Annotated in this window: 101 protein-coding genes and 2 pseudogenes (1 of these 103 only partly in view); 52 read left to right on the top strand and 51 right to left on the bottom strand. The window is 70.2% G+C overall.

The genetic code is table 11. The features are described 5' to 3' along the window. A protein-coding gene (locus GTZ93_RS00505; protein WP_390624845.1) for a lysophospholipid acyltransferase family protein crosses the window boundary here: on the top strand, positions 1-101 show its final stretch. 934 nt of this gene lie to the left of the window's left edge; 101 of the gene's 1,035 nt are visible here — the last part of the coding sequence; the start codon falls outside the window, past its left edge; it ends in the stop codon at positions 99-101. A gap of 7 nt (positions 102-108) precedes the next feature. Here GTZ93_RS00505 and alr read toward each other — a convergent pair whose 3' ends face one another. Next, complete coding sequence (alr, locus tag GTZ93_RS00500) at positions 109-1,326, bottom strand: alanine racemase (protein ID WP_180946079.1); 1,218 nt, start codon at positions 1,324-1,326, stop codon at positions 109-111. Positions 1,327-1,645: 319 nt separating this feature from the next. Between alr and GTZ93_RS00495 the strand changes: the two genes are divergently transcribed. The 3 genes from GTZ93_RS00495 to GTZ93_RS00485 all read left to right on the top strand — a co-directional run bounded on the left by GTZ93_RS00495 (position 1,646) and on the right by GTZ93_RS00485 (position 4,679). Next, positions 1,646-2,506 (top strand): sigma-70 family RNA polymerase sigma factor, encoded by an 861-nt coding sequence (locus tag GTZ93_RS00495; protein WP_121754553.1) that lies wholly within the window; start codon positions 1,646-1,648, stop codon positions 2,504-2,506. An 86-nt stretch (positions 2,507-2,592) separates the two neighbouring features. Further along, on the top strand, positions 2,593-3,249 hold the full coding sequence (locus tag GTZ93_RS00490) for a metallophosphoesterase (protein ID WP_120579007.1): 657 nt from the start codon (positions 2,593-2,595) through the stop codon (positions 3,247-3,249). A gap of 875 nt (positions 3,250-4,124) precedes the next feature. Then, positions 4,125-4,679, top strand: coding sequence for a hypothetical protein (locus tag GTZ93_RS00485; protein ID WP_139919110.1), 555 nt, complete (start codon positions 4,125-4,127; stop codon positions 4,677-4,679). Between the two features lie 51 nt (positions 4,680-4,730). Here GTZ93_RS00485 and GTZ93_RS00480 read toward each other — a convergent pair whose 3' ends face one another. After that, positions 4,731-5,300 carry a DUF11 domain-containing protein gene (locus tag GTZ93_RS00480; RefSeq protein ID WP_139919109.1) on the bottom strand — a complete coding sequence of 190 codons (570 nt, stop codon included), beginning with the start codon at positions 5,298-5,300 and terminating at the stop codon, positions 4,731-4,733. Positions 5,301-5,507: 207 nt separating this feature from the next. Between GTZ93_RS00480 and GTZ93_RS00475 the strand changes: the two genes are divergently transcribed. After that, positions 5,508-6,623 (top strand): hypothetical protein, encoded by a 1,116-nt coding sequence (locus GTZ93_RS00475; protein WP_139919108.1) that lies wholly within the window; start codon positions 5,508-5,510, stop codon positions 6,621-6,623. A 7-nt stretch (positions 6,624-6,630) separates the two neighbouring features. Here the strand turns inward: GTZ93_RS00475 and GTZ93_RS00470 are convergent, their stop codons facing one another. From GTZ93_RS00470 to GTZ93_RS00460, 3 genes are all read right to left on the bottom strand, one after another. Further along, a complete protein-coding gene (locus tag GTZ93_RS00470; RefSeq protein WP_139919107.1) occupies positions 6,631-7,515 on the bottom strand; it encodes a zinc ribbon domain-containing protein in 885 nt (294 codons plus the stop codon). Between the two features lie 73 nt (positions 7,516-7,588). Further along, entirely contained in the window at positions 7,589-9,898 is a 2,310-nt protein-coding gene (locus GTZ93_RS00465; RefSeq protein ID WP_139919106.1) for a serine hydrolase domain-containing protein, read from the bottom strand. Next, positions 9,895-11,322 (bottom strand): GDSL-type esterase/lipase family protein, encoded by a 1,428-nt coding sequence (locus GTZ93_RS00460; protein WP_257979225.1) that lies wholly within the window; start codon positions 11,320-11,322, stop codon positions 9,895-9,897. The genes GTZ93_RS00465 and GTZ93_RS00460 overlap by 4 nt, the downstream gene beginning before the upstream one ends. Before the next feature lie 381 nt (positions 11,323-11,703). On the opposite strand from GTZ93_RS00460, the gene GTZ93_RS00455 reads away from it, so the two are divergent. Both GTZ93_RS00455 and GTZ93_RS00450 read left to right on the top strand, forming a co-directional pair. After that, positions 11,704-12,087: a helix-turn-helix domain-containing protein gene (locus GTZ93_RS00455; RefSeq protein ID WP_180946078.1), complete on the top strand. Its 384-nt coding sequence runs from the start codon at positions 11,704-11,706 to the stop codon at positions 12,085-12,087. A gap of 78 nt (positions 12,088-12,165) precedes the next feature. Beyond that, entirely contained in the window at positions 12,166-12,531 is a 366-nt protein-coding gene (locus GTZ93_RS00450; protein ID WP_139919103.1) for a response regulator, read from the top strand. 6 nt (positions 12,532-12,537) lie between these two features. Here the strand turns inward: GTZ93_RS00450 and GTZ93_RS00445 are convergent, their stop codons facing one another. Beyond that, positions 12,538-13,149 carry a hypothetical protein gene (locus GTZ93_RS00445; protein WP_167547777.1) on the bottom strand — a complete coding sequence of 204 codons (612 nt, stop codon included), beginning with the start codon at positions 13,147-13,149 and terminating at the stop codon, positions 12,538-12,540. Between the two features lie 102 nt (positions 13,150-13,251). Beyond that, positions 13,252-14,811 carry a sensor histidine kinase gene (locus GTZ93_RS00440; RefSeq protein ID WP_306464194.1) on the bottom strand — a complete coding sequence of 520 codons (1,560 nt, stop codon included), beginning with the start codon at positions 14,809-14,811 and terminating at the stop codon, positions 13,252-13,254. Positions 14,812-15,037: 226 nt separating this feature from the next. Here GTZ93_RS00440 and GTZ93_RS00435 point away from each other — a divergent pair, with 226 nt between their 5' ends. After that, positions 15,038-15,424 carry a serine/threonine protein kinase gene (locus GTZ93_RS00435; RefSeq protein WP_120578999.1) on the top strand — a complete coding sequence of 129 codons (387 nt, stop codon included), beginning with the start codon at positions 15,038-15,040 and terminating at the stop codon, positions 15,422-15,424. Here the strand turns inward: GTZ93_RS00435 and GTZ93_RS00430 are convergent. The 6 genes from GTZ93_RS00430 to GTZ93_RS00405 are packed head-to-tail and all read right to left on the bottom strand — an operon-like array spanning position 15,421 to position 20,515. Continuing rightward, the gene (locus GTZ93_RS00430; protein WP_139919102.1) at positions 15,421-16,419 is read right to left on the bottom strand and encodes a hypothetical protein; all 999 of its coding nucleotides are present in this window, start codon (positions 16,417-16,419) and stop codon (positions 15,421-15,423) included. The two genes, GTZ93_RS00435 and GTZ93_RS00430, sit on opposite strands and share 4 nt — an antisense overlap. A 2-nt stretch (positions 16,420-16,421) precedes the next feature. Next, positions 16,422-16,817 carry a hypothetical protein gene (locus GTZ93_RS00425; protein WP_120596950.1) on the bottom strand — a complete coding sequence of 132 codons (396 nt, stop codon included), beginning with the start codon at positions 16,815-16,817 and terminating at the stop codon, positions 16,422-16,424. 12 nt (positions 16,818-16,829) lie between these two features. Continuing rightward, positions 16,830-17,498: a hypothetical protein gene (locus GTZ93_RS00420; protein WP_139919101.1), complete on the bottom strand. Its 669-nt coding sequence runs from the start codon at positions 17,496-17,498 to the stop codon at positions 16,830-16,832. Further along, positions 17,495-18,535, bottom strand: coding sequence for a hypothetical protein (locus GTZ93_RS00415; RefSeq protein WP_139919100.1), 1,041 nt, complete (start codon positions 18,533-18,535; stop codon positions 17,495-17,497). Before GTZ93_RS00415 ends, GTZ93_RS00420 begins: the two co-directional genes overlap by 4 nt. Before the next feature lie 17 nt (positions 18,536-18,552). Then, complete coding sequence (locus tag GTZ93_RS00410) at positions 18,553-19,476, bottom strand: hypothetical protein (protein ID WP_161662596.1); 924 nt, start codon at positions 19,474-19,476, stop codon at positions 18,553-18,555. Between the two features lie 46 nt (positions 19,477-19,522). Beyond that, entirely contained in the window at positions 19,523-20,515 is a 993-nt protein-coding gene (locus GTZ93_RS00405) for a hypothetical protein (protein ID WP_161662595.1), read from the bottom strand. Between the two features lie 276 nt (positions 20,516-20,791). Here GTZ93_RS00405 and GTZ93_RS00400 point away from each other — a divergent pair, with 276 nt between their 5' ends. Next, positions 20,792-21,835, top strand: a complete 1,044-nt coding sequence (locus GTZ93_RS00400) for a pirin family protein (protein WP_121758006.1) — start codon at positions 20,792-20,794, stop codon at positions 21,833-21,835. On the opposite strand, the gene GTZ93_RS00395 is transcribed toward GTZ93_RS00400, so the two are convergent. Then, positions 21,836-22,648 (bottom strand): hypothetical protein, encoded by an 813-nt coding sequence (locus GTZ93_RS00395; RefSeq protein ID WP_257979520.1) that lies wholly within the window; start codon positions 22,646-22,648, stop codon positions 21,836-21,838. 70 nt (positions 22,649-22,718) lie between these two features. Between GTZ93_RS00395 and GTZ93_RS43185 the strand changes: the two genes are divergently transcribed. Beyond that, the gene (locus GTZ93_RS43185) at positions 22,719-23,942 is read left to right on the top strand and encodes a glycosyltransferase family 4 protein (protein WP_139923364.1); all 1,224 of its coding nucleotides are present in this window, start codon (positions 22,719-22,721) and stop codon (positions 23,940-23,942) included. Here the strand turns inward: GTZ93_RS43185 and GTZ93_RS00385 are convergent. After that, positions 23,873-25,066 (bottom strand): glycosyltransferase, encoded by a 1,194-nt coding sequence (locus GTZ93_RS00385; RefSeq protein ID WP_139923362.1) that lies wholly within the window; start codon positions 25,064-25,066, stop codon positions 23,873-23,875. The two genes, GTZ93_RS43185 and GTZ93_RS00385, sit on opposite strands and share 70 nt — an antisense overlap. Positions 25,067-25,280: 214 nt before the next feature. On the opposite strand from GTZ93_RS00385, the gene GTZ93_RS00380 reads away from it, so the two are divergent. Next, a complete protein-coding gene (locus GTZ93_RS00380; protein WP_257979519.1) occupies positions 25,281-26,597 on the top strand; it encodes an MATE family efflux transporter in 1,317 nt (438 codons plus the stop codon). Between the two features lie 44 nt (positions 26,598-26,641). On the opposite strand, the gene GTZ93_RS00375 is transcribed toward GTZ93_RS00380, so the two are convergent. Together GTZ93_RS00375 and GTZ93_RS00370 are read right to left on the bottom strand one after the other, a co-directional pair. Continuing rightward, positions 26,642-27,406: an endonuclease/exonuclease/phosphatase family protein gene (locus GTZ93_RS00375; protein ID WP_161662594.1), complete on the bottom strand. Its 765-nt coding sequence runs from the start codon at positions 27,404-27,406 to the stop codon at positions 26,642-26,644. After that, positions 27,369-28,004, bottom strand: a complete 636-nt coding sequence (locus tag GTZ93_RS00370; protein WP_161662593.1) for a hypothetical protein — start codon at positions 28,002-28,004, stop codon at positions 27,369-27,371. Before GTZ93_RS00370 ends, GTZ93_RS00375 begins: the two co-directional genes overlap by 38 nt. A 370-nt stretch (positions 28,005-28,374) precedes the next feature. Here GTZ93_RS00370 and GTZ93_RS00365 point away from each other — a divergent pair, with 370 nt between their 5' ends. From GTZ93_RS00365 to GTZ93_RS00330, 8 genes are read left to right on the top strand one after another with little or no spacing between them, the layout of a single operon-like run. Continuing rightward, positions 28,375-29,601 carry an inositol-3-phosphate synthase gene (locus GTZ93_RS00365; RefSeq protein WP_139914991.1) on the top strand — a complete coding sequence of 409 codons (1,227 nt, stop codon included), beginning with the start codon at positions 28,375-28,377 and terminating at the stop codon, positions 29,599-29,601. Between the two features lie 3 nt (positions 29,602-29,604). Next, complete coding sequence (locus GTZ93_RS00360) at positions 29,605-30,537, top strand: hypothetical protein (protein WP_139914990.1); 933 nt, start codon at positions 29,605-29,607, stop codon at positions 30,535-30,537. A gap of 40 nt (positions 30,538-30,577) precedes the next feature. Next, complete coding sequence (locus tag GTZ93_RS00355) at positions 30,578-31,612, top strand: Gfo/Idh/MocA family protein (protein ID WP_139914989.1); 1,035 nt, start codon at positions 30,578-30,580, stop codon at positions 31,610-31,612. Further along, a complete protein-coding gene (locus GTZ93_RS00350) occupies positions 31,603-32,436 on the top strand; it encodes an MBL fold metallo-hydrolase (protein ID WP_139914988.1) in 834 nt (277 codons plus the stop codon). Before GTZ93_RS00355 ends, GTZ93_RS00350 begins: the two co-directional genes overlap by 10 nt. Then, entirely contained in the window at positions 32,433-33,908 is a 1,476-nt protein-coding gene (locus tag GTZ93_RS00345; protein ID WP_139914987.1) for a YcaO-like family protein, read from the top strand. The genes GTZ93_RS00350 and GTZ93_RS00345 overlap by 4 nt, the downstream gene beginning before the upstream one ends. 3 nt (positions 33,909-33,911) lie before the next feature. Next, complete coding sequence (locus GTZ93_RS00340) at positions 33,912-34,763, top strand: sugar phosphate isomerase/epimerase family protein (RefSeq protein ID WP_139914986.1); 852 nt, start codon at positions 33,912-33,914, stop codon at positions 34,761-34,763. Beyond that, positions 34,760-36,046 carry a glycosyltransferase family 4 protein gene (locus tag GTZ93_RS00335; RefSeq protein WP_139914985.1) on the top strand — a complete coding sequence of 429 codons (1,287 nt, stop codon included), beginning with the start codon at positions 34,760-34,762 and terminating at the stop codon, positions 36,044-36,046. The genes GTZ93_RS00340 and GTZ93_RS00335 overlap by 4 nt, the downstream gene beginning before the upstream one ends. Then, positions 36,043-36,810, top strand: a complete 768-nt coding sequence (locus tag GTZ93_RS00330) for a PIG-L deacetylase family protein (protein ID WP_139914984.1) — start codon at positions 36,043-36,045, stop codon at positions 36,808-36,810. Before GTZ93_RS00335 ends, GTZ93_RS00330 begins: the two co-directional genes overlap by 4 nt. Here the strand turns inward: GTZ93_RS00330 and GTZ93_RS00325 are convergent. Both GTZ93_RS00325 and sitA5 read right to left on the bottom strand, forming a co-directional pair. Beyond that, on the bottom strand, positions 36,793-37,494 hold the full coding sequence (locus tag GTZ93_RS00325) for an immunity 52 family protein (protein ID WP_139914983.1): 702 nt from the start codon (positions 37,492-37,494) through the stop codon (positions 36,793-36,795). The two genes, GTZ93_RS00330 and GTZ93_RS00325, sit on opposite strands and share 18 nt — an antisense overlap. Further along, the gene (gene sitA5 / locus GTZ93_RS00320; protein WP_139914982.1) at positions 37,491-38,837 is read right to left on the bottom strand and encodes a SitA5 family polymorphic toxin; all 1,347 of its coding nucleotides are present in this window, start codon (positions 38,835-38,837) and stop codon (positions 37,491-37,493) included. The genes GTZ93_RS00325 and sitA5 overlap by 4 nt, the downstream gene beginning before the upstream one ends. Before the next feature lie 119 nt (positions 38,838-38,956). Here sitA5 and GTZ93_RS00315 point away from each other — a divergent pair, with 119 nt between their 5' ends. Further along, a complete protein-coding gene (locus tag GTZ93_RS00315; RefSeq protein WP_139914981.1) occupies positions 38,957-39,394 on the top strand; it encodes a tetratricopeptide repeat protein in 438 nt (145 codons plus the stop codon). 105 nt (positions 39,395-39,499) lie between these two features. Beyond that, positions 39,500-40,375, top strand: a complete 876-nt coding sequence (locus tag GTZ93_RS00310) for an alpha/beta fold hydrolase (protein WP_121752723.1) — start codon at positions 39,500-39,502, stop codon at positions 40,373-40,375. A 20-nt stretch (positions 40,376-40,395) separates the two neighbouring features. Here GTZ93_RS00310 and GTZ93_RS00305 read toward each other — a convergent pair whose 3' ends face one another. The 7 genes from GTZ93_RS00305 to GTZ93_RS00275 form a co-directional block, all read right to left on the bottom strand. Then, entirely contained in the window at positions 40,396-41,190 is a 795-nt protein-coding gene (locus tag GTZ93_RS00305; protein ID WP_139914980.1) for a hypothetical protein, read from the bottom strand. A 38-nt stretch (positions 41,191-41,228) separates the two neighbouring features. Continuing rightward, a complete protein-coding gene (locus GTZ93_RS00300; RefSeq protein ID WP_139914979.1) occupies positions 41,229-42,296 on the bottom strand; it encodes a cysteine hydrolase family protein in 1,068 nt (355 codons plus the stop codon). A 21-nt stretch (positions 42,297-42,317) separates the two neighbouring features. Then, complete coding sequence (locus GTZ93_RS00295) at positions 42,318-44,186, bottom strand: hypothetical protein (protein WP_139914978.1); 1,869 nt, start codon at positions 44,184-44,186, stop codon at positions 42,318-42,320. A 4-nt stretch (positions 44,187-44,190) separates the two neighbouring features. Continuing rightward, complete coding sequence (locus tag GTZ93_RS00290) at positions 44,191-44,994, bottom strand: protein phosphatase 2C domain-containing protein (RefSeq protein WP_139914977.1); 804 nt, start codon at positions 44,992-44,994, stop codon at positions 44,191-44,193. Between the two features lie 183 nt (positions 44,995-45,177). Beyond that, positions 45,178-45,867 (bottom strand): NUDIX hydrolase, encoded by a 690-nt coding sequence (locus tag GTZ93_RS00285; RefSeq protein ID WP_120574597.1) that lies wholly within the window; start codon positions 45,865-45,867, stop codon positions 45,178-45,180. Between the two features lie 83 nt (positions 45,868-45,950). Continuing rightward, a complete protein-coding gene (locus tag GTZ93_RS00280; protein ID WP_139914976.1) occupies positions 45,951-46,952 on the bottom strand; it encodes a diacylglycerol/lipid kinase family protein in 1,002 nt (333 codons plus the stop codon). A gap of 85 nt (positions 46,953-47,037) precedes the next feature. Further along, entirely contained in the window at positions 47,038-48,042 is a 1,005-nt protein-coding gene (locus GTZ93_RS00275) for an SDR family NAD(P)-dependent oxidoreductase (RefSeq protein ID WP_139914975.1), read from the bottom strand. Positions 48,043-48,318: 276 nt separating this feature from the next. Here GTZ93_RS00275 and GTZ93_RS00270 point away from each other — a divergent pair, with 276 nt between their 5' ends. The 4 genes from GTZ93_RS00270 to GTZ93_RS00255 all read left to right on the top strand — a co-directional run bounded on the left by GTZ93_RS00270 (position 48,319) and on the right by GTZ93_RS00255 (position 55,885). Then, positions 48,319-49,857 carry a PEGA domain-containing protein gene (locus GTZ93_RS00270; RefSeq protein ID WP_139914974.1) on the top strand — a complete coding sequence of 513 codons (1,539 nt, stop codon included), beginning with the start codon at positions 48,319-48,321 and terminating at the stop codon, positions 49,855-49,857. A 61-nt stretch (positions 49,858-49,918) separates the two neighbouring features. After that, on the top strand, positions 49,919-51,340 hold the full coding sequence (locus GTZ93_RS00265) for an IgA Peptidase M64 (protein WP_139914973.1): 1,422 nt from the start codon (positions 49,919-49,921) through the stop codon (positions 51,338-51,340). Between the two features lie 138 nt (positions 51,341-51,478). Then, a complete protein-coding gene (locus GTZ93_RS00260; RefSeq protein WP_139914972.1) occupies positions 51,479-53,431 on the top strand; it encodes a lamin tail domain-containing protein in 1,953 nt (650 codons plus the stop codon). 171 nt (positions 53,432-53,602) lie between these two features. After that, complete coding sequence (locus tag GTZ93_RS00255) at positions 53,603-55,885, top strand: lamin tail domain-containing protein (RefSeq protein WP_257978897.1); 2,283 nt, start codon at positions 53,603-53,605, stop codon at positions 55,883-55,885. On the opposite strand, the gene GTZ93_RS00250 is transcribed toward GTZ93_RS00255, so the two are convergent. Together GTZ93_RS00250 and GTZ93_RS00245 are read right to left on the bottom strand one after the other, a co-directional pair. Continuing rightward, positions 55,886-56,419, bottom strand: a complete 534-nt coding sequence (locus GTZ93_RS00250) for a hypothetical protein (RefSeq protein WP_139914971.1) — start codon at positions 56,417-56,419, stop codon at positions 55,886-55,888. It abuts the gene before it with no gap. 227 nt (positions 56,420-56,646) lie between these two features. Continuing rightward, entirely contained in the window at positions 56,647-57,552 is a 906-nt protein-coding gene (locus GTZ93_RS00245) for a LysR family transcriptional regulator (protein WP_139914970.1), read from the bottom strand. Between the two features lie 102 nt (positions 57,553-57,654). On the opposite strand from GTZ93_RS00245, the gene GTZ93_RS00240 reads away from it, so the two are divergent. Continuing rightward, positions 57,655-58,371, top strand: coding sequence for a type 1 glutamine amidotransferase domain-containing protein (locus GTZ93_RS00240; protein ID WP_139914969.1), 717 nt, complete (start codon positions 57,655-57,657; stop codon positions 58,369-58,371). Positions 58,372-58,383: 12 nt separating this feature from the next. Here the strand turns inward: GTZ93_RS00240 and GTZ93_RS00235 are convergent, their stop codons facing one another. Then, entirely contained in the window at positions 58,384-59,205 is an 822-nt protein-coding gene (locus tag GTZ93_RS00235; protein ID WP_139914968.1) for a DODA-type extradiol aromatic ring-opening family dioxygenase, read from the bottom strand. 149 nt (positions 59,206-59,354) lie between these two features. On the opposite strand from GTZ93_RS00235, the gene GTZ93_RS00230 reads away from it, so the two are divergent. Continuing rightward, positions 59,355-59,810, top strand: coding sequence for a hypothetical protein (locus tag GTZ93_RS00230; RefSeq protein ID WP_139914967.1), 456 nt, complete (start codon positions 59,355-59,357; stop codon positions 59,808-59,810). 47 nt (positions 59,811-59,857) lie between these two features. On the opposite strand, the pseudogene GTZ93_RS42540 reads toward GTZ93_RS00230, so the two are convergent. Together GTZ93_RS42540 and GTZ93_RS00225 are read right to left on the bottom strand one after the other, a co-directional pair. Then, positions 59,858-59,956: pseudogene (locus GTZ93_RS42540) on the bottom strand (NUDIX hydrolase); the annotation flags it as partial. An 85-nt stretch (positions 59,957-60,041) separates the two neighbouring features. Further along, entirely contained in the window at positions 60,042-60,455 is a 414-nt protein-coding gene (locus GTZ93_RS00225) for a FixH family protein (RefSeq protein WP_257978896.1), read from the bottom strand. A 107-nt stretch (positions 60,456-60,562) separates the two neighbouring features. Here GTZ93_RS00225 and GTZ93_RS00220 point away from each other — a divergent pair, with 107 nt between their 5' ends. The 6 genes from GTZ93_RS00220 to GTZ93_RS00195 all read left to right on the top strand — a co-directional run bounded on the left by GTZ93_RS00220 (position 60,563) and on the right by GTZ93_RS00195 (position 64,606). Next, positions 60,563-61,093, top strand: coding sequence for a thioredoxin domain-containing protein (locus tag GTZ93_RS00220; RefSeq protein ID WP_139914966.1), 531 nt, complete (start codon positions 60,563-60,565; stop codon positions 61,091-61,093). Then, on the top strand, positions 61,090-61,722 hold the full coding sequence (locus tag GTZ93_RS00215) for an SCO family protein (protein ID WP_139914965.1): 633 nt from the start codon (positions 61,090-61,092) through the stop codon (positions 61,720-61,722). The genes GTZ93_RS00220 and GTZ93_RS00215 overlap by 4 nt, the downstream gene beginning before the upstream one ends. Positions 61,723-61,799: 77 nt before the next feature. Beyond that, on the top strand, positions 61,800-62,411 hold the full coding sequence (locus tag GTZ93_RS00210; RefSeq protein ID WP_139914964.1) for a cysteine hydrolase family protein: 612 nt from the start codon (positions 61,800-61,802) through the stop codon (positions 62,409-62,411). A 61-nt stretch (positions 62,412-62,472) separates the two neighbouring features. Next, on the top strand, positions 62,473-62,784 hold the full coding sequence (locus GTZ93_RS00205; protein ID WP_120574612.1) for a PadR family transcriptional regulator: 312 nt from the start codon (positions 62,473-62,475) through the stop codon (positions 62,782-62,784). Continuing rightward, positions 62,781-63,713 carry an FtsW/RodA/SpoVE family cell cycle protein gene (locus GTZ93_RS00200; RefSeq protein ID WP_139914963.1) on the top strand — a complete coding sequence of 311 codons (933 nt, stop codon included), beginning with the start codon at positions 62,781-62,783 and terminating at the stop codon, positions 63,711-63,713. Before GTZ93_RS00205 ends, GTZ93_RS00200 begins: the two co-directional genes overlap by 4 nt. Before the next feature lie 59 nt (positions 63,714-63,772). Beyond that, the gene (locus tag GTZ93_RS00195) at positions 63,773-64,606 is read left to right on the top strand and encodes an alpha/beta hydrolase-fold protein (protein WP_219629026.1); all 834 of its coding nucleotides are present in this window, start codon (positions 63,773-63,775) and stop codon (positions 64,604-64,606) included. Positions 64,607-65,264: 658 nt separating this feature from the next. Here GTZ93_RS00195 and GTZ93_RS00190 read toward each other — a convergent pair. The 5 genes from GTZ93_RS00190 to GTZ93_RS00170 form a co-directional block, all read right to left on the bottom strand. Continuing rightward, positions 65,265-65,618 (bottom strand): DUF2019 domain-containing protein, encoded by a 354-nt coding sequence (locus GTZ93_RS00190; RefSeq protein WP_139914961.1) that lies wholly within the window; start codon positions 65,616-65,618, stop codon positions 65,265-65,267. Positions 65,619-65,628: 10 nt separating this feature from the next. After that, complete coding sequence (locus tag GTZ93_RS00185) at positions 65,629-66,387, bottom strand: immunity 52 family protein (protein ID WP_139914960.1); 759 nt, start codon at positions 66,385-66,387, stop codon at positions 65,629-65,631. A 12-nt stretch (positions 66,388-66,399) separates the two neighbouring features. Then, positions 66,400-67,881, bottom strand: coding sequence for a restriction endonuclease fold toxin 5 domain-containing protein (locus GTZ93_RS00180; protein WP_139914959.1), 1,482 nt, complete (start codon positions 67,879-67,881; stop codon positions 66,400-66,402). Between the two features lie 60 nt (positions 67,882-67,941). Beyond that, on the bottom strand, positions 67,942-68,691 hold the full coding sequence (locus GTZ93_RS00175; RefSeq protein WP_139914958.1) for an SIMPL domain-containing protein: 750 nt from the start codon (positions 68,689-68,691) through the stop codon (positions 67,942-67,944). Positions 68,692-68,816: 125 nt separating this feature from the next. Next, on the bottom strand, positions 68,817-69,461 hold the full coding sequence (locus GTZ93_RS00170) for a hemerythrin domain-containing protein (protein WP_126932884.1): 645 nt from the start codon (positions 69,459-69,461) through the stop codon (positions 68,817-68,819). Between the two features lie 304 nt (positions 69,462-69,765). On the opposite strand from GTZ93_RS00170, the gene GTZ93_RS00165 reads away from it, so the two are divergent. After that, positions 69,766-70,737, top strand: coding sequence for a PDR/VanB family oxidoreductase (locus GTZ93_RS00165; protein WP_121755357.1), 972 nt, complete (start codon positions 69,766-69,768; stop codon positions 70,735-70,737). An 87-nt stretch (positions 70,738-70,824) separates the two neighbouring features. After that, positions 70,825-71,502 carry an RDD family protein gene (locus tag GTZ93_RS00160; RefSeq protein WP_139914957.1) on the top strand — a complete coding sequence of 226 codons (678 nt, stop codon included), beginning with the start codon at positions 70,825-70,827 and terminating at the stop codon, positions 71,500-71,502. 39 nt (positions 71,503-71,541) lie between these two features. On the opposite strand, the gene GTZ93_RS00155 is transcribed toward GTZ93_RS00160, so the two are convergent. Next, a complete protein-coding gene (locus GTZ93_RS00155; protein ID WP_139914956.1) occupies positions 71,542-73,929 on the bottom strand; it encodes a serine/threonine protein kinase in 2,388 nt (795 codons plus the stop codon). Positions 73,930-74,276: 347 nt separating this feature from the next. Here GTZ93_RS00155 and GTZ93_RS00150 point away from each other — a divergent pair, with 347 nt between their 5' ends. From GTZ93_RS00150 to GTZ93_RS00140, 3 genes are all read left to right on the top strand, one after another. Then, the gene (locus GTZ93_RS00150; RefSeq protein WP_139914955.1) at positions 74,277-76,031 is read left to right on the top strand and encodes a S8 family serine peptidase; all 1,755 of its coding nucleotides are present in this window, start codon (positions 74,277-74,279) and stop codon (positions 76,029-76,031) included. A gap of 218 nt (positions 76,032-76,249) precedes the next feature. After that, on the top strand, positions 76,250-76,654 hold the full coding sequence (locus tag GTZ93_RS00145; RefSeq protein ID WP_139914954.1) for a hypothetical protein: 405 nt from the start codon (positions 76,250-76,252) through the stop codon (positions 76,652-76,654). Between the two features lie 155 nt (positions 76,655-76,809). Continuing rightward, positions 76,810-77,973 carry a cytochrome-c peroxidase gene (locus GTZ93_RS00140; RefSeq protein WP_139914953.1) on the top strand — a complete coding sequence of 388 codons (1,164 nt, stop codon included), beginning with the start codon at positions 76,810-76,812 and terminating at the stop codon, positions 77,971-77,973. Positions 77,974-77,977: 4 nt separating this feature from the next. Here the strand turns inward: GTZ93_RS00140 and GTZ93_RS00135 are convergent, their stop codons facing one another. From GTZ93_RS00135 to GTZ93_RS00125, 3 genes are all read right to left on the bottom strand, one after another. Continuing rightward, the gene (locus tag GTZ93_RS00135) at positions 77,978-79,423 is read right to left on the bottom strand and encodes a M24 family metallopeptidase (protein WP_139914952.1); all 1,446 of its coding nucleotides are present in this window, start codon (positions 79,421-79,423) and stop codon (positions 77,978-77,980) included. A gap of 143 nt (positions 79,424-79,566) precedes the next feature. Next, positions 79,567-80,667: a Kelch repeat-containing protein gene (locus tag GTZ93_RS00130; RefSeq protein WP_180945982.1), complete on the bottom strand. Its 1,101-nt coding sequence runs from the start codon at positions 80,665-80,667 to the stop codon at positions 79,567-79,569. A 177-nt stretch (positions 80,668-80,844) separates the two neighbouring features. Next, a complete protein-coding gene (locus GTZ93_RS00125) occupies positions 80,845-81,180 on the bottom strand; it encodes a DUF2171 domain-containing protein (protein ID WP_233596612.1) in 336 nt (111 codons plus the stop codon). A 153-nt stretch (positions 81,181-81,333) separates the two neighbouring features. Here GTZ93_RS00125 and GTZ93_RS00120 point away from each other — a divergent pair, with 153 nt between their 5' ends. After that, positions 81,334-81,531: a hypothetical protein gene (locus GTZ93_RS00120; protein WP_120594311.1), complete on the top strand. Its 198-nt coding sequence runs from the start codon at positions 81,334-81,336 to the stop codon at positions 81,529-81,531. Position 81,532: 1 nt separating this feature from the next. Here GTZ93_RS00120 and GTZ93_RS00115 read toward each other — a convergent pair whose 3' ends face one another. Beyond that, positions 81,533-82,546: an ABC transporter ATP-binding protein gene (locus tag GTZ93_RS00115; protein ID WP_139914950.1), complete on the bottom strand. Its 1,014-nt coding sequence runs from the start codon at positions 82,544-82,546 to the stop codon at positions 81,533-81,535. Positions 82,547-82,741: 195 nt separating this feature from the next. Between GTZ93_RS00115 and GTZ93_RS00110 the strand changes: the two genes are divergently transcribed. Further along, positions 82,742-83,779 carry an oxygenase MpaB family protein gene (locus GTZ93_RS00110; RefSeq protein WP_161662592.1) on the top strand — a complete coding sequence of 346 codons (1,038 nt, stop codon included), beginning with the start codon at positions 82,742-82,744 and terminating at the stop codon, positions 83,777-83,779. 1 nt (position 83,780) lies between these two features. Here the strand turns inward: GTZ93_RS00110 and GTZ93_RS00105 are convergent, their stop codons facing one another. Both GTZ93_RS00105 and GTZ93_RS00100 read right to left on the bottom strand, forming a co-directional pair. Then, a complete protein-coding gene (locus tag GTZ93_RS00105; protein WP_120586940.1) occupies positions 83,781-84,065 on the bottom strand; it encodes a DUF427 domain-containing protein in 285 nt (94 codons plus the stop codon). A 35-nt stretch (positions 84,066-84,100) separates the two neighbouring features. Then, positions 84,101-84,928, bottom strand: a complete 828-nt coding sequence (locus GTZ93_RS00100; RefSeq protein WP_139914948.1) for an alpha/beta fold hydrolase — start codon at positions 84,926-84,928, stop codon at positions 84,101-84,103. A gap of 142 nt (positions 84,929-85,070) precedes the next feature. On the opposite strand from GTZ93_RS00100, the gene GTZ93_RS00095 reads away from it, so the two are divergent. The 9 genes from GTZ93_RS00095 to GTZ93_RS00055 all read left to right on the top strand — a co-directional run bounded on the left by GTZ93_RS00095 (position 85,071) and on the right by GTZ93_RS00055 (position 98,033). Then, on the top strand, positions 85,071-87,140 hold the full coding sequence (locus tag GTZ93_RS00095; protein WP_139914947.1) for a HEAT repeat domain-containing protein: 2,070 nt from the start codon (positions 85,071-85,073) through the stop codon (positions 87,138-87,140). Continuing rightward, positions 87,137-87,724, top strand: a complete 588-nt coding sequence (locus GTZ93_RS00090) for a hypothetical protein (protein ID WP_161662591.1) — start codon at positions 87,137-87,139, stop codon at positions 87,722-87,724. The genes GTZ93_RS00095 and GTZ93_RS00090 overlap by 4 nt, the downstream gene beginning before the upstream one ends. After that, positions 87,714-87,998 (top strand): DUF7660 family protein, encoded by a 285-nt coding sequence (locus GTZ93_RS00085; protein WP_139914945.1) that lies wholly within the window; start codon positions 87,714-87,716, stop codon positions 87,996-87,998. Before GTZ93_RS00090 ends, GTZ93_RS00085 begins: the two co-directional genes overlap by 11 nt. Before the next feature lie 672 nt (positions 87,999-88,670). Beyond that, on the top strand, positions 88,671-89,981 hold the full coding sequence (locus GTZ93_RS00080; protein ID WP_139914944.1) for a TolC family protein: 1,311 nt from the start codon (positions 88,671-88,673) through the stop codon (positions 89,979-89,981). Then, complete coding sequence (locus GTZ93_RS00075; protein WP_139914943.1) at positions 89,969-91,177, top strand: efflux RND transporter periplasmic adaptor subunit; 1,209 nt, start codon at positions 89,969-89,971, stop codon at positions 91,175-91,177. The genes GTZ93_RS00080 and GTZ93_RS00075 overlap by 13 nt, the downstream gene beginning before the upstream one ends. A gap of 9 nt (positions 91,178-91,186) precedes the next feature. Further along, positions 91,187-94,384, top strand: a complete 3,198-nt coding sequence (locus GTZ93_RS00070) for an efflux RND transporter permease subunit (protein WP_139914942.1) — start codon at positions 91,187-91,189, stop codon at positions 94,382-94,384. 78 nt (positions 94,385-94,462) lie between these two features. Beyond that, on the top strand, positions 94,463-96,319 hold the full coding sequence (locus GTZ93_RS00065) for a cyclic nucleotide-binding and patatin-like phospholipase domain-containing protein (RefSeq protein ID WP_139914941.1): 1,857 nt from the start codon (positions 94,463-94,465) through the stop codon (positions 96,317-96,319). Beyond that, positions 96,316-97,284: a 3-oxoacyl-ACP synthase III family protein gene (locus GTZ93_RS00060; RefSeq protein WP_139914940.1), complete on the top strand. Its 969-nt coding sequence runs from the start codon at positions 96,316-96,318 to the stop codon at positions 97,282-97,284. Before GTZ93_RS00065 ends, GTZ93_RS00060 begins: the two co-directional genes overlap by 4 nt. Next, complete coding sequence (locus GTZ93_RS00055) at positions 97,281-98,033, top strand: lysophospholipid acyltransferase family protein (protein ID WP_139914939.1); 753 nt, start codon at positions 97,281-97,283, stop codon at positions 98,031-98,033. Before GTZ93_RS00060 ends, GTZ93_RS00055 begins: the two co-directional genes overlap by 4 nt. Here GTZ93_RS00055 and GTZ93_RS00050 read toward each other — a convergent pair. Then, positions 98,015-98,557, bottom strand: a complete 543-nt coding sequence (locus GTZ93_RS00050; RefSeq protein ID WP_121752944.1) for a DUF2378 family protein — start codon at positions 98,555-98,557, stop codon at positions 98,015-98,017. The genes GTZ93_RS00055 and GTZ93_RS00050 overlap by 19 nt on opposite strands. Before the next feature lie 220 nt (positions 98,558-98,777). Between GTZ93_RS00050 and GTZ93_RS00045 the strand changes: the two genes are divergently transcribed. Then, positions 98,778-101,042 (top strand): hypothetical protein, encoded by a 2,265-nt coding sequence (locus GTZ93_RS00045; RefSeq protein ID WP_139914938.1) that lies wholly within the window; start codon positions 98,778-98,780, stop codon positions 101,040-101,042. 12 nt (positions 101,043-101,054) lie between these two features. On the opposite strand, the gene GTZ93_RS00040 is transcribed toward GTZ93_RS00045, so the two are convergent. Further along, complete coding sequence (locus GTZ93_RS00040) at positions 101,055-101,723, bottom strand: DUF2378 family protein (RefSeq protein WP_257978898.1); 669 nt, start codon at positions 101,721-101,723, stop codon at positions 101,055-101,057. Between the two features lie 57 nt (positions 101,724-101,780). After that, positions 101,781-103,883: a tetratricopeptide repeat protein gene (locus GTZ93_RS00035; protein ID WP_161662590.1), complete on the bottom strand. Its 2,103-nt coding sequence runs from the start codon at positions 103,881-103,883 to the stop codon at positions 101,781-101,783. Between the two features lie 92 nt (positions 103,884-103,975). On the opposite strand from GTZ93_RS00035, the gene GTZ93_RS00030 reads away from it, so the two are divergent. Then, complete coding sequence (locus tag GTZ93_RS00030; RefSeq protein WP_257978895.1) at positions 103,976-104,833, top strand: SDR family NAD(P)-dependent oxidoreductase; 858 nt, start codon at positions 103,976-103,978, stop codon at positions 104,831-104,833. Here the strand turns inward: GTZ93_RS00030 and GTZ93_RS00025 are convergent. Together GTZ93_RS00025 and GTZ93_RS00020 are read right to left on the bottom strand one after the other, a co-directional pair. Beyond that, positions 104,823-105,686 (bottom strand): class I SAM-dependent methyltransferase, encoded by an 864-nt coding sequence (locus tag GTZ93_RS00025; RefSeq protein ID WP_180945979.1) that lies wholly within the window; start codon positions 105,684-105,686, stop codon positions 104,823-104,825. The two genes, GTZ93_RS00030 and GTZ93_RS00025, sit on opposite strands and share 11 nt — an antisense overlap. A 7-nt stretch (positions 105,687-105,693) precedes the next feature. Continuing rightward, the gene (locus GTZ93_RS00020) at positions 105,694-109,242 is read right to left on the bottom strand and encodes a serine/threonine-protein kinase (protein ID WP_139914935.1); all 3,549 of its coding nucleotides are present in this window, start codon (positions 109,240-109,242) and stop codon (positions 105,694-105,696) included. Between the two features lie 191 nt (positions 109,243-109,433). On the opposite strand from GTZ93_RS00020, the gene gor reads away from it, so the two are divergent. Then, positions 109,434-110,867, top strand: coding sequence for a glutathione-disulfide reductase (gor, locus tag GTZ93_RS00015; RefSeq protein ID WP_139914934.1), 1,434 nt, complete (start codon positions 109,434-109,436; stop codon positions 110,865-110,867). A 9-nt stretch (positions 110,868-110,876) separates the two neighbouring features. Here the strand turns inward: gor and tmk are convergent, their stop codons facing one another. The 3 genes and pseudogenes from tmk to GTZ93_RS42535 form a co-directional block, all read right to left on the bottom strand. Further along, entirely contained in the window at positions 110,877-111,584 is a 708-nt protein-coding gene (gene tmk, locus GTZ93_RS00010; protein ID WP_161662589.1) for a dTMP kinase, read from the bottom strand. A gap of 81 nt (positions 111,585-111,665) precedes the next feature. Continuing rightward, entirely contained in the window at positions 111,666-112,553 is an 888-nt protein-coding gene (locus GTZ93_RS00005) for an HAD family hydrolase (RefSeq protein WP_139914932.1), read from the bottom strand. Positions 112,554-112,948: 395 nt separating this feature from the next. After that, positions 112,949-113,254: pseudogene (locus GTZ93_RS42535) on the bottom strand (NUDIX hydrolase); the annotation flags it as partial. Between the last annotated feature and the right edge of the window lie 77 nt (positions 113,255-113,331).

Genomic DNA, 113,331 nt, shown 5'->3' with positions numbered 1-113,331 from the left:
CGGAGCAGTGGCTGTGGCTGCATCGCCGCTGGAAGGTGCAACCTCCGGCGCTCGTGACGGCGCCGTCGCCGGGCCTCACCGAGGGCCCGCCGCAGAAGTAGTGCCGCGCTACTCCACGACGACGCGGCGCAGGTGCGCGCCCAGGCGTGTCACCAGCTCGTAGTGGATGGTCTGCGCCCAGCCGGACAGGGACTCGGCGGACACGGACTCTTCTCCATCGCGGCCCAGGAGCGTGGCCGTGATGGGGCGCTCGTCGGACGTGGCGCGCGTCACGTCCACCATCAGGTGGTTCATCATCACGCGGCCCAGCACCGCGCACCGCCGGCCGTTCACCAGCACGTGCGCCTTGCCGGACGCGAGGCGCGGATAGCCGTCGTAGTAGCCCACCGGCAATACAGCGATACGCGTGGGCTCCGGGCAGCGGTACGTGCAGCCGTAGCCCACGTAGGCGCCCGCCGGCAGCCACTTCACCACCTGGCTCTTGCACCGCCACGACAGCACCGGCTTGAGCACCGGCAGCTCGCCCAGCACCAGCCTCGCGGACAGCCGCGTCTCCGGCGAGGGCCACAGGCCGTACAGCGAGATGCCCACGCGCGCCGCCTCGAAGCGCGCCCGGGGCAGCACCAGCGCCGCGGCGCTCGCGGCGATGTGCCGCTGCAACGGCTTCGCGGGCTTCAGCTGCGCGGTCAGGTGTCCCAGCGCGGTCTCGAACGCGTCCAGCTGCGCCAGCGCGTACGCCTGCTCCGTCACGTCCTCCGTGTTGGCGAAGTGGCTGAGCACGCCCACCGGCTCGAACACGTCCGGCGCGTCCGCGAGGAACTGCGTCTCGCGAGGCAGCTGATCCAACGTGAAGCCCTCGCGGCCCAGCCCCGTGTCGATGTGCACGTGCACGCGCAGCGGACGCGGCAGCTTCGCCGCGCGCAGGGCCGGCACCGCGTCCGCCCAGGAGCGGTCCGCCACCACCGCGTCGATGCCCTCGCGCGCCAGCACGATGGCCTCCTCCGGAGCCACGGCGCCCAGCACCACCACCTGCCGCGCGGGCAGGCCGTGCGCGGACTCGTGGGTGCGCACCGTGAGCGCGTCCTGCGGCGCGATGAAGTAGAGGACGTCCACGCCCTCGTGCACCAGCGGCAGCACCTGGGCCAGACCGTGGCCGTAGGCGTTGCCCTTGAGCACCGCGCCCAGCGCTCGGGGTGTGGGGCCGGTGGACTCCAGCGCGCGGAACGCCGCCACGTTGTGCCTGAGGTGGGACGCGCTCACCTCCAGCCATGAGGAGTACACCGCGCCACCAGGCCCGACTCCGAGCCCCACACCGACTTCTTCCACGTTCACACCTCCGCACCAGCCCACGTCCCGGATGGCTCTACCAGCAAAGCGCAGGCCATGGGCGGCCGTGGCCAGAGGGCCACGGAGGGTGGGACGCCGGCTGGATGCCACTCGGGCGGACGAGGGTGGAGAGGGGGCGCCCCGCACGGCCAGGGGGGCGTGTTCGGGTGGACACGCGCGGCGCGGGAGCGTGTCCCGGGGGACACCTGACAGGTGGGAGCCTCTGCGCGACATGTCGGGTGACACGGCGGCGCGACAGGGGCCGGTGGTAGTGTCCTCCGCCGTGGCCGCACCTGAATTGCCCTTAGCCCAGGCTTTCATGACCGCCCGGGGAAAGACGGAGCCGGCAGGGGCCCTCTCTGTCCTCCAGGAGCGGCTGGCCCAGGCCCTGGACACAGCCCGGCAGTCCTGGCCGGACATCCCCCTGGAGGGTTCGCGCTTCGCGGCGCACCTGGCGCGGCTGGTGCCCGCGGACGGCCACGAGGACGCCTGGGGCAAGCTGCACATGGCGGACGTGTACCTGGCCCGGGCGGCGGCGGATGGCCTGCCCTCGGCGCTGGCCACGTTCGAGCAGCGCCTGATGCCGGAGGTGGACGCGGCGGTGGCGCGGCTGAGGCTGCCCCCGGCCGGACTGGATGAGGTCCGTCAGGCGCTGCGGCAGCGGATGCTGGTGGGGAGCGCGGAGGCTCCGGCGCGGCTGGCGGCGTACCCGGGCACGGGGCCGCTGGCGGGCTGGGTGCGCGCGGCGGCGCTGTGGCTGGCGCTGGACTGGCAGCGGCAGCGCTCGGGGCAGGCGCAGTCGGAGGACGGCGACCTGTCCATGCTGGTGGCGCCGGGGGACGATCCGGAGCTGGCGTACCTCAAGCAGACGTACCGCGCGGAGTTCAGCGCGTCGTTCCAGGCGGCGCTGGCGGCCCTGTCCGCGCGGCAGCGCAACTTCCTGCGGCTGAAGTACCTGGACGGGCTGGGCATCGACCAGTTGGGAGCGTTGTACGGCGTGCACCGCTCCACGGCGGCGCGGTGGGTGGTGGGCGCGCAGGAGGAGCTGCTGGACGGGACGCGGCAGCGGCTGACGGAGCGGCTGCGGCTGACGCGCTCCCAGCTGGACAGCGTGCTGCGGCTCATCTCCAGCCAGCTGGACGTGAGCCTGAGCCGGCTGTTGCGCACGCCCTCCGAGTAACGCGGCGCGCGAGGCCCCGTCCCCCGGCGAGGCGCCCGAGAATCCCGGCAGGGCATTCTCGGCCAGTGCGTTAAAGAGAGGGGAGGATGCGAACGCTCTTCATCGGAGATGTGCACGGCTGTTCCAGTGAGCTGGACGCGCTCCTGAAGGCGTGTGACTGGCAGCCCGGCGACCGGGTGGTGCTGGTGGGCGACCTGGTGGCGAAGGGGCCGGACTCCGCGGGCGTGGTGCGGCGGGCGCGCGAGCACGGCTTCCACGCGGTGAAGGGCAATCACGACGCGCACGTGCTGCGCTGGCACGGCGGCTACGCGTCCAAGGGCAAGAAGCTCAAGCCGGAGCACCGGCAGGTGCTGGACACGCTGAGCGCCGCGGACTGGGCCTGGATGGAGCGGCTGCCCTCCTACTTGCGCTTCCCGGATTTGAACGCGCTGGCGGTGCACGCGGGGCTGGTGCCAGGGGTGCCGCTCGAGGAGCAGAAGGAGGAGTTCCTCTTCAACCTGCGCAGCATCGCGGCGGACGGGACACCGTCGAAGCGGCTGGAGGCGGGCGAGCCGTGGGGCAGCCTGTGGCAGGGCCCGGAGCTGGTCATCTTCGGCCACGACGCCATGCGCGGCCTGCAGAAGCACCCCTTCGCGGTGGGCCTGGACTCCGGTTGCGTCTACGGCGGCAAGCTCACCGCGTACGTCCTGCCGGAGGGGAAGTTCTACTCCGTGCCCGCGGCCCGCGCGTACATGACGCTGTAGGCCTCAGGGTCGAGCGTCCTTCACGCGCAATAGCGGCACCCAACGAGCGTGAGCGAAGGCGGGAGGGCTGTCTGTTCTGAACATGACCCAAAGCCTCTCATGAACATACATGCCATGGTTTCTCCATGAGCCCACCGCCCCCCTTCCTTTTGCCTTCGTCACGGCCCCTGATGGGACGGCGTGCCTTGCTGGGAGGGATGGGAGCCCTCGCCATCGCTGGCTGCTCGCGGGAGGGAGCGACGGGAGCCCGGGCGGAGCCGCTCCGAGTTCCTGCCCCCGGCTGGCGTGGGTTGCTGTACTTCAAGCAGGAGCGTCCGGGCCCGCGGCGTGACTTGTGGATTCAATCCCTGGATGGGCTACGGCACACCGCGCTCACGGACAGCGGTCGGCTCGCGGGCTGGAGCCGTCCCCAGGTGGAAGGCCCCCTCAATGGGGCCTGCATTTCGCCGGATGGGACCTGCGTGGCCTATGCGGAGCGCCATCCCGCCGCTTCGGACGGAGCGAGCGTCTCACCCTTGCAATCATGGAACGTGCTGCTCGTGGTCAATGCGGATGGAACGGGCCGACGCATCCTCGTGGACCTGCGTGACCTGCCCTCTCCACCGAAAGGAACCCGGGCCAGTTCGTTCATCTGGTCCTCTGACGGAAAGCATCTGGCCTATGCACTGGAGCTCCCCCATCCTGACTGCGAACTCCTGAAGCTTTACAGGGTGGAGGTCGAGTCAGGCAGGGTGACGGAAGTCCCGCTCGGTCCCATTCAGGGAAAGCCTCAGCTGTGGGTCTGGTCCTCTTCCCGGAACGAATGTGTGTTCACCCTTCAGTGCGGAACCACCGGGGCGCAGCGCCTGGGGGTCCTGGACGTATCCACGGGCCGCGTGCGGACACTCTCGGCGGAAGGGCCTGCCGTTTCGCCTGACGGCGGCCATGCCTTCGTCACGACCTCCACTCCCCAGGGAAGAAAGGCATCCCTGCACACCCTGGACGATGCCTTCACCCCCGAGGCGTCATTGGGAGCCTTCACGGGAAGGTTCAACTGGTACAACCAGCGCCCGGGGGGACTCTTCACCGAGGTGACACCCGAGCCACCGACGACGGAGTGCGCGGGAGTGACGCCCCCACCGCAGCGCCTGTATCGATGGGACCCGCATGCGCGCACGCATTCGCGGGTACGCCAGGATGCAACCCCCTTCACGGTCCTGGCCTTCTCGCCTGACGACACCCAGGCCCTGGTGAACATCCTCGTGGGCCGGGACGACTCCCAGCCTGGCTTCTGTGGTGAGGGCTGGCTCCAGCGGCTCCACGTCGTGCAACGGGACGACCTGGAGAGCGACCTTCCGATGGAGCAACTCCTCGCGAAAAGTACGCCCCTGGCCCCTTCAACGCCGTGGCCTGGGCCGTCCAGTTCCTCCTACATTGGATGGTTGCGCTGACAGCGCTGGGGGCCCCAGGAACAGGCCGGCCCCACGGCGCCATTCAGCTCACTACTCGCACACGTTACTGCTGTTGCAGCTCTGCCCCGTGGAGCAGGTTCCGCAGCTCGCGACGCTCCGGGCGACGCCGCAGTTGTCGGTGGCGCTCACCGCTCCGCATGTCTTCATCAACCGGGCACAAAGCTGCGCATCCGATTCGCAGAGCGCCTCCACTTCCGCCGGGGCCTCGTTGTTGCTTTCGCTCGTCTCCAGAAGGCTCGTGGTCACCCGAGCCTCATAGGAGAAGGAGCCCGGAACCCGTGGCCTCAGCGTGACCCCCACGCTCGCCGAAGCGCTGGGGGCCATGGCACCCAGCGTGCAAACCAGCGTCTCCTCGAAGTGGGCGCATTGGCCCTGGGAGGACGTCACCGACACGTACTCAGCCTCCTCGGGCAGATCCGCGGTCAGGACCACCTCTGGCTCGGCCCGGCTGCCTGCCTGGGACAACCCGAACGTGTACACGACGGGAGTGCCCACCAGCGCAGGGGAGGGACTCGCGGTCACGGTGAGCGCCACATCGACGGTGCCGGAGACCTCACACGCATCGCCAATGCCATTGCCATCCGCCCATGGACTCAGCACCCAACAAAAAACAGACACCATCCCAATTGCTTCCACGCGGCAACTACCCCCCCGCCATATCCAGACACAACAACACCAGACATCGCGCCCCAACGTCCCCCCAGACGGTCCAACGGCCACGAGGCCTCGCCAAACCCTCCTGGCGCAATGGCTCTCCGGATGTGCGCTCAAGCGTCTTCCGCACGCTCTCCGGCTCTGACATATTCCATGGACACCGTCTTTTTCCGGGAGAACTTCAACATGGTCCGCACTTCGAGCCTCGTCAGCGCCCTGCTCCTCGTCAGCGCCTGCCAGAAGCCCCCGGAGTCCTCCCTGGCCGTGCCTGCCGCCGTGCCGGTGGCCGCGCCGGTGGCCGCGCCGGTGAAGGTGGCGCCGTTCTCGCTGTCGGTGCTCCAGGACGCGGCGCCGTCGGGCTGTACCTGGCTGCGGCTGGAGTCAGACGGCAGACGCAGGGCGCTCGTCACGGTGGACGCGGCGTGTGACGGGTTGCAGCTCGCGTGGAGCCCGGACGGCAAGCACGCGGCGGTGCGCGACGCGGCCGGCAGCGCGCGCGGGCCCGGGCGCGTGTGGACGGTGGACCTGACGTCCGGACAGGGCGCGGCGCAGCTGCTGCCAGAGGAGGGGCTGACGGGCGCGGTGGGGTTCGATTCGGTGGGGCGGCTGGTGGCGTTGACCGCGCACACGGGCGAGCTGGTTCGGCGCGACGACGTCTTCCTCTTCGAGGGCCGTCGCATCCCCATCCCGGAGCTGGACGAGGGCGCGGGGCTCGCGCACGCGTACCGGCTGGATGCGGGGGCGTGGAAGCGCATCGAGACGGTGGCCACGCGAGGTGACGCGGACGCGGTGTTCGCGCTCGCCACCACGGAGATGCTGGTGTCCTCCACGGTGGCCGGGGACCTGGACGCGCTGGTGGCGCAGGGATTGGACGAGGGCAGTCAGGACGCGGTCCGGCTCGACGCGGTGGTGCCCGACCGGGGGCACGACGTGTTCGGCGGCTGGGCGCGCGTGGAGTCGCGCGGCGGCCCGCTGTTCGCGTGGCAGACCGCGGGCGAGCAGACCGCGCTGATGATGCCGGTGCGCTGGGAGGCGGAGGACGGCCACCTGGGCGAACCCGAGGGACTCGCCCTGCACGCCCGGAGCACCGTGCGGGTGCTGGCGCGAGGGGACCTGCTGATGCTCGCGGGCGAGACGCAGGCGCGGGTCTACGACCTGGGCTCGCGGCGCCTGGCGGCGTCCTTCGACGGCATCCGGAGCGCGCGCTTCTGGCCGGAGCCGAGCTCGCTGGTGCCGCACGGTGCCACGGCGGCGACCGGGCAGCGGTAGCCGCGCCTCAGAACTGGCCCGTGCTCTTGAGGGCCGCGAACATGATGGCGCCGTAGACGCCGCCGCAGAGGCAGCAGGAGAGCACAGGCACCAGGAGCGCACCCGCGAGCGCCGTGCCCCAGCTGGTGCGGTGCAGCGTGCGGTAGGTGAAGGCGCGCAGGCCCATGGCCCAGAAGGGCGCGGCGTACACGGCGACGAAGGGAATCACGCCGACGATGTACGGCGCCTGGGAGATGGCGTGCGCGCGCAGGGTCACGGAGAAGCCGCGCTCCACGCCGCCCATGCGGAGGATGAGGTGGTCCAGGCCCGCGTTCGCCAGGGTCATGCCGGTGCTGAACACGGGCATGAGCACCGTCCAGGCCGCCATGACCACCGTCATCCACAGCTTCAAGTCCTTCGGATCCGCGCCGCTCTTCTCCGTCTCGGGGATGAACCCCAGGATGACGCCGATGAGCGCGGTGTAGACGAGGCCCGTCGACAGGAAGCCGGCGATCGCCGACAGCATCACGAAGCTCATGGAGCTGCTCACGGGCGCGTCGGGGTTGACGCCCCGGAGGGTCTCCGTGGGCCGCATCAACATGCCGAAGCACGTCCGCCAGAACGCCTTGAGCGTCCCCAGCTCCGCGCGCTGGTCCCAGGGCAGCTGGCCCAGAGGTTCACGTTCGAGGCAGGTGGCGCAGACGGTGCCTTCCGGTCCCTGGCGCAGGCAGCGGGCACAGGCGAACGCGCCACAGCGCGGGCAGGTGGCCACGCCGAGCCACTCGGGGTGCACGGCGCAGACAGGGTCGGCGCCGCCGGGAGCCGGGGCCACCAGTAGCGAGGCCCCGCACCGCGCGCACGTTTCAGCGCCGGGGGTGAAGGGGGCCTGACAGGAGGGACAGGAAGGCGTCATCGCCGCGCATCCTCGCACGGCCCGGGCCCCGTCACGCACGCGGACAACGGAGCGGGCCCCCGGTTCGCGGGCGCTACGGCTCCGGCGAGGACTCCGGATCCACCGGCACCGTGGGGGACGTGCTCCCAGCCTTGTCCTGCGATGGCGCGCTCCCCGCAGGAGCCACGACGCCCTGCGACTTCGGAGCGCGGGCCTCCTGCGCGGCCCGGACCTGACGGGCTCGCTTCGCCTGGGCCAGCGCCGCCTTCGCCGCGCCCGCGTCGCCCAGACCCCGCTCGCGCTTCGCCAGCGCCTCCCACAGCTCCGGCGAGTCCGGATGCAGCGTCACCGCCGCTCGCAACAGGCCCCTCGCCACCTTCGGCGACCGCGTGTCCAGCAGCCGCTTCAGGAAGCCCGAGGGCGACAGCACCAGCGACCCCTCCGGCGTCTCGAACGCCTCACGCACGTGGGGAATCGCCTCCTGCTCCCGGTCCGCCTCCAGCAACCCCACCGCCTCCGCCAGGTGCGCGTCCATCGACTCCGGTTGCAGCTCCGTCGCGCGCTCCAACCAGCGCATCCGGTCCACCGGCTTCCGCTTCGCGCGGTCCGCCAGCGTCAGCAGCTCATCCGTGTAGTCGGGCCGCACCGCGGGGGCGCGCACCGCCGCCTCCTTCAGCGACGGCCACAGCCGCTCCGGATCCTTCATCGCTTCCAGGCGCGAGCGCTTCAACGCCGGCACCTCCGCGCGCTTCCATCCCGCGACGAAGCGCGCCACGTCGCTCCGCACGGACGAACTGAAGCGCTCCGTCTCCGGACACTTCTGCGTCTCGCACGCAGCCAGGTAGTCCGCGAAGAAGCCCGCCGCCCCCTGGGTCCGATACGAGCGCAGCCGCTCCGCGCCCATCGCCCGCTCCACCGTGGCCGCCATGTGCGCGCCCACTCGGATGAAGAGCGACTCGGCGCGCGGCTCGTGCGCGCCGCGGATCCGCTCCATCGCGCCCCGGCCGTCCCGGGCAATCGCGCCCCGTTCGAAGAGCGAGGACACCTTCGCGAACGCCGCCGCCAGGTCCGTCTCCGGTGGCAGCGTGCCCGGACCGCGCGTGGCCCAGTCGTGGTACGCGAGCCCGTAGCTCGCCAGCCGCCCCATGCCCTCGTAGACCACCGCGTCCACGGGGTCCGTGAAGTGGCCGCCCCGGCCCGGCGCGCCCTCGTCCAGCACCGTCTCCATCAACCGGATGGACAGCCGGCGCAGCCGCTTCGCCTCGTCCTCCACGTTCGTGGCGAGCGCGATGGCCGTGTCCTCCGCCGGCAGCAGCACCAGCAGCGTCGTCGTCTCCGGCTGCCCGCCCGCGTGCGCCACGATGTAGTGGCCCCGCAGCGGATAGGTCGCGAAGCCCATGCCGTAGTCGGTGATGTGCCCGTCGCGCGTCACCATCGTCGCCTGCATGCGGCCCATCGTCTCGCGCGTCACCAGCTTGTGGTCCAGCACCGCGCGAGCGAAGCCCAGCAGGTCCTCCACCGTCGCGCGCGTGCCACCGCCACCGAAGCGGCTGGTGACGTCCAGGAAGCGCGAAGGCTTCAGCGTGGCGCCCGAGACGCGGTAGCCCACCGCCTGCTGCGCGTCGCGCGTGCTGAGGTCATCCACGTCCGCGTGGCTCATGTTCGCGGGGCCGAAGACGTGGTCGCGCAGGTACTCGCGGTAGGGCTGACCGGAGGCCGTCTCCACCGCCGCGCCCAGCAGGTTGAAGCCCCACGTCGTGTACAGGTAGCGCGTGCCCGGCTCCGACACGAGCGGCCGGTCCGCGAACAACCCGATGGCCTCCTTTGTCGTCACCGGCTTCGTGTTGTTGCCGGCGCGCGGGCTGTCGTAGGTGGGCACCCCGCCCAGGTGGCCCAGCAGCTGCCGCACCGTCACCGGCCACTGCTTCACCGGGTACTCGGGCACCAGCGTGTGGATGTCCGCGTCCAGGTCCAGCTTGCCCGCCTGCGCCAGCTGCATCACGGCCACCGCCGTGAAGGACTTGGTGATGGACGCCATGCGGTACGTGGTGCGCACCGTGGCCGGCAGTTTCTTCGCCACGTCGCGGTAGCCGTAGCCGTTCATCCACCGCTTGCCACCCCGCATCACGCCCACGGACAGGCCCGCGGTGGGACCCTGCTTCAGGTCCGCGCGCACCAGCGCGTCCAGCGCGCGCTGCACCTCCGGCGAGAACTCGGAGACCTTCGCGTCCGGCTCCGGCGCGACCTTCGCGCTGGACTCCGGCGGGGACGCGGGCTTCTCGACAGACTCGGACGGCACGGGCGCGGGCGCCTGCGCCACGGACGCGGGCTTCTCGGCGGACGCCTGCGCGAACGCGGGCCCTGCCTCCACCAACAAACACAGCGCGACGAAGAGCCGCTTCATGGCACCGCCTCCGCGGTCTGGCTGCTCGCACCGGTGTCCGAGGCTTCTTCACGCGAGGTCGTGAGCGCCGGCGCCGGCACCGCGCCCTCGTTCACCCAGCCCGCGAGCAGCGCGTCCGAGACCAACTGCCCCAGCAGGTCCAGGCCATGACCGCGCGGATGCACCAGGTCCTCGTGCATGAACCCCGCCTGGTTGAACCGCGCGAGCGAACCCGCGCCGCCCATCGCCGTGTAGAGGTCGAAGAAGCCGCAGCCCTCGGCGAGCGCCACCTCGCGCTCGGCCTGGATGGCGGCCTCCAGGAACGGCCGCTGCGTCAGCGGCTTGCCCTTCGCGTGCGCGTCCTGCACCGCGTCCATGGGGCCCACCACCAGGCACGCACTGCCCGGCGCGGCGGCGCGGGTGCGGCGCAGCAGCGCGGTCAGGTCCTGGCGCACGGTAGGCAGGTCCGTGCGCTTCCACTCCAGGCGCTTGGACTCATTGCCGCCCAGGAAGAAGAGCAGCAGCTTCGGGTCGCGCTGCGAAAGCTGCGCCTTCAGCGCGTCCTCCTCCAGCCGGCCATACAGCGTCGCATCCGCGGACGGCACGCCCAACATGTCCAGCACGATGCCGGACGCGTCCTTCTGGAGCACCACCCCCTGCACGATGGCGCCCTTGCCTTCCGCGGTGACGTCCAGCCACTTCGCGCCCGCGGGCAGGTCGAAGGACGTGGTGCGGCTGGCACCGTCCTCCTGGGGCTCCGTGCGCGTCAGCACCGTGCCGTCCACGGACACGACGAGGCGGCCCGCGCCCTTCACATCCTTCCACCACAGCGTCCCGCGCGGCTCGCCCTCCAGCTTGAAGCGACCCCGGGCGCGGTTCTCGGTGGCCAGGTGGTACACGCCGGTGATGCCGAACGGATGCGGCGGCGCCTTCAGTTCGCCCAGCGTGCGCGGCTCCCAGCCGTTGCTCACGGCGGCCGTGCGCCCTCGTCCGCCGTAGGGAGCCATGCGGTCCACCAGCAGCACACCCCGGCCCGCGCCGCCGAAGCCCGCAGCGAACTCCTCGCGGACCACGTCCACGATGCGGTCCCCCGCGATGAGCGAGTTGCCGAACGCGGCGATGACGGTGGGCGTCGTCCCCGGCGTCTGCACGAGCCCATCCAGCGCGGTGAAGAACGGCGTCAGCGCGGACCGCGCGCAGCCTGCGTCATCCTTCTCCAGACAGGGGTCCTCCACCATGCCGCCCGGAGCCTGAAGCCGCGTGGCCAGCGCATGCAGGTGTCCGGCGCGCTCGGTGGTGGGCGGCAGCGCGCGAAACGCGGAGCGCGCCGTCGGCCGCGCCTTGCCTGGCGCCTGCGCGGGCAGGTTCGCGGAAGCAGGCACCACCTGCGAAGAACCCGCGCCCGTCGCCGCGGACTCGGGGCTCGCGGAAGGCTGCCCCTCCACGGATGCGGGCCTCGTGGCATTCACCTCCGGCGGCGGCACGGAGTCCGTCGCGGGATTCGTCGTCAGGGGGAAACGGTGAGGAGGTGTGCGGGACTCGCACCCGGGGAGCAGAGCCCCCGCCAGGACAGCGAGCAACCCCGCCCGCCGGAGCCCGCGCGAGACATCGAGAACCGTCATGTGGCCCGCGAGCGTAGACGAAAGCCTGGGGACACGCATGTTCTGGACCCCACGCTCGGCCGCCTCGCGAGCCGCCCCGGCGTGGCATCCCGGACATCTCATCCGTCCTGGACCGCACGTCCGGCCCAGGCTTCCTCGGGGAAGAACCGGTTTCCCGTACGCCAACGCGAATGCAGGGTCCGGCCGCGAACATGTTCCCTTCACATGGCGCGGCGCGCCCCCAAATTATCCGCCGCGAATATGGCGAAGAACCGGCTCACAACGTGGACGAAGCTCCACCGGCGATTTGGCGAGCACGTGCGCCTCATGCGCAACAGCCGCTCGCTCACGCAGGAATCGCTCGCCGAACGCAGTGACCTGTCGGTGGATGCCATCCGCCGCATCGAGCGCGGTGCGTTCTCTCCGTCGCTCGACACGCTGGGCAAGTTGTCCGTGGGGCTGGACGTGTCCCTCAAGACGCTCTTCCACTCCTTCGACATGGAGCGCACCGACGGCGTGGCGGAGATCTGCGACTTCCTCGCGTGCCGCTCCGGCTCCGAGCTGAAGCTCGCCTGGCGCGTGCTCCAGGCCATGTTCGACGAGCACTGAAGCGCGGCCCCGCTACCAGTCGCACCCGGCAGATGTTCCCTGTCACCGCAGGCGTGTTTGCCCTATGCGTCGGGCCCCATGAGCCGCGCGCCCCCCACCCTCCTCCTCGTCGAGGACGACAGAGACCTGCGCGACGCGCTCGTGGAGATCCTCCTCGCCGAAGGGCACACCGTCGCCGCCGCGGAGAACGGTGACGAGGCCCTCGCGTGGCTGGAAGCGCACCCGTGCCCCGCGCTGGTGCTGGTGGACATGTGGACGCCGCACAAGGACAGCTGGCGGCTCCTGGACGCGCTGCACCGCGAGCCCCGCTTCGCGGACCTCCCCGTCATGGCCATCAGCTCCGGCGAGGAGCGCCACCCCGCCATCCGCGAGGTGCTCTCCAAGCCCTTCGACCGCGAGGCCCTGCTCGCCGGGGTGCGCCGCTTCGTGCACCCGCTGCACTGAAGGCCTTCAGCCGCCGGTCGTCCGCTGCCCCAGCTTGCCCACCACGACCGGGTCCAGGCGGAACGAATCGAAGAAGCGGTCCGCGTCCTGGGGCGCGCGTCCCTCCGGGTGCAGCAGGAGCTGCTGGTACAGGCGCGGGCCCACCATGAAGAAGCGGCCCCGCAGGCGGCGCGGACCGGACAGTCCCCCCACCTCCTGGCCCGGGAAGCCGCCCTCCATCTCCAGCGTCTTCGCGGTGATGGCCGTCGCACCCAGCGCCTCCAGCGCGCCCTGGCTGGCCCGGTCCACCACGTCGCGCGGGCTCACCTGCGCCACCGCCGCGAGCGGGAAGTCCGTATAGGAGACGTAGTAGGCGGTGTCCTCCTGCGTGCGCGCGGCGATGAACGTGTGCAGCGTCACCTCGCCCACGTCCGTGGGCTGCACGCGCCGCTCCTCGGTGACGGGGCCGGGGAACGTCACGCTGAAGCCACCCTCCTGCGACTGGACGACGGAGGACGGAGCCTCCCTCACGGGCTCGGCGGGGGACACGGGGGGCTCGGTCTGCGTGCGCCCCGCGCACCCTCCCAGCACCAGCAGGGCGGCGGCCAGCGGCACGGCCCGGTAGGAATGCTTCATCATCCAGACGGCTCCTGACATGGGGCCGCAAGGTACGCCCTGCCCCGCCGGAGCGCATCCCTCCGCTTCAACCGGGCCCGCTTCAGGCAACGGTTTCCCCGGCCTTCAGTGCACCGCGCCGGAGTCCTCGCCAGAATCCTCCTTGGCGGGCGCCTCCTCCTCATCGGAGGGTGCGGGCAGCCTCGGCGGGCCGGCGGACACCCGGGCCAGGTGGACGCGGAACACGGAGCCCTGGCCGGGCTGGCTCTCCACCTCGATGCGGCCGCCGTGCGCCTCGATGATCCGCCGCGACACCGACAGTCCCAGTCCCACTCCGGGTGCGCGCTGCTTCGCGTTGCCCGCGCGCTGGAACGGGATGAAGAGCCCCTGGAGCTCCTCCGGCGACATGCCGATGCCCTGGTCCGCCACGGCCAGCACCACGTGGTCGCCGTCCCCGCGCACGGCCACCTCCACGCGGCTGCCGGAAGGGGAGTACTTGAGCGCGTTGCTCACCAGGTTGTTCAGCACCTGCTCCAACCGGGAGGGGTCCGCGCGCACCAGCACCGCGGCGTCCGGCACCACCAACTCCAGCGTGTGCCCGGAGTCGCTGGACTGGTACAGCTCCACCACGGAGCGCGCCAGCTCGCGCGTGTCGCGCACCTCCGGCTGGAGCTCCAGCTTGCCGGCCTCGATGCGGGTCGCGTCCAGCAGGTCCCCCACCATGCGGTCCAGGCGCGCCACCTGCCTTCGCACCAGCGACAGCGTGCGCTGCATCCGCTCCGGGGTGACCTCTCCGCGGTTCGTCAGCGCCGTGGACAGCTTCAGCGCGGACAGGGGGTTGCGCAGGTCGTGCGCCACGCCCGCGAGGAACGCCAGCTGCTGCTCCTGCTGGTGGGTCAGGCTGTCCGCCATCTCGTTGAAGGTGCGGGCCATGTCGCGGATCTCCAACGGGCCCTCCTCGGGCGCGCGCAGGTGCCGCCCGCCCCGGCCGAAGCCGGCCATCGCGCTGCGCAGCTCCGTCACCGGGCGCAGCGCGAAGCGCCTCAGCCAGAAGACCACCAGGCCCAGCGTCGCCAGGAGCAGCAGGCCCAGCAGCAGCCCCAGCACGTCGGCCATCTCGCTCCAGTGCGCCGCGCTCTGCCGGGCCGTCTGCGCCTGGTCCACGTTGATCTCGATGAGGCGCTCCAGCGAGCGCAGCGCCGCGTCCAGCGAGGACATCGCCGACGTGTCGTGCTGGGCCTGGGTCATCCCCGGACCGAGCGGCGCATGCTGCGCGGCCAGGTAGGCGAAGACCTGCTGCTGCACCTCCGCCACCGTCTGGCGCTCCTCCTGGGTGGACGCGATGGCGTGCATCTCCAGCAGCTGGCGGCGCAGGTCGGCCTCCAGCTGGGGTGGCGAGCGCCCGCGCGACGGGTCCGCCACCATGGGAGAACCCGGCGACGTCAGCAGGCGCGAGTGGACGAGCAGGTCCACCTCCAGCTCCTCGGCCTGCCGGACGCCTTCCACGGATTCACTCAGCGTGGAAGCCATGCGCTCCAGCGCGGTCGTCAGCACCACGAGCAGGGTGGCGGACACCACGGTGAGCAGGACCAACCCACCCACCACGGTGGAAAAAAACGCGCGCAGGCTCATCGCCGCCTCCTCGCGAACCGCCGGCCGGAGTCCCGCTTCGTCATGGTCGCGCATCCTCCCTCCGGGCCGCGCCAACCCAGGTGGTCGCCGACCTCTTCCCAAGGAAAGCAACAAGCGTCCGATATCGTGGATTCGCGCACTGGATGCTGGCAGGCCGCCCCCGGACGTGGCCCGCAAAAGGAGCCGGCCTCCCGAGGCCCGGCCATGTTAGTCAGCACGGACACGCGGCCCGATGCGCACCCGGCGTTCGGGCGCCCGCTCTTCTCGATGAGGTCACCCGATGGATCTGCTCGCCCCACCGGCCCGCACCCTGAACTTCGATGCCTTCTGGCGCTGGCTCCAGGAGCACACCAACTGCATCCTGCGGTGTGGCTCCCCCGACATGACACTGTTCGACCATGACGACTTCCACTGGATGCTGATGGAAGAGGAGCGCCAGCACGTCCTCCAGCTCATCAAGGGCAAGTCCCTGGTGGGCGAGATGGTGATGGTGGGCCGCGAGGTCTCCGAGGTCTCCGTCTCCCCGGATCCGGACGCGGATCCGCAGGCGGGCCACTTCCTGGTGGAGCTGATGGGCGGCCCCAAGGAAGACCCTCAGGTGATGTACCACTTCGTCATGGCCCACGGCATCGAGCCGGCCGCCGGCCACCAGGGCTTCAAGCACTAGCGCGCGACGCGCTCGATGGCCTCCACCGCCGCGTGGACGCCGTTGAGCCAGGCCGAGGGGCGCGCGTCGTACCACCCCGGTTGCAGGAGCAGGGACGCGACCTTCGCCTCCAGCTCCACCGCGTCCCCCACCCGCTCCGCCTCCGTCAGTCGCAGGGCCTGCCGGTCATAGAGCCGGGGCCAGGCCCAGGCCACCAGCGGAGTCCCGGTGGCCCGGGCCTCCTGCACGGTGTTGTAGCCGCCCGCCCCCACCAGCACGTCCACGCCCCGCATCACCGCGAGCGCCGGCCAGACCGTCAGCCCGGACGCGTGGTCCGTGGGGACGAGCCACATCACCGCCACCTGTCCGGCCAGCAACGCACGCAGCCGCCTCACGGTCTCCCCGGCCTCCGCCACCTCCTCCGGGCGGCCACAGCCCATCACCGCGACCACGGGCCGCGAGTCCCCGTCATCCAGGCCCAGCCGCCGCCGGGCCTCCTCGCGAGACAGCAGCGCGTCCGCGTCCAACAGCAGCCACGGCGCCGTCCGCACCGCGCGCGGGTGGTGCGCGAAGGGCGCGTCCTCACCGGGCACGACGAGCAGGTCGAACGCGTCCACTGCGTGGGCCACGTCGAAGCCCTCCACGTAGACGGGGTTCAGGTCGCGGTGCACCAGCACGCGCGGCGCGCGCACCGTGGGCAGCAGCGCCACCAGCTCCCCGGCCAATCCCCGGGGAAACGTATCCACCACCAGCACGTCCGGCGCGGACTCCGCGAGCCACGCGCCCACCGCCGCCACGGTGGCGGCCTTGTCCAGCCGCGAGTCCACGCGGTGCACGGCGGCGCCGGGGCCCAGCCACGACTCCAGGGGCAGGCCTGGGGCGAACGGGCTGTTGGTGAGGATGTCCACCTGGTGCCCACGGGCCACGGCCACACGGGCCAGGGCCGCGGCGCGCGTCAGGTGCCCCAGACCTCCGCCGAGCGCGTAGAGGCGCCAGTGCTGACGTCGCGCGGCCATGCTCAGCTTCCGCCCATGTCCTCCTCGAAGGAGGCGTCGTCCTCGCGCCGGACGCTCTCGCCGTCGGCCTCGGTGAAGTCGTTGGGGTCGCTGCCCGAGGACGAGGACCCGGAGCCGCGCCACGCGTCGCGGCCGTAGTAGCCGTAGTCCTCGTAGTAGTAGCTGGGGTCGTCGTCGCGGGAGGTATCGGACGGGTCGCGGTTCTCGTCGCCGTTGTCGGCGGCGCGCGCGCACGCCACGCAGACCGCCTCCCCGCCGTCGATGGTGCGCATGTGCATCAGACAGATGGGCTTCTGACAGCGCATGCACTGCGTGGTCGCCCCCCGCTCACAAGGGTGGGAGAAGAGGAAGCCGGAGGTCTCCAGGCACTGCTCTGCGGAAGCGAAGGAAGGGGACATGGCTTGGAAGGCTCAGGGCGACGCGGGGTTCTGGATGCGGAAGAGCAGGGCCATGCGCAGGGGCAGGTCCAGCGAGTCGAAGCCCAGGCACGCGGCGGCCTCCGGTGACACCGGCTGCTTGGTGGCGAGCACCGTCTTGCCGGACGGGTCGCGCAGGGACAGCTTGCCGTCGCGCACCTTCACGTGAATCGCCTCCGCGCCGGAAGCGCCCTTCACGGACGCGCCGCCGCCTTCGGCTGTCACGGAGTAGAGCAGCATGCCCTGGTCATCCGTGAGCACCCACCCGGAGCCCTCGCGCGTCAGCGTGTAGCGCACCGCCGAGCGCGCGGCGTCCTTCACCTGGAACGCGTCCGGGCCGCCCGTGACGTAGGCCACCACCGCGTCGTCCGGACCGGACACCTTGAGCTCGCCGCCCTTCCACTTGTAGCGGGCGACCTCTTTGTCCGCGCCGTCGACGAGCTTCGCGCCGTCGTCCTTGGACTTGAGCGAGAAGCGTTCGCGGTCGTCTCCGTCCTTGAACTTGAGCTTGGCACCCGCCTCCTGCGGCTCGGCGGCGGCAGCGGCGGCGTTGGCGGGGATCGCCTGGGTGGGCTGAGCGCTGGAGGCGGGGGCACCGCCCTGCTGGCACGCCGAGGCTCCGAGCACTCCCAGACCCACGAGAAACAGGACACGAAGCTTCACGGCGTGGACCTCATCTTCCCGGGCTGACCCTGGGAGCTGGAGTGGTTGAGCACCTGGTAGAGGCTCAAGAGCATCATCGTCGCGGTGCGCGCCGCATCTGTTTTCGTCGGGGGCCGCCGCAAGGGCTCGCCGGGCGGCACGTCGGCCAGCGTCAGGACCTTGGTGGGCCGGGCCACCCAGTCATCCTCCAGCAGAACGCGCAGCTCCACCCGGTCCTCGGCCACGCGCAGCCGCTTCAGCCGGACCCCGGAGGGCAGCCGCACGGCATCCTGTAAGCGTTCTTCCATGTCCGCAAGCCCGGGGTGGCGCTCCGGCTTCACGCCCAGCGCCACGGTCATCAGGCTGGCCCCGCTGCGCTTGCGCTGGGTCTTCACCTTGAGCGGCAGCGTCTTCGTGCGCTCAAGCATCCGCACCTGTTCCACCACGGTCAACTGCAGCCGGGTGCCGTCCGCGAACCGGCCCCGCAATGACAACCACGGGTCGCTGAAGTCCTCGCGGTCCCACGTGCCGTGCTTCCCCGCGTGGACGCGCTTGCGCGGGTCCATGGGCAAGGTCAGGTCCAACGTCACGTCCACGGGCGCGTCCTGGACCAGGTCCACCTGGAAGCGCTTCAGCAGCGTGGTCAGCAGCAGGCGTCGCTGCTCCTTGTACGGAGCCACGAACCGCTCCTCTGGCCCGGAGGACGACATCCGGTCGGATGAATCCCGCGGAGCCGTCCAGGATGCGCCGAGCAGGAGCAGGCCTCCGACAAACGACCCGAAGCACAGGAGGAGCAACAGGGAGGAAGGCCCCTCCAGCGTCCTCTCGTGTTCCGACGACAGGAGCCAGAAGATGACAAAGCTCACCGCGGAGACGAGGAGCAGTCCCCATCCGAGCCCCGAGGTGTTCACCGTCGGGATGTCGGAGGGCTCGGCCTGCGCTTTCGAGACGCACTGGGGCCGCGAATCCATGGCACGCAGGTCCTCCAGCACCTCCGCCACGGTCGCCTGCGATTGATAGACCTGGGTCTTCTGGAAGACTTCGAGGTCGAGCGGCACGGGGAGGAAGACCTTGTTCAGCGGGAGCCGCGAGCGGGCGGCTGTTTGCGACCCGGTGACGGGGCCTGCCGGTGCGTGGCGCCCAGCACCTGGTAGAGGCTCAAGAGCATCATCGTCACGACGCGCGAGGCGTCATTCGGAGGGAGGACGACGAGCTCGCTGGGAGAGGTGGGCTTCGTCCTCCGCACCACCCAGTCCCGCCCGTCCCGCCCCAGCAGGGCGCGCATCGCTACGCGGTCCTGGGCGACGTCCAGCCGCGACAGGATGACCTCCTGGGGCAGCCGCACGGCCTTCTTCGCGTTCGCGGCCTGGGACGCCAGTCCGGGGAAGCGCTCCGGCTTCACGCGCAGCCCCACCTGGAGCAGCGTCTTGCCCTTGCGCTTGGTCTTGAGCTTCATCTTGCCGCTGCTGCCGCGGCCGTATCGCTTGCGCTTCTGGAAGTGCTCCACGACGGACAGGTGCAGGTGCGTGCCGTCCGCGAAGCGGCCATGCAGGGACAGCCATGCGTCCGTGAAGTCCTCGCAGTCCCACCGTCCCCGCTTGAGCTTGCCTACGCACTTGCGAGCGTCATCCTCCGGCGCCAGGTCCAGCTTCACGTCCACCGGCGCGTTCGCGTCCAGGTCCACCTGGAACCGCTGGAGCAGCGTGGACACCAGCCCGTAGCGCCGGTTCTCCAGGTCCGTGTGCTTCGAGCGCGTCCAGAGGATGACGAGGGCGATGCTCGTCGCGAAAAGCGCGGCGGACAGCAGCCACTGCGACAGGATGAGGAACGAGATGCTGAGGCACACGCAGACGAAGGAGCCGATCCCCATCAAGATCCGCCTCCGCTCCGCCCACGCGTCCAGTTCCCCCAGCGTCTTCAGGTCCGCCAGCACCTCCGCCACCGGGGCGCGGGCTTCATAGACATACGTCTTCTTGAATTCGGAGGTGTCGAGCGCCACGGTGGAGAGCCTTGTTCTGCTGGAGCGAACCCGGGAGCGTAGCAGGTCAAGCCGGCTTGCGGCGTCCGCGCGCTGCCTGCAGCTTCGCGCGCCGGCGGGTGTAGCCCAGCACCTGGTAGATGCTCAGGAGCATCATCGTCGCGGTGCGGGACGCGTCGTCCTTCGCCAGCGCCTGATGCCAGAAGGCGGGGGCCTCCGGATCTCCCGGCTCGCGCATCGGCCGCGCCACCCATTCGTCGGACAGCCGGGCGCGCAGGGTCAGCCGGCCCGCGGCGACGCGCACCCGCTCCAGTTCGACCTTCCGGGGCAGGCGCGTGGCGGAGGTGGCGCGGATCTTGAGCCGCTCCAAGCCGGGATAGCGCTCCGGCTTCACGCGCACGGACACCTCCAGCCGCGCGAAGCCCTTGCGCTTGGTCTTCGTCCGCGACTTGCCGCTGGCACTCGTCTTGGAGCGCTCGCGCTTCTGGACCTGCTCCACCATGCGGATCCGCACGAAGGCGCCGTCCGCCAAACGGGTCTCCAGCGTGAACCACGGGTCGATGAAGAAGTCCGTGTTCCACCAGCCCACCATGTCCTGCTTCACGCGCTTGTCGAGCACGTCCGGCGCGCGCAGGTCCAGCTTGAGCCGCACCGGCGCGTCCGGGGCCAGGTCCATCTCCAGACGCCGGAGCAGCACCTGGGCCAGGCCGTAGCGCCGGTTGTCCAGGTCACGCGGCTTGAGGGTGTAACGCCACAGGAAGAGGAGGAGCCCCACGACGAGCAGCGCCCCACCCACCCCGCCCGTGACCTTGAGGAGCTGGGCGCCCGCATCGGTGATTTCATCCCGATCCACGGCGCCCGCCCACACGCCGTAGGTCACCATGGCAATCACCCCGCCCGGAAGCGCGGTGGACCACCCGGTCCACTCCAGCGCGCGCCGCTGCCCTTCCGCTCGGGCGTCCAGCTGGGACAGGACCTCCATGTCCTTGAGCAGGTCCGGCACCGGCGCGCGGGACTGGTAACGGAAGAGTTCGTGGAAGCGGCTGACGTTGACCGCCAAGGCGGTGGACTCCCTGCGATGCCCATCGGGCGGACCCGCGCGCGAGCGTAGGGGCCTCCGGGCCGTCCCACCAGGGGTGAACCGCCGGGCATGCAGGCAAGCCAAGCGCCGGGAAGGCGGGGACGTTAGGTAGGATGGGCGGCCCCAACGGCATGGAGCGCGAGGTGGACCGTGGATGAAGTGAGCCGGAGGGCAGCGCTGAAGCTCATCGCGGCGGCGGGTGTCACCACCGTCGCGGGGTGTTCACGCGGCTCGGGAAAGGCAGAGGAGTCGAAGATGAGTCAGCAGGCGCAGCAACCGGAAGCCGTGGTCCGCGTGGATCCGCTCGGGCCGTCCCCCACTCCGTGGCGGACGCCGGATCCGTTCCTCTTCTGCGTGCACCATGACGACCGCTACCCCCAGGGCAACGAGAAGCTGGGGCCGCAGGCGTCGCTCGCGGGCCGGGACATCGGCCAGGACTTCGCGGGGCGGGACGGCTGGAACATGTACCACGGCACCGTCGTGCCGGGCTTCCCGCAGCACCCGCACCGGGGCTTCGAGACGGTGACCATCGTGCGCAACGGGCTGCTCGACCACTCGGACTCGCTGGGCGCGGCGGCGCGCTTCGGCGGGGGCGACGTGCAGTGGCTCACCGCGGGCGGCGGCATCAACCACTCGGAGATGTTCCCGCTGCTCAAGCAGGACCAGGGCAACCACATCGAGCTGTTTCAAATCTGGCTCAACCTGCCGCGCGCCAACAAGATGGTGCCCGCGCACTTCTCCATGCTGTGGAACAACGTCATCCCGCGCCACGTGGCGAAGGACGACGCGGGCCGCGCCACGAACATCACCGTGGTGGCGGGCAACCTGGGTGACATCCAGGCGCCTCCGTCGCCGCCCAAGTCCTGGGCCGCGAACGCGGACGCGGACGTGGCCATCTGGACGCTGAAGATGGAGCCGGGCGCGCGCTGGACGCTGCCGGCCGCGAAGCGCGGCACGAACCGGATGCTCTACTTCTTCCTGGGCTCGCGAATGACCGTGGGCGGCCGGGCAGTGCCGGCGCGCAACGCCATCGAGCTGCGCGCGGACGTGGACGTGGTGCTGGAGAACGGCCCGGAGACGGCGGAGTTGCTGCTGCTCCAGGGGCGGCCCATTGGCGAACCGGTCGTGCAGTACGGCCCGTTCGTGATGAATTCGCGGCAGGAGATTCAGCAGGCCTTCGCGGACTACCAGCGCACGGGCTTCGGCGGCTGGCCCTGGCCCAGCCACGACCCGGTGCACGCGCGAGAGGAAGGTCGCTTCGCGCGGCACGCGGACGGCAACGTGGAGCGGCCGGCCTGATCAAGGCTTCTTCGCGTCGGCGCCCTCCCACTCGAAGCTCAGGGAGGGCGCCTTGGCGCTCCTGGCGTCCTTCATGAGGAAGCCCTCCTGGCGCGTGCGAGCGCGCTCCAGGGCGGGCTTCAGCGCTTCGGGGATGGGCAGCAGCACGCCCACCACGAACATGTTCCCGCGGCAGGACTCGTTGTCGTAGTTGAAGGCGATGCGCACGGCGACCTTGTCGCCTTCGACGTGGTGGAAGGCGACCGAGCGCTTCACGTTGTCCAGGCCGGAGGAGTTGAAGCCCACGCAGTCCTCGCCGGGCTTCAGGATCTCCATCAGGGCCTTCACGGTCTTCGCGTCGTTGAAGGCCTTCGCGTCGTCGATGTGCTCCTTCACGAAGCTGTCGGACTTGAGGGCCTGGAGGACGTCCTTCTCCGGGAACACGTCCAGCAGGTTGAAGGCGCCGTGCTCCTTCGTCACGTCCCAGGTGACGTAGCCGGAGTGAGCATACGGGTGGGCGCCGCCGGTGTAGCCGGAGCTGGACTCCTCGTAGCTCGCCCAGGGCCCCACGACCGACAGCACCTTGAAGGAGTGGTAGGCCTCCCAGTCGGACATGTCCCGGGTCTCCTCCGGGTCGGGCTTCAGGTCCTCCAGGAAGCCCTTCTTGCGGGACAGGAGGCCGAAGACCTCCTTGCCACCGCGCAGGGCGCGCAGGTCCTTCGAGGACATCTCGAACGTCACATCGGAGCCAGTGACCTTCCACGTGAGCGGCTGGGACTTGGGAGCGGGCGCGGCCGTGAACAGCGCCACCATCACCACGGAGCTCATGAGCATGCGCGCCATCCTGCCCGAACTCCGGACCGCCCGGTTTGCCGCCGGCCCGCCGTCGCGGTAGCACCCTTCCGTGGCCTCCTCTGGAATCGTCTACGCGTCCTTCGACCGCTTCCCCGCGCCCAAGGGTGCCGCCGTGCACATCCGCGCCTTCGTGGAGGCCTTGGGCGCCGCGTTCGGCCCGGTGGACCTCGTGGCCATTGGCGACGCGCCGGGCGCTCCCCCGCCTGCCCTGGGTCCCCACATCACCTACCACCCGCTGGGTGCCCGCGGGAAAGACCTGGTCGCCCAGGCGCTGACGTTCCGCTCGCACCTGGGTGCGTGGTGGAGGGGTCGGCCGCGCGCGAAGGTCGTCCACGTCCGCTCCATCTTCGAGGGCTACCCCATCGCCCGGCGCAAGGCCGCCCTCACCGACGCGCTCGTCTACGAGGTCAACGGCCTGCCCTCCATCGAGCTCAAGTACCACCATCCCGATGTCTCCGATGACATGGAGCTGATGCGCAAGCTCCTCGCCCAGGAAGAGGCCTGCCTCCAGGCCGCGGACCTCCTCGTCACGCCCAGCACCGTCACCGCCGAGCACCTGCTCTCACGCGGCGCGGATCCGAAGCGCCTGCGCGTCATCCCCAATGGCGTGGACCTGGACGTGTTCCGCTACGCGCTCCCACGCGCCCCTGAAGCGGGCCGCCCGCTGCGCCTGCTCTACAGCGGCACCATGACCGCGTGGCAGGGCGTGCACCACGCCATCGAGGCCTGCCGCATCCTGCGCCGCGACCTGCCCGTGACCCTCACCCTCGTGGGCCCTCTGCGCAAGCACGCGCGCCGCGCCCTCCTGGACCGGTGCGGAGACCTCGTGCTCCAGGGCGCCGTTGAGATCCTCGAACCCCTGCCCCAGGAAGAGCTCGCCCGGCTGCACCACGCCTGCGACGTCGTGCTCGTGCCGCTGCCCGTGAACGACCGCAACTGCGTGCAGGGCTGCTGCCCCCTGAAGCTCCTCGAAGCCATGGCCACCGGCACGCCCGTCGTCGTCAGCGACCTGCCCGTGGTGCGCGCGCTCGCGGAGGCCACCGAGGCCTACCGAGTCCGCCCCGGCTCGCCCAAGGCCATCGCGGAAGCCGTGAAGGACCTCATCGCCCATCCCGCCCTCGTCGCCGCCATGAGCGCCAACGCCCGAGCCCGCGTGGAGCGCGACTTCCCGTGGGGCCGCGCGCAGGAGGCGCTCGTGAACGCCTACTCGGACGACCTGGGCATCGCGCGCGTCAGCACGCGAGACAACACCGCCGCCTCCGCGTCCGCCTGAAAGCCCGCCTCGATTCGCGCGCGCGCCGCGGCCCCCAGCGCCGCGCGCTTCGCCTCGGGCATGCCCAGCACGTCCAGGCACGCCTGCCCCAGGTGGTTGAGCAGCGCCTTCTCCACGATGAAGCCATTCACCCCGGACTCCACCGCCTCCGGGATGCCGCCCGCGTCGCTGGCGATGACCGGCCGCGCGCACGCCATCGCCTCCAGCAGCGCGTTGGGCATGCCCTCCCACAACGACGGCTGCAGATACACGTCACACAGCCGCAGGTGCTCCGCGATGAGCTCCGGGGACTCCAGCGCGCCGGAGATGATGATGCGCGCCGCGTCCTCCGGATGCTCCGCCCGGTAGGCCACCAGGTGCTCCGCGTCCCGGGCGCGCACCTCGCCAATCACCAGCAGGCACGCGGGCCGCACGCGCCGCACCTCCGTGAGCGCGGACAAGAGGAACGGCAGCCCCTTCTTGTGGCGCAGCTCTCCAGAGAAGCCGAGCACCGCCTCGCCCGGCTGGATGCCCAATCGCTCGCGCAGGGCCGCGTCCGCGGGGCCCGGTGAGAACAGCGCCGTGTTCACCGCGTTGGGGATGACCTCCACGCCCGGGTCGCGGCCCAGCAGCATCGCCATCTTCCGGCCCAGGTCCGCGGACGCGGCGGTGAGCACGTCCGCCCGCTGAATCGTCCAGAGCAGGCGGGCGAAGTCTCCGGGCGGGAACATCAGCTGATCCACGTCATTGCCCCGCGCGCTGAGGATGGACCGCAGCCCCGCGCTCTGCGCGAACACCACCGCGAGGAAGCCCGGCGGGTACAGGTAGTGCCCCCACACCAGGTCATACTTCCGCCGCGAGTGCAGGTGGCCGAGCACATCGAGCGTGTGCTGCATGGACAGGTCCGCGCTGCCGAACAACCCCATCCGGTGCAGCGTGACGCCCTTCGCGAACGGCGACACGTCCCCCGCGTCCGGCACCGTCTCCAGCGCTCCGGGCTGCGTCGTGCGGGTCCAGGCCACCACGTCCACGCGTGCGCCCAGCCGCACGAGCGAGCCCGCGGTGCGCGCCCCGCTGCGCGCGAGCCCTCCGATGTCAGGGGGAAAGCGCTCGGCGAGGAGGAGGACGCGGGGACCGGAAGCCATGCCCTCAATCTACCCGTCCGCACGCGCCGGCGAGCGGGGAACCGTGAGGGATGAAAGGCGGAAGGCGTCCCGTTGCAACGCGCAATCCATGACGCAACCCCCGCCTGAAATCCTCGCCCCGGACGCCGCCCCCTCCACCACTGGAGCCAGGGGCCTCCTTGCCTCCCTGTAGCTGGCGGTGAAGGGATCCACCGAGGACCTGGCCACCGGGCCCGTGGATCGCGCTTTCCTGCTGCTGTCCGTGCCCATGGTGCTGGAGATGGTGATGGAGTCCATCTTCGCCCTGGTGGACGTGCTCTTCGTGTCGCGCCTGGGCGCGGACGCCATCGCCACCGTGGGCCTCACCGAGTCCATGCTCACGCTCCTCCAGACGCTGCCGCTGGGGCTGTCCATCGGAGCCACCGCGCTCATCGCGCGCCGCATCGGGCAGAAGGATCCGGAGCGCGCCGCGAGCACCGCGGTGCAGGCCCTGGGCCTGGGACTCGCGCTGGCCGTGCCGCTGGCGTTCGCGGGCAGCTTCTTCGCGCGTCCGCTGCTCGTGGCCCTGGGCGCCGCGCCCGGCGTGGTGGAGCACGGCGCGGGCTACACGCGGCTGATGCTGGCCAGCTATCCCATCATCATGCTGCTGTTCCTCATCAGCGCCATCCTGCGCGGCGCGGGGGACGCGGCCACGTCCATGCGCGCGCTGTGGCTGGCCAACTCCGTGAACATCGTGCTCGCGCCGCTGTTCATCTTCGGCCTGGGCCCCGTGCCCGCGCTGGGCGTCACCGGCGCCGCGCTGGCCACCACCGTGGGCCGCTCCACTGGCGTGCTGTATCAGGTGTACCGCCTGCTCAAGGGCAGCGGACATCTGGAATTGCGCCGCCGCCACCTGCGCGTGGACGTGTCCACGCTGCGCTCGCTGCTGAAGCTGTCAGGAGGCGCCACGCTCCAGTCGCTGTTGGGCATGTCCAGCTGGCTGGTGCTGATGCGCATCGTGGCCACCTTCGGCAGCACCGCGCTCGCGGGCTACACGCTGGCCATGCGCATCCTGCTCTTCGCGCAGCAGCCGTCATGGGGCCTTTCCCACGCGGCGGGCACGCTGGTGGGTCAGAGCCTGGGCGCGGGCGACACCGACCGCGCGGAGCGGGCCGCGTGGCGCGCCAGCTTCTACACGCTCGCGTTCCTGGGCGTGGTGGCGGTGGGCTTCCTCCTCTTCGCGGAGCCCCTCATCCACCGCTTCACCTCCGAGCCGGAGGTGGGCCTGCACGCCGTGCGCTGCCTGCGCATCGTCAGCTGCAGCCTGGCCCTCTACGCCTTCGTCACCGTGCTGCCCCACGCCTTCAACGGCGCGGGCGACACCACCACCCCCACCGTGGTGAACGCACTCTTCTCCTGGGGCCTCCAGCTGCCGCTCGCGTGGATCCTCTCCCATCCGTTGGGCCTGGGCCCCTCGGGCGCGTTCATCGCCATCGCCGTCACGTATGGAGCGCTCGGCCTGGCCAGCGCCGCCCTCTTCCGGCGCGGTGGGTGGAAGCTGCGGCACGTCTGATTCACTGCCCGGAAGACCTGGGAAGGAGGATCCGCTCCCTCCGGTCAAAGAACGGTCGTCTTCGGCAGGTCGACCAGAAAGCCGACGGGGACATGGTCGGAGAGCGCCCGGAGCGCGCGCTGATACACGGCGGGGTTGGAGGGGAGGTAGGGGGTGACCCTGAACGGGGGAGCCTCCCGGCTGCAGACCCACGCGAAGTCGAGCGTGTTGTCGTCGTGGGTCGCGATGCCAGGTGACACGGCCTGCCAGAACAGCTCCGCACCGCCGCTCACGATCTTCATGGCGCGCGTGGCCATGGCCGTGCCGTCGGCGGACTGGAAGGCGGGCTCGGTGTTCATGTCGCCAACGAGCAACGCGATGAAAGAGGGGAGCCCCGGGCGCTGGATCTCGGCCTGGGCCGCCATCAACAACCGGGCGACGTCGAGCTGCGTGTCATGGCCTCCGCCGGACTTCGCGTGCCCACCGAAGAGGAAGACGGGCACCCCATTCATGGTCACGGCGACCAGCTCCCGGTAGGCGGCTTGAGTCACCGTCCAGTTGTGCGCGGCGCCAGCCCTCCACACGGCCGCGAGGCCGCACTCGCCGGCGACGGACGATGGATGATTGACCGTGACCTGCTTGCCGCCATGCGCCTCGATGAGCTTCAGCGTCTCGTTCAGCTCGCCCTTGACCTCCTGGAGGAAGACCACGTCGACGGTGTTCGTGGGCTTCGCGACCCCATGGCTCTCGAGGCTCGTCGAGGCGCTCGTCCCGTCATAGCGGCCTGTCTCATCAGCCGACGACGTGCCGAGGAACGAACTCTGTGACACGACAAAGCCGCCGGAGACGAACCCTGGAACCCTGGTCCCTCCTCTGGGACGGCCGCCGCCGAAACCGAACGGGGGCAGAGGCAGACCGCTGAAGGGCGACGAAGACGCCCCACCAAACGGTGACGTCGTCGATGACGAGGAAGAAGACGCCCCGCCGAACGGTGACGTCGTCGATGACGAGGAAGAAGACGCCCCGCCGAACGGTGACGTCGTCGATGACGAAGGCGTCCCACCGAACGGTGACGTCGCCGATGACGAGGAAGAAGACGCCCCGCCGAACGGTGACGTCGTCGATGACGAAGGCGTCCCACCGAACGGTGACGTCGCCGATGACGAGGAAGAAGACGCCCCGCCGAACGGTGACGTCGTCGATGACGAAGGCGTCCCACCGAACGGTGACGTCGCCGATGACGAGGAAGAAGACGCCCCGCCGAACGGTGACGTCGTCGATGACGAAGGCGTCCCACCGAACGGTGACGTCGCCGATGACGAGGAAGAAGACGCCCCGCCGGAGGGCACGACCCCGAGCCAGTCGAGGATGAACTGCGCGACCTTGCCCCCACGTCCCCCCGAGAGGCCGGAGCGCTGGATGTTCCATGAACCTACTTTGATGACGGCCATGCGCATCCTCGCCGCGGCCAGGCACACGCCGCCCCGCAATGGTAGTCCGGCCTCCTCCCCGAAGAACAATCCCGCGCCCGTTCCCAGCAGTGCCTGACCCTGCTGGTTCTCCGTAGGGCCCGACTCAAACCACCGCGGCACGTCTGAGACCGTCCTCCATCAGCCGACAGTGGCCACGGCCTGGGGGCTGAGTTGAAAGCCTCCAGGCATGTGGAGACCTTCCCGAAACTCTCACGGCGAATGGGCACCTCCGGTGCCTCCAACCTCGGAGGCGCCAGTCACCCTGGGGCGCTTCCGAAGTGTCGCCGCGAGAGCACGGGGCACAACGGCGGGGAGGGGCTTCACACATGGCGGGCAACGAGCGGTTGGGCGTGGCGGTGGTGGGACTGGGCGGCGCGGTGGCGACCACGGCGGTGGCGGGCATGGAGCTCTTGCGCCGGGGACGGGTGGACACGCGAGGCCTGCCACTGGCGGACGCCAAGGGCCTGGGGCTGGTGGAGTACGGCGAGCTGACCTTCGGCGGCTGGGACCTGTTCGAGGACGACCTGGCGCACGCGGCGCGCAACCACGCGGTGCTGACGGAGGCGCAGCTGGAGGCGGTGGCGCCCACGCTGGGCCGCATGCGGCCGTGGCCCGCGGCCTCCAACGCGAAGTTCTGCAAGAACGTCGTCAGCACCGCGGAGAAGAAGGCGCGCACCCTGCGCGAACAGGTGCGGGCCATCCGCGACGACCTGGCCCGCTTCAAGCAACGTGAGCAGTTGGAGCGCGTGGTGGTGGTGAACCTGGCCTCCACGGAGAAGGCCGTGGACCTCACCCGCCCGGAGTTCGCCACGCCGGAGGCCTTCGAGAAGGCCCTGGACGCGAACGACCCGGACATCGGCCCCGCGATGCTCTACGCGTACGCGGCCATCGTGGACGGCATCCCGTTCGCCAACTTCACGCCCAGCGTCGCCGCGGACGTGCCCGCGCTGCTCCTGCTGGCGAAGCGCACCGGCACGCCCGTCGCGGGCAAGGACGGCAAGACGGGGCAGACGCTGCTCAAGACGGTGCTCGCGCCCGCGCTGCGCGACCGCGCGCTGCACGTGGACGGCTGGTACTCCACCAACATCCTGGGCAACCGCGACGGAGAGGCCCTCAACGACCCGGCGTCGAAGCAGAACAAGCTCGACACCAAGGGCGCCGCGCTGGACAGCATCCTTGGCTACAAGGTCCAGGACCACGTCGTTCAAATCCAGTACTACCGCCCGCGAGGGGACAACAAGGAGGCCTGGGACAACATCGACGTGACGGGCTTCCTGGGGCAGCCCATGCAGTTGAAGCTCAACTTCCTCTGCAAGGACTCCATCCTCGCCGCGCCGCTCGTCGTGGAGCTGGCGCGCACGCTGGACCTGGCGAAGCGCCGGGGCGAGTGCGGCGTCATCGACGCGCTGGGCTGCTTCTTCAAGGCCCCCATGTCGCAGGACGGCGAGCCCGTGGAGCACGCCATGGCGGAGCAGCAGCGCCGCTTGATGACATGGCTGTCCAAGGGCAGCGCGCGGCAGGTGGAGCGCCTTCCGGAACGCATCAGGGGTTGAGCCATGAACGCACCCGCGCGTGACACGGCGTCCCCTGGCCGTTTGGCGGAGCTCCGCCCGCTCCTGTCGGAGCTGATGGACCTCAAGCGCATCCGCACCCCGGACCATCCGGACGGTCTGGCGGCGCACGGTTTCCGCCGGGCCTGGGCCGCGCTGGCCTCCGGCATGGACCCACGCATCGTGGCGCTGCAGGAGACGGCGCGCGCGTTGGCGGCGGTGCGGCTGGGCGGCCTGGACATGGACGTCCTCCAGCGGGCGGGGCTGTCCCCGCTGGACGCGACGCGGGTGCTGCACCGGGGCCTGGAGGCGGTGACCGGGCCGCTGGCCCCCGGCCTGCGGGAGCGGTTGTCCGTGGCGCTCTCGCAGACACCGGAGGAGGCATGTCACGTGCCGCCGCCCCCGTTCGTGGACCGGCTGGTGCGTCAACCTCGCGCCGGGGCCACGTTCCCCGGCCGGCCGCGCATCCTCGTGTCACCGCAGGAGGGCCACGCGGACCACTGCTACGCGGTGGCGGTGGGCGCGGTGCTCGTCGCGCCCTGCTTCAGCGCATCCCCTGTCCTGCCCTTCGTGGCGGGGCTTTCGCACCACCTCTTCAACGCGATGCTGCCGGACGCGGGCTACCGCGGAGAGGCGCTGATGGGAGACCTGCTGGAGCCCGTCATGAAGCGCCTCACGGAGAAGGCCCTGTGCTCGCTGCCGGAGCGGCTGGCCGGTGTCGTGCGGCAGGCGCTGTCGCTCACCGGCAACGTGGACTCGGCGGAGGCGCGAGCCTTCAACGCCGCGGACGCACTGGACCGGGTGCTGGAGCTGGAGGCCCACGCTCGAGCGGCGGGCTTCACCCTGCGCCACGCGATGGAGGACCTGGAGCTGATCCACCCCGGCCCGCTCCAGACGTTCGGCAACGGCGTGCTGCGCGACGCGGCGGTGTGGCCATGAGCCAGCGGCGGTTCCTGAACCTTCCCAACAGGCGGTGACCATGTTCGAGGCGAAGCCGAGGCCCCGGAGACTGGGCTGGGCGGTGGTGGGCTGTGGCTGGGTGGCACGGGACTACGTCATCCCTGCGCTCCAGGGAGCGAGCAACGCGCGGCTGGTGGCCCTGTGCGACGCGAACGCGGAGGCGCTGATGCGCATCCCGGCGGACGACGTGAATCGCTACACCGAGCTGGGGTCGGTGCTGGCGGACAAGGACGTGCAGGCCGTCTACATCGCCACGCCCAACCACCTGCACGCGGCGATGACGGAGGCGTGCGCGGCGGCGGGAAAGCATGTGCTGTGCGAGAAGCCCATGGCGGTCACGCCGCGCGACGGCCTGCGCATGGTGTCCGCGTGCCAGCGCGCGGGCGTGCACTACGCCACCGCGTTCGACCAGCGCCACCACGCGGCGCACCGCAAGCTGCGCATGCTGGTGAAGGAGGGCGTGCTGGGCACCGTCACCCAGGCGCGCATCCACTACGCCTGCTGGCTGCCCGAGGACTGGACGCCGGACAACTGGCGCATCGACCCGGAGCAGGCCGGCGGCGGCGCGATGATCGACCTGGCACCGCACGGCCTGGACCTGCTGGAGGTGGTGCTGGGCGACGAGTGGGAGTCGCTCACCGCCATGACTCAGCGGCGCGTGCACTGCTACGCCGTGGACGACGGCGCGGTGCTGATGGGCCAGTTCAAGAGCGGCGCACTGGGCCTGTTGCAGGTGGCCTACAACTGCCCGGACGCGTACCCCCGGCGCACGCTGGAGCTCATCGGCACCCGGGCGCGAGCGCTGGCCTACAAGACGATGGGCCAGACACCCGGCGGCTCCCTGTCGCTCATCGACGCGAAGACGGGAGAGGAGACGTGGGTCCCTCTGTCGCCGGAAGAGGACCGGAGCCCCTTCCTCCGCCAGGTGGAGGTCTTCTCCACGTGCGTGCTGGAGGGCCGTCCACAGCCGTTCGCGCCAGAGCGCGACGTGCGGTTGGTGGGGCTGCTGACGCAGGCGACGCAGGCCGGAAAGGCGTTTCCGCCATGCCACTGACCCGCTACGCCTGCACCCACTGCGGCACATGGCAGCCGGGCTTCCCTCGCGAGCGGCCCACGGGCTGTCCCACGTGCCTGGACGTGCGCAACGCGCTGCCGCGCGACGGCTGGGACTTCCAGACGGCGGGCCAGGTGTCGGAGCGGCTCACCACGCGCTGGGAGGAGGCGCTGCCCGGCATCTGGGGCTTCACGTGCACGCCGCCCTTCGGCCTGGGCTCCACGGGGTGGCTGTTGCGCAGACCCGAGGGCAACGTCTGCTTCGAGGGCGCGCCCTGGTACTCGCGGCCCGCGCTGGAGTTCATCGAGGTGATGGGCGGCCTCCAGGTGCTGTCCGCGTCGCACCCGCACGGCTTCGGGGCGCTGTGGCAGTTGCAGGAGCACTTCGACCCGCTGCTCGTGCTGCACCGGGACGCGGTCCAGTACAGCAAGGCCTTCCAGGTGCGCTGGCCGGTGGATGACGAACATGAGCTGGCGCCGGGCCTGACGTTGCATTGCGTGGGCGGCCACTACGAGGGCCAGACGGTGCTGTACGACGCGCGCACCCGTTCACTGTTCTGCGGCGACGCGCTGAAGGTGGACCTGGACGCGCGAGGCAGGCCCACGGGCCTGTCGTGCCACAAGGGCTTCCACTACGCGATTCCGCTGAGCCACGGCGAGCTGCGCCGCTACCGCGCGGTGCTCAAGCAGCTCCCGTTCGAGAACGTCTTCACCCCGTTCGAGTTCGCGCGAGGCGTCACCCGCGAGCACGCGCTGGCGCTGTTCGACCGGCTGCTCTCGGGCATGCCACACACCCGTCCCCTGCCCTTGGAGGAACTGTCATGAGCATTGCCCGAGCCCTGGATGCGTATCACCACGCCATGTCCACCGGCGCCCTGCAGATGTTCCGCATCGACCCCATCGACCGGCTGGGAATTCCCGTGGCCTCCGCCAGTCTGGCGCTGGGGGGCGGTTCGAGCGCGGTGCTGCACGGCAACGGCTATGGCCGCACGGACGAAGAGGCGCGGGTGGGCGCGCTGGGCGAGCTGGTGGAGGAGACCTTCTGTGAGCTCGCGATGCACCGAATGCCGCGCGTGCACGGCAGCTACGAGGCGCTGGTGCGCGCGAGAGGGCCCACCGCGGTGGCGGATCCGCTCACGCTGGGGCTGCCCGCGGGCAGTCCGTATCAACCGGACCTGCCGCTCGTCTGGGTGGAGATGCAGCGGCTGTCCACGGGGGAGCGGGTGCTGGTGCCGGAGGAGTACGTCGCCATCCACCCCGGGCAATTGCAGGGGAGAACACCGCTCATCACACCCATCACCAACGGCCAGGGCGCGGGGCTGACGCGGCCCCAGGCGCTGGCGCACGGCCTGCTGGAGCTCATCCAGCGCGACGGCAACGGGCTGATGTACCGCGCCATGGACCAGGGCGTGGAGCTGGACCTGGAGGGCACGGACCTGGCGCCAGATGTGCGCGAGCTGTTGGAGCTCTACCGCCGCGCGGGCGTGGAGGTGATGGCGAAGCTGGCCAGCACGGACTTCGGCCTGGTGAACCTGTACGTGGTGGGCCGCGACCTGTCCGTGGGGGACCAGCCGCTGATGGTGACGGCGTGCGGAGAGGCGGCCGACCCGGACCGGGACCGGGCGCTGCGCAAGGCGCTGCTGGAGTACGCCTGTTCGCGCGCGCGCAAGGCGTTCATGCACGGGCCGCTGAGCCACGTGGCCCGGGTGGCACCGCCGGAATACATGGACCGCTTCGTGCCGCGGGTGGACCTGGACGCGGAGGAGCCGCGCGCGCTGAACGCGATGGTGGAGTGGGCGCGGCTGCCGGCCTCGGCGCTGCGAGAGCTGACGGCGTGCACGCTGATGGTCCGCCAGAAGGTGCGCTTCGAGGACCTGCCCCGTTCGCCCACCGTGGAGGACCCCTCGCTCCGGTGCGACCACGTGGTGAGGCAGCTGCACTCGGAGGGCTTCGACATCCTGGTCGCGGACCTGTCGCCGCCGGGCCGGCAGGTGCACGTGGTGAAGGCGCTGGTGCCGGGCCTGGAGGTGGAGACGATGACGTACAACCGCCTGGGCGAGCGCAACGTGGCGCGGCTCCTGGAGCGCAGGGACCCGCTGGTGGGCCTGGGAGCACCGCCGTCGGGAGCGCAGCCGGTGCGACTGACGCCGGAGGCCGAGTCACGGCTGGGAGGCCCCGTCTGGTTCAACGTGCGGCTGGCGGAAGCGCGAGTGGGGAGGCTGTACGCGCTCTACCGGGAGCCGGACCGCCACGCGGTGCCAGCGGTGCTCGCGAGCCGCCGCTTCGGAGGGCAGTGAGCCATGGCCCTGCGCTTCGCATACAACACCAACGGCGTGTCGAATCACCGCTTCGAGGACGCGCTGGGCCTCATCGCGGACAGTGGCTACGACGGCGTGGCGCTGACGCTGGACCACCACCACTTCGACCCGTTCGCGCCGGACTTCGAGCGGCGCACGGAACAGCTCGCCACGAGGCTGGAGCGGCTGGGCCTGGGGCTGGTGGTGGAGACGGGGGCGCGCTTCCTGCTGGACCCGCGGAGGAAGCACGAGCCCACGCTCATCACTCCGGACGCGCAAGGGCGCGCGCGACGGCTGGAGTTCCTGAAGCGCGCGGTGGACGTGTGCGGGACGTGCCGGGGGGAAGCGGTGTCCTTCTGGGCGGGAGTGCCACGCCCAGGAGTGACGGAGAAGGCCGCGTGGCCGTGGCTGGTGGACGGCGTGGCACGGCTGGCGGAGTACGCGGCGGCGCGCGGCGTGGTGCTGGCAGTGGAGCCGGAGCCGGGGATGCTGGTGGAGACGGTGGACGATTGGCGCCAGTTGGAGACGCGGGTGCCCGGCGTGCGTCTGGCATTGGACGCGGGGCATCTGCTGGTGACGCAGGAGCGGACGCCCGCGGAAGCGGTGCGCGAGTTCGCGCAGGCGCTGGGCACGGTGGCGCTGGAGGACATGAGGCGCGGCGTGCATGAGCACCTGCCCTTTGGCGAAGGGGACGTGGACGTGCCGTCGGTGCTGCGCGAGCTGACACGCTCGGGCTACGACCGGCTGGTGTGCGTGGAGCTGTCGCGGGACGCGCACCGGGCGCACGAGCTGGTGCCCTGGGCGCTGGAATGGTTGAGGAAGCGCCTGCCGACGGGCGCGGAGGTGGCGGCATGAACACCGTGAACGGACTGCGAATCTGTTTCATCTCCCGGCGTTTCTTCCCGGCCATCTCGGGGATGAGCGTCTATGCGCTGAACCTGGTGCGGGAGCTGGTGGCGTGCGGGCACGACGTGACGATGGTGAGCCAGTACCGCAGCGACGCGGCGGGCATGGCGGTGTACGGGGGCGGGCCGCCACCGGGAATCCCAGGCGCGCACGTGCTGGGCTGCGAGTCGGTGGGCGAGCAGCGCATCAATCAGGGCCAGCCGGCGAGCTTCGAGCATGACCTGGAGGTGATGGTGAACACGGTGGTGCGCGAGCACCGGCGCCGCCCGTTCGACCTCATCCATGCGCAGTACGGCTATCCGTGCGGCCTGGCGGCGCTGCAAGCGGCGAGGCTGTTGGGATTGCCCAACGTCGTCTCCATCCAGGGCGGGGATGGGCACTGGGTGGGGGCCTGCTGCGGGACGCACAAGCAGGCCATGCTCGCGGTGCTGGGCCACGCGGGGGCGCTGCTGATTGGGAGCAGGTCCTTCGCGCAAGAGGTGAGCGAGAACCACGGGACGCCGCTGGAGCGGTTCACCATCGTCCCCGGCGCCACGGACACACTGCGCTTCCATCCGAGGAGTGAGTCGGCGGTGGGCGAAACGCGGGACGTGCCGGTGTGGCTGTACCACGGCCGGGTGGACGCTCGGAAAGGGGTGATGGAGCTGCTGGATGCCGTGCAGCGGCTGGTGGCGGACGGGCGGAGGTTCAAGCTGCGGGTGTCTGGGATTGGACCGGACCTGGAGGCGGTGCGAGCGAAGGTGGAGACGGAGGGGCTCCACGGCGTGGTGGAGCTCACGGGGGCATCCCTCTACGCGAAGGCGCCGGACCTGTACCGGAGCGCGGACCTGTTCGTGTCGCCCACGTATTCAGAGGGGTTCTCCAACACGCTGCTGGAGGCGATGGCCTCCGGGCTGCCCATCGTGTCGACGCGAGCGGTGGGGGTGGTGGACTGCCTGGAGGACGGGCGGGACGCGCTGCTGGTGCCGCCGAAGGACAGCGCCGCGCTGGCGGAGGCGATGGGCCGGATGATGGACGACGCGCCGCTGCGCAAGCGGTTGGCGGCGACGGCGCTGCGCGAGGTGCGGGAGTTGTACTCGTGGCGTGCGGTGGGGCGGAGGATTCAAGGCGTCTACAGGAACCTGACAGGCACGCGGCCAGACACGCGGTGGACGCACCTCTACGACCCGGCGATGACGGAGGAGCGAGCGGACCACACGTGCCGCTTCCGGGCGGAGCCGCACCTCCTATGAGCACGGCCCTGTTCGTGTCGCCGCACCTGGACGACGTGGCCTTCTCCTGTGGAGGCACGTTGGCGGCGTTGAAGGCGAAGGGGTGGACGGTGGCGCTCGTCACCGTCTTCACGAAGTCGGTGCCGGGGCCGAAGGGCTTCGCGCTGCAATGTCAGACATCGAAGGGACTGGGGCCGGAGGTGGACTACATGGCCCTGCGGAGGAAAGAGGACCGAGCCTTCGCGGCCTGCATGGGCGTGGACCAGGTGCGCTGGGGGGACCTGGAGGAAGCGCCGCACCGGGGCTACTCGAGCCCTGAAGCGCTGTTCCAGCCACCGCGAGCGGACGACGTCATCGAAGCGAAGGTGGCGAAGTGTTTGAAGCCGGTGTTGTGGGACCTGAAGCCGGACCGGGTCTTCGTGCCCCAGGCCCTGGGAAGCCACGTGGACCACGTGCACGTAGTGCGAGCCGTGAAGGGGCTGGGCATCCCAACGAACCGGATCCTCTACTACCGGGACACGCCGTACGCCGTGCGCCAACCGAAGGCCCACCCCGACGCCGCCGTGCCCCAGGGCCTGCACTCGCTGGCGGTGGACATCACGGAGCACCTGCCGAAGAAGGTGGAGGGCTGCGTCCGCTACGGCACGCAGCTGGGCTTCCAGTTCGGCGGAGTGGACGACCTGGCGCGGACGCTCACGGCGTTCCACCGGATGGAAGCACAGACACGCGGTCAGTCAGGAGCCGCGGAGGTGTTCCTGACGGAGTCATCACAGGGCGCGCAGTAGACCGGCTGCATCGAGAATCTGGTGCACCTCCGTGGCCAACCGGACGTGTTCCGGGTTCGTCACCGTGAAGCGTTCCTCTGTGAGGATGACCAGCGTTCCCAGGTCCTCCACGGGCTCGACGCGCACTGTGGCAGGGAGCGGAGGAACCTCTCCCCACTGCCGGGAGAAGTAGGTCATCCAGCCCACGAAGGTGCCTACGTCTCCCGACGATGAGACCTGGTCTCGGTATTGCTCGGATGCAACGACACCCCACGCCGGCGCCCAACAGCGCACCACGGCCCGGATCACCTCGCGCAAGACGGGTGCGGTCAGTACGCGCCCTGCCACGTCACCACGGCGAGGAGGACTGACCAGGCATATCGACGTCGGCACATCATCCGCGGAACCGCAGTAACCATCGACCAGAGTTGTCTCCTCCGGATGTGTTCCCGCCCACAGCCAATAGCGAAAGGCATCACCCAGCCGGTTCTTCTTCCGCGCGAACAGCTTCAGGAAGTTTGCACGGTCTGTCGAGAACGTGCGTGCACTGGCTTCCCTGAACGTGCGTCCGGACTCGTGCCACACCCGCCACCCAGGCTCAAGGCGGCCCAGTTCGTTGAACAGGTTTGACGCTCGAGTGGCGCAGGACTCCGCGTCCTCGGAGCGCCCCAGCCAGTAGGCCCCTACGTAGCAGTTGTCAGTCATTCGGTCGGCGCGGCTCGTTGCTCCGGAGTGAGGGAGCGTACTTCCACTCCGACATTTCGGCGCCTGAATAGAGCACGCAATGCAGCTGCGAATTTCTCCTCGGCGACCACCCATCGAACGCGAATTCCTCCGGACACCCTCAACTGCCGCTGAGCCTGATCAACCAGGGCATCCTCTTTCGTGAAGAACTCTTTTGCCTTCAGGTCGGTACCAAAGAACTTCTCGTAGCCAGGTCCCTTGGCTTCCAGCAGAACAGGCTCCTCCAGATCGAAGCCGTCAAAGTCGACCTCCTCGTCCCCTCGCTTGACCCGGTACGCGGAGCCCTTCGGAGCCCCCGTCACCTGCGCTTGATAGTCGCGGGCCCGGTTGGACATCGACTCATTCACCTGCACCCACTTGCCCGGCCCACCTGCTGGCGGCATCCCTCCGCTGCTGCTCGCAGGAGGCGGGCCCCTCGTGGCCATGGTCACCGCCGTGGACGCGAGCGTCACCTCCACCACGCCGTCCACCACCGCCACCGCGCTCACGTCCAACACGCGCGCCGGGTTGAAGCCCACCTGCGCCGAGCCCGCGCTCACCGCGTCCGGGAAACGTGGCATCAACGAGAGCGCGGACGACAGCCCCACTGTCACGCCGTGACTCACCAGCATCGTCACCGCGAGCACGAAGACGCGTGCCACCTCTGGCCCCAGTGCCTGCGCGAAGACCTCCGCCGCTTCCTCCAGTTCCTGGAACGTCCGCGCCCGGTCCGTCGCATCCTTCAGCGCCCAGCACGCGCGCACTACGGCGACGAACGACTGCACACCCACGTACGCCAGGAACACGGCCGCAATCACCGCCGCGGCCTTCGTGAACACGGGCTCCGGCGCCGCGGCCAGCACCACCCAGGACGCAATCGCGCCCGACACCACGGACACGAAGAACTCCGGATTCAGCGTGTCCTGCAGCGCGGCCCCGATGCTCGCGCGCAAGAGGTCCAGCGACATGCCCACCGCGAGCGTCAGCCGGTCCAACTCACCGAAACCCGCACCGTCCTCCAGCAAGGACAGACAGTCCCCAGGAGCCTCATGCGCCCGGCACCACCGCCCGTACCCGTCCCGCAGCATGAACCCGAATCCCAGGTCCAGCTGCGCCCCCTTCTTCGCGACCGTGCGCACCACCCTCGGTGCCCGCACCGTCAGTGGCGCCTCCAGCACCAGCCGCGTCAGCGCCTCCTCGAACTCCCGAGCGCTGACCGGCACACGGCGGTCCCACGTGGCCGGGGCGTATGTCCGGGTCTCCCGTTCCGTGCGCAGCCGCACCGTGGGTCCACTGGCGCAGCCCGCCCAGAACACCAGCAGCATCAGCCAGCAGCCAGCCCGTCCCCACGGTTTCGTGCCTAAGTGGCGTCTCCAACCCACGACGTGTCGTCTAGACTGCTCCGAGGACCGCGAATGTCTCCCAGGTCCCCGGAGCACGAATCATGACGTCCATCTCGGATGAAACCCACCAGCGCATCACCGACCTCTGCGCCCAGGGAGACACCGCGGCGGGAGAGGACGACTTCGAGCAGGCCCTGAAGCACTTCAAGGCCGCCCTCGCCCTGATTCCCGAACCCACCCGCGACCATCAGCAGAACACCTGGGTGCGTGCCGCCATCGGCGACATGTACTTCCAGCTCGAACGCTTCGAGGACTGCCGCGAGCACTTCCGGGATGCCGTCCACTCACCGGGCGGGCTCGGCAATCCCTTCATCCACCTGCGGCTCGGCCAGTGCGCCCTGGAGCTGGGAGACGAAGCCCGCGCGGCCGACGAGCTGGCTCGCGCCTTCATGGGCGGAGGCGAGGAGCTCTTCGAAGGCGACGACGCGAAGTACCTGGAGTTCATCCAGTCCCGCCTGCAACCGCCCCAGGACGTCTGAGGGCTCCGGGGACCCGAGCGCCGGACTCCCTGCTCGACCTGGCGCCTCACGCACGCGGGGCATGCACACCCTGAGGCGTGAACCCGTTCCCGCGAGGAGGCGCCCATGACACGCCAGCAGCCGAGCACCGTCCGTCCCTTCTTCCCGGAAGGCTTCCGCGAAGGCGACGAGGACGTCAACGGCACGCGGATCCACTTCGTCATCGGCGGCAAGGGCAGCCCCGTCGTGCTGCTGCACGGCTACACGCAGACGCACCTCATGTGGTGGCGCCTGGCGCCGGAGCTCGCGAAGGAGCACACCGTGCTCATCCCAGACCTGAGAGGCGCGGGTAGCTCGGCCGCTCCCGCGCAGGGCTATGACAAGGAGACGATGGCCGGCGACATGCGCGCGCTGGTGAAGAAGCTCGGCTTCGACAAGGTCTCCGTCGTGGGCCACGACATCGGCCTGATGGTCGCCTACGCCTACGCCGCCCGGTTCCCCGGCGAGGTCGAACGCCTGGCCCTCCTGGATGCGTTCCTGCCGGGCATCGAACCCTGGTCCGACCAGGTCATGAAGAGCCTGGACGTGTGGCACTTCACCTTCAACGGCCCCACCGCGGAGAAGCTGGTGCAGGGGCGCGAGCGCATCTACTTCGACCATTTCTGGACCGACTTCGCCGCCAATCCCCAGGCCGTCGGCGAAGCGGAACGGCAGGCGTACACGGAGGCCTACGCGGCCCCGGGCCGGCTCCACTCGACATGGGGCTACTTCCAGGCGTTGGACCAGGACAAGAAGGCCTTCCGGGAGCTGGCCCGGAACAAACTCCCCATGCCCGTGATGGTCATTGGCGGTGACAAGTCCATGGGCGAACCGCTCGTCGCGCAGGCGCGAGCGGTGGCAACCCAGGTCGAGCCCCACATCCTCCGGGACACCGGCCACTGGGTGACCGAGGAGCGGCCAGCGGAGGTCCGCGAGCTGCTCGGAGACTTCCTCCGGGCGTGACGCCTGGCCTTCCGCGCCCGCTAGGCTCCGAAGCCGCCCAGCGCCGCGCGGCTGAAGCTGGCCGCGCCCTGGCTGACGCGCACGGCGGACTGGCTGAACACCTGGAACGCGGCGCGGATCTCCTGGGCGCTCTGCCCCGGCGTGAGAATCCACCGGTCCGAAATGCCCATCTCCTGGAACACGCGCCGGAAGTCCGTCACCCCATCGTCGATGCCCATCGCCGCGACGATGTGGTTCTCCACCCGGTGCAGGTCCTTCACCAGTGCCGCCACGTCCTTCGCCCGCGCCTTCTGCGAGCCCGCGTCAGCGCCGTCCGTGATGAGCAGCGTCACCGTGCGCACCGGCACTCCGTTGCCGCTGAACTCCTGCGACTTCGCCAGCACCGTGCCCAGCAGCACCACCGCCTGGTCGTACAGCGGCGTCCCCTGGTCCGCCGAGTAGTTCTTCGAGTGCATCCGCACCACGTCCTCCAGCGGCCGGAACGGATTGAGCACGTGTCCGTTCAGGTAGCGCGTGTGGAACAGCACGCCGTCCTTCTGCTGGCTCGCCAGCAGCGCGTCCAGCACCAGGTTGTGCCCGTCACACACCGTCTTCGTGTGCCCCGCGTGCGAGATGCTCCCGGAGTCATCCGGCATCACCGTCACCAGCACCACCTCGCTCGCCTGCACGTCGTCCACGTGGATGCCCAGACCCGCTTGGATCTGCGCCCCCAGGTCCACCACCGTGAGCGTCTGCAACCCCGCGGGGCTGAGGATGCCCTCCGCGTGCGCGTCCTCGAAGAGCTTCGTGACACCCGTCCCGTTCGCCTTGCTCATGTCCGTGTCTCCCTTCGTGTGAGTGCCAATTCCAGACGTCACGCCAGGTGCAGGTCCGGCCAGCTCGCCAGCGGATCCGTCGACTTCACCAGGTGCATGCCCGCGTCAGCGAAGCGCTTGAGCGCCGCGTCCGCCTGCGGCGTGAAGTCCGCCGCGAAGCCGCCCTTGCCGTCCGGCACCGTCACCGACGACATGCAGTCCGTCAGCAGGTACACCTTGCGAGCCAGCGCCGCGTCCTGCGCGACAATCTCCCCCAACAGGTCGTCGATGCTGCTCTTCACGCAATGGCTGGCCGCCTGCCCGCCAATCACCACCGCGTCCGACGTGAGCAGCGTCTTCAGGAACTGCGTGTTGCGCTGCGCGAGCGGCTGGCCGTCATGCCGCATCAACACCTCCGGCCGCAGCACCGAGTAGTTCTCCGTCAGCGGGTTGCCGCCCTTCACCTCCGCCCACGACTGCACGCCGCGCGCGTACGAGTGGAACAGCCGCGCCTCCTGCACCACGCCCGACAGCGCGTGCCCGTCGCTGCCCAGCAGGCAGTGCGGCGGCCACAGGTAGAGCGTGTACTTCCCCGCGCGCTCCAGCTCCTCGCAGTAGAACTTCACCTGCTTGAGCAGCCACGGGTAGTTGCCGCCGCACAGCCACTTCGCCACCGCGGGGTTCGGCCTCGCCTGGCCGCGCTCAATCTGCTCGCGAGTCACCTCGCGGTACGGCTGGAGCGGCTGGTCGTCCTGGTCCACCCAGAACGACGGGAAGAAGATCTGGAAGGCGAAGTGCGTATCCAGCGTCGCGGTGACGTTCGTCAGCGTCCCCAGGTTCCGGTAGATGAACTCCGCGATGCGGCGGTTGTCGTCGATGGCGCCCCGCCCGCTGCGCCCCGCCACGTACAGCGAGCCATCCGGGAAGCAGAAGTCCTTCTGCACGTCGATGAGCAACAGGTGCAGGTTGAAGCGGTCCGTGGCCGCCGCCGTCACGCCCTGCGCCGCCTTCCACGCTCCGGCGTCACGCTGGAGCTTCCCGGCGTTCGCGCCGTAGCCGTACTCCGCCGCGTGGCTCGAATTGTAGAACCCGGGCAGCGGCAGTTCCTTCGCGGTCGTCTTCTTCATGTCCATCCCCCTGTGTGTGTTTCACTTCATCCGCAGCAAGGTGAGGTCCTGGGCCCCCACCACCGTCAATCCCTCTCGCGACAGCAGGAGCTCGCGGCCCGCGTCCACGAACGGCTCCGCGTCCGGGAACTCGCGCACCGCCACCAACTGGCCCTGCTGGAGCTCCACGCGCGTCAGCCCCACGTCCGTGGCACAGAAGAGCGCGCCCCCCACGGCGCACTTTCCACGCAGCGTCCCCAGCCACGAGCCGTCTCCCGCGCCAGCCCGGGCGCTCGCGCGCACCGTTCCATCCGAGCCCAGCAACACCGCGTGGTGCACCGTGCGGCCGTTGGCCTCTTCCGCCAGCAGCAGCCACACCGAGTCCGCGTCGAACACCGCCTCCGCGTCCAGCAACTGCCCTGACGGCCACGGCAGCGCGAGCCCGTCCCGCAGACCCTTGCGCTCCACGTTGAACAGGAACGCTCCCCGCAGCCCCGCCGCGCGGTGGAACCCCAGGCCGAACCGGGGTCCCACGAACAGCCGCGTCTGCCCCTGCAATACGTCCCCCCAACGCTCGGCCCCATACACGCCGTCCCGCCACAGCCCGCCGCCCGACGCCCAGAACCGGTGTCTGGCATTGGCCGCGAACACCGGCCGGTTCTCACAGACATCCACGCCCAGGAACTCCTGCTCCCGGCCCGGCGTGAACACCGCCACGCGGCCCCTCTGCCCCAGCAGCGTCACATCCCCCTGCACCGCCCAGCGCAGCGTCGGGTCCAGCGCGCCACGCATCACCGTGCGGCCGTCCTCGCGCCTGTACGCGCCGTCCGCGTGGTAGACGAAGCGCACCACTCCGTCCTCCGCGCTCGCGTGCACCATCACGCCGCGGGTCGTGAACGTCCGCTTCGCCGTCACCTGACCGCGCACCGCCGACACCGGCGTGGCAGCCACCGTCGCGTGCGGCTGACACGTGGGACACGCGGCCCGCGCGTGCTCCAGGCCACACGACGCGCACACCGTGAAGCGAAGTCCCTCCAGCACTGGCAGCGGGAACGCGCCGCGCCGGTCCTCCACGAACACCTGGTGGAACAGGTGCAGCAAGTCATCCGGCAGCGCGACCCGAGGCAGCGCGGGCTTGGGGTACTGCACGTCAGGGTGGAACACCGTGACGCGCTGGAGCATCCGTCCCACCGCGTTCAACCGCGCCGCCTGCGTCTTCGGCTTGTGGATGCCGCCCTGCGGTCCCACGCACAGGAGCGACTGCATCACGGTGACGGCGAAGGCATACCAATCGCTCTCCAGCGTCGCTGGCCGCGCGGGCGTCAGCGTCTGCGCGCTCGGGTCCAGCCGCAGCGGGTCCAGGAACTTCTCCGTGAACACCGGGCACAGGTAGGGACCGAACTGGAAGCTGTCCGCGTCGATGAAGTACGCGTCCGTGCCCACCGTCAGCACGTTCAAGTCATTGAAGTCCCCCACCACCACACTGGCCGAGTGCACCGCCGCCAGCACCCGGTGCAGCCCCGCCAGCACCGTCACCGCGTCCGCGGCCTTGCCTCCCGCGCGCCGGAACGAGGGCTCGCTCCACCGGCGCAGCGGCTCCACGCCGTCCAGCTTGCGCATCGCATAGCCCAGCACCTCCGCGCCCTTCTTGTCCGTGGCCAGGGCCTGCGGCGTCACCACTCGCGCAGGAAGGCCCGAGGGAAACGCGCGCAGCTTGCGCTGGTGCTCCACGAGCCGGGCCTTCGCCGCGGCCTGCTCGGGCAACAGGCCCAGGTAGTCCGGGTGCTCGGGCTGCTTGAAGACCTTGAGCGCGCGGCCATCGCCCAGGTCATACACATCCGCCTCGCCGCCCTTGCCCAGCGCATGCTGCGGATCCAACCGGACCTTCTTTCCCTCCAGCCAGACGTCCATGGCCTCACGCCCTCCCCATCCGGCGGCGCAGCACCACCAGCGTGGTGTCGTCCGTCAGCAACCCCGGCGTGCGCAGCAGCCGCCGCTCCGCGAAGTCCGCGCGCACCGACTCGCGATTGAGCTGGGCCAACCGCCGTCGCACCGCGTCCGGGTTCGTGAAGTACCGGTCCTCCGTCCAGAAGCGCGACAGCGGGCCCACCGCTTCATCGCGCTCCGGCAGCCGCGCCTGCGAAAGGTCCAGCAGGTCCCCCACTCCGTCCGTGCCCACCAGCAGCGCGTGCACATCCTCCGTGGGCACCAGCGCCCGGCGTTCCAGCCGCACGTCCTCGCCGCGCAGCAGCGCATACGCGAGATACGGCGGCGCGTTGCCCGGGAACGGCCCCAGCGCGTGCACCTCGCCGTTGAGCATCCACACCCCGTCCCCCGACGAGAAGACGAGCGTGTGAGCCGGCGTCATCACCGCCCCCACCAGCGTGAAGAGCAGGTCCCCCAGCACGTCGCGCCCCAGCGCGGATGCCAGGCCCTCCATCAGCTCCAGCAGGTCCGCGCGCAGCCCGGTCAGGAAGTCCGCGCCGTCCACGGTCTCACCCCGCGCCAGCCTCGCATGCGCCGCCTGCGCCAGCCGCCGCACGCCCAGCTGCGCCCCCAACTCGCTGCACGGTTGGCTGCCACACCCGTCCGCCACCACCACCACCAGCCCGTGCTCGCTCTCCCGGACGCAGGCGGCGTCCTGGTTGTTGCGTCCCGAGCGCGCGTGCTCCCGCCCCTGCACCGAACCCACCGCGACATCGAAGGGCAGCGTGGACATGGCTCTCCCGTGGCCCTCGAAAAGGGCTCGCACGACCCGGAACCTGCTGGCGAGTGGACGGCCCCACGCCGTCCGACTTCGTGTATCTACGACACCAACATAGTGTCCACATGACACTAAGTCAAGGCGACGTGGGACAACCTGTCAGCGGGCGCCGATGGGTGTGGCGGGAGGTGGGTGTGTTTAGAGCTCGAAGTTGAAGCCGGCCTTCTCGAGCTGTTTGTACTTCTTGTGGTCGAACCGGTAGAGGCGCGCGGCGCGGTGGGAGACGTCCTGCTCCACCTCGTCCAGCTCCTCCAGCAGGTCCATGGCGAGGATCTTCTTGCGGAAGTTGCGCTTGTCGAGCTCGCGCTCCAGCACCGTTTCGTACAGCCGCTGGAGCTGCGACAGCGTGAACTTGGGCGGCAGCAGTTCGAACCCGATGGGCTGGTAGCGCACCTTGCCCTTGAGCCGTTGCAGCGCGGTGGACAGCACGTCCGCGTGGTCGAACGCGAGCTTCGGCGTATCCCAGACGGAGAACCACGCCGCTTCACGCGCGTCGGTGGACGCCTGGAGGTGGTGCTGGGACAGCTTCACCAGCGCGAAGTACGCCACGGTGATGACGCGGCCCCGGGGGTCGCGGTCCGGAGAACCGAACGTGTAGAGCTGCTCCAGGTGGCTGGTGCGCAGGCCCGCTTCTTCCTCCAGCTCACGGCGCGCGGCGTCCTCCAGGGACTCGTCCATGCGCACGAAGCCGCCGGGCAGCGCCCACCGGCCCTGGTACGGCTCCACGCCGCGCTGGATGAGCAGCACCTTGAGGTCCTCTTCGTCCAACCCGAAGACGACGCAGTCCACCGTCACCGCAGGGCGCGGGTACTCATAGGTGTGGCTCACGGGGAAACCCTCCGGCCAGCATCGTGTCCAGAGGACACGGTGCCGGCAAGCGCCTTCATGCGCTCATCGGAGGGTGCGGCGGGCTAGACCGCGACGAGCCGCCCCAGGCGACGCCAGTCGACCAGGTTGACGTTCTCCTCCGCCAGGTCGAACTCCAGCGAGCGGCGCATGCCCAGCACGTCGCCGCCCATCTGGAAGGGGACGTCGCGGTCGAAGTCCATCCGCAGGCGCTCCACGAAGAAGTCGTGCATGCGCGGCATGGGGTGCTCGCCGCGCCACAGGCGGAACATGTTGCGTGTGGCCTCCATCACGCCCGCGCCGTACACGCGCACGGACAGCCGGTGCGGCACCGCCTGCGCGAACGGGAACGCCTTGAAGCCGAAGCCCCACTCCGGCGTCGTCGCCGCGCCCGCCACGCCCGCGGGGCCCTGGTACAAGAGCTGCCCCTCGCCGGCGTTGGGCAGCGGCCGCACCGCGCCCGTCGCGTCGATGGTCAGCGCGGGCGCGCCCAGGTTGTAGACGGAGACGTTCGGGTTGCCCTCGCCGAACAGATGGCGAGGCACCGTGCGCGTGAACATGGCGCCCAGGTAGCCGCGCAGGCCGGCCTGCGACTTCTTCAGCGGACCGGCCGCGGCGAGCTGGTTCTTGAAGTCCTGAATCATCTCCGCGTCCCAGCCCGTGCCCGCGAAGGGCGCCACCCGGCCCTCCACCCGCACCAGGGAGAAGGGACGCAGGGGAGGCAGGCGCTCGCCGTACGCGGCGATCTGCTTCAGGGCCACATGGGGACGCGGCGCCCCGGTGACGCGGGCCCAGGCGTTGCCCGTGCCCAGCGGCAGCACGCCAATGGCCGGCAGGGCCACACCCTGGGAGCGCAGCTCGTTGAGAAGGCCCGTGATGGTGCCGTCGCCTCCGCCCGCGAGCAGCAGGCTGGGCGGGTCATGCCGGAGCTGGTCCACCCACTCCTGGGCTTCCTCCAGGGAACGGGTCAGGGCCACCCGGGCCCGGGGGAGCAGGTCTCTGACGAGCCCGCCCATCCCCTCGGACCCTTTACGCGCGCGCAGATTGACGAGGACGGCGATGTTCATGGCGGGCGTGACTCTTCCCCAGTTCATGTCATGGCCCCGTCACGAAAAGAGCCCCGGCATGGGGACTCCTCCGGAAACATGGGCATCACACCCCCAGGGCGTGGGCCAGCCGTGCTTCCAGGTGCCGCTCGGCCGCACGCCGGCGCAGCGTCACCGCCGCGGCGGCCAGCCCTCCGGCCACCAACAGACGACGTAGCCATTGTTTTCCGGTGCCGTGGTAACCGCCCGAGGCCGTGTCCCCCTCCTCCATGGGCTGGAAGATGTTGCCGGGGGTAGGGCCCTGCCGCTCGCCCTTGAAGTGCAGCGCGTCCGTGCCGGCCCGCATGGTGCGCTCGTACGTGCGAGGGAACAGGCCGTGCATCGCCGCGAAGCTCTTCCCCGCGGGGCCGACAATCACCTCGTCCTGGGGGTGGCGCAGCACGCGGAGGATGGTGCGGGCCACGCGCTCCGGCGTGTAGACGGGCTCCACGGGGCGGATGCGCCAGCCGGTGTAGTTGGCGGTGTGGCGCCACAGGGGCGTGTCGATGGCGGCGGGCATCACCGTGCACACGTCGATACCCGTGCCCAGCAGCTCCTGGCGCAGCGACGCGGAGAAGCCGCGCACCGCGAACTTGGAGGCCACGTAGGCGCTCAGGTACGGCGCGGGCACGGTGCCAAAGGTGGAGGACACGTTGACGAGCGTCCCGTAGCCCTGGCGGCGGAACCGGGCCAGCGCCGCGCGCGCGCCGCTCACCGTGCCGAAGAAGTTGGTCTCCATGAGCTGGCGGAACGCCTCGTCCGGCGTCTCCTCCAGGCTGCCCAGCATGTAGACGCCCGCGTTGTTCACCCAGCCGTCGAAGTGGCCGAAGGCCTCCACCGCGGCCTCCGCCAGCTTCCGCACGGCCTCCGCGTCCGCCACGTCCGTGGGGACCACCAGCGCCTGGACACCGTGGGACTCGCACTCGGCCGCCAGCTCCTCCAGGGGGTCCTCCCTGCGCGCGGCGAGCACCACGTGGGCGCCCTTCTTCGCCAGGAGCAGCGCGGTGGCCCGGCCAATGCCGCTGGAGGCGCCCGTGATGACGATGACCTTCTTCTTCCAGATGCGATCCATGGAGTGGGGTCCTTGTGGCGGGCCCGGCGGCCCGAGCATTCGAAAGGGTTCGTGGACGGAAAGGTGGGGATGACGCCCGGCGTCGCACCCGGGACACAGGTGACTCACCCGGAGGGCAACCAGCGAGGCAGGGGGCCCGGAATCCGGACGGGGGTCCACGTGCGGGACCGGGAGGCAGGTGCCGGGGGTCGCTGGCCTGGAGGGTGGACAGTCCGGTAGAGGACGGAACGCGGCCTGCATCGCCGGTCCGGCCATCCCTTCCACACCCACGTGACCATGCCCTTCCGTCCGAAGCCGTCCGCCTTCGCGCTGATGTTGTGCCTGCTGTGCGCCACCGCCTCGGGAGCCGCGCCCCACCGGCTGGTGGTCTCCAGCGGCGACTGCCGGGACGCGGAGCTGAACGGCCAGTCCAAGGCGTTCTACGACGCCCTCCGCGCCCGCCCCGAACAGCACCTGCTGAGCGCGCCCGAGTTCGCCGAGCGCCTCTTCCCCGACTCCTCGCGCTCCTTCGAGGACCTCCAGCGCCAGCTGGACGCCGCGCAGGACCAGTTCTACGAGGGCCGCAACGCCCGCGCGATTCAGCTCCTGGACGACGCCCTGAGCGACATCCGCCGCCTGCCGCCGGGCGAGCCGCGCTGGAAGCTCTTCGCCCACGCGCAGCTGCTGCACGGGCTCAACCACCGGGCGATGGGGAAGACGAAGGACAGCGACGCGGCCTTCCTCCAGGTGCTGCGCCTCCAGCCGAAGTACCAGTTGGACCCAGACCAGTACGCCCCCTCCATCCGGCAGGCCTTCGAGAAGCTGCGCCGAGACCTGGCCAAGACGCCGAAGGTGAAGCTGTCCCTGAAGTCCACGCTGCCCGCGGCGGACGTGTACCTGGAGGGCCTGAGCGTGGGGCAGACGCCGCTCACGCTGGAGCTGCCCGCGGGCGCGTACGAGCTGACGATGGTGAAGGGGGACGCGGTGAGCTTCCCCCGGCAGGTGCAGGCGCAGGGGGCGGACACGCCGCTGCTGGTGGACCTGGCCTACGAGGGGTCCGTGACGGCCGCGCCCTTCCCGTGCCTCGCCGCCGCGGACGGCAACGAGGAGCGCACCTGGAGCCACGCGGTGCGCCTGGGCGGCACGCTGGGCGTGGAGGAGGTCATCGTCGTGCGGCTGGAGCGCCCGAGCAGCGGGCCCAAGTGGTTCGCCGCCACGGTGCTCAACGTCGACGGCGGGCAGAAGCTGCGCGAGGGCGGCTTCAAGACGCAGGGCCTGGACGCGCCCGGTGAGGCCCTCTCCGCGCTGGTGGACTTCGTCACCACCGGACGCTCGCCCTCCAACCTCGTGGTGATGAACAACGCCAACGGCAAGGCGCCCTGGGACGCGGGCGGCGCGCGGGGCACGGCCAGCGCCTCCGGCACGGGCGCGGACCTCACCGCGCCCAACCTGCTGTCGGAGGACGTCTCCAGCGACGCCGCCCCCAGCACCGGCCTGCGCACGGCGTCGTACGTGACGGTGGGCGCGGGCGTGGCGGCTTTGGGTGGCGCGGGCGTGGTGCGGCTGCTGGCCCAGAAGGACCTGAACGGCCTGGAGGACCGCCGCGCGGCCAATGGCGGCCAGCTGGTGAGCACGGATGCGCGGGCCGTCGCGCTGCGCGACTCTCTGGTGGGCAAGAGCAACGTCATGACGGGGCTGCTCGTGGGCGGCGGCGCGGCGGTCGTCACCGGGGCGGTGCTCTTCCTCGTGTCCTCCCCCGCGAAGCCAGCGCCCGTGACGCTGGGTGTGACGGCGGACGAGACGGGCGCGGCGGCGAGCGTGTCCGGAACGTTCTGAGCGGACGGTCCCGTCCGGAGGTTCCTGGATGGGAAGCGCCGGGCGCGTAGAGTCGCGCCACATGCGCGCTTCCCTCCTGCTGTTGCTGCTCACGGCGAGCACCGCCCTCGCCGCGCCCCGGACGTTCCGCGTCGACTACTTCCACACCGGCAACGCCACCGAGGAGCGCTTCAGCCTGGAGCGGCTGGTGGTGGAGCCCCTGCCCTGGCCGGGCCACCCGGCGCGGGCCATCGACGAGACGAACCTGGGCAAGTACCTCTTCGAGGTGCGGGACCGGAAGACGAACCGGCTGCTGTTCTCGCGCGGCTTCGCCTCCATCTTCGGCGAGTGGGAGCTGACGGACGAGGCGAAGCAGGCCCACCGCACCTTCAGTGAGTCGCTGCGCTTCCCCGCGCCGGACAGCCCCGTCCAGGTCATCCTGAAGAAGCGCGACGCGCAGAACGCCTTCCGCGAAATCTGGTCGCTGGTGGTGGATCCGAAGGACCCCTTCGTGGATCCGTCCTCGCCGCCCGCGCCGGGCCCGCTGCTGAAGCTGCTGGAGAACGGGCCGCCGCAGGACAAGGTGGACTTCCTCATCATGGGGGACGGCTACACGGAGGCGGAGCGCGCCAAGTTCGAGAAGGACGCTCGCAAGCTGGTGGACATCCTCTTCAGCTATTCCCCCTTCAAGGAGCGCAAGGCGGACTTCAACGTCTGGGGGCTGATGCCCAAGGCGGCCGAGTCCGGCATCTCCCGGCCCTCCACCGGCGTCCACCGCCGCCCGCCCCTGGGCTCCACCTACGACGCCTTTGGCGCCGAGCGTTACATCCTCACCTTCGACAACGCCGCGCTGCGTGACACCGCCGCCTTCGCGCCCTACGAGTTCGTGGAGATCCTCTCCAACGGCAACACCTACGGCGGCGGAGGCATCTACGGCCTCTTCAGCACCGTGGCCGCTGACAGCCTCTGGGCCCCCTACGTCTTCGTCCACGAGTTCGGCCACCACTTCGCGGGGCTGGCGGACGAGTACTACACGTCCGCCCCCGTCTACGGCTCCGCGCCCTCGGAGCGGGTGGAGCCCTGGGAGAAGAACGTCACCGCGCTCCACGACCCCGCCCAGCTCAAGTGGAAGGACCTGGTGGCGCCGGGGACCCCGCTGCCCACGCCCTGGAATCAGCCCGCCTATGACGCGCACGCCCTGCAGGTGCAGCAACGCCGGCAGAAGATTCGTTCAGAGCGCAAACCCGAGTCGGAGATGGACGCGCTGTTCGTGGCGCAGCGGGACTGGGAGGAGAAATTCCTGGGCACGCAGAAGTTCTCCGGGAAGGTGGGCGCCTTCGAGGGCGCGCACTACGAGGCGAAGGGCTACTTCCGGCCGCAGATGGACTGCATGATGTTCACGCGGGACCGGGTGCCTTTTTGCGCGGTGTGCCAGCGCGGCATCAGCGAGGTCATCGACCTGTACGCGGGCCCAACGTCCGCCCCTGCACGGAAGAGTCCCTGACTTTCTTTGATTCCCAGGCCCCTGGGCGTCCTTTCGAGTGACAGGGACGTGGCAGGTGGTTGGGCAAATGGACGCCCCTCTGTTTTCGGGTGTAAGGGGGACCGCACCTGCAATCTGGACACCCCTGGAGGCATTTCCATGCTGAAGCAGAGCTTGAAGCGGAGCTGGCTGCCGGCGCTCGTGACCACCGTGTTCGTCACGGTCGGCACGGGTTGCGGCGACGAGTGTGTCGATCAGTTCGACTGTCGTGACAAGGGTGCGCCGCCCGCGGGCCAGGCGTACACCTGCGTGGAGAACAAGTGCGAGCTGCGCACGCTGAACATTCCTCCGGAAGAGGACGCCGGCACTGAGACGGACGCCGGCACCACGACGGACGCGGGCACCGACGCCGGCACCACGACGGACGCCGGCACGGGTGGCCCCCAGGCATGCACCCCGGCCTGCGCCCTGACCGATTCCTGCGACATCGCGACGAACACCTGCACGCCCTCCAGCGTCACCACGCCGCCGGCGGATACGAGCGCGCAGATCGCCGCGTTCATCGCGGCCCCGGCGGGCGCGCTGACCACGCCGCAGATCGTGAGCGGCGCGTTCGTGACCTTCATCAAGCCCGCGGTCACGGGCAGCGCGGCCACGGAGGCCTCCGGCTTCTTCCTGCAGGCCGAGGCCAACGGCCCGGCGATGTTCGTGCGCGACTCCGCCACGGCGGTCGCCGTGGGTGACCGCGTGACGCTGAACGTCACGGAGAAGGAGATCATCAGCGGTCTCAACGTGGCGAAGACCGTCACGGACCTGACCGTGGTGAGCAAGAACCACGGCGTGTGGAACCTGAGCACGGCGACGCCCCCGGGCCTGAAGGTGGACGCGAACGCCGTCAACTCCTTCGAGGACGCCGGCACGACCGGCGTCTACGAGAGCCGTCTGGTCACCGTGTCCGGCAAGCTGGAGGCGGGCGCTGGCAGCGGCGCGGCCTTCACCGCCTTCCCGCTGATCACCACGGGTGAGCCGTCCCCCAGCCCCCTGCGCCTGCGCGTGCCCACCACCCTGTCCACGGACCTGGACCTGGTCTCGGGCTGCGACGTGACCGTGCCCACCGGCGTCGTCTGGCGCTTCACCGCCCAGCCGCAGGTGTCCGTGTTCGCGCCGGAGCAGCTCACCATCACCTCCTGCCCCGCGCCGAAGCTCACCGAGGCGCGCCCGCTGAGCGGCACGGAAGTGCGGCTGACGTTCGACCGGAAGCTCGACGCGGCCACCGTGGAGGCGGCGGACTTCGGCATCACGCCGACCGTGGCCGTCTCCGCGGCGACGACGACGGGCAACCAGGTCTCGCTGACCACGGCGGACCTGACGGGTGGCACGCAGTACACGGTGACCGTGAACGGCGAGGTGAAGGACCTGGCCGGAAAGGCCCTGGACGCGGCCGCCAAGACCGCGACGTTCACCGGCCTGACGCCTCCTCCGACGGGCCCGTCGCTGGTCATCAATGAGATCGACTACGACAACGTGGGCACCGACACCGCGGAGTTCGTCGAGATCTACAACCGCGGCACCGAGGCGGCGGACCTGACCAACGTCAAGCTGGTGTTCGTCAACGGCGACTCCACCGCCAACCCGCGCGTGGAGTACCTGAGCTTCAACCTGGCCGACACCAAGGACGCGCAGGGCAACGCGGTCACGTCGCTGCCCGCGGGCGGCTACATCGTCGCGGCGCCCGAGCCGTACTTCACCACGACGACCCTGCCGGCGGGCACGCTGCGGCTGATCATCAAGACGACCTCCGGCGCGAACACCGACATCATCCAGAACGGCACCGGTGACGGCGTGGGCCTGCTCGACTACGCGGCGGGCACGCTCCTCGACAGCGTCTTCTACGAGACGGCTGCCAGCAATCCCCAGAACCCCACGTTCACCATCACCACGGCCGCGGGTCCCAAGTCCCTGAACTTCGAGGAGGGCACGCGCACCGTCGCCTCGGACTCGAACTCCGCCGTGGGCTCGCTGCAGCGGACCCCGAACGGCAACGACACGAACAACAACAACGCGGACTTCGCGTTCGTGGCCACCCCGACGCCGGGCGCTCCGACGCCGTAGTCTCCGCGTCTGACACATTGCAGTAACCCAGGGCCGCGTTCCCCCACCGGGGAGCGCGGCCCTTCTTCTTGGATGACGGGGGGATGTGCGACTCTTGGGAGCATGGGGATGCACCGCCCGTCATCGCGATGGGCCGTGGTCCCTTTCCGGTGTCTGGACCGGATGGCTTCCATGTCCCTCCCTCGCATCGTCGCGCCCCTGCTCGCCCTACTGCTCGCCGCGTGTCCCAGCTCCACACCGCCGACGCCGGTCGAGCCTTCCGACAGCGGAGTGAAAGCCGACGGCGGCGCGTCCGACGGTGGGGGTGACCAGGCCGATGGCGGCGAGCAGGTCGACGGCGGCGAGCAGGTCGACGGCGGCGAGTCTGTCGACGGCGGCGAGTCTGTCGACGGCGGCGAGTCTGTCGATGGAGGTGAGCCTGGCGACGCGGGTGAGCCCGACGATGGCGGCGCCTCCGGCGATGGCGGTTCGTCGGATGATGGCGGCTCGTCGGGTGACGGCGGTGTGCTGAACGATGGCGGCTCGTCTCCCGATGGCGGCGATGCGGGAGTGCCGGATGCAGGCATTCCGGCGCTCACGGTGACCTCCCTGGGGCTCGGGGACGGACGCGTGGGGCAGCCCTACGCCATGACGCTCACCGCCTCTGGCGGGCGGGCACCGTTCACCTGGAGCTTCACCGGCACGCTGGCCGCGGGGCTCACGCTCTCCACGGACGGCGCCCTGTCCGGCACGCCCACCGCCGCGGGCTCGACGCTCTTCACCGCCACCGTGCGCGACGCGGAGGGACAGACCGCGTCCGCGCGGCTGATCGTGCTGGTGCAGCCGCCCCTCACGCTGTTCACCGTGGGCCACTGGAACCTGGAGTGGTTCGGCGCGCCCAACCAGGGACCGGCCAACTCCACCTCCGACGGCGGCGTGACCGACGACCTCCAGGTCGCGGGGGCGACGAGTGTCATTCGCGACGCGGAGGCCCACGTCTGGGGCCTGGTGGAGATGGTGGACACCGTGGACTTCAACACGCTCCTGTCGGGGCTGCCCGGCAGCTACCGCGGCTTCCTCGCCAACAACACCACCTACGTCCTCAGCGGCACGTCGACGTACTCCGCGGGCGAGCAGAAGCCCGGCATCGTCTACGACAGCTCGCTCACCTACCGCAGCGCCCAGATCATCCTCACCGCGCAGGCCGCCGACTTCGGCGGACGCCCACCGCTGCGCGTGGACTTCACCACCCGCATCCATGGCGAGGACGCGCCGCTGGTCGTCATCGTCACGCACATGAAGGCCTTCGAGGACATGACGTCCTACGGCCAGCGCCAGCGCTCCTCGACCGCCCTCAAGAGCTATCTGGATCAGTGGCTGCCCGAGGCGCGCGTGCTCGTCATCGGCGACTGGAACGATGACCTGGACCACTCCATCTCCACGCAGAACGGCGTCGCGCTGCCCACGCCCTACGCGAACTTCCTGGACGACCCCACGCACTACACCTTCCTCACGAAGGTGCTGACCGACGCCACCATCCGCACCACCACGGAGTACAACGACGTCATCGACCACACGCTCGTCACCGACGAGGTCGCCGTGGACGCGGTGCCCGGTGGCGTCCAGGTGCTCCGGCCCGACGCGACCATTCCGGACTACGCCCGCACCGTCAGCGACCACTACCCCGTCATCACCCGCTACGACCTGAGCGGCGTTCCCGGTCCGCGCGTGCGGGTCACCGCGCCCCTGGACGGCACGTTCGTCGTGGGCACCCCGCTGACGGTCACGTGGCGCTCGGCGGGCGTGAGCACCGTGCGCATCGAGGCCACCTACGACAGCGGCGACCAGTGGTTCGTCGTGGCCCCTTCCGTGAGCGCGAGCGAGGGCACCTTCACGTGGACCGTGCCGGACGTGGAGAGCGACCTGGTGCGCGTGCGCGTGGTGGACACGGCCAACGCGTCGCGCTTCGACATGACCCCCGGCCGCATCTGGTTCACGCGCACGGCGCCCCGCGTGATCATCAACGAGCTGCTCGCCAACGAGCCCGCGCTCCCCGGCGGCACCGCGCACGAGTTCGTGGAGCTCTACAACACGGGCTCCGCCCCGCTGGACCTGTCCGGCTGGAGCCTGTGGGACGCACTGAGCACGCGGCACGTCTTCGCCCCGGGCACGGTGCTTCAACCAGGACGGCCCCTGGTCGTCTTCGGTGGGTCCGCGGGCTTCCCGGCCGGCACGCCCGACACCGTCGCGGCCTCCAGCGGGACGCTGAGCCTCAACAACACGTCGGACACCGTGCAGCTCAAGCGCCAGGATGGCGGCATCGTGGACAGCGTCGATTACTTCAGCACCGTGGACGCGGTGTCCATCAACCGCTCCCCGGACCTGTCGCCGGACACGAGCTTCGTGCTGCACACCACGCTGACGCCCGGGCTGCAGTCCTCACCGGGCCGGCGCGCGGACGGAGGCGCGTTCTAGTCAGCGCAGCGGCGGGGCCTGGGGGTCGGGCCCGGACTCCGGCTCCGCGGGCACCGCCTCCACGTCCCGGGCGATCCACTCCTGGCCATGGTCCTCGAAGGTGACGCGGATTTCGTCACCCTCGGACATGTCGTGCAGCTGCACGTTCTCGTCGGCGCGCTTGAGCCGCGTGGCCTCGTCCACGAAGACCTCCCGCTCCAGGCCCTGGCCGTCCACGAAGAGCAGCTCGTCGTCGCCCACCCAGGACACGCGACCCGCGGCCCAGCCCATGGGCCTCGGCTGCTGACCGGAGCCGCCCGTTCCTTCTGGAGCCGGCGCCGGCGAGCCCTTCACCTCCGAGCCCGCGGTCTTCAGTGCCTTGGGGTCCACGGTCTCCTTGGAGGCCATCAGCCCGCGAAGCACCTCCGAACGTCCCTCGCGGTGCTTCGCGGAAGGGCCGTCTTGCCCCGGCTCGCCGCCTTTGCACGCCGACAGTCCCCCGAGTCCCACCAGGCCCAGCATCAGCAGGCCCGCCGTCCCGCGCAGTCTCCGCATTGGCCACGTCCTCCCGCATCGTGCGAAGGAGCCCGCATCCCGACGGAGTCCCCCTCCATGGCGCGCGAGCCCGCTCTCCCCCGGTAAAGATGGGGACACCCTGCCCCGCCGGGAACCACGACCGTGTGGGGTGGGGCCTGGTGCCCTGGACTCTCTCCTCCCTGTCCGGAGGGCGGGCAGGCATTCGCTACCTCGCGCCCTGGCCCAGGGCCTTCCGGAAGCAGCGCCTATGCGGCCAGGAGCCAGTCGCGCACCGCGAGGAAGCGGGCCGTGGGTGCCGCGGCCCTGCGCCACGCGACATAGAGCGTTCCCCGAGGCTTCCGCGCGGAGCGTCGGCCCAGCTCCGGCGTGAGCGTCACGACCCGCTTCTCGCGCACTGCGGGCGCCACCAGGTAGTCGGGCAACACCGCCAGCCCCACGCCCGCCTCCACCAGGGCCAGCATCTCGTCCAGGTTCGCGACGCGGCACACCACCTGCGCCGGCAGGGGCTCTTTCGGTCCGAAGGTGGCGCGCCACCACGGCGCCAGCATGGCCAGGTCCGCATCGAAGGCGATGAAGCGGTGCGCACCGAAGTCGCGTGCCCCGCGCGGTGTTCCCCAACGCTTCAGGTACGCAGGCGCGCCCACGGCGACGAACTCCTCCTGTGCCACCGGTCGGACCTCCAGCCCCGGAGCGTCCGGCAACAGCCCGACGATGCCCAGGTCCAACGCGCCGTCCAGCAACAGCCGTGACACGCGGCTGGGCACGTCGAAGCGCACATCCAGCCGCAGCTCCGGGTGCCGCGCCAGCAGGCCCGGCATACGGGGCCGGAGCCAGTACCGGAAGAAGGGCCAGGGACCGCCCAGGGACACCTCGCCACGCACCGCGCGCTGGGCCTCGGAGGCCGCCTCCAACGCCGCGTCCACCGCGGGCAGGTGCTCGCCCAGCCTCGCGACGAGGGCGGCGCCCGCCGGAGTGAGCCGGGCCCGGCGCCCCACCCGTTCGAACAGCGCCACGCCCACGTGCCGCTCCAGGGCCTTGAGCTGCTGACCCACGGCGGAGGCGGTGATGCCCAGGCGCGTGGCGGCGGCCGCGTGCGTGCCCGCCCGGCTGACCTCCCACAGCGTCCAGAGCGCTTCGTGATTGCCAAGCATGGCTTCAGTTTATGTGAAGGGGCTCTCGGTTTTCTTGGGGACGGCGGGGACGTATTTCATCGCCCATCGCCCCACGGACTGGGGCTTGAAGGAGGACGTTCCATGGAAGCGCTCGCCGCCGTGAAGGTGCTGCTCATCGTCACCAGCCACTCGCAGTTCGGGAACACCGGGGAGAAGACGGGCTTCTGGTTGGAGGAGCTCGCCGCGCCGTACGAGCAGTTCACCAAGGCCGGGGCCCAGGTGGACATCGCGTCGCCGCTGGGCGGCAAAGCGCCCGTGGATCCTCGCAGCGAGAAGGAGCAGACGGAGGACACGCGCGCCTTCCTCGCGGACGCCGAGGCGACGAAGAAGCTGGCGAACACGAAGGTGCTCGCCCAGGTGAAGGACACCTACGACGCGTACTTCGTGGTGGGCGGGCACGGCGTGATGTGGGACCTGGCGCAGCACGTGCCGACGCACCAGCTGCTGTCCGCGGGCTACGCGCGGGGCGCGGTGGTGGCGGCGGTCTGCCACGGCCCGGCGGCACTGGTGGGCGTGAAGGGACCGGACGGCAAGCCGCTGGTGGCGGGCAAGCGCGTGGCGGCCTTCAGCAACGCGGAGGAGCAGGCGGCGAAGTTCGACGCCATCGTCCCCTTCCCGCTGGAGACCCGGATGCGCGAGCTGGGCGCGCGCTACGAGTCCGGCCCGTTGTGGAAGAGCTTCACGGTGCGCGACGGGCGGCTCGTCACGGGGCAGAACCCGGCGTCCTCCGCCGCCACCGCGCAGGAGGTCCTGAAGGTCCTGGCCGAGAAGAAGCAGGCCCCGGCCCCCAAGGGCTGAAGCCCGCTGCCGTCAGCCGAACTGGAAGCCGGAGATGCGCGTCCCCATCATGGAGCCGGACCAGGTGGTGGTGCCCCGGTCCTCACCGGCGGCACCGGCGACGACCATCAAGGGGAGCAGGTGCTCCTCGCGAGGATGGGCGAGCCGCGCGTAGGGGGCCTGCATCCACTGCGTGAGCTTCGCGTCACGCTCGTCCGCGGGAGAGGTGGCGGCGTCCTGGACCCACGCGTCGAACTTCGCGGAGACCTCGTGCGCGCGAGGGTCTCCGAAGGCGCGCAGGTTGTGGAACGTCATCCCGCTGCCGATGATGAACACGCCCTCGTCGCGGAGCGGCGCGAGCGCCCGGCCCATGGCCAGGTGCTCCGCCGGGTCCAGCCCCTGCTTCAGCGAGAGTTGGACGCAGGGGATGTCCGCCTCCGGGTACGTCAGCTTCAGCGGGATGAAGGTGCCGTGGTCGTAGCCGCGCGCCGGGTCCTCCGACGTGGCGAAGCCCGCCGTGGAGAGCAATTCGCGCACGCGCGCCGCGAGCCGTGGGTTGCCCGGCGCCGGCCAGGGGATGCGGTACGACTCCGGCGGGAACCCGTAATAGTCATACAGGATGGGTGGCGCGGCGGACGTCATCACCGTGGCCACGGGCTCCTCCCAGTGGGCGGAGATGACGAGCAGCGCCTTGGGTGGCGCCGCGAGTTGCTGGCCCACCTGGCGCAGGTAGGTCGCGAGCGCCTGGAGCTCCGCTTTCGGAAGGCCCATCTCCACGAAGGGCCAGGGGCCACCGCCGTGCGGGATGAAGACGACGGGCAGGCGCGAGGAGGGATTGGACGGGTCGGTCGACATGGGGGCCTCTCGGTGCCATTCAACTCCACGGGTGGGCCGGCGCGCCAATGCACTCCGGGTGGACCCCTGCGTCCGCTTGAGACACGACGTCTTCTGCTATGAACCCGCGCTGGGGAACGGATGGGTGGTCCCGTCGCGAAGGGGGTTGCATGAAGAGCATCATCGGATGGGCGCTCGCCGCGTTCGGCGTCTTTGGCATTGGCCTGGAGCTCGACAAGCTGATCCAGGGCACCGCGGAACACACGATCGCGGGGTTCATCCTCGGCGCCGTCTTCGTCCTCGGAGGCCTGGCGCTTGTCCGCTCCGCGCGGCGCGCGAAGCTGCCGCCCGAATTGAGGGATGCGCCTGTCGTGGTGCGGCCCTCGCTGGACTCCCGCGACGTCGAGCGGGCCGTGCTCGCCTGTGCGAAGGAGCACGGAGGCCGCGTCACCATCGCCGAGGTGGCGGCGAGCAGTCAGCTCTCGTTCACCGAAGCCAAGGAGGTGCTCGAAGGCCTGTCCCGCGCGGGCGCCTGCACCGTGGACGTCACGGAGAACGGTGCGTTCATCTACGAGTTCAGCGGCTTGATGCCGCGCGAAACGGCTCCCGCGGCGCTCAAGTCCTGAGGCCCATGCCCGCCGAATAGCGCGAGGAACTGCCGCTCCCGCTCAGACTTCCTCGTGAGCTGTCCGCGCACCAGGCGCGTGACCCGGTGGGTGCGCTCTGCTTCGGCTACCAGTCCGCTGAACACCTGCACTGCGGCAACGTCATTCGACTTCCGCATCTACGACCCGGACTCGCCTGCCTTCGACGGCTCCTGGCAGCCTGATGACCTCGAAGAGGTGCGGCCGCCGCGCCTACCGCCCCAGCTTGAGGGTCACGGTCGCGGAGTCCTCCACCGTCCCCTTCAGCGTGAAGCGCAGATCCCAGACGCCGGGCATGAAGAGGTCCGCGTCGGAGACCTCGAAGGTCCCTGGCTCTCGCGCGGTGACGCGGGGGACCTCGGAGATGCCGTGGCCCATGGCGGGCATCCAGGGTTGAACGGACAGTACGACACCGGGCACCGGCTTTCCCGACGCGGCGTCGGTGATCCGCACCTGGAACGTCTGAACGCCTCTTCGGAGCGGTGTCATCGAAGAGAGGACCTCGACGCGGAGCCTGCCGGATGTGCTGGCCCCTGTTCCCACGGTGGCAGCCGCGCTCACCTGTCCCCCGTCGCTTCCGGCGTCTGGAGTGGCGGAGGGCGTCGCGCCCAGCAACAACGTTCCCATCAGCAGTGCCTTCATCATCCTTGCCGTGTAGCGGAAGAGGCGGGCCTGGGTTCTGCGACAAGGTGTCGCATCGCACATGCGGTCTGGATGAGAGAGGGTGCGCCATCATGTCCGCCCTTTCGTCCTCTTCCGCGCAGCCCCGTTCGTGGGTGTTCGTGGTGCTGGGAGCCGTGGGGCTGACCGTGTCCGTGCTCGCATGCGCGGCGCTCGTGATGGTGCTGGACTTCGCCTGGTCGGAGGCGCCCCCTTCGAACGCCTCGTGGGAGTTGGAGGTGCCGCCTCCTGTGTATGGGCCGCTGCCCTCGCTCACCCTTCGCGATGAGCGGGGCCAGCCGATGGAGCCCGGGCAGCTTCAGGGACAGCTCACCCTGGTCCAATTCACGCTTGTTCCCCTCCTGCGACAGGTCCAGGAGCGTCTCGAGACCGATGGCGTCCCGCTTCGGGTCGTCAGCGCGACGTCGCGCGACTCCACGGTGCTCCACCCGGATTGGCAGCCGCTGCGGGACAGCGGACGCCTCCTGTTGCTGGTGGATCAACGCCTCCAGGTCCGGGGCGTCTACGACTCGAGCCAGGCCACATCCACCTCCGAACGCGTCATCACGGACGCGCGCTGTCTGCGCTCCTGCCCCCCTCTATGAAGCCCACATCCCTCTTCGTGCTCGCCGGTGCAGGAGTCATCGCGTTGCTGTCCGTCGCGTGGCCCCACGTTCAACGCGAACGCGCGCGCGTCGCCGCGGAGAACCTGCCCCTGTACGGGCCGCTCCCGCGCTTCGAATTGACCGCCCAGACGGGACGACCCTTCTCCGACGCCGACATGCGGGGGCATCTCTACGTCGCGGACTTCTTCTTCACCCGGTGCCCCACCGTGTGCCCGCTGCTCACGGAGAAGATGCTGCGGGTGCAGCGACAGGCCCGGGAGCAGGGATTGGATGTGCGCTTCGCCTCGTTCAGCGTGGATCCGCGCCATGACACACCGGAACGGCTGACCGCCTATGCGCGAGACCACCGCATCGACACGTCCAACTGGACGCTGTTGACGGGCCCGCTGGACCAGGTGGAGACGACGGTCCTGGAGGGCTTCCGGGTGATGATGGGCCGCGACGCCGACGCGGGCGAGGACGACTTCTTCAGCGTCTTCCACGGCGAGCACTTCGTCCTCGTGGACGCCCGGGGACAGCTGCGCGGCTACTACCGGGTCACCGAGGGAGAGGGCGGATTGGAAGCCCTGCTCCGGGACGCCGCGCTGCTGGCCCAGGCCCCGGAGTAACAACAAGGAACTCAGGAAATCCTGAGCGTCCAGTGAGTAGACTCGCGCGGCCGTCCATCCCCGACCCGGAGAACAGAGTGTCGCACCCCACGATCCGCACCATCCTCGGCGCATCCGCCCCGGACTCGCTTGACCCCTTCAGCACCGCCTTGCTGGTGATTGACTTCCAGGAAGAATACTTCAGCGGAAAACTGCCCATTCCGGATGGGACGCGCGCCCTGAATAACGCCAGGCGACTCATCGCCTTCGCGGATCGGCACAAGCTGCCGGTCTTCCACGTGTGGCACGTGAGCCCGTCCGGCGCTCCCCTCTTCGCCCACGACAGCCCGACGGCCTTCTGCCACAAGGACATCCAGCCGGCCGCCCACCACAAGGTCGTCAAGAAGAACCAGATCAGCGTGTTCCAGGGCACGGAGCTCCATCACGAGCTGCAGATCTCCAGAATCAAGACGCTGATCATCTCCGGCCTGATGACCCACGCCTGCGTGTCCGGCGCGGCGCGGGACGCGGTTCCCCTCGGCTACAACGTCATCGTGGCGGACGACGCCTCGGCCACCCGGGACATCGAGGCGCCCGGCGGCGGCACCATTGCGCATGATGTGCTGCACAAGTCCGCGCTGGTGACCATCGCCGACACCTTTGGCGCCGTCATGGGCACCAACGCCATCGTGAACTTGAGCGTCCGCTGACGTGAAGGAAGCAGCCGCAGTCGGCCTTGACATTAAATCTACATAGGTAGATTTACAGGGCATGCCGCGAACTCGCGCGTTGTCGAATCACGCCCGCTCCGTTCTTGCCGCACTGCTGGAGGCCGGGGCGGGCTGGTCGCACGGGTATGAGCTGTGCCGCATCGCGGACGTGAAGTCGGGCACGCTCTATCCGCTGCTGATCCGCCTCGAAGCCCAGGGCTATCTCGAAGCCGAGTGGCAGCAGCCGGCGGAGGGGGGGCGGCCGCCAAGGCACGCCTATCGCCTGACCCAGACCGGGGTCCAGCTCGCGCGCGACAATCCGCCAGACCGCAAGGTGGCTGCTCGCTCCGTCCTTCGCGGGGCAACGACATGAGCGTCCGAGTCCAACGACTTGCGGCGGACCTGCTGTGCCGCGCCCTGCAGTCCCTCCTTCCACCGTCGATGCGCGACTGGGGGCTGGCCATCCGCTACGAGGTCGCGGAAATCCCCGAGGACACCCAGGCCCTGTCGTTCGCGCTTGCGAGCTTCCGCGGCCTGGCGCCGCGTGCCATCGGCTTGCTCCTGATGCAGCCCTTCGGCGCGCTGCACAGCCCGCGTGCCGTCGGTGCGCTCTGCGCGGCTGGCTCGGTCGCCATGGGGCTCGTCTACATGACGCTTGCCGGCGCGCCCGTCGGCTACCTCGGCATCAACGCTGGCGCGCTCGTCCTCGGTCTTGTCTTGCTGGCCCTCGTCAGCCGCATCCCGGGGGCGGGCGGGCGATTGTCCGGAGCCCTGATTCTCCGCCTCTCGGTCTTGCTGCTCACCACCGCATTCGTCGGCCTCCGCGTCGAGGGGGCAGCTCGCTGGGTCAAGCTCGGCGGAGTGAGCGTGCAACCGAGCCTGGTCCTTCTGCCGCTCATGCTTGCCGGATTCTCCCGGACGCGCACCCCGCTTGCGACGACGGGGATCATCGTTGCCGCTGTGGCAATGGCGCTCCAGCCCGACCGTGTCGTCGACCAGGTCCTCTTTTCGTCCTTCCAGGTCCATGCCCTTGCCGGGCTGGCCGTCGTGGCCGGCTCGGTCATGCTGCTCGTCCCTGTGCTGTTCGGTGGGTCCTGTGACGGGGACAGCCGCGCGACCTACCTCGCCTTCGGGGCTGCGTGGCTTGCGGCGACCGTTGCCGCCGCGTTTGGCAATCATCCGACCCCGGTCGTGGGCTACGGCGGCAGCGCGATCCTCGGCTACGTCCTGAGCCTTTCGACCCTGCCGAGGCCGCTGACTTCGCGCGACATCCCTTCAAGAATCGCACTCGCCCAGTCATGACAATGCCTCGCCCTGGACGGCGGGTTCGATGCCTGCTGCCTGTTGTATTGCTTGCCCTCGTGCTCTGGTTCACGTGGACGCGAATCACACGCAGCCGCGGCGACCAGAGGGCTTCTTTCACGCCCGCGAGTCAGCAGTGCGACGCGCAAGGGCCCCTGCGTTACTGCATCAACAAGGCCGCCGGGGGCACCAACGGAGACATCGTCTATCACCACCACGGGCGCAATCTCGACGAGACGGTCTGGAACGACGACACCTACTTCACCGGCATGCTGCAGGCGCAATGGCAGGCCACCGGAGCCCTACCGCCCACGGTCGTGACCGTCTCCTACGGCTCGACCTGGCTCCTGACTCCGAAGGGCAAGCAGGAGGACAGCGGACTGCTCGATGATTTCATGGCCCGTCTGCCTGCGATTGAGGCGAAGGTGGGACGCCCCCGACGGCGGATGCTGCTGGGGGAATCGATGGGTGGGCTCAACGTCCTGGTCGCGGGCCTTTCCCATCCGGCGCAGTTCGCCAAGGTCGCGGCGCTCTGTCCGGGCGTCTACACCGACACCCCGTTCTCCTCCTTTGACAAGATCCAGGCCTCGATGGAGCGCACCGGAGCCGATCCCAAGATCGTGTTCGGAGTCTGGCGGATGGCGCGCCAGTACGTGGCCTACGAAGCCGAATGGCGCCGCGTCTCGCCCCTGCACCTGGTCGCGCAAGCAGGGCCGGACCATCCGGAGCTCTATCTCTCCTGCGGCCTCTACGATGCCTACGGCAACTACGAAGGCACCGAGCGCCTCGCCAACCTTGCCCGTCAGCGAGGCATCAGGACCGAGTGGCACCCGCTCTATGGCGGCCACTGCGCGTCAGACGTGTCCTCGCTGGCCGACTTCCTCGTGAAATGACAGTCAGGACCGCGGCGGCAACCGGTGCCTACTGGTTCGCGAAGATGAGCGTCACCTTCGCCAGTGAGACAGGAAACCTCACGCAGGACGCGCGGTTACCCACTTGTCGCCCTGGTTTCGCTCGGGGCGCCATCCCGTGCTGTTCCGGGGAGTTCCCTGGTGTGCCCCTTCAATCCACGGTGGAGGGGCACACTGGGGGCACATGCGATCAACCAATCCACTCGCACAGCCCACTGCGACCAACGCAAACGCATCACTGCCCCGTGGCTGTTAACTGCTCGGGAACCGCTGATGAATCCACGCCCAGAGTTTATCCTTTGGCGCTATCTCCTTCGCGCAATTACCACACACGACAGCGCTGACATCATAGGACGCCGTCCCAACACTCCATTGGGCCGCAACGCGTCGGAACTCAGTTGGAGACATCTTCTTTCCACAGCGGTCACAAGGAACTTCAGTAGGTGTCGTCATAGCGCGAATCGTATGAATGCCTGGGTTGGCGGCAAGACGTCGCCAAAGCACCGGCAAGCAGGATGACTCTGCTGGCCGCCCTGGAAGCAACCAGCCGTTCCGTTCTATGCGCCCACGGCAATCAGACCAGCGACCTCAGACGCCGACCAATCTCCACCCGGCATCATTCGCGCTCGCCGCAGCCTCATCAGGCAAGGTCGAGAGCCCACGAACCATTCTGCCAATTCCGCAAGGTTTGCTGAGCCCCCAGGGCCGCCAGACCCTGGCCCCTTGCTGCGTCCTCCAGAATCGCTGTGGCTTCGACGGTCTTATGCCGAAGCAGGAACGCAGCAGCAGTGACCCTAACATCCATACGGGCGTGCGAAAAAAGTGCCGCCAACGCGTTGCGGCCAACATCGCCCCGCTCTCGCAACGACATAAACGCAGCAAGTGCCCTTTCGGCGTGCTTGTTACCCGCTCTTGCGTCCCCCCGGAGGATGCCGTCCGTCTGCGCTGCGGTGTTCTGGGCAAACTTCTCAACCAGACTTTCGAGGCCCGTCACCTGACTCCTCTCAGGACGTCGCAGACCGCATAAGCCCTGCCCGGGCCAGCAGTTCGCGCACCCGCCGCGCCAGCGCGATGTGCTCGGGGTTGGCCACGGTGAATCGCTCTGGAGTCAGGATGATCAACGAGCCCCTGTCCTCCACGGGCTCGATACGCACAGGGGCGGGCAATGGCGGCACCTTGCCCAGGTGACTGGAGAGGTACGTCACCCAGCCAAGCCACACGTCGGCCTTGCCGTCCTTGTCGTCCAGGTCTCGATGCGTGCGGGACATGGCCGCAGCCCAGTCGGGTTCCCAGGCAAGTGCCATGCTGCGCGTCACGTCCATCAGCACGGAGGCCGTGAAAATACGCTCCGCGTTCGCTCCCTGACTGGGGAGCGACAAGAAACAGGAGTTAGAAACTGCCTCCGCATATCCGCCACAGTGGATGCGCAGGGCCGCGCAATCACGACTGGCTCCGCCGTTGTCGAACCAGAAGCTAAAGCCCAAGTCCTCAAAGACGGGCCCCCCTTTCTCCCGGTTGACGCCTCGCCGGAACATCTCAGCGAGCGTAGGTATGTCGGGCGGCATGAGTGGATGCTTGCGAGCGTCCTTGCGCGACTTGGCGGGCTTGTACCAGTGGGCCAGGAACGGGTCGCACTCCGCCAAGAAGTTGAGGAAGCCCGCTGTGCGACGGGCGCACTCCTCGGGAGACTCTTTGCGCGGCCCCCAGTAGGCACCTGCAAAGTAGGTATCGGGATAGGTCTCTGAGTCGAGCTTCACAAGCATGAGGTTATCCACTCAGAAAGCTGGGGTGTGGACGATTTCGACCCCCACAACACGCGCGTTCTTGAAGAGTTCGCGAAAGGCATCGGCAGCCGCCTTCTCCGCGACATGCCACCGGACGGGAATACCCATGCCACGAACTTTTCTGCTCTGGCGCTCTGCTTGCTCAACGAGCATCCGTGCTCCGGAGTTCCGGAACCACTCCTTGGGCTCAAGGCCATCAAAGAACTTCGCGTAGCCGGGTCCCTTGGCCTCAAGCAACACCCCGTCCTTGAAGCCGTCGAACTTCACGCCGCCGGCCTGCGTGCTCATGCCGCCGACCCAGTAGGCATCATCGGCGGAGTGTCCCGTGATCTGCTCCTGGTAGCGCCGGGCACGTGTGGACATCGACTCCGTCGCGGGCCCCCACTGCCCCGGCCCCTGGGAAGGTGCTCCTCCCTGCGAAGCCGTGTTGGCCCGCTGGAGGATGATGGCTGCCCCAGGGCCACCGCTGAGTACCGCCGCCGCACGCCCTGCTGGCACCGCGACGCGCTCCAGCGCCAGCGCGCCCTCCGCTGACAGTGACAGCACAGGCACCGAGACTTCCGCCCCCAGCGCCATCCCCTTCAATGTCCGCGTCGTGGCTGACGCCGCGCCCCATGTGACGAGCATTCCCGTCGTCAGCCGCGACACTTCGCGGATCTGCTCGCCACGGGTCATGGACTGGAAGCGCTCCCAGTACGCGGGGGAGGAAGCGATGAGCGCCGCCACGCCCGCCGGCAGGTGGCTCAGCCCCGCGATGCTGTCCACGGGACGCGTGAGCACCTGTCCCAGCGCGTGGTACAGCTCCACGAAGGCGTCCTCGGCTCCGTCCAGGGTGCGGCTGATGACGTCAGCGTCGTCGTACACCTCGGCCATGGGACGCCAGTCCGAGACCTGGAGCTGCGCATCCATGGCGCGGAAGACACCGCCCTTGCCGCTGTAGAAGCGCCCCAGCTCGAAGCCATTCGCCCGGAAGGCTCCGTCCCTCCATTCGACGGGCGCCACCTTTTGTTGGGTGCGACCCGTGAGTGCCCATGCGAGGTAGCCATCCGGTCGCAACACCGCGACCTGCTCCCGAGCGAATCGCTCCACCCGGCGCAGCAACTCCTCCCGCGAAGTCCCGCCTCGCTCCAGCACCTCTCGCAGCAGGAAGCCCGCCACCATTCGGGGCGGCAGCGTGTCCAGCGTGACGGGCTTGCGCAGGAGGACTCCCAGCAGCCGCACGGATTGCGTGGGCGTGAGCGTGCTGTCCCACAGAGGCTGCTCGTCCCGTGCGTCCAGCCCCGCGTCCGTCAGCAGTTGCTCCCAGGCATCCATGCGCACGCCGGAGCTGGCGATGGCGCGGTCGGCATTCGTTCCTGGAGTTCGCTCCCTCGCGGACTCCCGGGGCGAGTAGCGCAGGGCCCTGCTGGAGACAGCCGGCGCGCAGCCCGTGAAGAGCATGACCGCGCAACACAACAAGACACCTGTACGCATGGATTCACTCCAAGCCGGGACGCGGCTTGGAGTGTCTCGCATTCAGTCGGGACCGCGGGCCTACTGAATCGCGAAGATGAGCGTCACCTTCGTCATCACCGTCTGCTCCTCCGGCTGGATGGGCGTGGTGGGCGCGGCTCGCGATTCCGCCATGTCCATGGCGAAGGTGGCCGGGTACAGGCGCGGGGCTTCCGTCACCGTGCTCGCGTCCAGCACCGCTCCCAGCTTCACGTTGAGCGACGCGGCCAGCACCTCCGCGGACTTGCGCGCTCGCGCCACCGCCTGCCGCAGCGCTTCGCCCTGCACCGCATCCTGCCGGCTCAGCCCGAAGCGCACCGAGTCCACCCGGTTCGCTCCCGCCGCCAACGCCTTGTCCAACAGACTCCCCACCTTGGACAGGTCCGTCACGTGGACGCTCACCAGGTTGCTCACCCGGTAGCCCTTGAGCTTCGGCTCACCGCCCTGCGGCGGCGGCGGCGTGTACTCCGGATAGACGTTGTAGTTGCGCGTCTGCAGGTCCCGCTTCGCGATGCCCGCGCCCGTCAGCGCCGCGAGCACCTTCTCCATCCGCTTCGCGTTCTCTTCGCCCGCGGCCTTCGCGTTCTGCGCGGACGTCTCCACCGCCACGTCGATGAAGGCCTCGTCGGGCTGCGCCTTCACCTCGCCCGTGCCCTCCACGCGCAACGTGCGCACCTGCGGATCCACCGGCGGCCGGGGCTGCGGTGAACCGGCCGGGCCCTGCACCTGCGCCGCGGCCGTGAAGCCCGCGAGTACCACCAGCGTCGTCAACATCCTGCGAACAGCGGACATGGCGCCTCCTTCCCAAGGCGGGAGAACCTTCGCGCTTCCTGCGCGAAAGCCTCTCATGCCCCTTCGGACGCCCCAGCCCCGGCGGACATTCACCGGACCCGAGGCGTCCTGCGCCGGACGGTCGCTCAGTGCAGCGACTCACCCGCCTGGTCCACCGACATCATGGACTCCAACGGCTTTCGCAGCGGACCCGGCGCGGACTTGCGCACCTGCGTGACGGCCTTGCGACGCGCGACGCGCAGCGCGTCCCGGCCCATGTCCATCACCGCCGCCACCGCGCCCGTCAGCAGGTTGCCCGGCGGGGTGTCCGGCGCGGCAGGATGCGGGTGCGTGGGCGCGCCCTTCTTCGCCAGCACCAGCGCCTCGCCCACCTGCCGCAGCTCCTGCGGCTTGAAGGCCTTCTTCACTTCCGGAAAGAGGTACTGCTCCTCCTCCGTGACGTGCGCGCGCACGCTCTCCATCAACACGTGCACCTTCGCGTCGAAGCGCTCGGACTCCGGCGGCAGCGTGTCCAGCTCCGACAGCACCCACTTCACCACGTGGTGCTCCTCCAGCGCTCGCAGCACGTCCGGCGACAGGTCCTCCGAACGCGCGCGCACCGCCGGGTAGAAGACCTGCTCTTCAATGGCGGCGTGGATGGACAGCTCGCGCACCATCTCGTCCACCAGCTTGCGCTTGTGCGCCAGCGCGTGGTCGCCCGCCTTCTCGAACTTGCGGAACAGCTGCTCCACCGTCTTGTGGTCCGCCTTCAGCAACGTGATGGCATCCATGGGCTGTCTCCCTTCCGTCGAATCGGGGGCCGCGCCTCCCCCATCGCGAAGCCGCTCGGGCCCGGTCAGGCCCTGGCGCAGCGCGGCACGGGGTGAAGGGTGGGGATGGATTCACGGCCGCGCCTAGCCCTGCTCCCCTGGCCCCCGTGTCCGGACGGAGAGCAGCCGGGCGGCATGCCCCTTCTGTCCGGTATCGGTCGGAAAACCGCACCCGGCCCCACTCCCCGGGCGGCGCGGGAATGCGCACCGTGCGCGGCCAGATCGGTCTCGCGCGGGCGGCGGGCAAGGGAACAGGGGCAATACCGTGACGACGAACACGCTGCGCCTCCGGGTGGCGCGCATCACCCGTGAAGCGGAGGGCATCCAGTCCTACGAGCTCGTCTCCCAGGACGGCGGCCCCCTGCCCGAGTTCGAAGCCGGCGCGCACCTGGACGTGCAGGTGCCGGGCCTCGACGGCATGCGCCAGTACTCGCTCTGCAACGACCCGAGCGAGACGCACCGCTACGTCATCGCCGTGCAGCGTGACGCCAACGGCCGCGGTGGCTCCAAGGCGATGCACGAGAACGTCCACGAGGGCGACGTGCTCACCGTGAGCGAGCCCCTCAACGACTTCCCCCTCCTGTACGGGCGCAGCTACGTGCTCATCGCGGGCGGCATTGGCATCACGCCGCTCCTGGCCATGGCGCGCCTGCTGGAGCGCACCGGCGCGGAGTGGGTGCTGCACTACTGCACGCGCGAAGCGGACCGCACCGCCTTCCTGGAACTGTTGTCCACGCCGTCCTTCGCGGGCCGCGTGCACGTGCACCACGACGGGGGCGACCCCTCCAAGGGGCTGGACGTGCGGGCGCTGCTCGCGACGCGCGGCCCGGGCACCCGGCTGTACTGCTGCGGTCCGGCGGGCCTGATGAAGGCCGTGCGCGAGGCGGCCACGCTGCACAAGTGGCCCTGGGAGAAGGTGCACTTCGAGGCCTTCACCGCGGAGGGCACCTCCGCCACCCACGCGACCCCGGAGGAGGACTTCGAGGTGTCGCTCAAGAGCACCGGCCAGGTGCTGCGCGTGCCGGCCGGCAAGAGCGTGCTCAACGTGCTGCGCACCCACGGCGTGAAGGTGGAGAGCGACTGTGAGGCGGGCTCCTGCGGCACCTGCGTCACCCGCGTGTGCGAGGGCACTCCGGACCACCGTGACACGTTCTTCCAGCAAGAGCCCGCGGGAAATGCGCGAATGCTGGTCTGCGTATCACGTGCCCGGTCCAAGCGGCTGGTGCTGGATCTGTAGTGACACCCCCGGGCCCGGCGTTTTGAAGCGCGCCTGTACGCGGCGGGCCGCCTATGCTCGCGCCCCGCTCGTACACGAGAGAGGCTGATGAGCGACGGGACGTTGTTCTCCATGGACACTCCGCCCACCGAGGCCCGGTTCCAGAACCGGCTCTGGGTGGCGGATGCATTGGACCTCACGGGCGCGGCGCTCGTGGGTTGGGGGGCGGTGCGCGCGGCGGAGTGGGTGTCCACGCCGGCGCTGCTGGGGTTCGCCATGGGGGTCGCCTGGGTGGTGCTGTCCTGCGTGGGCGGGCTGACAGGGCTCACCCCGGGCCGTCACGCCCTGGGACTGAAGCTGGAGCGGGCGGAAGGACGGGCGCCCGGCCTGGGCGCGGGGCTGTTGCGCGCGCTCACCGCGCCGGTGGAGCTGCTGCTGCAGGTGGTGCTGCAACACCGGCCGCTGGATGCGCAGCTGGGCGTGCACGCGGCCGTGATTCCGGGCGGGATTCGTGGCTGGGCGCGGAGCCTGCCGCTGCCGCTCGTGGGGCTGGTGCTGCTGGCGGGCGCGGTGTGGAGCATCGTCACGCCCACGCGCCAGGAGATGCTCCAGTACCTGGACCGCACGCTGACCGGGTGGCACTGCTGCCACGGCACGCGCGAGGCCACCTGGCAGTGCCGCGCGTCCCTGTCCCGCGCGGTGCGCAACGCGAACGGCGGCGACACGGAGGTCTCGGAGTTCCTGCGCAACGAGTGCCCCGTGGCCGCCACGCGGCTGGGGCCCTGAGACGTCACGCGAGCCGACGGAGGCTCGCGTCCTCGCGCTTCAGCGCTTGCGCAGCGCGAAGGTGTCCTCGCCCTCGTCGCAGCTCACCCACACGGCCTTCTCCGGCACGGCGGGCAGCTTCTCGCTCACCTTGAAGTAGCGCTCCTCCACCTTGACCGTGTGCGTCTGGTAGGGCTCCAGCCGCGCCATCCGCGCCCCCCTCCGTCCGCTCAGGACGATGGCGCAGTTGTGCCAGGTCCGGGTGTCGGAGCTGATCACATAGAGGATGCTGTTGAAGCTGCTCCCCAGGATGCCGTCGATCTCCGCCTGTCCCAGGAGGCGTGAGCGCTCCACGGGCTTCGGCTCGGGCGCGGCCGGCGCGGACTCGGCCACGGGCGTGGGCAGCGCCGGCCCCGACGGGCGCCCGCTCAGCAGCAGGAAGCGCGGCTCCTTCGCCGCATCCGCCTCCGCGTCCAGCCGCACGTTCATGCGCTCGCGGTTCGGTTGGATGGACACCACGGTCGCCGTCCCCAGCACCGGACGCTTGCGGGTCCCCCGCTGCGGAGGGCCCACCACCTTGAACACGGAGCCCGCGTTGGTGCCCTTGGGCACTGTCGCGTCCACCATGCGCTGGCCACCGCCCGTTTCGCCAATCTTCGCCACGGTCAGATGAGCGGGCACCATCTCGACCTGGGGCGTCGCGGGCCGCTTCGGTCCGGGGACGGGCTTCACCTCGGGCGGAGCCTTCACCACCGGCCCGGGCTTCGCCTCCGGCTCCCCCGCGCCCGCGTCCACCGCCGCCTCGGGAGGGGGCTCCTCGGTCGGCGTCACCGCGGGAGGCGGCTCCTCCACCTTCGGGGGCGCGGCGGCCACCACCGGCTCGGCCGGCGGGAGCGTCTGGGGTGCCACGGGCTGCTCGGCCGTATTCGGGCGCAGCACGTAGGCGGTGATGCCCACGGAGGCGCCCACCAGCAGCAGCGCCGCCACGGCGATCCGCGCCACCGGCCTGCGAGACCCGGTCTGCGCCGGCAGCTGTCCGGACGTGCCCGCCACCCCGGCGCCCTGGGACGGCGCGGCGGCCAGGTGCACCGCCGTGGCGCCCAGCGCGGCCGCGTCCACCTCGTCGGTGCTCCGCGCCACGCCACCGGAACCCGTCGTGCCGCGCGCCACATCGCCAGAGCCCGACGTGCTCCGCACGCCCTCCGAACCCGACGTGGGCAGGGCCACACCGCCTGAGCCCGATGTGCTCGGCGCCACGCCGCCAGAGCCCGAGGGATGGGACACGAACGTGCCCCCCGGCCCGAGCCCTGGCCCGTCCACGTCGATGCGCCCGGTGTTGGGCCTGTTCCCGGCGGACTCCTCGCCGGTCCCCGGCGCCGTGGCCTGGACATCCGCCGAGCCACTGCCGGAACCGCCGTACAGCCCCGTGCCCGAACCGCCCCGGGGCGCGGGCGACGGCGTTCTCCGCTCCCCGTGCACGCTGGACGTCAGCTTGCGCTGCTCGGCGAAGGCCTCCGGGCAGAGCGCGCGCACGAACTCACCCGCCTCCTCCGCTCCAATGGGATTCCCCGAGCGCAGCAGCTCCGCGTTGAGCGCCCGCGCGAACTCATCCGCTCGCGAGTACCGGTCGGTCGGCGACGGTGCCAGCGCGCGGCGCAGCACGGCTTCCAGCGACGGCTCCACGTCCGGACGGAAGTCCGCCAGCGGCGGCACCACCGGATGCGACATCGCCGCCATCATCTCGCCCACGGTGCCGTGGGGAACCAGCCCACGGCCCGCCAGCATCTCCCACACCACCACCGCGCAGGAGTAGATGTCGCTGCGATGGTCCAGCGGCTCGGCGCGGACCTGCTCCGGGGACATGTAGCCCAGCTTCCCCATCACCGTGGACGGCAGCGTGTACTTGCTGCGCGCGGTGGACTTCGCGAGGCCGAAGTCGATGACCTTCACCTCGCCCTCGTACGACACCATCACGTTGTGCGGGGACACATCGCGGTGGACGATGCCCAGGGGCTCGCCGTCCGTGCCCGTCTTGCGGTGCGCGTACCCCAGGCCTTCCGCCATGCGCTGGCCGATGTAGAGCGCCACCGGCGCCGGCACCGCCCGCCCCTGCACCCGGGCCTGCTCCAGCAGATAGCCCAGGTCCACGCCCGCCACGTACTCCAGGGCCATGTAGTAGGTGCCGTCCGCCTCGCCCATGTCGTACACCTGGGCGATGGAGGAGTGGACCAGGTGCACCAGCACCTTGGCCTCGTGGTGGAACCGGTCCAGGAACTGCCGGTCCTTCACCAGCCCCGGCAGGATGGTCTTCACGATGCAGGGCTTTTCGAAGCCCGCCGCCCCGGACAGCTTCGCCAGGTACACCTCTCCCATGCCGCCCTGGCCCAGGAGGTGGACGAGCTCGTAGCGCCCGAAAAAACGGGGGGACTCTGTGGGTGCGGTGCTCATGGCTTCGGCTCCGGAGCGCAGCATGGACTCCCCCATGGAATCAAGCCGCGCACGTCGCGCCACCCCTCCTTGCCAGCCTTCGGACACCCCCGGCGCGAAAAAGAGAAAGTCCCGGGGCCAACGGAATTCCCGAGCCTGTGTTCCGACTGACAACAGGTCTGTTGTGCACCCGCGCACGTCCGGGATGCACCTGGGGCCTGGAGACGATGCGAGTCAGCCTGGGGATGCGTTCCCTCATCGCAGCACGCCGCTTTCTTCCTCTGTGAGGGGGGCGGGCACCTCCCGGTCCTCCGCCATGTAGGGGGACCGCCCTCAGGAGGGGCGTCCTGCTTGGAAGGAGTCGCATCATGAGGCATTGGACATTCGTCGGATTGCTGGCGCTGGCCGCATGTGCGCCGGAGTCGTCCCCACGCACCTCCGCGCAGGGGCAGGTGTGCCCGGGCGTCGTCGCCGGAGGGATGACGGTCCGCCAGGGGCTGGATGGAAACCTGCCCTCCCGGGTGCAGGAGGACGGGCGCGAGCCGGTCATCATCCGCTTCCGCCGGGGAGACCGCACCCAGGCCTCGAGCGTCACGGCGTCGGGCGCCAGCTTCACGGCGAGCACCGGCGCGAAGGTGGGCGCCGTCTACCGCAACATCCCCGCGGTGGCCGCGCGCGTGTCGCCCCAGGAGCGGCTCCTGCTGGAGCGCAGCCCCCTGGTGGAGAGCATCGAGGCGGACCAGATCTGGGTCGCCCAGGGCCTGACGCCCGGGCTGCTCACGCCGCTGCCGCGCCAGGTGACGGCCGTCACGCCCATGCCGGGGGACGAGTACACCGAGGGCCTGCACCTGGTGCAGGCCCCGGACGTGTGGGACGCGGACCGGGACGGCGTGCTGGACGTGGGCGCTCCCACGGGCGAGGGCGTGCGGGTGTGCGTCATCGACAGCGGCCTGGACATGGACCACCCGGAGTTCCAGGGCGCGGTGGCGGGCAGCCACGACTTCCTGGATGAAGACGACGACGCCAATGACCGGAGCCCCCAGGGCCAGTGGGGCCAGGGCCACGGCACGCACGTGGCGGGCATCATCGCGGCGCGCATGGGCCAGGGCGGCGACACCGGCCCCCGGGGCGCGCCGGGCGGCATGGTGGGCGTGGCGCCCCACGCGTCGCTGCTCATCGCCCGCGTGCTGGACCTGTCCGGGCAGACGCAGATGAGCGTGGTCCTCTCCGCCATGGAGTGGTGCGAGTCCCACGGCGCGCGCGTCGTGTCGCTGTCGCTGGGCGGTGGCAACCCCACCCGCAGCACGGTGGAGGCGTTCCGCGCGCTGGCGGATCACGGCCTGCTGGTGGTGGCGGCCGCGGGCAACCAGGGCGGCCCGGTGCTGTACCCCGCGTCCGACCCGTCCGTGCTCGCGGTGGGCGCGGTGGACGCGAACGAGCGGCGCGCGAGCTTCTCCAACATGGGCGCGGACCTCGCGCTGGTGGCGCCCGGCGTGGACGTGCTGTCCACCTTCCCCCGGGGCCTGGGCGCCTTCGCGGAGATGTCCCTGGACGACACGTCCCCCATGTCGCGCTCGCTCCTGTACTCGCCCACGGGTGACACCGCGGGGCGGCTGGTGGACTGCGGCCTGGGGGATTCCCTGGCCGCGTGTCTGGGTGCCACCTGTGACGGCTTCGTCGCCTACGTGCGGCCGGGCGCGGTGCCGGTGTCCGAGGCCATGGCCAACGTGATGATGCAGGGCGCGCGCGCCGTCGTCTTCGGCTCCGACGACGCCCCCGCGGGCGGCGCGGTGGACATCCTCTCCCTGCCCCGCATCGGCCGCTGGGCCCCCGCCGTCAGCGTCAACCAGGCCGCCAGCACCGTGCTGCGCGAGCGGCTGGGCGCGGACGCGCGGCTGTCACTGATTCCGGTGGACTACACCCACGTCTCCGGCACCTCCATGGCCGCGCCCTACGTGAGCGGCGTGGCCGCGCTGCTCTGGAGCGCCCGGCCCGAGCTCACGCCCCAACAGGTGCGCGACGCCCTGGAGTCCTCCGCGCACGACCTGGGCATCGCGGGCCGGGACCCCGTGTTCGGCCACGGCCTGGTGCGCGCGCGAGACGCCCTGCAACGGCTGCCGTGACGCACTCACTTCTCAATTCATGGGAGACGTAAGCAGCGCATCACGGACGCGGAGCGTGGCTGTTGGGGAACCTAAAAATGCTCCGCGTGATGAAATCGAGAATGCGCTGCTGCGTGGAATGAATGCGCGCCGGGATTGTACGTGGCGCGCGCCAATGGCTGCCGGGAAGGCGGCCAACCCGGCGCGAAAAACATCTCATTCTTGAATTGAGGATATCCATGTTGCGAATTGCTGTTGCCGCCCTCGTCGTTGCCGCCACGGGTTGCGCCTCTTCGAGCGGCGCGGCGGCCTCGGGTCGCGCGGGCAACGCCACGGTCACGGGCAGCGTCGCGTACCCCGCGAGCGGCCTGCAGGGTGATCCGTGCACGTCGGTCGGGGTGAAGGTGACGGAGGGTGACGCCGTGGCGCTGGGCCGGGGCGAGGTGAAGCAGAGCCGCAACAACCGTTGCAGCTACAACGTCAGCGCGCTGCCGGAGGACCAGGAGCTGAACGTGGAGCTGGTGCTGGACGCGAGCCTCAAGTGCGCCAACGGCGCGGCGCCCACGGTCACCCCGGGCCCCACGAAGATGAAGATCGCCAGGTTCGCGGCGCCGGTGGTGAGCTTCAAGCTGGCCTGCGAGTAGCGCTCCCGAAGTCCCGTTGAAGTGCTTCACGCCGTGAAGGCCGGGGCAAGCCCTCGAAAGGGGTCCCCGGCCTTCGTGCGTGGATGGCCGCATGCCCGGCGGGGGGACAGGAACCATTGATTGCTGAACACAAGGGCGCGAAGCTGCCTCGGCCCATGACTGGTTTCCGTCCGCGTACCGCCGTGCTCGCCCTGGCCCTGCTGGGGGCGGGTTGCGAATCCGAAGTGCCCTTTCCGACCGATGACGAGCTGGACCAGCTGAGCGCCCTGCACACGCAGAGCGTGAAGCCGGAGGCCGACCCCACCAACAAGTGGGCGGACAACCCGGACGCGGCGTCACTGGGGCAGCGTCTGTTCGAGGACCCGAAGCTGTCGCGCTGCGGGACGGTGTCCTGCAAGAGCTGCCACGCGGGTGAGTCCTACACGGTGGAGACGGCGACGGCGGAGGGCTGCGGAGGCCACCAGTCCGAGCGAAACCCGCCCAGCCTGTTGAACGTGGGCTACAGCCGCTGGTTCATGTGGGACGGACGGGCGGACCGGCTCTGGTCGCAGGCGGTGCTGCCGCTGACGAACCCCATCGAGATGGACTCGGACGCGACGGTGGTGCGCACGCGGCTGTCCGAGGAGCCCACGTACACGGCGGGGTACACGCAGCTGTTCGGCAAGGCCCCCGCGGACGAGTCGGACCCGGACCGGCTGATGGCGAACCTGGGCAAGGTGCTGGCGGCGTACCAGCGCACGCTCAACCGCACCGACGCGCCCTTCGACGCGGACGTGCGGCGCTTCCTGCAGGCGGTGGAGGCGGGCACGCAGGAGAAGGACCCGGCGTACCTGGGCCTGAAGACGTTCGTGCGCAAGGGCCAGTGCGTGGTGTGCCACAAGGGCCGCTCGCTGTCGGACGACAAGTTCCACAACCTGGGGTTGAAGGACACGGGCGCGGGGCGGCGCGGGCAGGCGGACGTGGTGGACACGCTGGTGTCCTGGCCGCTCAACGCCGCGGGCCCCTACAGCGACGCGCCGTCGGGCATCGACGCGGCGCGGTTGCCCACGCTGAAGGCGCAGGCGCAGAGCAAGCCCACGGAGGTGGAGGGCGCGTTCCGCACGCCCACGCTGCGCAACGTGGCGCTGAGCGCGCCGTACATGCACACCGGCGCGGAGAAGACGCTGGAGGACGTCATCAACTTCTACAACGAGGGCGGCGACCCGGCCGGCACCTTCGTGGGCGTGCGCACGGAGACCATCGTCAAGCTGGACCTGAGCAGCGAGGAGAAGCAGGCGCTGGTGACGCTGCTCAAGTCCATGACGGGCGCGGCGAAGTAGGCCTTTAGCGCACCAGGTGGAAGGACGTCTGACGCTGGAAGGCCCAGTGCACGGCGCCTTGCGAGTCCACGACGACGTCCTCCTCCTGGGCGGAGCGCACGGGCTGGTCCTTCCACTCCGGCACGGGGCTGGTGGCCTGCAGCTCGATGGAGAACCAGGAGTCCGGCATCACCTTGTGCTCGCCGTTGCCGGGCACGCCCTCCTGGCGGTCCCACATGCCAATCATGGGGCCGGCGCCGTGGCCGTGCAGGCCAATGGGGTGTGAGTACACGGTGCCGTTGATGCCTTCGGACTTCATGCGCGCGAGCGAGGCGCGCAGGACTTCGTTGCCGGTGCGGCCCGGCTTGATTTCACCGGTGACGATGTCCTGGAGCCGGTTGGACGCCTTGAGCGCGGCCCTGAGGCCTTCGGGCGCGTCCGTCTCGCCGTCGCGCAGCACGTAGCCCATGTGCTGGGTGTCGGTGTTGAGGCGGAGCGCGGTGACGCCGAAGTCACAGTGGAGCACGTCGCCGCGCTGGATGACGGGGCTGTCGCCCAGCTGTTCGTCGGTGGCGCCCTGGCGCTGCACGTCCACGTCCGGTTGGAACCAGGTGTCCAGGCCTTCGTCGGCCAGGCGCTGGCGCATCCACCACTCCACGTCCTGGGTGGTGGTGGTGCCGGGGGTGATGACGGCGTTGGAGAAGGCGGTCTGGATGAGGTTCCAGGCGTACTTCTGGAGGTCGGCGTAGAAGCGGACCTCGTCGGCGCTGCGCCAGCCGAGCACGTCCAGGGGCAGGCCGCCGGCGGGCTTGAGGCGCTTCGTCCAGGTGGGGCCCAGGGCCTGGGCCATGCCTTCGTATTCGCCGTGGGTGAGGCCGTCCGCGAAGGCGATGGCGGGGGACACGTCGATGGCGATGGAGTCCGGCTTGCGCTCCTCCACGACCTGCTTGAGGAGCAGCCACTGTTCGGGGCCCAGGAGCTCCGCGGCGCGCTGCGAGCCGCCGCGGTCGACCATCATGGGAGCGCGGCGGGCTTCATAGAGGCCGCCCTGGGTGCTGCCTCCGAGCGCCAGCCGCTCCACGCCCTTGTCCGCGCCGCGGTCGAAGAAGACGTAGATGGTGCGGCGGCGGGCGGCGAAGGTGGTGGGAGAGACGAGCGCCTTGAAGACGGGGTCCTCGTTGTACTCGCGCATGGGGACGACCCACATGCGCACGCCGTACTTGCGCATGAGCTGGGGCACGCCGGTCTCCAGCCGTTCCTTGAGCCACGCCTGCTGGCGGGCGGACTGTTCGCGCAGCGTGCCGAAGGGGCGCACCGGCGCGGCGGGCGCGGCGGGAGCGGCGACAGCAGCGGGAGCGGCTGGAGCGGCGGCGGCGGCCGGGGCCTCGGGCTTCGAGGAGACGGCGGGCGCGGTGGCGCAGGCGGAGGAACAGACGAGCGGGACGACGAGCAGGTGTTTCCAGGAGCGCATGGGCGCGCAGTCTGTCACGCGCCCTGTCGCGCCGCGCGGCGCAAAAAGGCCGTCAGGAACCGCCGTTGTCAGTCATTCAAGGAAAAGCCAGACACACTGTCCTGGCTTCACTTCGAATCCGTGGAGTGTCTGTCCAAGCCGGGTCACTCCAGGGGCGTGACCTGGGCCACGGCGGGAGCGGGGACGTATTCCTCGCTCGTGGCCAGGGTGCCCAGTTCGTTCACTCCGCCCACCACCAGCACCGTGCCCCGGCGCAGCCATAGCGCTCCGGCTTCGCCTCGCGGCTCATGCAGCGTGGGCGCCTGCGTCCAGAGGCCCTTCGCCGGATCGAAGCGCTCCGCGGAGTCCAGTGTGCCTCGTGAGGAGTGCTCGCCGCCCACCACCAGCACCGCGCCCTCCGCGGTCAGCAGCGCCGCGTGGTGCTCGCGCGGCACCGCTGGCGCCTCCACCAACTCCCAGGCGTTGCGCTCCGGCACGTACACCTCCGCCGTCCTCGCCGCCTGCGTCGTGGTGCCGCCCACCACCAGCACGCGCCCGTCCGGGAGCAGCGTCACGGTGTGCCCCAGCCGGTGCGTCCCCGCCGCGCCACCCACCGCTCCCGCCTTCTCCCAGTGGCCCGTCGCCGGGTCATACAGCTCCGACTGCAGGCCGCTCGCGAAGAGCACCTTGCCCGTGCGCAGCACCACCGCCGTCCCCGCGCCGCCTCGCGCGTACGCAGGCGCCTCCGCCGCGCTCCACGTCGCCGTCACCGGATCGAACAGCTCCGCCGAACGCACCGGCCGCAGATCCACGTCCGTGCCTCCCGCCACCAGCACGCGCCCATCCGGCAACACCACCACCGCGGGGTCGTTGCGCGCCTCGCTCATGGGCGACGCTTGCGTCCACACGCCCGTGTCAGGCGCGTACAGCTCCGCGCTCGCCAGCGCGCCCACCGTCACGCCGTTGGAGCCGCCCACCACCAGCACGCGCCCATCCAGCAGCCGCACCGCCGCGTGGTTGCGCCGCGCCGTGCGCAGCGCTCCCGTGGACCTCCAGTGCCCTGTTTCCGGGTCGAAGACCTCGCAGCTGCCCAGCGTGCGGTTGCCGTCATGCCCTCCCGCCGCGAGCACCCTCCCGTCGTCCAACGCGATGTAGGGCAACAGCCGCCTCGGCGTGGACAACACGCCTGGCACCGGTGCCTCCACGCCGCCCGCATCAGCGCGCGGCGCGGGCCCGCACGCGAACACCACTCCCAACCACAGCATCGTGACGCAAGAAGTCGAAAACCGTCGCATGGCCCCACCGGGACGTCTGGTCGAGGGGTCCGTTTAACCCGCCGGTCTGACACCCAGGCTCCTACAAGACCCTGTGATTCCAGGGTCTTGCCCTGCCCTCCGGGTTGGAAATCCCGAAGTCCCGGAGGCGCGCCGGGCCCTTCCGCATCAGTGCCTCATGGGACCCACGGGGTCGTTCGCGGGCTCCGCTTCCAGGCCCTCGCTGTGGCGCGGCGGCAGGGCTCCGCCGTCGTCGTCCTCCTCCAGCGTGAGCTGCGAGTGGTCCGCCGGCTTGAGCAGGACTTCATCCCCGCTCACGGCCTCCACGTCGCTGTACTCGACCAGGTAGTCGCGCCGGGGAATGGGCACCACCCCCTGCTCCAGTTCGAAGTGCGTGTCGCCCACGCCCGCCACCCGGCCCAGCCGCTGTCCGTCGGCGGTGCGCACCGACATGCCTTCGCGAACCTCTCCCGCGTGAATCATCGCGTCGCTCCTCGCGCTCATGGGGTCCTCACCAAGAGTGGGGTCGCTCCCGCCGCCGTGCGCGATGTGACAGGCAGCCCGGTGGGCCCTCGGGCCGCCTTCTTCCACGCCTGTGTGCCTGCCCTGCGCGCGGCCCCGTCGCGCGGTGCCTAACGTTGCCTCAAGGAGGCCCCCATGCTGCTGGAACTGTCGAACGACGAATCGCGCGTGCTGAAGGACGCCGTGGATTCCTCACTGCAAACGCTGCTGGATGAAATCGCCCACGCGGATCAACGCGAGCTCAAGGAAGCGCTGCACCAGCGCTACGACCGGCTCGCCGCCCTCCAGCGCCGGCTGGAACCGGTCGTGGAGAGCGAACAGGTCTACGCCTGACTCACACCGCGCGCCCCGTCTTCGCGTCGAACCGGCGCAGGTAGCGGGCGTCGTGGCGCAGCCACACCGTGTCTCCGCTCGCGGCGCGGAAGTCCCCGGGCGCCCGCGCCACCAGGCGCTCGCCGCCTGTCTCCACCGTCACCCAGACCTCCGCGCCCATGGGCTCCACCAGGTACACGCGCCCCTCGCGCGCGTCCTCCGGCATGGCGCCCTGCCCCACCTGGAGGTGCTCAGGCCTCAGGCCCAGCACCGCGTCATCTTCGGACAGACCCAGCGTCTGGGGCTTCACCAGGTTGATGCGCGGCGAGCCGAAGAAGCCCGCCACGAAGAGGTTCGCCGGTGCGTCATACAGCTCGCGCGGTGGAGCCACCTGCTGCACCTCGCCCTGGCTCATCACCACCACGCGGTCCGACAACGTCATCGCCTCCGCCTGGTCGTGCGTGACGTAGATGAACGTGGCCTTCAGCTGTTCGTGCAGCTTCTTGATTTCGCCGCGCATCTGCGTACGCAGCGCCGCGTCCAGGTTGGACAGGGGCTCGTCGAAGAGGAACACCTTGGGCCTGCGCACCAGCGCGCGCCCCAGCGCCACCCGCTGCCGCTGACCGCCCGACAGCTCCTTCGGCCGGCGCGCCAGCAGCGCCTCCAGCCCCAGCACGCCGGACACCTCGCGCACGCGCGCTTCGACGTCCTTCGCCCCCATCCCCGCCACCTTCAGCGGGAACGCCAGGTTCCCCGCCACGTCCAGGTGCGGATAGAGCGCGTAGCTCTGGAACACCATCGCGATGTCCCGCTCGCGCGGCGACAGGTCGTTCACCAACTGCCCGTCGATGCGCAGCTCGCCGCCGGACAATTCCTCCAGCCCGGCGATGAGGTTCAAGGTCGTGGACTTGCCGCACCCGGACGGGCCCACCAGCGACACGAACTCGCCGTCCGCGATGTCCAGCGTCACGCCCTTCACCGCCGCCACCCCACCCCGGTACACCTTGCGCACGTCCTGCAGGGACACCGTCGCCAAGGCTCCGCTCCTCCACTCAGGGCCACGCCCCGCGAAAGGCCCCAGCATCGCCGCTCGCGTCCGCCCGCGAAGCCCCATCCCCACGTGCCCCGTCACATCCCCTACGTGTCGGGTTTTCCATGGCGGGCGGTTTGTTACAGGTTCAACAGTTCTCTACACTGCGCCGGGAACGCCGTCCGCCGGAGCGCCCGCCCCATGCCCTTCATCTTCCGTGGTCAGAACCTGGACGCCATCCTGGGCGACCCGCTCAACGCGGCCAACAGCCTGTTCAGCATCATGAACGCGGCGGAGCCGGAGCTGCTGCAGGGGCTGCGGACACACTGGTCGAAGCATGTCAGCACCGTGACCGCCTTCCAGGGGTGGCGGCCCGCGCTGAAGGCCTTCTCCGACATCACGGGCTTCTGGGGCACCACGTACAGCGACCACCGGCTCGCGAAGGTGCTCTACGACCACGACGCCAATGCGACCGCGGCGGTGACGGGCGCGCAGTCCGCCGCGCAGTTCCTCCGCGACTTCGAGGCCGCGCGAGACGAGGCCTTCTACGTCTTCTTCCAGGCCACGTCCGTGAACCAGCTGGCGGGCGTGTCCTTCAAGGCCACGTACTACCACAAGGACGTGTCCGCGCTGTTCGAGCAGCGGCGGCACAGCAAGATCAAAGCCGTCGTGTCCCGTCGGGTCATCGAGACGGCGCAGATCATGCTGCGCATCCTCTACGGCAACATGAACATGGGCTGGGGCAGCATCTACAGCACGCGCACCCTGGCCACGACGCTGCTGCTGGCGCAGATGCACAACGTCGCGCTGAGCCACTACCAGTCCCATCACACGGGGCGGGACCGTTGCTACAACCAGAGCGCGGTCGCGTTCACGCTGCTGACGTTCTCCCACGTCGTCGCGCAGGCCTGGGTGAACAAGGGCTACGAGTACAACGAGCAGCGCTGGTACTCCTTCTGGAAGCTGCTGGGCTCGCTGCTGGGCGTGGACACGCGCCTCATGGCGGACGACCACGCGGAGGCCGCCACGCTGTGGAACCTCTTCTTCGCCCGGGGCGAGTGCTTCGGAGGCACGCCCGCGCCCGCCCCCACGGTCATGGACCCCAACCGCATCGATGACGAGCTGTGGAACGGCTACTCCGTGCAGCCGGAGGCGAACCTGCTCCAGTGGGTGCCCGCCTTCATCGTCACCCAGATGCGCAACAGCCTGCGCTGGGGCAAGTACCTCACCGGCCTCTGAGTCAGCGCTCCACCGTCACGCCCTTCCAGAAGGCCACGTAGCCCTGGATGTTGGACGCGGCCGGCTTGGGCTCCGGGTAGTACCAGGCCGCGTCGGCGTTCGTCTTCCCGTCCACCTCCACCGAGTAGTAGCTCGCCTCGCCCTTCCAGGGGCAGGTGGTGTGCGTGGCGCTGGGCTTGAAGTGCTCGCGCACCAGGCTGTCGGGCGGGAAGTAGATGTTGCCCTCCACCGTCTCGTAGGTGTCGCTCTTCGCGAGCACGGTGCCGTTCCATTTCGCGACTGGCATGGGGAAACCCTCCTGGAGTGCTGGTTAACGGCGCGTCAGCCCGCGTGCGCGGTCTGGTTGGACGCGTGCTGCGTGAGGAAGGGGGCGAGCTCCGCGTTGACGAGCGCCGGCTCCTCCACGGTGGAGGAGTGGCCTCCGCGCGACAGGCGCACCAGCTTCGAGCCCGGGATGAGGGAGTGGATGCGCTCCGCCTTCGCGGGCACCGTCGCGCGGTCCTCTTCCCCCACGATGACGAGCGTGGGCGTGCGGATGCGCGGCAACTCCTCCGGGACGCCCTTGCGCTGGATGACGCCGTTGACGGCGCGGTAGATGTCGCGGCGGTTGTTCTTGAGGCGCGTGCGCCACAACTCCCGCTCCTCCGCCCGGCCTGGGTCGGTGAGGAACGACGTGCCGAACATGATGCGCATCACCGGCGCGGTGACGGGGCCCAGGCCCACGTAGCGCGCGACCAGGTTGAGCGCGGTGTAGCGCGGCACGTTGAGGGTGGGCTCGGGGTCGGTGGACGTCTCCAGGAGCACCAGCGAGCGCACCAGGTCCGGCCGTCGCGCCGCGAGCCTCATCCCCACGAAGCCGCCCATGGACAGGCCCACGAAGTGGACGGGGGCGACGCCCAGCGACTCGATGAGCGCCACCGCGTCCGCGTACACCGTCTCCATGTCGATGACCTTCTCCGGGGGCACGTCGCTCTGGCCCTGACCCCGGTGGTCATACGAGATGCAGCGGAAGCGGCCGCGCAGGGCCTCCACCTGCGGGTCGAACAGCCGGGTGCTCCAGAGGAGCCCGTGGCTGAAGAGCACCACGTCTCCTGAACCGCCAGTGTCCTCGTAGTACAGCCGGGTTCCATTCACGGACCGCATGGGCATGGGCACGGCCTCCCTTCGCTCAAGGAGGGGACCCTAATCCAGGGCTCGCCAGGACCGCAGCCCTCCCTGGGAGGTCGTTGTCCACTGGAGGAGAAGGGCTTGCGCGGAGCGCCGCTTGTGCCCCCTGGCGCTTGGGAGGAGCATGGGCGGCACCTTCCAGATGCGCTCCTCTCGCCCTGTCCTTGTCGCTCTCGCGGTGGTGGTTCTCGCGGCGGGCCTGTTCTTCTTCCTGCGCTCTTCGTCCACGCCCACGCCCGCCGTGTCCCCACCGGTGACGCAGGCTCCCGTGGCGCCGCTGGACGCGGGCAGTGTGGCCGCGCCCGTGCCGGTGAAGACGGTGGAGGCGCCGCCCGCGAAGCCGAATCACTTCGTGGGCTCGCAGGTGTGCGCGGACTGCCACGAGGAGCAGCACACGGGCTGGAAGCACGACTGGCACGCGCGGGCGCTGTCTCCGGCGACGAAGCCGTACGTGGTGGGCACATTCACGGCGAGCACGCACTTCAAGGGCGAGTCCAGCGAGGCCTGGATGCGCCGCGACGGAAGCCAGTACCTGATGCGCACCAAGGGCGCGGACGGGAACCTGGGCGAGTGGCCGGTGCAGTGGGTGGTGGGCGGCAAGCGGATGCAGGACCCCATCACGCTGTTGCCGGACGGCCGCTGGCAGGTGATGCCGGTGTACTTCCACGTCACGGGCAAGGCCGAGTGGGTGGACTACTCGGAGAAGAAGCAGGGGGCGCTGTCGCCGGACCACCCGTTCTTCTGGACGAACTTCCGCCGCAGCGCGCAACACGCGTGCCTGGACTGCCACGTGACGGGACTGGACGCGCGCTATGACCGGGCGAGCCACCAGTGGGAGACGAAGTTCGCGGACGCGGGCGTCGCGTGCGAGTCCTGCCACGGGCCCGGCGGGCAGCACGCGGAGTCGCAGGCGCCGGAGGACATCATCCAGCCGGCGAAGCTGTCGAAGGAGGAGGGCTTCGCGGTGTGCGCGCAGTGCCACGGGCCGCGCCGCACGCTGTTCCCCATGCTGGACGCGAAGCACCACTTCCTGCCCGGCCAGCGCTACGACGCGAGCTATCAGCCCATGGTGTTGCTGGTGGGCAACGACCGCTCCGGGGACTTCTTCGCGGACGGGCGGCCCAGCACCTCCAGCTTCGAGTACCAAGCGCTCATCCAGTCCCAGTGCCACCTGAAGGGCGGGGCCACCTGCCTGACGTGCCACACAGCGCCGCACGACGCGAACGCGCCCAACGAGGTGCGCAAGCAGAAGCCGGTGGCGGCGCGCACGTCGGTGAACGCGTCCACGTGCCAGGGCTGTCATCAGGAGGTGGTGGCGCAGGGAGAGCAGCACACGCACCACAAGGCCGCGGCGGCGCAGGACTGCCTGGCGTGTCACATGCCGCCGGTGGTGTCGGGCGTGTTGGACCACTTCGCGGACCACGCGCTGGACGTGCCGGCGCCCCAGAACACGGCGCGCCATGACATCCCCAACGCGTGCAACACCTGTCATGAGAAGAAGACGCCGGACGCGATGCAGGACGCGCTGGTGAAGTGGTGGCCGAAGGCGGAGGCGCGGCAGGCGCGTCGGCTGCGGCTGGCGGACGCGTTCGACGAGAAGACGGCGGCGCAGAGCCGTGGGGCGCTGGAGGCGGTGCTGGCGGACACGGCGGAGGCGGGCACGCTGAGGGGCGCGGCGGCGAAGTTCCTGGCGCGCCGGTTCAAGCACGACGCGGTGCCGGCGCTGCGGGCGGCATTGAAGAGCACGACGGACAGCACGTTGCGCTCGGACATCATCGACGGGTTGGGCGCGGCGAACGCGCGCGAGGCGACGGACGACCTGGCGTCGCTGCTCAAGGACGGCTCGCTGTGGGTGCGGCAGGGCGCGGCGTTGACGCTGGCGGCGTTCGGAGACGCGAGGGGAATGCCGGCGTTGCAGGCGCTGGCGACGGAGCCGGAGACGCGCGGCCTGGTGCAGCCGCACGTGATGCTGGGACAGCTGGCCATGCGCCGCAGGGACGTGACCACGGCGACGCGTGAGTTCGAACAGGCACTGGACCTGCAGCCCTACAACGCGGACGTGCTGGTGCGGCTGGCGGACCTCTACGTGGTGCAGGGCAACCCGGCGAAGGGCCGCGAGCGGCTTGAAGAAGCGCTCCGGTTCGATCCGCAGAACAAGTCCGCGAAGCAGCGGCTGGGCATGTTGCCGCAATGAGGATGCGCGGCGTGAATGTGTCGTGGTGCGTGTTTCCGGCAGCGTTGCTCCTGGCGGGCTGCCTGCGGCCCACGCCCACGCGTGATGCGTGGACGAATGACGCGTCCATCGAGTTCCCCCGGTTCTTCGAGCAGCCCGCCGTGGAAGCAAGCGCGGAGGGCGGCGCGGTCGAACTGAGCGGCACCGTCCTGCATGCGCTCGACGTCGCCGCCGCCGATTTCCTGGGCCCACAAGATGCCAACACACCCTGCGTCGACCGGCGCGAGTCACACCGGTACAGGGTCATGCAGCGGCAAGGCATCCTCTTCGTCCGGATCGATGAGGATCCCCGGGCCTGTGGACTGACTGTTCCCGCGCTGCACTCGGGCGCGCAGTACGCGGTCGGGAGCGATGGCCGGATCCTCCGCCGCCTTCGGGATGGCGAGCCGGATGAATCGATGGTGCCCACGGATGCTGGGCCCGGCATCCTGGTTCCCACTTCGGAGGTCGGTCGGTCCTTCGATCCACCGGATGGCTCCGTGCCCTTGCCGTTCATCCAGGCGCCTGACCCGGATGCTGGAACCGGAGTGCGCCATGGCCCATGACCTGCACCAACTCCTGGAAGAGGTCACGGACGAGGCGTCCTTCCTGCGCTTCGTCCAGGCGCTGAGCGAGGACTTCGAGGAGGACCGCGCGGAAGCTGCCCGTCGGCCTCCTGCTCCGCACGCACCGAGCCCCCTCGGATGGGAGAACGGCACCATCGGGGCGTTCCTCGAACGAGGCGCCTCCTGGGGCGAGGCTTCCCAGGACCAGGACCGCTCCGCCAATCCCTGGCACCGGTGCGCGAGCATCCTGTTCGCGGGCAAGTTCTACGAGTAGCGGGGCTCCACCCGTGGCGTGTTGAACGCCCGCCCTCCCTTGAAGACAGACGCCCGCTCGGCGCTCGTGACGCACGTTGGCTCTTCACTTGCCCCAGCCAGCGTCAGGATGCGCCATGTCTCCACGAGCCCCTCCACCTTGCCTGCCCTTGCGTCCGTAAGGGCAAACCCAGACCTCCCGCTCATGGCCCGAGGTCTGTCCATCGACTGCTGAGCACTTCCTCGCCCTGCTGTGTTGTCCACTGGAGCGCCGGGGGGCGCGAACCGTGGCCGGGGGCTGGCTTCGCCCCTACCTGGGGAGCATCCCTTTATGAACGCGCTCGTGTTCGCAGCCCTGCTGGTTCCCACCGGAATCCCCGGTGAGGCGCCAGCACAGCACGGCTCCGGACCCCTCCGTCCCGTCCTCGCGCAATACACCGCGCCCCCGCAGCGCGCTCCACCCGCGCCTCCGCCGCCCACGCCTTCCGTCGCGACACCGAACACCCAGGCTCCGAACGCGCCCGCGCCGAACGCCCCGGTCCTGAACCTACCCGAGCAGCCTCCGGCCGCGCCGAGTGCCCCGGCTCCGAACGCGCCCGCGCGGACACCGGCCGCGCCAAACGCACGGACTCCCGCGCGGAAGCCCGACCGGACCCGCACGCCGTCGGCCCAGGACCCGGACGACGTCCCCGAAGTGCCACCGCCGTTCCAGGCGAACGTGTCGGATCCATTGCTCACGCCCGCGCCCGCCGCGCCCCTCCAACTCCAGTCCTGGAACGAAGCGCTCACGCTCCTGCGCCAGCGCTCCCCCGACCTCCAGGCAGCGCTGGGCCAGATTGAAGTCGCCGCGGGTACGTGGCGCATCGCGCTCGCCAACCTGCTGCCCTCCGTCTCCGGCAACCTGATCGCCCAGTACAACGTCCTCAACCCGGGCATCGTCGCCTTCGGCGGCGGCACGGGCGGCGCGGTGACGGGCGGCGGGGGCTTCACGCCCACGGAGTTGCTGGGCGTGGGCACCCTCACCGCCAACGTGCCCGTGGTGGACCTGGCCAGCCTCTACGCCCTGGGCAGCGCCAAGGAGTCGCGGCGCACCGCCAACCTGTCGCTCGCGGAGACGCGCCGGCAGCTCACCCGCGGCCTCGCACAGGCGCTCGTCTCCGTGTCCTCCACGGAGCGCCTGGCGGAGGTCAACCGCGTCAACCTGCGCACCTCGCTGGAGCGGCTGGCCCTGGCGCAGCGCCGCTTCGAGCTGGGCGCGGGCACCCGACTGGACGTCGTCCGCGTGGAGCAGGACGCACAGATCGCTCGCCGCAACGTCGTCACCGGCGACGAGGACCTGCGCAAGGCGCGCGAGTCCCTGGGCCTGGCCCTGGGCACCCCGTCCGCCGTGGGCCTCAAGCCGGGCCTGGATCTGACCACGCTGCTCCAGGGCGCGAAGGCCACCTGCCGCACGCTGGAGGAGCTGGAGAACCGCCCGGACATCGCCGCCGCCCGCTCGCGCCAGGTGGTGGCCGAGCGCGCCATCGGCGAGGTGTATCGCCTGTACGCGCCCACCCTGGACCTCACCAGCAGCACCACCGCGCTCACCGTCAACCCGGGCTTCGCGGAGGTGCCCATCTGGAACGTCGGCGCCAGCCTGGTGCTGCCCTTCTGGGACGGCGGCGCGCGCGAGGGCCGCCTGCGCCAGGCCCGCGGCCAGCTGGAGCAGGCCCGCGCGGAGGTCACCGGCCGCGAGCGCAACATCGTCATCGAAGTGACCCAGGCGAAGCGCGCCGTGCAGGTGACCCAGGAGACGCGCGACCTGGCGGACCGCCAGCGGAAACTCGCGGAAGAGAATGACCGGCTCACCCGCCGCAGCTTCGAGGTGGGCACCGGAACGAGCCTCGAGCTGGTGGACGCGGCCGGGGCCCTGCGGCAGGCCGAACTGGAGCTCGTCATCCGCGACTTCCAGTACCGCCAGGCCGTGGTGGATGCATTCCTGTCGGAGGCGGCATGCGATTGGTGAGGGGCGGTTGGGGCGCGTGGGGACTCGTGCTCGCGCTGACGGCGGGCGGGTGCAGCGGCGGCAAGGACCCCGGCCAGGCCGCGCCCGGAGGCGGCCCTCAGTCGGGCAGCCAGAGCCAGGGCGGCGGCAAGCCCACGCCCGTCCAGGTGATGGCGGTGAAGCCCGGCCCGGTGCGCGACACCCGCGAGTACGTGGGCACCCTCATCTCCCGCAGCAGCATCACCGTCGTCCCGCAGGTCGCCGGCTACATCCAGAAGATTCCCGTTCGCCAGGGCCAGAAGGTGAAGGCGGGCCAGGTGCTGCTCGTGGTGGACCCACGTCAGGAGCAAGCCTCCCTGCGCGCCACCCAGGCCCAGAAGGCCTCCGCCGTCGCCAACCGCGAGTTCGCGCGCAGGACGCGTGAGCGCAGCGCGCAGCTCCTCAAGGAAGGACTCGTCAGCCGCCAGGACTACGACCAGGCCGTGGCCCAGGCGGCGCAATCCGAGGCCCAGGCCCAGGCGGCGGAGGCGCAAATCCAGAATCAGCAGGTGCAGCTGGGCTTCTTCAACGTGAGCGCCCCCTTCGACGGCGTCGTGGGCGACATCCCGGTGAAGCTGGGCGACTACGTGACGCCGCAGACGGCGCTCACCATCCTGGACCAGAGCCGCGCGCTGGAGCTGTCCGTGCAGGTGCCCGTGGACCAGGCCGCGCGCGTGAAGATTGGCGAGACGCCACTGGAGGTGCTCAACGAGGATGGCGAGCCCATCGTCCGCGCCCCCGCCTTCTTCGTCGCCACCACACCCAATCCCAACACGCAGCTGGTGGAGGTGCAGGCCGCCTTCGAGAACACCGTGGGCCTCAGAGCCGGCCAGCTGGTGCGCGCGCAGCTCGTCTACGACGTGCGCGACGCCTTGAAGATGCCCACCACCGCGGTGACCCGGCAGGGCAGCCAGTCCTTCGCCATGGTGGTGGGGGAAGGCGACGCCGGCACCGTGGTGAAGCGCCAGCCCGTGACGCTGGGGCTGGTGGAGGGCAACGACTACGAGGTGCTCAAGGGCCTGGACGCGGGCACCCAGGTCATCATCAGCGGAGTGCAGCAGCTGCGGGACGGCATGCCCATCCAGCCGAAGCCCGCGCGGCAGTCGCAGGGCCAGACAGAAGGCATGCCCCTGCCCCCTGCCCAGGGCATGGGCGGTGGCTCGGACGCGGGTCAGTAGGGGGCTGCCATGTTCACCGACTTCTTCATCAAGCGCCCCGTCTTCTCCAGCGTGCTGTCCATCCTCATCACGCTGGTGGGCGCCATCTCCATTCCCAGCCTCCCCATCGAGCAGTACCCGGAGCTGGCGCTGCCGCAGGTTCAAATCACGGCGACGTACACCGGCGCGTCCGCGGAGACGGTGGAGAGCGCCGTCACCACCGTGCTGGAGCGCCAGCTCAACGGCATGGAGGGCATGCGTTACATGTCCTCCACCAGCACCAACGACGGCCAGTCCACCATCACCGCCACGTTCGACCCGTCGCGCGACGTGGACCTGGCCGCGGTGGACGTGCAGAACCGCGTGGCCACCGCCACGCCCCAGCTGCCCGCGCAGGTGAACGCGCTGGGCGTCACCGTGCGCAAGGCGCAGACGCAGCTGCTGGTCTCCTTCGGCGTCTATGACAAGGAGAAGCGCTACGACACGGAGTTCATCAGCAACTACGCGGACGTCTTCATCCGCGACGCGCTGTTGCGTGTGAAGGGCGTGGGCGACGTGCGCATCTTCGGCGAGCGCCGCTTCGCCATGCGCCTGTGGCTGGACCCCACGGAGCTGGCCCGCCGCGGCCTCACCGCGCAGGACGTGGTCAACGCGCTTCAAGAACAGAACGTCCAGGTAGGCGCGGGCAAGGTGGGCCAGGCCCCGTCCTCCAAGGAGCAGGCGTATCAGCTGTCCCTCCAGGTGAAGGGCCAGCTCACGTCCGCGGACGAGTTCGGCGCCATCGTCATCCAGCGCGGCGCTGACGGCGCCCTGGTGCGCATCCGCGACGTGGGCAACGCGCAGCTGGGCGCGGAGAGTTATCAGCAGCTGTTGCGCTTCAACGGCCAGGACGCGGTGGGCCTGGGCATCACGCAGTTGCCCGGCTCCAACGCGCTGGAGGTGCGCGAAGGCGTGGAGGCGGAGCTCAAGCGGCTGTCCGCCAACTTCCCGCCGGGCCTCACCTATCAGGTGGCGTTCGACACCACGGCCGCGGTGAGCGCCTCCATCGAGGAGGTGCTCAAGGCGCTGGGTGAAGCCATCCTCCTGGTCGTCCTGGTCATCTTCATCTTCCTGCACGGCTGGCGCAGCGTGCTGGTGGCGGTGACGACGCTGCCGGTGTCACTGGTCGGCACGTTCATGTTCGTCAACGCGTTCGGGTTCTCGCTCAACACGCTGACCCTCTTCGGCCTCACGCTGGCCACGGGCCTGGTGGTGGATGACGCCATCGTGGTCATCGAGAACGTGGAGCGCGTCATCGAGCACGAGAAGGTGGACGCGAAGGAGGCCACCCACCGGGGTATGCAGCAGGTGGCCGGCGTGGTGGTGGCCACCGCGCTGGTGCTGTCCGCGGTGTTCATCCCGGTGTCCTTCTTCCCCGGCACCACCGGCGCCATCTACCGCCAGTTCGCGCTCACCATCGCGTTCTCCATCAGCCTCTCCGCGCTCGTGGCGCTCACCCTGTCCCCCGCGCTGTGCGCGCGCCTCCTGCGCCCGAACGAGGGCCAGAAGTTCGTCCTCGCACGCAAGTTCGACGAGGGCCTGGACGCGCTCCGGCGCGGCTACGGGAAGCTCTTGGGCGTGATGCTGGGCAAGATGCGGTGGCTGGTCGTGGGCATCTTCGCGGTGTTCCTGGTGGCCACGGGCCTGCTCTACCGGGCCACGCCCACGGGCTTCATCCCGGACGAGGACCAGGGCTACGTCATCATCGCGGTGCAGGGCCCGGAGGGCACGTCGCTGGAGTACACGCGCAACGTGCTCATCCAGGTGGAGGGCATCATCAAGCAGCAGGAGGAGGTGACGCAGATCTTCACCGTGGGCGGCTTCTCGCTGCTGGGCACGGGCGCCAACTACGGCTCGCTCTTCATCAACCTGAAGCCCTGGGACGAGCGCAAGACGAAGGAGTCCAGCGTCGCGGGCCTGATTGAGCGCCTGCGCGGTCCGCTGGGCCAGGTGGGCGGCGCGCGCGTGCTGCCCCTGCAACCGCCCGCCATCCGTGGCGTGGGCAGCGTGGGCGGCTTCGAGTTCGTGCTGGAGGACCAGCAGGGCGGCCGCACATTGGAGGAACTGGCGCAGGCCACGCAGGCCCTGGTGGGCAAGGCGGGCCAGGACCCGCGGCTGCGCGGCGTGTTCTCCGCGTTCACCGCGGGCTCGCCGCAGCTCAACATCGACGTGGACCGGGAGAAGGCCAAGGCCATGGGCGTGCCCCTGTCCTCGCTGTTCTCCACGCTCCAGGTGTACCTGGGCAGCCAGTACGTGAACGACTTCACCTTCGCCAACCGCGTCTACCGCGTGTTCGTGCAGGCCGCGACGCCCTTCCGCGACAACCCGAAGGACATCGGCAGCTTCTACGTGCGCTCGGACACCGGGGCCATGGTGCCGCTGGAGGCGCTGGTGCGGGTGACGCCCATCACCAGCGCGCAGAACATCACCCACTACAACCTCTTCCGCTCCGCCAACATCAACGGTCAGGGCAGCCCCGGCACCTCCACCGGCACGGCCTTGAACGCCATGGAGGAGGTGGCGAAGCAGGCCCTGCCGCCGGGCTTCACCTTCGAGTGGACGGGCCTGTCCCAGGAGCAGAAGAGCGCGGGCAACACCGTGCTCGTCATCTTCGCGCTGGGCATCGTGTTCGTGTTCCTGGTGCTGGCCGCCCAGTATGAAAGCTTCGCCCTGCCCTTCGTCGTCATGCTCGCGGTGCCCGTCGCGATGATGGGCGCGCTGCTGTTGCAGAACCTGCGCGGGCTGGTGAACGACGTGTTCTGTCAGGTGGGCCTGGTGATGCTGGTGGGCCTCGCGTCGAAGAACGCCATCCTCATCGTGGAGTTCGGCGAGCAACTGCGCGCACAGGGTCAGGGCGTGGTGGAGTCCGCCATCAACGCGGCGGAGACGCGCCTGCGGCCCATCCTGATGACGTCCTTCGCGTTCCTCTTCGGCGTGGTGCCGCTGATGCTGGCCAGCGGCGCGGGCGCCTCCGCGCGCAAGTCGCTGGGCACGGCCGTCTTCGGCGGAATGCTCTTCTCCACCTTCGTGAACCTCATCTTCATCCCGGTGCTCTACGCGCTGGTGGAAGGCGCGCGCACGAAGGTCCTGAAACACCGCAAGCACGGCAATTCACCTCGCGGTCCGAGCAACCCGCCGCCGCCGGCCATCCCTCCCGAGGGGGAGCCACCGCGACCCCAACCGGCGTAACGACGACCCGCACGGAGCGGGCAGGCACTCCGGCGCGCTACCCCGCGCCGGAGCGTCCTGGTTATCCTTGGGCGACGCATGCCTTCTCCTCTGACTGTCGATGAGCGGCGTCGCTGGCTGTACACGTTGAAGCAAGCCCCCGTGCTGCGCCACGCGCGTGCGTCCGCCCTGCTCCGCTTGCTGGAGCGGGCCCGGCCGGTGGAGCCCCAGCCAGGCGAGGGCATCTGCCGCGAGGGCGAGCCGGTGGACGGCATCTACCTCCTGCGCTCGGGCGAGTGGCGGATGACGACGGGAGGGACGGTGCTGCTGCACCTGCGCTCGGGGATGTCGCTGGGCGTGGAGGCGCTCGCGCGCGGCACCTGGCCCGTCACGGTGACGGCGGCGTCCGCGTCGCATGCCCTCTTCCTTCCTCGAGTGGAGCTGGAGGCGGTGGCGGCGGTGCTTCGGCCTGGAAGCCCTGGAGGAAGCGCGGCGGCGCGGCCGGACGTGGTGACGTTCCACGCGCAGCAGGGGCTGGACCTGCCGCCCGCGACGCGGTCCGTGTTGGTGGAGCTGGTGGCGAAGGTGATGGTCCATGACTTCGGGGACCGGGTGCTGCTCGTGCGCGCGGGGGCGAAGCGCACGAAAGGCGCGGTGCGCGGAGCCGACGGCGTGTTCCGCCGCACGGTGACTCCGGGCGCGCCGCTCCTCGCCGAAGGTGAGGACTTCGACTGCGTGCTGGTGGATGGAGTGCCGGTGCCGGAGGTGCTGACACCGCGCGAGGTGCGGCTGGTGCCGCCGGGTGGAGAGACGGACAGAGTGGGGACGCCGGGAGCGCCGGTGCTGCTCACCGTACTGCTGTCGCCGTGGCGATCGCAGGGCAGCACGATGTTGCAGGGGCGCTCGCTGCCGGACGAGGACGGATGGGACGAGGAGGCGCCGCCGCCCGGGTGCCGGCTGCGGCTGGACTGGGAGCGGCTGGTGGTGCGGCCCGGGGATTCGCGGCCCCTGGCGGCGTTGGGCCTGGACGCGGGGACGAGGGACGCGCTGTCGCGGTGGGCGCGCGCCATCACCGGCCGGCGCGTGGGGCTGGCGCTCAGTGGCGGCGGCGTGTGGGGCTTCTACCACGCGCACCTGTTGCGGAGGCTGGCGGCGCTGGACGTGCCGGTGGACTTCCTCAGCGGCGCCAGCATGGGCTCGCTGGTGGGCGCGTACTACTGCGGCACCGCGCGCGACGGCCGTGAAGGTCTGGACGGCCTGCGCCGGCTCCAGCACCGCGCGCGGAATGGGCACCTGTCCGCCGCGGCGCTGTCTTCCGTGGTCACCACGCAGGCCATGGAGTGGCTGGTGCGCGGCGACCTGGGGGACCTGGCGCTGGAGGAATTGCCCATGGGCTTCCTGCCGGTGACGACGGACCTGACCACGGGCCGCTGCGTGGTGCTGGAAAAGGGACCGCTGGCGTTGGCGGTGCGCGCGAGTGGATCCGCGCCGGGCGTCTGGGCGCCCACGCTCCAGCCGCCCGCGCGCTACGTGGACGGGGCCTTCACCAGCATGGTGCCGGTGGACGTGCTGCTCCACGCGGGCGCGGACCTGGTCTTCTCCAGCAACATCTTCCCCGCGGGCCACCACCACGCAGCGCGGCCGCTGCTGCCCGGAGCGGTGGGGCTGTTCCTCTCCGCGCTCAACCCCGTGGCGCGAGCGAAGGACCTGCTGGCCAGCGGAGTGCTGCTCCTGCACCGCAACGGCGACCTGGAGTCCGCGCGAGGAGACCTGCGCTACGACGTGGGCACGCGCGAGCATCCGTTGCTCGGCTCCATGCGCTTCACGCACGTGGACGAGGTGCTGGACGAGGCCGCGCGAGACATGGGCCTGGAGCAGAAGCTGCTGGAGTTCAAGCAGGCCTGGGAAGCGCTGCGCGGGCGCCGGAACGCGGCCGGTGGCCGGAGGGCCGCGTGATTCCGGTCCGCATCCTCGGCACCGCGAGCGTGCTGCCGGGCCCACCGGTAACGACCGCGGAGGTTTGCGCGCGAGTCGGCCGCGATGCGGCGGAGGTAGAGCGAAAGACAGGCATCCGCACGCGGCACTTCGCTCCGGCGGGCATGCGCGCAGCGGACCTGGGCGCGCATGCTCTGCGAGGCGCACTGGAGGCGGCGGGACTCCCGGCGACGGCGCTCCGGCGAATCCTGTTCGTGTCGTCGATGGGCGGAGACGTCACCACGCCGGCCAACGGCAGCCGGGTGGCGGCGGCGCTGGGACTGTCCGGGACGTGCGATGCGATGGACGTGAGCAACGCGTGCATGGGCTTCTTGAGCGCGTTCGACCTGGCGGCGCGCTCGGTGGCGACGGGGCTGGGACCGGTGGGCGTGGTGTCCGTGGAGCTGCTGTCGCGCACCACACGGCCGGAAGACCCGCGTCCCTACCTGGTGCTGGGTGACGCCGCGGCGGCGGTGGTGCTGGGCGAGGCCCGGCCCGGCGAAGGCGTGCTGGGGGCGGCGTTCGGCAACGACGGCACGCTGCCGCCGGACGTCGTGCTGGAGAACCCGCACCAGACGGGCCAGCGCGAGGGCATGCGTTTCCTCACGCCCGCGCGCGACATGACGCGCGTCGCACTGGGGGCGCTGAAGCGCGCGGCATCGGCGGTGCTGCAGGGCGCGGGGCTGACGGTGGCGGACGTGGAGTGGGTGCTCACGCACCAGCCGAACGGGAGCATGTTCGCGGCCATCCTCCAGGCGTTGGAGGTGCCGGAGGAGAAGAGCGTCACGGTGGTGGACACGGTGGGCAGCGTGGGCTCCGCGTCGCTGGGCACGGGGTTGGATCGCCTGTGGCGCACGCGGCCGGTGAAGCCGGGGGACCGGGTGTTGATGGTGGGCGTGGGCGCGGGCGTGGCGCACGGCGCGGTGCTGTACCGGGTGGGTGGGTGACGGTCACGGCGACAGCGGCACGGGCCGCGTGGCTGACGACGTTCCGCCTGCTCCAGCGCTACCACCGCTACGAAGTGGTGAACCTGGAGCCGCTCTTGCGCCCCGGAGCGAAGCTGCTGGTGGGCTACCACGGCCGGCCCCTGGCGGTGGACCTGTGCATGCTGACGGTGACGCTGCACGACCGGCTGGGCTACCTGCCGCACGGAATCGCGCACGGCGCGTTCGACCGCATCCCGGGCATGCGCCAGGTGGCGGACGGGCTGGGCTTCGTCACCAGCGACGGGCCGCTGCTGGAGGAAGCGGTGAAGAAGGGCGAGCACGTGCTGGTGCAGCCAGGAGGCACACGCGAGGGCTGCCGCGACTTCCGGCACCGCTACCGCGTGGACTGGGGAGAACGGCTGGGCTACCTGCGCCTGGCCATGCGCTACGGGCTGCCCATCGTCCCCATCGCGGGCCACGGCATGGACGACGCCTACGTGGGCCTGAACGACGGCTACGCATGGGGCAAGCGCGTGGGGATGCCCGGAAGGCTGCCGCTGTGGCTGGGCGTGGGCGCCACGGGCCTGTGGCCGCTGTCCCTGTCCTTCCCGGTGAAGATGACCCAATGGGTTGGAGAGCCACTGACAACCCACCTGACCCCGGGATTCGACGCGGCGGACCGGGAGGCCCTGCTCACGGTGCACCGCGAGGTGACGGGCGCGGTGCAGGGACTGCTGGACGCGGCGCGTGACTACCAGCGCACGCGGTAGATGGCGGCGCGGCCCTGGCGGGACTCGACCACGGTGGTGAGGCCCTTCACGCCGGTGGTCATCGTTCCGTGGTGGCAGATGGAGCCGATGAACTCCGGGTAGGTCCCGCCCTCGTTCACCTTGATGCGGTAGTCCGTGTCCGCCAGCCGCTCCACCTCCACGTGCAGGAAGTTGCTGCCGGAGGCCAGGTTGCGCGACGTGCGCTCCAGGGCGCGCGCGGGGCCCAGCAGCTTCAGCACCGTTTGCAGCGCGCGGCCCATGTTCGTCTCGAAGTAGCCCACGACGAAGCGCTCACCCAGCAGCCACTGCGCCTCGTTCATGGACACGTTCGGAAACAGCTCCGTCGCTCCAATCTGCAGGAGCTTCTGCCAGATGGCGTTCGGATACGCGGGCTCCAGCTTCCGGTCCAGGTCCAGCCCGGCGTCCTTCAGCTTCGCGCGCAGCGGGCCTTCCAGCCGGCCCTTCAAGGCCAACAGCAGACCTTCGACCGTATGGCCGAAGACGATCTCCGAGGGGTTCGACACGAGGGGCTCCTCCGCCACGGCTCGGGGGATGACGTGGCTTGGGTGCCCCCTGGTTAGTCCGAACACCGACTTGTGAACAACCCCTACATCCCCGGGGTGATGACGATTTCGCTGTGAGGACAGTCGCACCTCCCCGCCGTCAGAAGCGGCCAGGCAGGCCCCACGTCAATGATTGCTCAGCGGTCCCAGGGACACAGGCAATCCAAGGTGGGGGAGTCTCATGAGCTGGAGCATCCACATTCCCGCGGTGAACACGCTCAAGCTCGCGCTGGGCAACGCCGCTCACGAACAGGCGCTGGGCCACGCGGAGCTGAACGGCAACAAGGCCATCCCCATCCAGGGAGGCCAGGTGTCCCTGACGGGCACCCTCAAGGTCCCCGTCGAGCTCTTCAACGACCGGAACGACAAGGACGCGTACGGCATCATCGGCGTGCCTCCGAAGCAGCTGGACGGCGCCTCGGTGGAGCCCCTCTTCTCCCCGGACGGGACCGCGTGCTGGCTGAAGTACGCGGCGGAGCTGAGCGCGGAGGCCAACGGCCAGGGGAACTTCCCCTTCGTCGAGTTGAGCGGCGGCGGCTCACTCCAGGTGAAGGTGGCGGACTACCGGCACCACGCCGCGACCCAGATCCTGGAGGCCGCGCTGGGCTCGGACGCGAAGTCCCTGCGCCTGCCCTTCGTGCTGGGGGATGTGCAGGCACTCCAACCCGGTGATGCCCTGTCGTTCCAGACGCGCGTGGCCCTGAAGGCCGGAGTGAAGGTCTCCTGGTCCGCCATCAGCACGTCCCTGGTGGGGGCGCTCGCGAAGCGGTTGGCCGGGCAGCTGGTGTTCGAGCTGAAGGCGGAGGTGGGCGCGTCCATCGGCGGCACCGTGTCGCTCCAGGACGAGTTCCGCATCGTCTTCTCACGGCCGAAGGACGGACCGTTCCGGGTGTCGGTCCGCAAGGCCACCTCGGACTCCGCTGCGGCCCAGATATCCGCGGGGGTGTCGCTGGGGTACTCGTCGCCGCTGCTCGCCTCCATCCTGGGCGCCGTGGACGCGAAGGTGCAGGACGCGTTGAAGATCGTCGACGGCCTGGAGCAGGGCTCGCTCACACCCGCGCTCCTCCAGGTCGCCGCCGCGCTGCTGAAGCAGCTGGGGTTCCACAAGCCGGTGGAGGCCACGCTCGCGTCGGTGACGGCCGCGTACGAAGAACTGAAGGACTTCGTCGAGAGCGTGGTCAGCGGCACGCTCAAGGCCGGCTTCGAATACGAGTACGCGCGCAGCACCGAGGACGCGACGCTCCTGGAGCTGGAGGTGCCCGTGGAGGAGCTGGCGGGCGCGCACGGCGCGTTCGTCTCCGGCGACCTGGCCTCCATCCAGCACCGGGTGAATGACGCCTGGCTGCGGCGCTACTTCCACATGAAGTCCGTGGAGTCCCAGCGCGTCTGGGGCCTGGGCCTGGGCTGGCGCGACGTCAACTTCGCCTCGCAGGAGGACCGGCGGAAGCTCAAGGCCGTCGTCCAGCACGCGTCCCGCGACCACCGGCAGGGCCCTCGCCGCTACGCGTTCCTGGGGGCGCGCAGCTACACGAGCTCGGGCGTGCTGTACGGGAAGACCTCCCGCTGGGGGCTCGACTTCAGCGCCCAGATGCCGCGCTTCAGCCTCACGCCCAGCGCGGACGAGTTCGAATACTCCTTCTTCGCCCAGAGCCAGGTGGAGGACGGCCTGTCGAAGGAGCTCATCCAACGCGCGGTGGACGGAGCCACCGTCTGGGGCGCGGTCCGTCCGGAGGACGCACCAGCGTTGGTGGACCGCCTCTTCCGCGCGGCGCCCGCCGGCACGAAGACCGAAACGCGGCTGGACCTGCGCGTGGACAACCCCAGCTTCCGGCGGCTGCTGGCGAAGCTGGGCTCCGAACCCGCCTTCGAACGCAACGCCTTCGCACGAGCCCTGGCGCGAGCCATGCCCCGGGCCAGCCAACCCGTGCGCACCAGCCTCCAGCGCCGGGAAGAGCTCTACACGCCGCTCTGGGACGCGTACCTCAAGGACGGGGCGAAGGACTGGACGCTCGACCGGGCGAAGGCGAGCGTGGCCTGGCACCTGAAGAACCATGCCGGACCGGACGGCTTCGTCGCGTCGCACTGGGAGCAGGGTGGCGGGACGGGCACGTTCTCGGATGTGCTCGTGCAGTCGTCACGCTACGCAGGCGACATCGGGAGCCAGCCGTACGGGAAGGTGTACGTGTTCTGGAGGGATCTGCTCGACAAGCTCATCGCGCTGAACAAGGCCATCCATTCGGAAGCCGTCATCGCGGAGAACGACGCGACCTCCGCCGTGCAGCAGGTGTTCACGTCCCTGGATGACCTGGCCTGCGACGACTTCCGCGTCACCGCGTTCGTCGCGTGGATGGATCAGCTCGCCATCCGGTGGAAGCTGGGGTCGGGCATCCAGCGCCTGCTCCAGGTGCGCGTGGGAGCGCAGGAGTTCGTCATCTCCCACGGCTGAGGACGGGGGCCGCTACCAGCGCATCCGGTACGTCGCGGAGGGACCTTCACGGCCCTCCACCACGGTGGTGAGTCCCTTCACGCCGGTGGTCAGCGTGCCGAAGTGGCACAGGGCCCCGATGAACTCCGCGTGGATGCCGCCTTCGTTCACCCGGAGCCGATAGTCGGTGGCTGCCAGGCGCTCCACGTCCACGTGCAGGTAGTTGTTGCCGGAGGCCATGTTGCGCGTGGTGCGCTCCAGCGTGCGCGCGGGGCCCAGGAACTTCAGCACGCCCTGGAGCGCGCGACCGATGCGGGTGGCGAAGTAGGCCGTGACGAAGCGCTGGCCCAAATGCCAGTGCGCCTGCGCGACGGAGTGGTGCGGGAAGAGCACCTGCGCCCCCAGGAGCAACATCTGGTGCCACTGGTCCCGGGGATAGGCAGGCGCCAGCTTCTCATCCAGGTCCAGGCCCACGGCCTTCAACCTCGGCCGGAGCGGACCTTCCAGATGCCCATCCAGGGCCACCAGCAGGCCTTCGACGGTGTGGCCGAACACGACCTTCTCTGGAGTACGCACGATGGGAGGCTCCTTCTCCACGGCGCTGGGGATGCGTCCTTCATCGGTAAACGCGGACGGACCCGGGAACAACCCACCCATCCCTTCGTGCAGCGGGCTTTCCACCAGCGGACGGCGCAACTTCACCAAGCCCCTGCGCCAGGGGCACCCGGCCGCCCATCACCGCCGAAGCGCTACTGAGGCCTACTTCGCGCATTCCTTCTCGCGCCAGAACGCGGGCCAGTACAAGCAGGCCCGCGCACGGGCTTCCTGGACCCGTGGTGCATCCGTCCCCAGCTGCCGGTGCTCCCGCAGGAGGTTCTCGAGCAACCCGCACGCGTCCCCGGACTTCATGGCACAGGCCTGCTCCGCGCGTGCGAAGGCGGCCTCCAGGTCGAGGGGTGTCCCTCCGGAGACCGTCTCGCTGTAGCGCCTCGCCAGCCGTAAGCAGGCATGGGTGCTGCCACCCGCGCACCCCTTCTCCGCCACCCGGAGCTCCTCTTCGAGGTCGCGCTCGACGCTGTCGCCCTTCTGGTACGCATGGGCCAGGTCCTCGCAGGCATCGGGGTCACCCGCGTCGCAGTCCGCCCGCAGGTGGCGCACCCGCAGGGTGTCCTTCGGCAGCGGCTGGCCCAGCTCCTTGCAGGCCCCCGTCTTGCGCGCCTTGCATGCCTGGGCCTGGATGGCGGGGAGGCTGCGCCGAGCGTCCGCGCGCACCTCCTCCGGACCCGAATCGGCGAGCTGCCGCGTCACGCGGATGAACCGGGCGCAGCTCTCCAGCTCTTCGTGGTTGAAGCATCCATCACGCAAGGCCTGCACGCCCTTCCCCGGGTTCGCGTACCGGTGGGAGGTTTCGAGCAGGGCCCGGCCCAGCACGTGGCACGCGTCGCCGCCGTCGCGCGCTTCGCACCCCGTCTCCAGGAGGACGAGGCCCACGAGGGGCGCTCGCGTGACCCCCAGGCTTCCGTTACCAACGAGCATCAAGGAGCCAAGCCGCGCACAGGCGGAGGCCGTGCGCTTCATGCAGGCCTCCTCCAGCAGCTTCAGTCCCTTCGCCGCGTCCACCGGGAGCCCGGCGCTCCCGCGCAGCAGCTCGTCCCCGAGCCGGGCGCATGCATCCCCCTCGCCCGCGCCGTCCCGGCACTCCTCCTTCCAGCGGTCGACGGAGGCTCGCGGCGGGGGCTTCGCGTTCGCGGAGACCTTGCCCGCATCCAGTTGGAGCGATTGCAAGACGGACTGCTTCGGCTTCTCCGGAGCGATCTTCGCCGGGTCCAGTTGGAGCGATTGCAGCACGGACTGCTTCGGCGCCTCGGCCTTCGTGCCGTCCGCCGCGAGCCCCAGCATGCGCCGCACGTCGCCGCAGGCCTCCGGCACCTCGTGGTCGCACGCGCGCTGGTAGAACATCGTCGCGCGGCCGGGGTTCACCGCCACGCCCGCGCCGCCCTTCTCGTACGCGGTGCCCATCACGTAGCACGCCATGCCCAGGCCCACGCCCGAGCCCGTCTCACACATGGCGCGGATCTTCTCCAGCTTCGCGCCCTCCTCCGGCGTGGCCGCGGGCGTGGGCTCCGGCTTTTCCGCCACCGTCGCGTTCGCGGAGGCGCACGCGTCCTTCTCCCCCAGGCCGCACGCCGTGCGGAAGTAGCTGGCCGCGAGGCGCTCGTCCTTGCGCGTGCGCACGCCCTGGTCGAACTCGCGCGCCACCGTGAGACAGGCGACCCCGAGGCTCCGGTTGCACGCCTGCACCAGCATCCCCATGCCCGCCGCCACATCCTGCGCGACGCCGAAGCCGCCCATCAGCTTCAGCACGCCCAGGTTGTTGCACGACAGCCGGTCATCCCCGGCGCAGCCGCGCTCGTAGAGGCGCACCGCCTGCGCGGGGTCCTTCGCCACGCCCCGGCCCTCGCCGTACAGCAGCGCCAGGTGGCCACAGCCCTCCGGCAGGTCCCGCTCACAGCCCCGCGAATACAGTCGCGCCGCCTCGGCCTCGTCCTTCGCGACGCCCCGGCCCTCCTCCTTCAACACCCCCAGCGCCACGCACGCGCGCAGGTCGTCGCCGTTGCAGCCCAGCTCGTAGAGCGTCGCCGCGCGCGCCACGCCCTTCGGGACGCCGTCGCCCACGCGGAGGCGCTCGGCCTGTTCGAAGCACGCTTGCGCCAACCTCCCACCGCAGGTGCGCATGTACAGCGTAGAGAGCTCCTGTTCGGCCGCCGACTTCGTTTCGTCCGAGGAGCCATGGGCACAGGCCACGAGCAGTGCGAGGACGGGCACGACCCGCCACGCGAAGAGGGACTTCACTGAGGGCATGGGTGGATCTTTCCACTCCATCCCCCTTTCCGTCGAGGACCCCTGCCGTCTCCCGCACCTCCCCGTGCGTGGCTTCCTATGATGGGAGCACCATGCACGTGACCCCTGTCCCAGGCGGATCTCCTCCAGCCGCATCGGAGGACGCTCCCCCGGCGTGGGCGCTCATCCTGGGTGCCTCTTCCGGCTCGGGCGCGGCCATCGCGGAGGCCGTCGCGCGCAAGCCGGGGCTGAACGTCTTCGGCGTGCACCGGGGCCGCTATCCGGACACCGCGCGCGAGCTGGAGACCCGCGTGCGCGACCTGGGCCGGGACGTGCACCTGCGGCAGGCGGATGCCTCCACGCCCGAAGCCGCCGAGGCCGGCGCGGACGAGCTGCTCCAGCGCGCGGGCCCCCGCAGCGTGAAACTGTTCGTGCACGCCATCGCAGGCGCGTCCGTGGGCCGCTTCCTCTCCGAGGGTCCAGACCGACTCCACCCACGCCGCATCCAGCGCACGTTCGACTGCATGGCGCACTCGTTCGTGTACTGGACGCAGGCGCTGGTTCAACGCGACCTGCTGGCCCCGAACGCGCGCCTCCTGGGCCTGCAGAACCCGCTGGACGAGACGCACCTGGGCAACACCGGCCTCATCAGCGCCGCCAAGGCCTCGCTGGAGATGTACGTGCGCCACCTGGCCATGGAGCTGGGCCCGAAAGACCACCGCGTCAACCTGCTCAAGTTCGGCACGGTGATGACGCCCGCGCTGCGCCACGTCTACTCGCCGGAGGCGCTGGCCCGGCTGGAAGCGCGCCACGCGGCCATGAACCCCGCGGGGCGCATGGGCACGCTGGACGAGGTGGCCCGCTTCGTCACCGTGCTCGTGGGCGACGACGCCGCGTGGTTCAACGGCGCCACCATCGACTTCACGGGCGGCATGACGCTGAAGCTGCTGGACCTGGTGCTCAACCCGTGACGGCCGGAACGCGAAACGTGAGGCAATAGTAGAACGGTGACACCTGTTCCTCGATGACGTCTTCGGCGTTCCGCGGAAGCAGCGCGCGGGGGCTCTTCGCGTCGCGCGTGTAGAACGTGAGGGCGCGGAAGGCGGCGCGCTGGAACAGCGAAGGACGGAAGGCCGCGTCCAGCTGCTCGTCCACCACCACCAGCGGAGTGCCGGGCCGAGCCACGCGCGCCATCTCCCGCAGCGCCACCGCGGGCTGGCGGTAGCTCCCAATCCCTCCGACGTGGAAGACGCGGTCGAACAGGCCGTCCTTGAACGGGAGCGCGTGCGCGTCCGCCACCATCAGCCGCGTGTCCTTCACGCCCCGGCCCTTGCGCAGCCGCTTCTCGCACTGCGCCAGCATGCCGGTGCTCAAGTCCAGGCCCCACACCTCCACGGGCAGGCCCGGTGGCAGCGCGCCGCGGATGCGAGGCAGGTTCGCGCCCGCGCCCACGCCCACCTCCAGCACGCGCACGGGCTGTCCGTCGTCGCGCGGCTTCAGCGCGCCCAACTCCAACCTGCGCATGTACCCGTCGCGCATCCGCGATTCGGAGACGGACTGGAACAGCGGCGTCAGCACCGTCGTCAGTGGGTCGTGCAGCGCGGGGAGCCCGTCGTAGACATGGCGCATCAGGCGGTCCGTGCCCTGCACGCGGTCCTCGCGGTACAGCCGGGCGAGCCCGTCCGCCACCTCCCACGTCTCGCCGCAGCTACCGCAGAGAAGACGTCCCTCGTCCAGCCGGTCGTCCTCGCTCTGCCCGTGCCACACCAGTTGGCCCCGGCAATCCAGGCATGCCAGCAACGCCACGTCCCGCAGCCACATCATCGCTTCGTCACCCTGCCGTCCCTTGTTCGGCCAGGGTCCGCGACAGGTCCTCGCGCGCCCCCAGCCGGGTGAAATCCTCCGCCGCGCGCCGCAGCAACTCCGCGCGCTCCGCGTCGTCCGCGGGCAGGTGCCGCGCCCACTCCAGCCGAGCGCGCGCCGCCTCGTAGGGCATGCCCCGCGCGTCCGACTCCGCGATGCAGCGCTTCCACGCGCGGAAGGCCTTGTGGTGCTTGCCCGCGAGCCACGCCTCGCAGCCGCGCCACAGCCACGCGGAGGGCTCGCCGAAGGGGAACACCCGCGCGAAGCGCTCCACCTCCTGGAGCGCGGACCGCGCGCTGTGCGTGAGCGCCTGCAATCCGGGCCCGGGCGTCTCGCGAGCCAGGAGGGTGAGCAGCACCTCCGCCACCGCCGTCGCGCCGAAGTAGACGAAGTGCGCCACCGGCTTGCCCGCGGACAGCCGCACCAGCGCCTTCTCCGCCGCCGCGCGAGCACCCGCCGTGTCGCCCTCGCGCAGGCACAAGAGCGCCAGCGTGCCGTCCACGATGATGCGGTCGGTGGCGCCGCCGTGCGCCTCCGTCCACGCGAGCGCCGGCTCCAGCGCCACGCGGGCCCGGGCGTGTTCGCCCAGCCGCAGCAGCATGTGCGCGCGGTAATACTGGGCCCAGTGCTGCGTCTGCGCCGAGCCCCGGCGCACCGCGGACGCCTCCAGCCAGTCCATCAGCGGCAGGCCCCGCGCGAACTGGCCGCGGTACATGGCGGACACGGTGAGCAGCGCGCGGCACTCCTCCGCCAGCCGCAGGTCCCCCACCGAGTCCACGATGGCCGTCGCTCGCGAGAGCCACGTCTCCACGTCCTGCCAGCGCGCCTGGTACACCGCGCACACCGCGTTGCGGTTGAGCACATAGGCCAGGTCCGCCGGGCGGCCCACGCTTTCGGCCACCTCCTGCGCCCGCTTCACCCACGCGTCCGCCACGCGGTGCACCGGCACCGTGCCCGCCACCACCGCCATCACCGTGTAGCCGCGCGCCAGCTCCGGCGTGGGCCCCGCGGGCTCGCACAGGTTGAGCATGCGCAGGCCGCTCCAGAGCACCGGCAGCGCTTCCTGCGCGTAGATGAACGCGTCGGTGAGCCGCATCAGCAGCCGGCCCGCCACCCGCCGCGACTCCCGGCGCCGCCTGGAATCATCCACGTACGCATCCGGCCGGGCACTCTGCGCCAGCCGAGACAGCGCCTGCGTCAGCGTGCCCAGCACCCACGCCACGCGCGACGAGGGCACACGCCATCCAAAGTGCGCGAGCGCTGACTCCGCGTGCACACGGAAGGCCTCCAGGTCTCCAAGTTGGAAGCGAGCCTCCGCCAGCAGCGCCTCCACGCGGCCCTGCTCCAGCGGCGTGGCCTGGGGCGCGACCGCCAGCGCCCGCGAGAGCAGCGGCACCGCTTCCCGGCACGCACCCACCGCCAGCGCCTCCTCGCCCGCGATCCGCGCGTGGCGCGATTCGCGGGCCGCGTCCCCGGCCTGCCCCCAGTGGTACGACAGCGCGGCGGCGTGGCCCGTGGGGTGGGCCGACTCCAGCGCCAGGGCCGCGCGCCGGTGGAGCGCGGGGCGGAGCGTCGGGGACAGGTCCTCCAGCAACCTTTCGCGCAGCTTGTCGTGAGCGAAGCGCCAGCGGCCGTCGGCCACGTCCAGCACCGCCGCCGCCGCGCAGTCGGTGAGCCACGCCTCCACGTCCACGCCGGGCGCGGCCCGCTCCAGCACCGCCAGGTCCAGCTCCCGGCCCAGCAGCGCCGCCACGTCCAGCAACTCCCGCGCCGCCCGAGGCACCTTCTCCAGCCGGCGCTGCACCAGCGCGCGCATGCCACCCGCCCACACGCGCTGGGGCAGCGCGACGGCGCCCAGCCGGTCCAGGCCCCCCGCGTCCTCCGCGAGCGCGCGCACCACCTCCACCAGCAGGAACGGATTGCCCTCCGACTCGCGGCGCAACAGCGACACCACGTCGGGCCGGCGGCCGACGGCGCCCAGCATGGACTCGCCCAGCTGGGCGATCTCCTCCGCGTTCAGCCGTTGCAGCCGCAGCACGCGAGTGCCGGGCAGGTGCTCCGGCAGCTGCGGGGACTCGTCGTCGCGGAAGCTCACGAGCAACAGCAGCGGCAGCCCCGGCGACCTCGCCGCGAGCTGAGCGAGGAGCTGGAGCGATTCGGCGTGCGCCTGATGCAGGTCCTCCAGGATGACCACGGTGGGCTGCGACAGGCGGGCGAAGAGGTCCTCCACCGTCTGGTGCAGGCGCAGCTGCGCCATGTCCGCGTCCAGCTCCGGCGCGGCGGGCACCTCGCGGCCCAGCAGCGCGTCCAGGTCCGGCACCAGCGACCGGAGCACGCGCGCCTCACGGTCGGAGAGCTCCGTGAGCATGGGCAGCCAGCGCAGCACCGCGCGCCACTCCTGATAGGGCACGCCGCCGGTGTCCACCGCCTGGCCGCGCAGCACCATCGCGCCGCGCACCAGCGCCAGCGAGCGCACCTCCTCCAGGAGGCGCGACTTGCCCACGCCGCTCTCGCCGCCGATGAGCCACGCGCCGCCCTGGCCCGCCATCGCCGCGTCGAGCACGTCCGTCAGGTGCTCGCGCTCCGCCACGCGGCCCACGAAGCGCGCGGACTGGAGGAAGCTCTCGCGCGTGGCGGCGGACTCGGCGGGCCGGGGCTGGCCCACGGCGTCGCTCAGCGCGGTGATGACGGCCTCCGCGTCGCGCGGCCGGCGGTGGGCTTCCGGCGCCACCAGCTGCTCCAGCAGGGCCTTGAGCGCGGGCGGGAAGCCCGGCGTGGCGAACACCTGGCCCGCGTGGGGCAGCCGGCCGAAGAACATCTGGCACGCCATGGCGCCGAAGCCGAACAGGTCGGTCAGCTCGGAAGGGGGCTGGTCCTCGAAGAGCTCCGGGGCCAGGTAGCCGGGTGTGCCCGCGGGCTGCGCGCGGCGGCCCTGCTGGTCGCGGCCCACGGCCAGGCCGAAGTCCAGCACCTTCACCTGGCCGCGCACCACGAGCACGTTCCCGGGCTTCAGGTCGCGGTGGATGATGCCGCGCCGGTGCAGGTACGCGAGCGCCTGGAGCGTCTGGATGAGCAGGCCCACCTGCGTCGCCAGGGGCGCGTCCGTGCCGGCCTCCACCAGCGTGCGCGCGTCCTCCAGCAGGTCCATGGCCAGGTAGGGGCGGCCCTCTGCGTCGAAGCCGTAGTCCAGCACGCGGATGACGTGCGGGTGGCGCAGCGACACCAGCGTCTGGAACTCGTGGGCCAGGGACAGGGCCATGCCCTGCGTGGCGAAGGCGGAAGGGGTGCCCCGGCCGGGCCGCCGCGCCAGGTCCGCCACCGTCTTGTGCAGCCGCTTGAGGGCCACCGGCCCGGACAGTCCGTCCTGTGCGCGCCACACGGTGCCCGCGCCGCCGCGCCCCAGCAGGTCGAGGATGCGGTACCGGCGCCCCACGACTTCCGGATCCATGCCCGGAGACGTGTCGGTGTCCGGGGCGTCCGCCCGGGGGGAGGTCTGACAGGAGGGGGGGTGAGACATGAGGGGGAGCCGCCCTACGTGCGGATGAGGATATCCCCCCTTCTCGTGCGGGAGGGGGATTGAATGCGTCCGGGGCAGCCGAAGCAGTAGGCGCTTCGGACCCTGGGGAGCAGCCCGGCGGGCAGGGCCCGGCAGGGCTCCTTCCCTCTAGAGAGTGGAAACACCATTTCTTGATGCAGGGAGGACACCAGATGGCGGGCTACGACTTCGACTTGTTCACAGTGGGCGCGGGGTCGGGCGGCGTGGCGGCCAGCCGGCGAGCGGGAGCCTCCGGGGCGAAGGTGGCCATCTGCGAGGAGGGGCGCGTGGGCGGCACGTGCGTGCTGCGCGGGTGCGTGCCCAAGAAGCTGCTCGTGTACGCGGCGCACTACCGCTACGACATGGAGGACGCGGCCGGCTACGGCTGGACGGTGAACAGCCCCGCGTTGGACTGGAAGAAGCTCCAGACGGTGAAGGCGAAGGAGTTGGACCGGCTGACGGGCATCTACGGGCGGCTGCTGCGCGACGCGGGCGTGACGCTGGTGGAGGGCCGGGGCCGGGTGGTGGACGCGCACACGGTGGAGGTCGCGGGCAAGCGCTACACGGCGGAGCGCATCCTGGTGGCCACGGGCGGGCGGCCCTACCTGCCGGAGGTGACGGGCATCGAGCACGCGCTCACGTCCGAGCAGGCGCTGGAGTTGCCCACGCTGCCGCGCCGGGTGGCGGTGGTGGGGGGCGGCTACATCGGCGTGGAGTTCGCGGGCATCTTCGCGGCGCTGGGCGCGAAGGTGACCATGCTGATTCGCGGCGACACGGTGCTGCGAGGCTTCGACAACGACATCCGCGCGGCGCTGACGCAGGAGATGCGCAAGAAGGGCGTGGACATCCGCCCGGAGACGTTCGTCCAGGACATCGAGAAGCGCGAGGACGGCACGCTCAGCCTGCTGACGCGCATGGGGGACACGCTGGAGGTGGACGCGGTGCTGTACTCCACGGGCCGCGTGCCCAACACGCAGGGCCTGGGTCTGGAGGAGGCGGGCGTGAAGCTGAACGAGCGCGGCGCGGTGGTGGTGGACGCGCAGTCACGCTCGTCAGTGGAGAGCATCTACGCGGTGGGGGACGTGACGGATCGGCTCAACCTCACGCCCGTGGCCATCGCGGAGGGGCGCGCGATGGTGGAGACGCTGTACCGGAACAACCCGGTGACGATGGACCACGAGAACGTCCCGTCCGCGGTCTTCAGCCAGCCGCCGGTGGGCACAGTGGGGCTCACGGAACGCGAGGCGATGGAGCGCCACGGCAAGGTGGACGTCTACGTCTCCAGCTTCCGGCCCATGAAGCACACGCTGACGGGCCGGGATGAGCGCTCCATGATGAAGGTGGTGGTGGAGCGAGGCACGGAGCGCGTGCTGGGCTTCCACATGGTGGGGGCGGACGCGCCGGAGATCATCCAGGGGCTCGCGGTGGCGCTGAAGTGCGGCGTGACGAAGAAGCAGCTCGACGCGACGGTGGGCATCCACCCCACTGCGGCGGAGGAGTTCGTCACGCTGAGGGACAAGCGCCCGGATCCGTCGGAGAGCGCCACGCTGCTGGAGCTGGGGCGGGAGGTGGTGGCCACGCCGCCGGGGGATACGCGTAGCAAATAAGAGTGAGGGTCAGCGCTTCCCAACGCGCCCCAGAGCAGCCCACACCGCATCGTTGCTCAGCTCATCCTTGCCCTTGGGAAGCACCTCCGCCCCATCCTGCAGCGTCCGCGTCGATAGAACTCCACCGAACAGTCGGTCGAGCATTCGGCGCGTTACCTGCTCGGGCGGATCCATTCCATTCAGTCGCTCAAGGTATGGGAAGTTCATCGCGGCGAAGACCTTCGCCACGGCACGCAGGCTGCTTTCCTCTTCGAACAAATTGCCCAGTTCGCCACGCTGGTGGATGCGGCGCATGGCCTCTTCTGGGGAAATATCGAGGAGGAAGAGCACGTCAGGAGGTGGCGCGAAAGCCTCGTTGGCTTTCAGCAGGTTGTCCGTCGGCAATCCCCTGGCTCCCTGGTATGCCACCGTGGAGAAGTAGTACCTGTCGACCAGGATGATCCGGCCCGCCTCAAGACCGGGGGTGATGAGCTGAGAGACATGCTCCCGACGGTCCTTGAGGAACAACTCCAGTTCCTGCTCAGGAGCCAAACGCCCTGTCTTCGAAGACTCGCGGAGTTTGCGTCCCCAGGTGCCATCCGTCGGCTCCTTGGTCCGCACGACGTCGTAGCCCATTCCGCTGAGCACCTCGAAGAGGCGTCTCGCCTGGGTCGTCTTGCCAGCACCATCGATCCCTTCGAGGGCGATCAGCACACCTTTTTCGAGTCGCTTCAGCACGACCTGAGGGTCGCACAGGAGCCGGGGGAGTCAAATAGATCGAACGTCGCTCCACCCGATGTGCGGATCCGTGCCCATTGATCATGAGCCATGCAGTTCGAGGATCTCCAAGAGCTGGTTGAAGTTTGAGAGGCGATGGGTCGTCTCCGGCGCATGGGCCCGGGCGGCCGCGTCATGGACGCTCGCAGCGTGACGCTGGGTGATGGCAGGGGCCGAAACGATCTCCAGCCGCTCACGGTATTCCTGAGAGATATAGGTACCGTACTCTGCCCAGCAGTCGATCGACCCTACCTTACGCGCGACCGCAACATCCTTCTTCGCTGCGTCGCCAATGACCAACACCTCCTTGGGCTCAACCTTCATCTCCGCGCAGATCCGCAACAAGCCCGCTGGGTTCGGCTTCTCGTAGTCCCGAGGCAATTCGACAACCCGACACGCGGCCCGGTATTCGCCCCGCTGCTCCTTGGCGGCGATCATCCGGGACACCTTCAACCGACCGTCCGAGTGTTCGGGAAAGGTGAAGCCCGGCAGACAGTAAATGGCATCAAGGAGGCCATCGATTTTCAAGAGCTTCGCGCGGACCTCCACAGGATTCCTGGGCGCATCCGTGAGCGCCACCACAGGCAGCCCCTTCATCTTCAACGTTTGCAACGTATCCAGGACGCCCGGAAACAACTGGAGATACTTCCTACGCGCTTGGGCAAACGCGGCCCTGGCAGGTTCAATCACCAGCTTGTCGAATGAGTCGAACTCAGGAAACGCGTCGAAGATCTCTGACTCCTGCAAGGCAAACGGATACTCGTTCGATTCGTTCTGCGCATACACCCTCTTGAGCGCCTGGACGATGCGTATCCGAGGCCATCCCGTCGAGAGCATCACGGATCCCACGAGGGCTTCCACCGAAGGAACGATGTAGTCGACCCACGAGTACAAAGTGCCATCCATATCCGTAACAATCAGCTTAATCATTAACGCCTATGCCTCCACGAGCCACATACTGAGAACCGCATCGCAGACTGCCTATGGCATTCTCTCCACCAGCATCTGGGCAGCCCCCAGCGTGTCAAGAATTCCGACGCCTGACGTACCAAGCGGACACAGCCGCAACGAGGGCTCGCTGTGCCGGTGGTGACCTGCCACTCCGGCAATGCGCGGCGCAAGCGGAGACGTCAGTCATGGCATAGAACGGGTGCAGGGCCTCCACATGGTAGGGGTGCACGACTCGGCAGTGGGGCATCCACCCTACGGCGGAGGAGGATTTCGTCACGCGGTGGGACAAGCGGCCCGACCCGTCGGAGAGCGCCACACTGCTGGAGCTGGACCGCGAGGTGGTGGCCACGCCGCCGGGGGATCCGCGCAAATAGTCACGCCTCTTCGTCGGGAAGGAGCGTGCGGAGCAATTCGTCCTCGGGGCCCATCGGGCGCCAGCCGGAAGGAGGAGGATGGGCGAGAAGCGCGTCTCCGACTCGCTTCACGCGCTCCTCATGGGTTGTCGGGGTAAAGCCGGACCACAAGCCAAGTGCCTTGGCGACCTTGAAACGATTGGCGTCATCCAGCACGGGCGGCCAGCCGGCGGGGAGGCTCCTCCATAGCTCGCGCACGAGCTGCCCGCGCACCAGGCGCGTCAGCCGATGGCTTCGCTCCGCTTCGGCTACCAGTCCGCTGAATACTGAAGTTGCCCCGGTTCCGCAGAGCGTTCCGCGCTTTCGCCCTCAAGCGGCAGCGCGGTGCTTCTTCTCGTAACCAG

The sequence above is a fragment of the Corallococcus exiguus genome (assembly GCF_009909105.1).
Taxonomy (GTDB): domain Bacteria; phylum Myxococcota; class Myxococcia; order Myxococcales; family Myxococcaceae; genus Corallococcus; species Corallococcus exiguus.
This window is presented reverse-complemented; position numbering and strand designations above follow the sequence as displayed.

Bases quoted from the DNA above. Each gene is read 5' to 3' on its own strand.
- GTZ93_RS00240 (WP_139914969.1), top strand. From the start codon at position 57,655: ATGGAAGCGCTCGCCGCCGTGAAGGTGCTGCTCATCGTCACCAGCCAC.
- GTZ93_RS00475 (WP_139919108.1), top strand. From the start codon at position 5,508: ATGGACACCGTCTTTTTCCGGGAGAACTTCAACATGGTCCGCACTTCG.
- GTZ93_RS00250 (WP_139914971.1), bottom strand. From the start codon at position 56,419: ATGCGGAGACTGCGCGGGACGGCGGGCCTGCTGATGCTGGGCCTGGTG.
- GTZ93_RS00205 (WP_120574612.1), top strand. From the start codon at position 62,473: ATGCCGCGAACTCGCGCGTTGTCGAATCACGCCCGCTCCGTTCTTGCC.
- GTZ93_RS00395 (WP_257979520.1), bottom strand. From the start codon at position 22,648: ATGCTCATGAGCTCCGTGGTGATGGTGGCGCTGTTCACGGCCGCGCCC.
- GTZ93_RS00430 (WP_139919102.1), bottom strand. From the start codon at position 16,419: ATGGCCGCGCGACGTCAGCACTGGCGCCTCTACGCGCTCGGCGGAGGT.
- gor (WP_139914934.1), top strand. From the start codon at position 109,434: ATGGCGGGCTACGACTTCGACTTGTTCACAGTGGGCGCGGGGTCGGGC.
- GTZ93_RS00365 (WP_139914991.1), top strand. From the start codon at position 28,375: ATGGCGGGCAACGAGCGGTTGGGCGTGGCGGTGGTGGGACTGGGCGGC.
- GTZ93_RS00005 (WP_139914932.1), bottom strand. From the start codon at position 112,553: ATGATTAAGCTGATTGTTACGGATATGGATGGCACTTTGTACTCGTGG.
- GTZ93_RS00070 (WP_139914942.1), top strand. From the start codon at position 91,187: ATGTTCACCGACTTCTTCATCAAGCGCCCCGTCTTCTCCAGCGTGCTG.
- GTZ93_RS00225 (WP_257978896.1), bottom strand. From the start codon at position 60,455: ATGGGAACGTTGTTGCTGGGCGCGACGCCCTCCGCCACTCCAGACGCC.
- GTZ93_RS00100 (WP_139914948.1), bottom strand. From the start codon at position 84,928: ATGCCCATGCGGTCCGTGAATGGAACCCGGCTGTACTACGAGGACACT.
- GTZ93_RS00120 (WP_120594311.1), top strand. From the start codon at position 81,334: ATGCTGCTGGAACTGTCGAACGACGAATCGCGCGTGCTGAAGGACGCC.
- GTZ93_RS00135 (WP_139914952.1), bottom strand. From the start codon at position 79,423: ATGCGCTCCTGGAAACACCTGCTCGTCGTCCCGCTCGTCTGTTCCTCC.
- GTZ93_RS00095 (WP_139914947.1), top strand. From the start codon at position 85,071: ATGGGCGGCACCTTCCAGATGCGCTCCTCTCGCCCTGTCCTTGTCGCT.
- GTZ93_RS00170 (WP_126932884.1), bottom strand. From the start codon at position 69,461: ATGGATGCCATCACGTTGCTGAAGGCGGACCACAAGACGGTGGAGCAG.
- GTZ93_RS00325 (WP_139914983.1), bottom strand. From the start codon at position 37,494: ATGACTGACAACTGCTACGTAGGGGCCTACTGGCTGGGGCGCTCCGAG.
- GTZ93_RS00230 (WP_139914967.1), top strand. From the start codon at position 59,355: ATGAAGAGCATCATCGGATGGGCGCTCGCCGCGTTCGGCGTCTTTGGC.
- GTZ93_RS00160 (WP_139914957.1), top strand. From the start codon at position 70,825: ATGAGCGACGGGACGTTGTTCTCCATGGACACTCCGCCCACCGAGGCC.
- GTZ93_RS00110 (WP_161662592.1), top strand. From the start codon at position 82,742: ATGCCCTTCATCTTCCGTGGTCAGAACCTGGACGCCATCCTGGGCGAC.
- GTZ93_RS00335 (WP_139914985.1), top strand. From the start codon at position 34,760: ATGAACACCGTGAACGGACTGCGAATCTGTTTCATCTCCCGGCGTTTC.
- GTZ93_RS00470 (WP_139919107.1), bottom strand. From the start codon at position 7,515: ATGACGCCTTCCTGTCCCTCCTGTCAGGCCCCCTTCACCCCCGGCGCT.
- GTZ93_RS00030 (WP_257978895.1), top strand. From the start codon at position 103,976: ATGCACGTGACCCCTGTCCCAGGCGGATCTCCTCCAGCCGCATCGGAG.
- GTZ93_RS00355 (WP_139914989.1), top strand. From the start codon at position 30,578: ATGTTCGAGGCGAAGCCGAGGCCCCGGAGACTGGGCTGGGCGGTGGTG.
- GTZ93_RS00435 (WP_120578999.1), top strand. From the start codon at position 15,038: ATGGATCTGCTCGCCCCACCGGCCCGCACCCTGAACTTCGATGCCTTC.
- GTZ93_RS00235 (WP_139914968.1), bottom strand. From the start codon at position 59,205: ATGTCGACCGACCCGTCCAATCCCTCCTCGCGCCTGCCCGTCGTCTTC.
- GTZ93_RS00035 (WP_161662590.1), bottom strand. From the start codon at position 103,883: ATGCCCTCAGTGAAGTCCCTCTTCGCGTGGCGGGTCGTGCCCGTCCTC.
- GTZ93_RS00360 (WP_139914990.1), top strand. From the start codon at position 29,605: ATGAACGCACCCGCGCGTGACACGGCGTCCCCTGGCCGTTTGGCGGAG.
- GTZ93_RS00065 (WP_139914941.1), top strand. From the start codon at position 94,463: ATGCCTTCTCCTCTGACTGTCGATGAGCGGCGTCGCTGGCTGTACACG.
- GTZ93_RS00330 (WP_139914984.1), top strand. From the start codon at position 36,043: ATGAGCACGGCCCTGTTCGTGTCGCCGCACCTGGACGACGTGGCCTTC.
- GTZ93_RS00180 (WP_139914959.1), bottom strand. From the start codon at position 67,881: ATGCGTACAGGTGTCTTGTTGTGTTGCGCGGTCATGCTCTTCACGGGC.
- GTZ93_RS00345 (WP_139914987.1), top strand. From the start codon at position 32,433: ATGAGCATTGCCCGAGCCCTGGATGCGTATCACCACGCCATGTCCACC.
- GTZ93_RS00200 (WP_139914963.1), top strand. From the start codon at position 62,781: ATGAGCGTCCGAGTCCAACGACTTGCGGCGGACCTGCTGTGCCGCGCC.
- GTZ93_RS00465 (WP_139919106.1), bottom strand. From the start codon at position 9,898: ATGAAGCGGCTCTTCGTCGCGCTGTGTTTGTTGGTGGAGGCAGGGCCC.
- GTZ93_RS00450 (WP_139919103.1), top strand. From the start codon at position 12,166: ATGAGCCGCGCGCCCCCCACCCTCCTCCTCGTCGAGGACGACAGAGAC.
- GTZ93_RS00260 (WP_139914972.1), top strand. From the start codon at position 51,479: ATGCTGAAGCAGAGCTTGAAGCGGAGCTGGCTGCCGGCGCTCGTGACC.
- GTZ93_RS00370 (WP_161662593.1), bottom strand. From the start codon at position 28,004: ATGGAACATCCAGCGCTCCGGCCTCTCGGGGGGACGTGGGGGCAAGGT.
- GTZ93_RS00305 (WP_139914980.1), bottom strand. From the start codon at position 41,190: ATGAGCAAGGCGAACGGGACGGGTGTCACGAAGCTCTTCGAGGACGCG.
- GTZ93_RS00350 (WP_139914988.1), top strand. From the start codon at position 31,603: ATGCCACTGACCCGCTACGCCTGCACCCACTGCGGCACATGGCAGCCG.
- GTZ93_RS00105 (WP_120586940.1), bottom strand. From the start codon at position 84,065: ATGCCAGTCGCGAAATGGAACGGCACCGTGCTCGCGAAGAGCGACACC.
- GTZ93_RS00075 (WP_139914943.1), top strand. From the start codon at position 89,969: ATGCGATTGGTGAGGGGCGGTTGGGGCGCGTGGGGACTCGTGCTCGCG.
- GTZ93_RS00495 (WP_121754553.1), top strand. From the start codon at position 1,646: ATGACCGCCCGGGGAAAGACGGAGCCGGCAGGGGCCCTCTCTGTCCTC.
- GTZ93_RS00300 (WP_139914979.1), bottom strand. From the start codon at position 42,296: ATGAAGAAGACGACCGCGAAGGAACTGCCGCTGCCCGGGTTCTACAAT.
- GTZ93_RS00310 (WP_121752723.1), top strand. From the start codon at position 39,500: ATGACACGCCAGCAGCCGAGCACCGTCCGTCCCTTCTTCCCGGAAGGC.
- GTZ93_RS00315 (WP_139914981.1), top strand. From the start codon at position 38,957: ATGACGTCCATCTCGGATGAAACCCACCAGCGCATCACCGACCTCTGC.
- GTZ93_RS00455 (WP_180946078.1), top strand. From the start codon at position 11,704: ATGGCGCGGCGCGCCCCCAAATTATCCGCCGCGAATATGGCGAAGAAC.
- GTZ93_RS00290 (WP_139914977.1), bottom strand. From the start codon at position 44,994: ATGTCCACGCTGCCCTTCGATGTCGCGGTGGGTTCGGTGCAGGGGCGG.
- GTZ93_RS00155 (WP_139914956.1), bottom strand. From the start codon at position 73,929: ATGAGCACCGCACCCACAGAGTCCCCCCGTTTTTTCGGGCGCTACGAG.
- GTZ93_RS00295 (WP_139914978.1), bottom strand. From the start codon at position 44,186: ATGGACGTCTGGCTGGAGGGAAAGAAGGTCCGGTTGGATCCGCAGCAT.
- GTZ93_RS00145 (WP_139914954.1), top strand. From the start codon at position 76,250: ATGTTGCGAATTGCTGTTGCCGCCCTCGTCGTTGCCGCCACGGGTTGC.
- GTZ93_RS00020 (WP_139914935.1), bottom strand. From the start codon at position 109,242: ATGTCTCACCCCCCCTCCTGTCAGACCTCCCCCCGGGCGGACGCCCCG.
- GTZ93_RS00125 (WP_233596612.1), bottom strand. From the start codon at position 81,180: ATGAGCGCGAGGAGCGACGCGATGATTCACGCGGGAGAGGTTCGCGAA.
- GTZ93_RS00440 (WP_306464194.1), bottom strand. From the start codon at position 14,811: ATGCGCGACCATGACGAAGCGGGACTCCGGCCGGCGGTTCGCGAGGAG.
- GTZ93_RS00085 (WP_139914945.1), top strand. From the start codon at position 87,714: ATGGCCCATGACCTGCACCAACTCCTGGAAGAGGTCACGGACGAGGCG.
- GTZ93_RS00175 (WP_139914958.1), bottom strand. From the start codon at position 68,691: ATGTCCGCTGTTCGCAGGATGTTGACGACGCTGGTGGTACTCGCGGGC.
- GTZ93_RS00275 (WP_139914975.1), bottom strand. From the start codon at position 48,042: ATGGATCGCATCTGGAAGAAGAAGGTCATCGTCATCACGGGCGCCTCC.
- GTZ93_RS00090 (WP_161662591.1), top strand. From the start codon at position 87,137: ATGAGGATGCGCGGCGTGAATGTGTCGTGGTGCGTGTTTCCGGCAGCG.
- GTZ93_RS00400 (WP_121758006.1), top strand. From the start codon at position 20,792: ATGAGTCAGCAGGCGCAGCAACCGGAAGCCGTGGTCCGCGTGGATCCG.
- GTZ93_RS00385 (WP_139923362.1), bottom strand. From the start codon at position 25,066: ATGGCTTCCGGTCCCCGCGTCCTCCTCCTCGCCGAGCGCTTTCCCCCT.
- GTZ93_RS00215 (WP_139914965.1), top strand. From the start codon at position 61,090: ATGAAGCCCACATCCCTCTTCGTGCTCGCCGGTGCAGGAGTCATCGCG.
- GTZ93_RS00265 (WP_139914973.1), top strand. From the start codon at position 49,919: ATGCGCGCTTCCCTCCTGCTGTTGCTGCTCACGGCGAGCACCGCCCTC.
- GTZ93_RS00270 (WP_139914974.1), top strand. From the start codon at position 48,319: ATGCCCTTCCGTCCGAAGCCGTCCGCCTTCGCGCTGATGTTGTGCCTG.
- GTZ93_RS00025 (WP_180945979.1), bottom strand. From the start codon at position 105,686: ATGATGTGGCTGCGGGACGTGGCGTTGCTGGCATGCCTGGATTGCCGG.
- GTZ93_RS00490 (WP_120579007.1), top strand. From the start codon at position 2,593: ATGCGAACGCTCTTCATCGGAGATGTGCACGGCTGTTCCAGTGAGCTG.
- GTZ93_RS00425 (WP_120596950.1), bottom strand. From the start codon at position 16,817: ATGTCCCCTTCCTTCGCTTCCGCAGAGCAGTGCCTGGAGACCTCCGGC.
- GTZ93_RS00280 (WP_139914976.1), bottom strand. From the start codon at position 46,952: ATGAACATCGCCGTCCTCGTCAATCTGCGCGCGCGTAAAGGGTCCGAG.
- GTZ93_RS00045 (WP_139914938.1), top strand. From the start codon at position 98,778: ATGAGCTGGAGCATCCACATTCCCGCGGTGAACACGCTCAAGCTCGCG.
- GTZ93_RS00445 (WP_167547777.1), bottom strand. From the start codon at position 13,149: ATGATGAAGCATTCCTACCGGGCCGTGCCGCTGGCCGCCGCCCTGCTG.
- GTZ93_RS00340 (WP_139914986.1), top strand. From the start codon at position 33,912: ATGGCCCTGCGCTTCGCATACAACACCAACGGCGTGTCGAATCACCGC.
- GTZ93_RS00150 (WP_139914955.1), top strand. From the start codon at position 74,277: ATGAGGCATTGGACATTCGTCGGATTGCTGGCGCTGGCCGCATGTGCG.
- GTZ93_RS00140 (WP_139914953.1), top strand. From the start codon at position 76,810: ATGACTGGTTTCCGTCCGCGTACCGCCGTGCTCGCCCTGGCCCTGCTG.
- GTZ93_RS00255 (WP_257978897.1), top strand. From the start codon at position 53,603: ATGTCCCTCCCTCGCATCGTCGCGCCCCTGCTCGCCCTACTGCTCGCC.
- GTZ93_RS00130 (WP_180945982.1), bottom strand. From the start codon at position 80,667: ATGCTGTGGTTGGGAGTGGTGTTCGCGTGCGGGCCCGCGCCGCGCGCT.
- sitA5 (WP_139914982.1), bottom strand. From the start codon at position 38,837: ATGCTGCTGGTGTTCTGGGCGGGCTGCGCCAGTGGACCCACGGTGCGG.
- GTZ93_RS00220 (WP_139914966.1), top strand. From the start codon at position 60,563: ATGTCCGCCCTTTCGTCCTCTTCCGCGCAGCCCCGTTCGTGGGTGTTC.
- GTZ93_RS00185 (WP_139914960.1), bottom strand. From the start codon at position 66,387: ATGCTTGTGAAGCTCGACTCAGAGACCTATCCCGATACCTACTTTGCA.
- GTZ93_RS00245 (WP_139914970.1), bottom strand. From the start codon at position 57,552: ATGCTTGGCAATCACGAAGCGCTCTGGACGCTGTGGGAGGTCAGCCGG.